Source organism: Pseudomonas sp. EA_105y_Pfl2_R69 (assembly GCF_963970915.1).
GTDB lineage: Bacteria > Pseudomonadota > Gammaproteobacteria > Pseudomonadales > Pseudomonadaceae > Aquipseudomonas.
Genome location: NZ_CAXAOO010000003.1, coordinates 1 through 111,000 on the forward strand (window position 1 = coordinate 1; position 111,000 = coordinate 111,000).

The 111,000-nt window shown below is 62.3% G+C and carries 113 protein-coding genes, 4 tRNA genes, 2 pseudogenes and 2 riboswitches; of the genes and pseudogenes, 86 read left to right on the top strand and 33 right to left on the bottom strand.

Annotated features, from left to right (window positions below):
- The first annotated feature begins 333 nt into the window (after positions 1-333).
- The 51 genes from birA (at position 334) to bfr (ending at position 39,256) form a co-directional block, all read left to right on the top strand.
- A complete protein-coding gene (gene birA / locus AACY13_RS09260; protein WP_339460982.1) occupies positions 334-1,299 on the top strand; it encodes a bifunctional biotin--[acetyl-CoA-carboxylase] ligase/biotin operon repressor BirA in 966 nt (321 codons plus the stop codon).
- Positions 1,289-2,035 carry a pantothenate kinase gene (locus AACY13_RS09265; protein WP_339460983.1) on the top strand — a complete coding sequence of 249 codons (747 nt, stop codon included), beginning with the start codon at positions 1,289-1,291 and terminating at the stop codon, positions 2,033-2,035. The genes birA and AACY13_RS09265 overlap by 11 nt, the downstream gene beginning before the upstream one ends.
- Positions 2,036-2,043: 8 nt before the next feature.
- Positions 2,044-2,715: an SPOR domain-containing protein gene (locus AACY13_RS09270; protein ID WP_339460984.1), complete on the top strand. Its 672-nt coding sequence runs from the start codon at positions 2,044-2,046 to the stop codon at positions 2,713-2,715.
- Between the two features lie 141 nt (positions 2,716-2,856).
- Positions 2,857-2,941: transfer RNA gene (locus AACY13_RS09275), tRNA-Tyr, on the top strand.
- Between the two features lie 24 nt (positions 2,942-2,965).
- Positions 2,966-3,039 (top strand) — tRNA-Gly (locus AACY13_RS09280).
- 26 nt (positions 3,040-3,065) lie between these two features.
- A tRNA-Thr gene (locus AACY13_RS09285) sits at positions 3,066-3,141 on the top strand.
- Positions 3,142-3,224: 83 nt separating this feature from the next.
- Positions 3,225-4,418, top strand: coding sequence for an elongation factor Tu (tuf, locus tag AACY13_RS09290; protein WP_339460985.1), 1,194 nt, complete (start codon positions 3,225-3,227; stop codon positions 4,416-4,418).
- A 53-nt stretch (positions 4,419-4,471) separates the two neighbouring features.
- Positions 4,472-4,547: transfer RNA gene (locus AACY13_RS09295), tRNA-Trp, on the top strand.
- Positions 4,548-4,592: 45 nt separating this feature from the next.
- On the top strand, positions 4,593-4,961 hold the full coding sequence (gene secE, locus AACY13_RS09300; protein WP_339460986.1) for a preprotein translocase subunit SecE: 369 nt from the start codon (positions 4,593-4,595) through the stop codon (positions 4,959-4,961).
- 9 nt (positions 4,962-4,970) lie between these two features.
- A complete protein-coding gene (gene nusG, locus AACY13_RS09305; RefSeq protein ID WP_305624691.1) occupies positions 4,971-5,504 on the top strand; it encodes a transcription termination/antitermination protein NusG in 534 nt (177 codons plus the stop codon).
- A gap of 116 nt (positions 5,505-5,620) precedes the next feature.
- Positions 5,621-6,052 carry a 50S ribosomal protein L11 gene (gene rplK / locus AACY13_RS09310; RefSeq protein ID WP_069522401.1) on the top strand — a complete coding sequence of 144 codons (432 nt, stop codon included), beginning with the start codon at positions 5,621-5,623 and terminating at the stop codon, positions 6,050-6,052.
- Positions 6,052-6,747 (top strand): 50S ribosomal protein L1, encoded by a 696-nt coding sequence (gene rplA / locus AACY13_RS09315; protein WP_339460987.1) that lies wholly within the window; start codon positions 6,052-6,054, stop codon positions 6,745-6,747. Before rplK ends, rplA begins: the two co-directional genes overlap by 1 nt.
- Positions 6,748-6,945: 198 nt before the next feature.
- A complete protein-coding gene (rplJ, locus tag AACY13_RS09320; RefSeq protein ID WP_339460988.1) occupies positions 6,946-7,446 on the top strand; it encodes a 50S ribosomal protein L10 in 501 nt (166 codons plus the stop codon).
- Positions 7,447-7,525: 79 nt separating this feature from the next.
- Positions 7,526-7,891 (top strand): 50S ribosomal protein L7/L12, encoded by a 366-nt coding sequence (gene rplL / locus AACY13_RS09325; RefSeq protein WP_325508441.1) that lies wholly within the window; start codon positions 7,526-7,528, stop codon positions 7,889-7,891.
- A gap of 219 nt (positions 7,892-8,110) precedes the next feature.
- Positions 8,111-12,184: a DNA-directed RNA polymerase subunit beta gene (rpoB, locus tag AACY13_RS09330; protein ID WP_339460989.1), complete on the top strand. Its 4,074-nt coding sequence runs from the start codon at positions 8,111-8,113 to the stop codon at positions 12,182-12,184.
- A 64-nt stretch (positions 12,185-12,248) separates the two neighbouring features.
- The gene (gene rpoC, locus AACY13_RS09335; RefSeq protein ID WP_339460991.1) at positions 12,249-16,448 is read left to right on the top strand and encodes a DNA-directed RNA polymerase subunit beta'; all 4,200 of its coding nucleotides are present in this window, start codon (positions 12,249-12,251) and stop codon (positions 16,446-16,448) included.
- Between the two features lie 160 nt (positions 16,449-16,608).
- Positions 16,609-16,980 (top strand): 30S ribosomal protein S12, encoded by a 372-nt coding sequence (gene rpsL / locus AACY13_RS09340; RefSeq protein ID WP_003463319.1) that lies wholly within the window; start codon positions 16,609-16,611, stop codon positions 16,978-16,980.
- Between the two features lie 133 nt (positions 16,981-17,113).
- On the top strand, positions 17,114-17,584 hold the full coding sequence (rpsG, locus tag AACY13_RS09345; RefSeq protein ID WP_010490886.1) for a 30S ribosomal protein S7: 471 nt from the start codon (positions 17,114-17,116) through the stop codon (positions 17,582-17,584).
- A 30-nt stretch (positions 17,585-17,614) separates the two neighbouring features.
- Positions 17,615-19,720 (top strand): elongation factor G, encoded by a 2,106-nt coding sequence (gene fusA / locus AACY13_RS09350; protein WP_339460993.1) that lies wholly within the window; start codon positions 17,615-17,617, stop codon positions 19,718-19,720.
- 30 nt (positions 19,721-19,750) lie between these two features.
- A complete protein-coding gene (gene tuf / locus AACY13_RS09355; RefSeq protein WP_160089368.1) occupies positions 19,751-20,944 on the top strand; it encodes an elongation factor Tu in 1,194 nt (397 codons plus the stop codon).
- A gap of 141 nt (positions 20,945-21,085) precedes the next feature.
- Positions 21,086-21,397, top strand: a complete 312-nt coding sequence (gene rpsJ, locus AACY13_RS09360; RefSeq protein WP_013789756.1) for a 30S ribosomal protein S10 — start codon at positions 21,086-21,088, stop codon at positions 21,395-21,397.
- Between the two features lie 84 nt (positions 21,398-21,481).
- Positions 21,482-22,117, top strand: a complete 636-nt coding sequence (gene rplC / locus AACY13_RS09365; RefSeq protein ID WP_090505796.1) for a 50S ribosomal protein L3 — start codon at positions 21,482-21,484, stop codon at positions 22,115-22,117.
- 12 nt (positions 22,118-22,129) lie between these two features.
- Positions 22,130-22,732 (top strand): 50S ribosomal protein L4, encoded by a 603-nt coding sequence (gene rplD / locus AACY13_RS09370; RefSeq protein WP_172149917.1) that lies wholly within the window; start codon positions 22,130-22,132, stop codon positions 22,730-22,732.
- The gene (gene rplW, locus AACY13_RS09375) at positions 22,729-23,028 is read left to right on the top strand and encodes a 50S ribosomal protein L23 (RefSeq protein WP_339461001.1); all 300 of its coding nucleotides are present in this window, start codon (positions 22,729-22,731) and stop codon (positions 23,026-23,028) included. Before rplD ends, rplW begins: the two co-directional genes overlap by 4 nt.
- 14 nt (positions 23,029-23,042) lie before the next feature.
- The gene (gene rplB, locus AACY13_RS09380) at positions 23,043-23,867 is read left to right on the top strand and encodes a 50S ribosomal protein L2 (protein WP_325508427.1); all 825 of its coding nucleotides are present in this window, start codon (positions 23,043-23,045) and stop codon (positions 23,865-23,867) included.
- A gap of 16 nt (positions 23,868-23,883) precedes the next feature.
- The gene (gene rpsS / locus AACY13_RS09385) at positions 23,884-24,159 is read left to right on the top strand and encodes a 30S ribosomal protein S19 (RefSeq protein WP_010486981.1); all 276 of its coding nucleotides are present in this window, start codon (positions 23,884-23,886) and stop codon (positions 24,157-24,159) included.
- 11 nt (positions 24,160-24,170) lie between these two features.
- Positions 24,171-24,503 carry a 50S ribosomal protein L22 gene (gene rplV / locus AACY13_RS09390; protein WP_003210077.1) on the top strand — a complete coding sequence of 111 codons (333 nt, stop codon included), beginning with the start codon at positions 24,171-24,173 and terminating at the stop codon, positions 24,501-24,503.
- Positions 24,504-24,516: 13 nt separating this feature from the next.
- Positions 24,517-25,203 carry a 30S ribosomal protein S3 gene (rpsC, locus tag AACY13_RS09395; RefSeq protein ID WP_305624932.1) on the top strand — a complete coding sequence of 229 codons (687 nt, stop codon included), beginning with the start codon at positions 24,517-24,519 and terminating at the stop codon, positions 25,201-25,203.
- A gap of 12 nt (positions 25,204-25,215) precedes the next feature.
- Positions 25,216-25,629 (top strand): 50S ribosomal protein L16, encoded by a 414-nt coding sequence (gene rplP / locus AACY13_RS09400; protein WP_042552939.1) that lies wholly within the window; start codon positions 25,216-25,218, stop codon positions 25,627-25,629.
- On the top strand, positions 25,629-25,820 hold the full coding sequence (gene rpmC, locus AACY13_RS09405; RefSeq protein ID WP_002555481.1) for a 50S ribosomal protein L29: 192 nt from the start codon (positions 25,629-25,631) through the stop codon (positions 25,818-25,820). The genes rplP and rpmC overlap by 1 nt, the downstream gene beginning before the upstream one ends.
- A gap of 2 nt (positions 25,821-25,822) precedes the next feature.
- Complete coding sequence (rpsQ, locus tag AACY13_RS09410; RefSeq protein ID WP_025167719.1) at positions 25,823-26,089, top strand: 30S ribosomal protein S17; 267 nt, start codon at positions 25,823-25,825, stop codon at positions 26,087-26,089.
- A 22-nt stretch (positions 26,090-26,111) separates the two neighbouring features.
- Positions 26,112-26,480 (top strand): 50S ribosomal protein L14, encoded by a 369-nt coding sequence (gene rplN / locus AACY13_RS09415; protein ID WP_003281831.1) that lies wholly within the window; start codon positions 26,112-26,114, stop codon positions 26,478-26,480.
- A gap of 11 nt (positions 26,481-26,491) precedes the next feature.
- A complete protein-coding gene (gene rplX, locus AACY13_RS09420) occupies positions 26,492-26,806 on the top strand; it encodes a 50S ribosomal protein L24 (RefSeq protein ID WP_008374158.1) in 315 nt (104 codons plus the stop codon).
- A 20-nt stretch (positions 26,807-26,826) separates the two neighbouring features.
- Positions 26,827-27,366, top strand: coding sequence for a 50S ribosomal protein L5 (gene rplE, locus AACY13_RS09425; protein WP_339461009.1), 540 nt, complete (start codon positions 26,827-26,829; stop codon positions 27,364-27,366).
- A 13-nt stretch (positions 27,367-27,379) separates the two neighbouring features.
- On the top strand, positions 27,380-27,685 hold the full coding sequence (gene rpsN / locus AACY13_RS09430; RefSeq protein WP_339461011.1) for a 30S ribosomal protein S14: 306 nt from the start codon (positions 27,380-27,382) through the stop codon (positions 27,683-27,685).
- A gap of 180 nt (positions 27,686-27,865) precedes the next feature.
- Positions 27,866-28,258, top strand: a complete 393-nt coding sequence (rpsH, locus tag AACY13_RS09435) for a 30S ribosomal protein S8 (RefSeq protein WP_069519903.1) — start codon at positions 27,866-27,868, stop codon at positions 28,256-28,258.
- A gap of 13 nt (positions 28,259-28,271) precedes the next feature.
- Positions 28,272-28,805 carry a 50S ribosomal protein L6 gene (gene rplF, locus AACY13_RS09440; protein WP_339461012.1) on the top strand — a complete coding sequence of 178 codons (534 nt, stop codon included), beginning with the start codon at positions 28,272-28,274 and terminating at the stop codon, positions 28,803-28,805.
- 10 nt (positions 28,806-28,815) lie between these two features.
- Positions 28,816-29,166, top strand: a complete 351-nt coding sequence (gene rplR / locus AACY13_RS09445; RefSeq protein WP_003293038.1) for a 50S ribosomal protein L18 — start codon at positions 28,816-28,818, stop codon at positions 29,164-29,166.
- 3 nt (positions 29,167-29,169) lie between these two features.
- Complete coding sequence (gene rpsE, locus AACY13_RS09450) at positions 29,170-29,670, top strand: 30S ribosomal protein S5 (RefSeq protein ID WP_305623294.1); 501 nt, start codon at positions 29,170-29,172, stop codon at positions 29,668-29,670.
- A gap of 2 nt (positions 29,671-29,672) precedes the next feature.
- Positions 29,673-29,852 (top strand): 50S ribosomal protein L30, encoded by a 180-nt coding sequence (rpmD, locus tag AACY13_RS09455; protein ID WP_079204534.1) that lies wholly within the window; start codon positions 29,673-29,675, stop codon positions 29,850-29,852.
- Between the two features lie 3 nt (positions 29,853-29,855).
- Positions 29,856-30,290: a 50S ribosomal protein L15 gene (gene rplO, locus AACY13_RS09460; RefSeq protein WP_090243121.1), complete on the top strand. Its 435-nt coding sequence runs from the start codon at positions 29,856-29,858 to the stop codon at positions 30,288-30,290.
- The gene (gene secY, locus AACY13_RS09465; protein WP_325508404.1) at positions 30,291-31,619 is read left to right on the top strand and encodes a preprotein translocase subunit SecY; all 1,329 of its coding nucleotides are present in this window, start codon (positions 30,291-30,293) and stop codon (positions 31,617-31,619) included.
- 26 nt (positions 31,620-31,645) lie between these two features.
- Positions 31,646-31,762, top strand: coding sequence for a 50S ribosomal protein L36 (rpmJ, locus tag AACY13_RS09470; RefSeq protein ID WP_002555468.1), 117 nt, complete (start codon positions 31,646-31,648; stop codon positions 31,760-31,762).
- A 131-nt stretch (positions 31,763-31,893) separates the two neighbouring features.
- Entirely contained in the window at positions 31,894-32,250 is a 357-nt protein-coding gene (rpsM, locus tag AACY13_RS09475) for a 30S ribosomal protein S13 (protein WP_325508401.1), read from the top strand.
- 30 nt (positions 32,251-32,280) lie between these two features.
- Entirely contained in the window at positions 32,281-32,670 is a 390-nt protein-coding gene (gene rpsK, locus AACY13_RS09480; protein ID WP_013789773.1) for a 30S ribosomal protein S11, read from the top strand.
- Between the two features lie 17 nt (positions 32,671-32,687).
- Positions 32,688-33,308 carry a 30S ribosomal protein S4 gene (rpsD, locus tag AACY13_RS09485; RefSeq protein WP_136665574.1) on the top strand — a complete coding sequence of 207 codons (621 nt, stop codon included), beginning with the start codon at positions 32,688-32,690 and terminating at the stop codon, positions 33,306-33,308.
- A 22-nt stretch (positions 33,309-33,330) separates the two neighbouring features.
- Entirely contained in the window at positions 33,331-34,332 is a 1,002-nt protein-coding gene (locus tag AACY13_RS09490) for a DNA-directed RNA polymerase subunit alpha (protein WP_269380818.1), read from the top strand.
- A 42-nt stretch (positions 34,333-34,374) separates the two neighbouring features.
- On the top strand, positions 34,375-34,761 hold the full coding sequence (rplQ, locus tag AACY13_RS09495; protein ID WP_069519894.1) for a 50S ribosomal protein L17: 387 nt from the start codon (positions 34,375-34,377) through the stop codon (positions 34,759-34,761).
- Positions 34,762-34,928: 167 nt separating this feature from the next.
- Positions 34,929-36,308 carry a Na+/H+ antiporter NhaC family protein gene (locus tag AACY13_RS09500; RefSeq protein WP_339461019.1) on the top strand — a complete coding sequence of 460 codons (1,380 nt, stop codon included), beginning with the start codon at positions 34,929-34,931 and terminating at the stop codon, positions 36,306-36,308.
- 178 nt (positions 36,309-36,486) lie between these two features.
- Positions 36,487-38,634 carry a catalase/peroxidase HPI gene (gene katG, locus AACY13_RS09505; protein WP_339461021.1) on the top strand — a complete coding sequence of 716 codons (2,148 nt, stop codon included), beginning with the start codon at positions 36,487-36,489 and terminating at the stop codon, positions 38,632-38,634.
- A 157-nt stretch (positions 38,635-38,791) separates the two neighbouring features.
- Positions 38,792-39,256, top strand: a complete 465-nt coding sequence (gene bfr / locus AACY13_RS09510; RefSeq protein ID WP_339461023.1) for a bacterioferritin — start codon at positions 38,792-38,794, stop codon at positions 39,254-39,256.
- Positions 39,257-39,312: 56 nt separating this feature from the next.
- Here the strand turns inward: bfr and AACY13_RS09515 are convergent, their stop codons facing one another.
- Together AACY13_RS09515 and uvrA are read right to left on the bottom strand one after the other, a co-directional pair.
- Entirely contained in the window at positions 39,313-40,581 is a 1,269-nt protein-coding gene (locus AACY13_RS09515; RefSeq protein ID WP_339461024.1) for a M14 family zinc carboxypeptidase, read from the bottom strand.
- Between the two features lie 149 nt (positions 40,582-40,730).
- Positions 40,731-43,571: an excinuclease ABC subunit UvrA gene (gene uvrA, locus AACY13_RS09520; protein WP_339461026.1), complete on the bottom strand. Its 2,841-nt coding sequence runs from the start codon at positions 43,569-43,571 to the stop codon at positions 40,731-40,733.
- Positions 43,572-43,705: 134 nt separating this feature from the next.
- Between uvrA and AACY13_RS09525 the strand changes: the two genes are divergently transcribed.
- From AACY13_RS09525 to AACY13_RS09540, 4 genes are read left to right on the top strand one after another with little or no spacing between them, the layout of a single operon-like run.
- Entirely contained in the window at positions 43,706-45,094 is a 1,389-nt protein-coding gene (locus tag AACY13_RS09525) for an MFS transporter (protein WP_339461028.1), read from the top strand.
- Positions 45,095-45,111: 17 nt separating this feature from the next.
- Positions 45,112-45,615, top strand: a complete 504-nt coding sequence (locus AACY13_RS09530; protein WP_339461030.1) for a single-stranded DNA-binding protein — start codon at positions 45,112-45,114, stop codon at positions 45,613-45,615.
- A 22-nt stretch (positions 45,616-45,637) separates the two neighbouring features.
- Positions 45,638-46,522 (top strand): sugar nucleotide-binding protein, encoded by an 885-nt coding sequence (locus AACY13_RS09535; protein WP_339461031.1) that lies wholly within the window; start codon positions 45,638-45,640, stop codon positions 46,520-46,522.
- Entirely contained in the window at positions 46,515-47,447 is a 933-nt protein-coding gene (locus tag AACY13_RS09540; protein ID WP_339461032.1) for an NAD-dependent epimerase/dehydratase family protein, read from the top strand. The genes AACY13_RS09535 and AACY13_RS09540 overlap by 8 nt, the downstream gene beginning before the upstream one ends.
- Positions 47,448-47,578: 131 nt before the next feature.
- On the opposite strand, the gene AACY13_RS09545 is transcribed toward AACY13_RS09540, so the two are convergent.
- Positions 47,579-48,265: an OmpW/AlkL family protein gene (locus AACY13_RS09545; RefSeq protein ID WP_339461033.1), complete on the bottom strand. Its 687-nt coding sequence runs from the start codon at positions 48,263-48,265 to the stop codon at positions 47,579-47,581.
- Between the two features lie 236 nt (positions 48,266-48,501).
- Here AACY13_RS09545 and AACY13_RS09550 point away from each other — a divergent pair, with 236 nt between their 5' ends.
- From AACY13_RS09550 to AACY13_RS09575, 6 genes are read left to right on the top strand one after another with little or no spacing between them, the layout of a single operon-like run.
- Positions 48,502-49,272, top strand: coding sequence for a DUF3450 domain-containing protein (locus tag AACY13_RS09550; RefSeq protein WP_339461034.1), 771 nt, complete (start codon positions 48,502-48,504; stop codon positions 49,270-49,272).
- Positions 49,269-50,615, top strand: a complete 1,347-nt coding sequence (locus AACY13_RS09555; protein ID WP_339461036.1) for a MotA/TolQ/ExbB proton channel family protein — start codon at positions 49,269-49,271, stop codon at positions 50,613-50,615. Before AACY13_RS09550 ends, AACY13_RS09555 begins: the two co-directional genes overlap by 4 nt.
- The gene (locus tag AACY13_RS09560) at positions 50,608-51,156 is read left to right on the top strand and encodes a MotA/TolQ/ExbB proton channel family protein (RefSeq protein WP_339461038.1); all 549 of its coding nucleotides are present in this window, start codon (positions 50,608-50,610) and stop codon (positions 51,154-51,156) included. The genes AACY13_RS09555 and AACY13_RS09560 overlap by 8 nt, the downstream gene beginning before the upstream one ends.
- An 11-nt stretch (positions 51,157-51,167) precedes the next feature.
- A complete protein-coding gene (locus AACY13_RS09565; RefSeq protein WP_160016213.1) occupies positions 51,168-51,578 on the top strand; it encodes an ExbD/TolR family protein in 411 nt (136 codons plus the stop codon).
- A complete protein-coding gene (locus AACY13_RS09570) occupies positions 51,578-52,276 on the top strand; it encodes an energy transducer TonB (RefSeq protein WP_339461039.1) in 699 nt (232 codons plus the stop codon). Before AACY13_RS09565 ends, AACY13_RS09570 begins: the two co-directional genes overlap by 1 nt.
- Before the next feature lies 1 nt (position 52,277).
- Positions 52,278-53,375 carry a tetratricopeptide repeat protein gene (locus AACY13_RS09575; RefSeq protein ID WP_339461041.1) on the top strand — a complete coding sequence of 366 codons (1,098 nt, stop codon included), beginning with the start codon at positions 52,278-52,280 and terminating at the stop codon, positions 53,373-53,375.
- A gap of 149 nt (positions 53,376-53,524) precedes the next feature.
- Here the strand turns inward: AACY13_RS09575 and AACY13_RS09580 are convergent, their stop codons facing one another.
- From AACY13_RS09580 to AACY13_RS09595, 4 genes are all read right to left on the bottom strand, one after another.
- Positions 53,525-54,046, bottom strand: a complete 522-nt coding sequence (locus AACY13_RS09580; protein ID WP_339461042.1) for a DUF3299 domain-containing protein — start codon at positions 54,044-54,046, stop codon at positions 53,525-53,527.
- Positions 54,047-54,054: 8 nt separating this feature from the next.
- Positions 54,055-55,320 carry an ABC transporter permease gene (locus AACY13_RS09585; RefSeq protein WP_339461044.1) on the bottom strand — a complete coding sequence of 422 codons (1,266 nt, stop codon included), beginning with the start codon at positions 55,318-55,320 and terminating at the stop codon, positions 54,055-54,057.
- A 2-nt stretch (positions 55,321-55,322) separates the two neighbouring features.
- Positions 55,323-56,033 (bottom strand): ABC transporter ATP-binding protein, encoded by a 711-nt coding sequence (locus AACY13_RS09590; protein WP_339461046.1) that lies wholly within the window; start codon positions 56,031-56,033, stop codon positions 55,323-55,325.
- A gap of 144 nt (positions 56,034-56,177) precedes the next feature.
- Positions 56,178-56,762 carry a DUF2796 domain-containing protein gene (locus AACY13_RS09595; protein ID WP_339461048.1) on the bottom strand — a complete coding sequence of 195 codons (585 nt, stop codon included), beginning with the start codon at positions 56,760-56,762 and terminating at the stop codon, positions 56,178-56,180.
- Positions 56,763-56,888: 126 nt separating this feature from the next.
- On the opposite strand from AACY13_RS09595, the gene AACY13_RS09600 reads away from it, so the two are divergent.
- Entirely contained in the window at positions 56,889-57,227 is a 339-nt protein-coding gene (locus tag AACY13_RS09600; RefSeq protein ID WP_339461049.1) for a hypothetical protein, read from the top strand.
- A gap of 119 nt (positions 57,228-57,346) precedes the next feature.
- Here the strand turns inward: AACY13_RS09600 and trxA are convergent, their stop codons facing one another.
- The 3 genes from trxA to AACY13_RS09615 all read right to left on the bottom strand — a co-directional run bounded on the left by trxA (position 57,347) and on the right by AACY13_RS09615 (position 59,419).
- On the bottom strand, positions 57,347-58,219 hold the full coding sequence (gene trxA / locus AACY13_RS09605) for a thioredoxin (protein ID WP_339461050.1): 873 nt from the start codon (positions 58,217-58,219) through the stop codon (positions 57,347-57,349).
- Between the two features lie 106 nt (positions 58,220-58,325).
- A complete protein-coding gene (locus AACY13_RS09610) occupies positions 58,326-58,982 on the bottom strand; it encodes a class I SAM-dependent methyltransferase (protein WP_339461051.1) in 657 nt (218 codons plus the stop codon).
- On the bottom strand, positions 58,979-59,419 hold the full coding sequence (locus tag AACY13_RS09615) for a hypothetical protein (RefSeq protein WP_339461792.1): 441 nt from the start codon (positions 59,417-59,419) through the stop codon (positions 58,979-58,981). The genes AACY13_RS09610 and AACY13_RS09615 overlap by 4 nt, the downstream gene beginning before the upstream one ends.
- A 179-nt stretch (positions 59,420-59,598) precedes the next feature.
- Here AACY13_RS09615 and nrdR point away from each other — a divergent pair, with 179 nt between their 5' ends.
- From nrdR to AACY13_RS09680, 13 genes are all read left to right on the top strand, one after another.
- On the top strand, positions 59,599-60,063 hold the full coding sequence (gene nrdR / locus AACY13_RS09620; RefSeq protein ID WP_339461053.1) for a transcriptional regulator NrdR: 465 nt from the start codon (positions 59,599-59,601) through the stop codon (positions 60,061-60,063).
- Complete coding sequence (gene ribD / locus AACY13_RS09625) at positions 60,063-61,175, top strand: bifunctional diaminohydroxyphosphoribosylaminopyrimidine deaminase/5-amino-6-(5-phosphoribosylamino)uracil reductase RibD (protein ID WP_339461055.1); 1,113 nt, start codon at positions 60,063-60,065, stop codon at positions 61,173-61,175. Before nrdR ends, ribD begins: the two co-directional genes overlap by 1 nt.
- Positions 61,176-61,316: 141 nt before the next feature.
- A riboswitch (FMN riboswitch) is annotated at positions 61,317-61,475 on the top strand.
- Positions 61,476-61,634: 159 nt separating this feature from the next.
- Positions 61,635-62,300 carry a riboflavin synthase gene (locus AACY13_RS09630; protein ID WP_339461056.1) on the top strand — a complete coding sequence of 222 codons (666 nt, stop codon included), beginning with the start codon at positions 61,635-61,637 and terminating at the stop codon, positions 62,298-62,300.
- A 12-nt stretch (positions 62,301-62,312) separates the two neighbouring features.
- A complete protein-coding gene (ribBA, locus tag AACY13_RS09635) occupies positions 62,313-63,407 on the top strand; it encodes a bifunctional 3,4-dihydroxy-2-butanone-4-phosphate synthase/GTP cyclohydrolase II (protein ID WP_339461057.1) in 1,095 nt (364 codons plus the stop codon).
- A gap of 185 nt (positions 63,408-63,592) precedes the next feature.
- On the top strand, positions 63,593-64,069 hold the full coding sequence (ribH, locus tag AACY13_RS09640) for a 6,7-dimethyl-8-ribityllumazine synthase (protein ID WP_090255729.1): 477 nt from the start codon (positions 63,593-63,595) through the stop codon (positions 64,067-64,069).
- Positions 64,066-64,557: a transcription antitermination factor NusB gene (gene nusB / locus AACY13_RS09645; RefSeq protein ID WP_339461059.1), complete on the top strand. Its 492-nt coding sequence runs from the start codon at positions 64,066-64,068 to the stop codon at positions 64,555-64,557. Before ribH ends, nusB begins: the two co-directional genes overlap by 4 nt.
- Before the next feature lie 141 nt (positions 64,558-64,698).
- Positions 64,699-65,664 carry a thiamine-phosphate kinase gene (thiL, locus tag AACY13_RS09650; protein WP_339461060.1) on the top strand — a complete coding sequence of 322 codons (966 nt, stop codon included), beginning with the start codon at positions 64,699-64,701 and terminating at the stop codon, positions 65,662-65,664.
- Positions 65,661-66,191: a phosphatidylglycerophosphatase A family protein gene (locus tag AACY13_RS09655; protein WP_339461061.1), complete on the top strand. Its 531-nt coding sequence runs from the start codon at positions 65,661-65,663 to the stop codon at positions 66,189-66,191. The genes thiL and AACY13_RS09655 overlap by 4 nt, the downstream gene beginning before the upstream one ends.
- A gap of 17 nt (positions 66,192-66,208) precedes the next feature.
- Entirely contained in the window at positions 66,209-66,937 is a 729-nt protein-coding gene (locus AACY13_RS09660) for a substrate-binding periplasmic protein (protein ID WP_339461063.1), read from the top strand.
- 17 nt (positions 66,938-66,954) lie between these two features.
- Entirely contained in the window at positions 66,955-67,602 is a 648-nt protein-coding gene (locus AACY13_RS09665; protein ID WP_339461065.1) for a retropepsin-like aspartic protease family protein, read from the top strand.
- 159 nt (positions 67,603-67,761) lie between these two features.
- A complete protein-coding gene (ribA, locus tag AACY13_RS09670; RefSeq protein ID WP_339461066.1) occupies positions 67,762-68,382 on the top strand; it encodes a GTP cyclohydrolase II in 621 nt (206 codons plus the stop codon).
- Positions 68,379-68,795: an MFS transporter gene (locus AACY13_RS09675; protein ID WP_339461068.1), complete on the top strand. Its 417-nt coding sequence runs from the start codon at positions 68,379-68,381 to the stop codon at positions 68,793-68,795. The genes ribA and AACY13_RS09675 overlap by 4 nt, the downstream gene beginning before the upstream one ends.
- A 142-nt stretch (positions 68,796-68,937) precedes the next feature.
- A complete protein-coding gene (locus AACY13_RS09680) occupies positions 68,938-69,735 on the top strand; it encodes a helical backbone metal receptor (RefSeq protein WP_339461069.1) in 798 nt (265 codons plus the stop codon).
- A gap of 65 nt (positions 69,736-69,800) precedes the next feature.
- On the opposite strand, the gene AACY13_RS09685 is transcribed toward AACY13_RS09680, so the two are convergent.
- The 7 genes from AACY13_RS09685 to AACY13_RS09715 form a co-directional block, all read right to left on the bottom strand.
- The gene (locus AACY13_RS09685; protein WP_339461071.1) at positions 69,801-71,693 is read right to left on the bottom strand and encodes a TonB-dependent receptor domain-containing protein; all 1,893 of its coding nucleotides are present in this window, start codon (positions 71,691-71,693) and stop codon (positions 69,801-69,803) included.
- A 102-nt stretch (positions 71,694-71,795) separates the two neighbouring features.
- Positions 71,796-72,010: riboswitch (cobalamin riboswitch) on the bottom strand.
- Between the two features lie 54 nt (positions 72,011-72,064).
- Complete coding sequence (gene dxs, locus AACY13_RS09690; protein WP_339461072.1) at positions 72,065-73,972, bottom strand: 1-deoxy-D-xylulose-5-phosphate synthase; 1,908 nt, start codon at positions 73,970-73,972, stop codon at positions 72,065-72,067.
- Positions 73,973-74,066: 94 nt separating this feature from the next.
- On the bottom strand, positions 74,067-77,354 hold the full coding sequence (locus tag AACY13_RS09695) for a carboxyl transferase domain-containing protein (RefSeq protein ID WP_339461074.1): 3,288 nt from the start codon (positions 77,352-77,354) through the stop codon (positions 74,067-74,069).
- A gap of 203 nt (positions 77,355-77,557) precedes the next feature.
- Positions 77,558-78,445, bottom strand: a complete 888-nt coding sequence (gene ispA, locus AACY13_RS09700) for a (2E,6E)-farnesyl diphosphate synthase (protein WP_339461075.1) — start codon at positions 78,443-78,445, stop codon at positions 77,558-77,560.
- Positions 78,442-78,687, bottom strand: coding sequence for an exodeoxyribonuclease VII small subunit (locus AACY13_RS09705; protein WP_339461077.1), 246 nt, complete (start codon positions 78,685-78,687; stop codon positions 78,442-78,444). Before AACY13_RS09705 ends, ispA begins: the two co-directional genes overlap by 4 nt.
- A gap of 157 nt (positions 78,688-78,844) precedes the next feature.
- Positions 78,845-79,300 carry a DUF2214 family protein gene (locus AACY13_RS09710; RefSeq protein WP_339461079.1) on the bottom strand — a complete coding sequence of 152 codons (456 nt, stop codon included), beginning with the start codon at positions 79,298-79,300 and terminating at the stop codon, positions 78,845-78,847.
- Positions 79,297-80,667 carry an MATE family efflux transporter gene (locus AACY13_RS09715; RefSeq protein ID WP_339461080.1) on the bottom strand — a complete coding sequence of 457 codons (1,371 nt, stop codon included), beginning with the start codon at positions 80,665-80,667 and terminating at the stop codon, positions 79,297-79,299. The genes AACY13_RS09710 and AACY13_RS09715 overlap by 4 nt, the downstream gene beginning before the upstream one ends.
- Positions 80,668-80,984: 317 nt before the next feature.
- Between AACY13_RS09715 and AACY13_RS09720 the strand changes: the two genes are divergently transcribed.
- Both AACY13_RS09720 and AACY13_RS09725 read left to right on the top strand, forming a co-directional pair.
- Positions 80,985-81,449, top strand: a complete 465-nt coding sequence (locus tag AACY13_RS09720) for an aminoacyl-tRNA deacylase (protein WP_339461082.1) — start codon at positions 80,985-80,987, stop codon at positions 81,447-81,449.
- A 133-nt stretch (positions 81,450-81,582) separates the two neighbouring features.
- Positions 81,583-86,499 carry an alpha-2-macroglobulin family protein gene (locus AACY13_RS09725; RefSeq protein WP_339461084.1) on the top strand — a complete coding sequence of 1,639 codons (4,917 nt, stop codon included), beginning with the start codon at positions 81,583-81,585 and terminating at the stop codon, positions 86,497-86,499.
- Between the two features lie 51 nt (positions 86,500-86,550).
- Here the strand turns inward: AACY13_RS09725 and AACY13_RS09730 are convergent, their stop codons facing one another.
- Positions 86,551-86,844: a hypothetical protein gene (locus AACY13_RS09730; protein ID WP_339461085.1), complete on the bottom strand. Its 294-nt coding sequence runs from the start codon at positions 86,842-86,844 to the stop codon at positions 86,551-86,553.
- A gap of 366 nt (positions 86,845-87,210) precedes the next feature.
- Entirely contained in the window at positions 87,211-87,882 is a 672-nt protein-coding gene (locus AACY13_RS09735; protein ID WP_339461087.1) for a hypothetical protein, read from the bottom strand.
- A 281-nt stretch (positions 87,883-88,163) separates the two neighbouring features.
- On the opposite strand from AACY13_RS09735, the gene pbpC reads away from it, so the two are divergent.
- From pbpC to AACY13_RS22680, 4 genes and pseudogenes are all read left to right on the top strand, one after another.
- Entirely contained in the window at positions 88,164-90,500 is a 2,337-nt protein-coding gene (gene pbpC / locus AACY13_RS09740; RefSeq protein WP_339461793.1) for a peptidoglycan glycosyltransferase PbpC, read from the top strand.
- A 413-nt stretch (positions 90,501-90,913) separates the two neighbouring features.
- Positions 90,914-91,663 (top strand): substrate-binding periplasmic protein, encoded by a 750-nt coding sequence (locus AACY13_RS09745; protein ID WP_339461088.1) that lies wholly within the window; start codon positions 90,914-90,916, stop codon positions 91,661-91,663.
- A gap of 206 nt (positions 91,664-91,869) precedes the next feature.
- Positions 91,870-92,886, top strand: a pseudogene (locus AACY13_RS22675) (HAMP domain-containing protein); the annotation flags it as partial.
- A 141-nt stretch (positions 92,887-93,027) separates the two neighbouring features.
- The gene (locus AACY13_RS22680) at positions 93,028-93,756 is read left to right on the top strand and encodes a methyl-accepting chemotaxis protein (RefSeq protein WP_445262570.1); all 729 of its coding nucleotides are present in this window, start codon (positions 93,028-93,030) and stop codon (positions 93,754-93,756) included.
- 243 nt (positions 93,757-93,999) lie between these two features.
- Here AACY13_RS22680 and AACY13_RS09755 read toward each other — a convergent pair whose 3' ends face one another.
- The 4 genes from AACY13_RS09755 to AACY13_RS09770 form a co-directional block, all read right to left on the bottom strand.
- On the bottom strand, positions 94,000-95,130 hold the full coding sequence (locus AACY13_RS09755) for a GGDEF domain-containing protein (RefSeq protein ID WP_339461091.1): 1,131 nt from the start codon (positions 95,128-95,130) through the stop codon (positions 94,000-94,002).
- A 65-nt stretch (positions 95,131-95,195) separates the two neighbouring features.
- Positions 95,196-96,317 carry a GGDEF domain-containing protein gene (locus AACY13_RS09760; RefSeq protein ID WP_339461093.1) on the bottom strand — a complete coding sequence of 374 codons (1,122 nt, stop codon included), beginning with the start codon at positions 96,315-96,317 and terminating at the stop codon, positions 95,196-95,198.
- Positions 96,318-96,454: 137 nt separating this feature from the next.
- Complete coding sequence (locus AACY13_RS09765; RefSeq protein WP_339461094.1) at positions 96,455-97,306, bottom strand: universal stress protein; 852 nt, start codon at positions 97,304-97,306, stop codon at positions 96,455-96,457.
- 16 nt (positions 97,307-97,322) lie between these two features.
- A complete protein-coding gene (locus tag AACY13_RS09770; protein WP_339461095.1) occupies positions 97,323-98,810 on the bottom strand; it encodes a SulP family inorganic anion transporter in 1,488 nt (495 codons plus the stop codon).
- A gap of 212 nt (positions 98,811-99,022) precedes the next feature.
- On the opposite strand from AACY13_RS09770, the pseudogene AACY13_RS22685 reads away from it, so the two are divergent.
- A pseudogene (locus AACY13_RS22685) lies at positions 99,023-99,241 on the top strand (SdiA-regulated domain-containing protein); the annotation flags it as partial.
- Positions 99,242-99,275: 34 nt separating this feature from the next.
- On the opposite strand, the gene AACY13_RS09780 reads toward AACY13_RS22685, so the two are convergent.
- Together AACY13_RS09780 and AACY13_RS09785 are read right to left on the bottom strand one after the other, a co-directional pair.
- Positions 99,276-99,725 carry a DMT family transporter gene (locus AACY13_RS09780; protein WP_339461096.1) on the bottom strand — a complete coding sequence of 150 codons (450 nt, stop codon included), beginning with the start codon at positions 99,723-99,725 and terminating at the stop codon, positions 99,276-99,278.
- Between the two features lie 156 nt (positions 99,726-99,881).
- Entirely contained in the window at positions 99,882-100,754 is an 873-nt protein-coding gene (locus AACY13_RS09785) for an MBL fold metallo-hydrolase (protein WP_339461097.1), read from the bottom strand.
- Between the two features lie 100 nt (positions 100,755-100,854).
- Between AACY13_RS09785 and AACY13_RS09790 the strand changes: the two genes are divergently transcribed.
- The gene (locus AACY13_RS09790) at positions 100,855-101,754 is read left to right on the top strand and encodes a LysR family transcriptional regulator (RefSeq protein ID WP_339461099.1); all 900 of its coding nucleotides are present in this window, start codon (positions 100,855-100,857) and stop codon (positions 101,752-101,754) included.
- A gap of 190 nt (positions 101,755-101,944) precedes the next feature.
- On the opposite strand, the gene AACY13_RS09795 is transcribed toward AACY13_RS09790, so the two are convergent.
- From AACY13_RS09795 to AACY13_RS09820, 6 genes are all read right to left on the bottom strand, one after another.
- Positions 101,945-102,433, bottom strand: a complete 489-nt coding sequence (locus tag AACY13_RS09795; RefSeq protein WP_339461101.1) for a GNAT family N-acetyltransferase — start codon at positions 102,431-102,433, stop codon at positions 101,945-101,947.
- A gap of 34 nt (positions 102,434-102,467) precedes the next feature.
- Positions 102,468-103,031, bottom strand: a complete 564-nt coding sequence (locus tag AACY13_RS09800) for a DUF4136 domain-containing protein (protein ID WP_339461103.1) — start codon at positions 103,029-103,031, stop codon at positions 102,468-102,470.
- Positions 103,032-103,057: 26 nt separating this feature from the next.
- A complete protein-coding gene (locus AACY13_RS09805; RefSeq protein ID WP_339461105.1) occupies positions 103,058-103,651 on the bottom strand; it encodes a DUF4136 domain-containing protein in 594 nt (197 codons plus the stop codon).
- Positions 103,652-103,705: 54 nt separating this feature from the next.
- Positions 103,706-104,455: a methyltransferase gene (locus AACY13_RS09810; protein ID WP_339461106.1), complete on the bottom strand. Its 750-nt coding sequence runs from the start codon at positions 104,453-104,455 to the stop codon at positions 103,706-103,708.
- A complete protein-coding gene (locus tag AACY13_RS09815) occupies positions 104,452-104,766 on the bottom strand; it encodes a nucleotide pyrophosphohydrolase (protein WP_339461108.1) in 315 nt (104 codons plus the stop codon). Before AACY13_RS09815 ends, AACY13_RS09810 begins: the two co-directional genes overlap by 4 nt.
- 92 nt (positions 104,767-104,858) lie before the next feature.
- Positions 104,859-105,713 carry a MaoC family dehydratase gene (locus AACY13_RS09820; RefSeq protein WP_339461110.1) on the bottom strand — a complete coding sequence of 285 codons (855 nt, stop codon included), beginning with the start codon at positions 105,711-105,713 and terminating at the stop codon, positions 104,859-104,861.
- Positions 105,714-105,883: 170 nt separating this feature from the next.
- Between AACY13_RS09820 and AACY13_RS09825 the strand changes: the two genes are divergently transcribed.
- Positions 105,884-106,888 carry an AraC family transcriptional regulator gene (locus AACY13_RS09825; RefSeq protein WP_339461111.1) on the top strand — a complete coding sequence of 335 codons (1,005 nt, stop codon included), beginning with the start codon at positions 105,884-105,886 and terminating at the stop codon, positions 106,886-106,888.
- A gap of 44 nt (positions 106,889-106,932) precedes the next feature.
- Here AACY13_RS09825 and AACY13_RS09830 read toward each other — a convergent pair whose 3' ends face one another.
- Both AACY13_RS09830 and AACY13_RS09835 read right to left on the bottom strand, forming a co-directional pair.
- Positions 106,933-107,703, bottom strand: a complete 771-nt coding sequence (locus AACY13_RS09830) for a sulfite exporter TauE/SafE family protein (protein WP_339461113.1) — start codon at positions 107,701-107,703, stop codon at positions 106,933-106,935.
- A 564-nt stretch (positions 107,704-108,267) separates the two neighbouring features.
- A complete protein-coding gene (locus AACY13_RS09835; RefSeq protein ID WP_339461115.1) occupies positions 108,268-109,071 on the bottom strand; it encodes a hypothetical protein in 804 nt (267 codons plus the stop codon).
- 165 nt (positions 109,072-109,236) lie between these two features.
- Between AACY13_RS09835 and AACY13_RS09840 the strand changes: the two genes are divergently transcribed.
- Together AACY13_RS09840 and AACY13_RS09845 are read left to right on the top strand one after the other, a co-directional pair.
- Positions 109,237-110,607 carry a winged helix-turn-helix domain-containing protein gene (locus tag AACY13_RS09840; RefSeq protein ID WP_339461116.1) on the top strand — a complete coding sequence of 457 codons (1,371 nt, stop codon included), beginning with the start codon at positions 109,237-109,239 and terminating at the stop codon, positions 110,605-110,607.
- A gap of 52 nt (positions 110,608-110,659) precedes the next feature.
- A complete protein-coding gene (locus tag AACY13_RS09845; RefSeq protein WP_339461117.1) occupies positions 110,660-110,890 on the top strand; it encodes a helix-turn-helix transcriptional regulator in 231 nt (76 codons plus the stop codon).
- The last annotated feature ends 110 nt before the right edge of the window (positions 110,891-111,000 follow it).

The following is a 111,000-nucleotide window of genomic DNA, read 5'->3' on the forward strand; positions in this document are numbered from 1 at the left end:
TCGCCGATGGTAGTGTGGGGTTTCCCCATGTGAGAGTAGGTCATCGTCAAGCACCTATACCAAAACCCCCGATCAGGAAACTGGTCGGGGGTTTTACTTTGGCCGCGAGAAAATAAAGCGCGCCGCACGCGGTTGCCTGTGTAATTCCGCGAGGACCAGCCGTCAGCAGTTAAGGGTGCTGTAACCGCAGAGAGCCACTCAGGCAGGTTGCGGTTTATGGGGTGCAGCCAGGTGCTGCTTGGTTCGGATTTCTCGCTCGGCGTCATATACCTTTGATAGGCAACTTATCGGCCCGCCGTTATCATGCGTGCCTGATCGCTTGGTGGGAATGGCATGCTTCCATTGTTAAAGCTTCTTCAAGATGGGCAGTTTCACTCCGGGGAGGCGCTGGGCGCGTCGCTGGGGATTAGCCGCTCGGCTGTATGGAAACAGTTGCAATCTCTCCAGGCCGAGCTCTCTCTGCCGATTCATACGGTGCGTGGTCGCGGCTATCGCCTGGAAAGCCCTTTGCAGTTATTGGATGGCACCTGGATCGAGGCTAACGCAGCGGGCTCTGCGTGGCCGGTTACGGTGCTGCCAAGTGTCGATTCGACCAATGCGGAGGCATTGCGGCGGATTGGGCAGGCGCAGTCTCTGCCATTTGTCGTGCTGGCGGAGCGCCAGACCAGTGGGCGTGGCCGGCGCGGCCGCAGTTGGGCCAGTCCGTTTGGCGAAAACCTGTATTACAGCTTGGTGCTCCGGGTTGAGGGTGGTATGCGTCAACTCGAGGGGCTGAGCCTGGCGGTGGGGTTGGCCTTGCTTCAGGTCATTCGCGAGGCGGGGGTTGTTGAAGCGGGGTTGAAGTGGCCGAATGATGTGCTGGTTGGCGATCGCAAGCTGGCGGGTGTTCTCCTGGAGTTGTCGGGTGACCCGGCCGATGTCTGCCATGTGGTTATCGGTATAGGCCTTAATGTAAACATGCTCTCAGCCGCTTTGGCTGCGATAGATCAGCCTTGGACCTCAATGCGCGCCGAGTTGGGGCGTGTGATTAATCGCAATGAGTTGGTGGTCGGGCTCAACCGTCACCTCTCCCGCTACCTGGATGTTCAGCTGCAGCATGGGTTTTCGGCGCTGCAGGGCGAGTGGCAGGACTGTCACCTCTGGCAGGGGCGCGCGGTTATGCTGACGGCCGGTGGTGAGCCTGTGACAGGGGTTGTGTTGGGTGTCGATCATTCTGGGGCGGTGCGCCTGCTTGTCGATGGGCGGGAGCGCAGCTTTAGCGGTGGGGAGCTCAGCATGAGGTTACGCGATGATTCTTGAGCTCGACTGCGGGAATACCCTGATTAAGTGGCGTCTGCTGAATCGTGATTATTCGCTTGCAGCGGCTGGCGGTGTAGTTGGTTCGGATGAGGAGCTGTTACAGGCTGTCCAGGGCATGTCCGTTACACTTCTTGTCTGTCGTCTGGTCAGTGTGCGCAGCGATGAGGAAACGGCGCGTTTGGTCCGCTCTTTGGAGCAGGCCTTTGCCATTCAATGCCATTGCGCGCGCCCGGCTTTAGAGTTGGCGGGGGTGCGCAACGGCTACGAGCAGTATGAGCGCCTTGGTCTGGACCGCTGGCTGGCGCTGGTGGCCGCTTATCGGTTGTCTCGGGCGGCTTGTCTGGTGCTGGATCTGGGGACCGCGGTTACTGCCGATTTTGTTGCCGCCGATGGGCAGCACCTGGGGGGCTTTATCTGCCCGGGTATGCCATTGATGCGTAGCCAGTTGCGCACTCACACGCGCAGGACGCGCTATGCCGATACCGAGGCTACGCAAGCGCTCGGGAGTCGGCTGCCAGGCCGCTCAACTGCGGAGGCGGTCGAGCGCGGCTGCTCCCTGATGCTTCAGGGGTTTGTGCACGGTCAGTTGTCTCTGGCGGCCGAGTTGCTGGGGGAATCCTTTGAGGTCTTCCTCACCGGGGGGGATGCATCCCAGGTGACGGCTATGCTTCCGCGCGCAAGGGTGGTGCCGGATCTGGTGTTTGTAGGTTTGGCGATTGCCTGTCCATTACGTTGAGGTCATGCATGCGCTGGATGTTTTTGTGGTTGGTGGTGTTGAATCTTTTCTATTACGTCTGGCATCAGCAGCAGGCCCCATTGCGGGTCACTGAAATTGCACCTCTGCAGCTGGCTTCGCAGGCCAAGAGCGATATACGCCTATTGAGCGAGTCGACGGCCCCATCGCGACGGCAGGGCGTGTCCGAGGAGCCTATTGAGGCTGTCTGTCTGTTTCTCGGCAGTTTTGAGCAGGTTGATGATGCGGCGGCAGTCGAGCAGCGCCTGCTGAGTCTGGATATTCGCTCGCGGGTGCAGTCGATGGATGCCGCGGCGGGTGTCGATTACTGGGTGTATCTGCCGCCGCTGGCCTCGCGCCAGGCTTCGTTGCGCCAGTTGCGGGAGTTGCAGGCGCGCAAGATCGATAGCTACATCATTACCCAGGGCGACTTATCCAATGGTATTTCGCTCGGAATTTTTCCGCGCAGCGATTCGGCGGAGAGTGTGATGCAGCGGTTGCGTGATGCCGGATATGAGCCCTTGCTGAGGGAATTGACCCGTGCCCACCGCAGTTTCTGGGTGCGCATAGCCCCGGAAAGCCGCCGTCTGGCCGATGATTCGCTACTGGAGCGTTTGGCTTTTGACTTCAAAGGCTTACAGCATCAATTAATGCCGTGCGAGGGGATTGCAAGCCCTCGCTAGATTGCATAGAATGGCGCCCGCTTCGCAGGGTGGCGCTAACAAGTGATCTGCGAAGTTGCTGTCAATGTAGCTAACCTCAGGTTTTTTAATGAGAAATTGCTTGACAGTAGGTCGGCATCGAATGAGAATGCCGCCCCGTTTGGAGGGATTCCCGAGTGGCCAAAGGGATCAGACTGTAAATCTGACGTCATCGACTTCGAAGGTTCGAATCCTTCTCCCTCCACCAGATTTAGCGAGAGCTGCAGGCTCCGCGGGTATAGTTCAGTGGTAGAACCTCAGCCTTCCAAGCTGATGATGCGGGTTCGATTCCCGCTACCCGCTCCAGCATTGTTGTTTTTGCGATGTGTTTGGCTCATGTAGCTCAGTTGGTAGAGCACACCCTTGGTAAGGGTGAGGTCAGCGGTTCGAGTCCGCTCATGAGCTCCATCTAATAAAGGCAGATATGCAAGTATCTGCCTTTGTTTTATGGCGGTGATGCTGAGTCAATTCTTCTCTGGGAGGCAGTCAAAATGGCTAAAGAAAAGTTTGAGCGTAACAAGCCGCACGTCAACGTTGGCACTATCGGTCACGTTGACCACGGTAAAACCACTCTGACCGCTGCTCTGACCCGTGTCTGCTCCGAAGTATTCGGTTCGGCCAAGGTTGACTTCGACAAGATCGACAGCGCCCCAGAAGAAAAAGCTCGTGGTATCACCATCAACACCGCTCACGTTGAATACGATTCGTCCGTGCGTCACTACGCGCACGTTGACTGCCCAGGTCACGCTGACTACGTAAAAAACATGATCACCGGTGCTGCGCAGATGGATGGCGCTATCCTGGTTTGCTCGGCCGCTGATGGTCCGATGCCGCAAACCCGTGAGCACATCCTGCTGTCCCGTCAGGTAGGTGTTCCGTACATCGTGGTCTTCCTGAACAAGGCTGACATGGTTGACGACGCCGAGCTGCTGGAGTTGGTGGAAATGGAAGTGCGTGACCTGCTCAGTACCTACGATTTCCCGGGCGACGACACGCCGATCATCATCGGTTCCGCTCTGATGGCGCTGAACGGTCAAGACGACAACGAGATGGGCACCACTGCCGTCAAGAAGTTGGTTGAGACTCTGGACAGCTACATCCCTGAGCCGGTTCGTGCCATCGACAAACCGTTCCTGATGCCGATCGAAGACGTATTCTCGATCTCCGGTCGTGGCACTGTGGTAACTGGCCGTATCGAGCGCGGTATCGTCAAGATCCAGGAAGAAATCGAGATCGTTGGTCTGCGTGATACCACCAAGACCACCTGTACCGGTGTCGAGATGTTCCGCAAGCTGCTCGACGAAGGTCGTGCTGGCGAGAACTGCGGCGTTCTGCTGCGCGGCACCAAGCGTGACGACGTAGAGCGTGGCCAGGTTCTGGTCAAGCCGGGTTCGGTCAAGCCGCACACCAAGTTCACTGCAGAAGTGTACGTGCTGGGCAAGGAGGAAGGTGGTCGTCATACGCCGTTCTTCAAAGGCTACCGTCCTCAGTTCTACTTCCGCACTACCGACGTAACCGGTAACTGCGAACTGCCTGAAGGCGTTGAGATGGTAATGCCGGGTGATAACGTGCAAATGACCGTTACCCTGATCAAGACCATTGCAATGGAAGAAGGTCTGCGTTTCGCCATTCGTGAAGGCGGTCGTACCGTCGGTGCGGGTGTCGTAGCCAAGATCATCGAGTAATCGATTGATCTGTCCCCGTCAGGCCGGCATAATGGTCGGCCTGATTTTGTTTTAGGTCAGTAGCTCAATTGGCAGAGCGACGGTCTCCAAAACCGTAGGTTGGGGGTTCGATTCCCTCCTGACCTGCCATTTTCTCTTATGAATCTGGCGCGTCTTTTAACAGGATTCTCGTAAATGAATGCTAAGGCTGAAGCCAAAGAATCACGCTTTGATCTGATCAAGTGGCTGGCTGTTGCTGCGCTTGTGGTCGTGGGTGTGGTTGGTAATCAGTACTTCTCTGCCGAGCCTATCCTGTATCGCGTACTGGTCCTGCTGGTCATTGCGGCTGTTGCAGGATTTATTGCGTTGCAAACGGCAAAAGGCCAGGCCTTTTCCGTTCTGGCAAAAGAAGCGCGTGTTGAGATTCGTAAGGTCGTTTGGCCGACCCGTCAAGAAACCACGCAGACCACGCTGATTGTCGTGGCTGTTGTTTTGGTGATGGCGTTGCTGTTGTGGGGGCTTGATTCCCTGCTGGGTTGGCTGATTTCGTTGATTGTCGGTTAAAGGTGTCCCGTGGCTAAGCGTTGGTACGTTGTGCATGCTTACTCGGGTTACGAGAAGCATGTTATGCGCTCGTTGATCGAGCGTGTGAAGCTCGCTGGAATGGAAGATGGCTTTGGCGAAATTCTCGTGCCTACTGAAGAAGTGGTCGAGATGCGAAATGGTCAGAAGCGCAAGAGCGAGCGCAAGTTCTTCCCGGGCTATGTCCTGGTGCAGATGGAGATGAACGAGGCGACTTGGCACTTGATCAAGGATACGCCGCGGGTCATGGGCTTTATCGGCGGTACCGCTGATAAGCCGGCACCGATCACTGAAAAAGAAGCCGATGCGATTCTGCGTCGTGTGGCTGACAGTGGCGACAAGCCGAAGCCCAAGACCTTGTTCGAGCCAGGTGAAATGGTGCGCGTGACCGACGGTCCGTTCGCCGATTTCAGCGGTGTGGTTGAAGAAGTGAATTACGAAAAAAGCCGCATCCAGGTGGCGGTGACCATTTTTGGTCGTTCGACACCGGTCGAGCTGGAGTTCAGTCAAGTCGAAAAGGCATAACTGACATACGCATCCCTTACCCCGCAGCCATAGGCTGCGGGGTTTTGTCGTCACTGGGATAAACAGGTAATAACCGGGGAGCCGTAAGGCGCTAGAACCCGTAATTGGAGTAGCTAATGGCTAAGAAAATCACGGCTTATATCAAGCTGCAAGTAAAGGCTGCACAGGCCAACCCAAGCCCGCCCGTTGGCCCGGCTCTGGGTCAGCACGGTGTGAATATCATGGAATTCTGCAAGGCGTTCAACGCCCGTACCCAGGGCATGGAACCTGGTCTGCCGACTCCAGTGATCATCACTGTATACAGCGACCGCAGCTTCACCTTTGAAACCAAAAGCACCCCGGCTTCGGTTCTGCTGAAGAAGGCTGCAGGCCTGACCAGCGGTTCGGCTCGTCCGAACACCGTCAAGGTCGGCACTGTAACTCGTGCTCAGCTGGAAGAGATCGCCAAGACCAAACAGGCTGATCTGACTGCCGCCGATATGGACGCCGCCGTGCGTACTATCGCTGGCTCCGCTCGCAGCATGGGCCTGAACGTGGAGGGTGTGTAATGGCTAAGTTGACTAAGCGTCAAAAGGCAATCGCTGAGAAAGTTGAAGCTGGCAAGGCTTACAACTTCGTTGAAGCGGCCGCGCTGCTGGCTGAGCTGTCGGCAGTTAAGTTCTCTGAGTCCGTCGATATCTCGGTAAACCTGGGCGTCGATCCGCGTAAATCTGACCAGGTTGTTCGCGGTGCTACCGTGCTGCCAAATGGTTCGGGCAAAAGCGTTCGCGTTGCCGTGTTCACCCAGGGGCCGGCTGCTGAGGCCGCTCTGGCTGCCGGCGCTGACCGCGTAGGTATGGACGATCTGGCTGCCGAAATGAAAGGCGGCGACCTGAACTATGACGTCGTTATTGCTTCCCCGGATGCAATGCGCGTTGTTGGTCAGCTCGGTCAAGTGCTCGGCCCGCGCGGTCTGATGCCTAACCCGAAAGTCGGTACTGTTACCCCTGACGTGGCTACCGCTGTGAAGAATGCCAAGGCTGGTCAAGTACGTTTCCGTACTGACAAAAACGGCATCATTCACGGTTCCGTCGGCAAGGTTGGTTTTGACGCCGAGAAGTTGAAGCAGAACGTTGAAGCGCTGATTTCCGACCTCAAGCGTCTGAAGCCATCGACTTCCAAAGGCATCTACGTCAAGCGCGTAACCCTGAGCACCACCATGGGTCCAGGCCTGATCATCGATCAGGGCTCGCTCGACGCGTAACACAGAAGTGGCGCAAGCAATTGCGCCACTTCGAAACTTTGGGGTCCCTGCCTGGCGGGGGCTATCCAAGACCGTAGGTGGCGTAAGCCTTAAATCAACCGCCTACGCAGATGGTGCTCCCGGTTCCTTACCGAATCAGACACCAAAACGACATCCGGCTTCGGCTAGATGAAACGGTAACAAGCAGGAGTTAAACCCGTGGCAATTAAACTCGAAGACAAGAAGGCCATCGTCGCTGAAGTCAACGAGGCTGCCAAAGGCGCTCTTTCCGCTGTTGTGGCTGATGCCCGCGGTGTGACTGTAGGCGCTATGACCGGACTCCGTAAAGAGGCCCGCGAAGCTGGCGTATACGTACGTGTTGTACGTAATACCCTGCTCAAGCGCGCTGTTGAAGGCACCGATTACGCTGTCCTCAACGACGTGTTCAAAGGCCCGACCCTGATTGCATTCTCCAAGGAACATCCGGGCGCTGCTGCTCGTATTTTCAAAGAGTTCGCCAAGGGTCAGGACAAGTTCGAGATCAAGGCAGCTGCGTTCGAGGGCAAGTACCTCGCAGCAAACGAGATCGACGTGTTGGCTTCGCTGCCAACTCGCGACGAAGCCATTGCGAAACTGATGAGCGTGATCCAAGGCGCTACCAGCAAGCTGGCTCGTACTCTGGCGGCCATTCGCGACCAGAAAGAAGCTACCGCTGCCTAAGGCATCGCAAACTCTTTCAAAATCATATGTTTAATTTGATGGCTGCGTAGGCTGTCACCCCAATACAGGATTTAAAGTCATGTCTCTGACTAACGAACAAATCATCGAAGCAATCGGCCAGAAAACCGTTCTGGAAGTTGTTGAACTGATCAAAGCAATGGAAGAAACCTTCGGCGTTACCGCTGCTGTTGCCTCTGCTGGCCCAGCTGCTGCTGCTGCCGTTGTTGAAGAGCAAACCGAATTCAACGTGATGCTGCTTGAAGCCGGCGAGAAGAAAGTAAACGTGATCAAGGCAGTTCGTGAACTGACCGGTCTGGGCCTGAAAGAAGCCAAGGCTGTAGTTGACGGCGCTCCTGCCATGGTTCTGGAAGCTGTTGCCAAAGACGCAGCTGACAAAGCCAAGGCTGCCTTGGAAGAAGCTGGCGCCAAAGTCGAGCTCAAGTAAGCGACGACCTTGCGTCTACAGCCCAAGCGTTAAGCGAAAGGCTGATGGCTGGTGGCTTTTGCCACCGGCCTTTTTCCGTTCTAGGTCGGCTAATCGTTGGCTGGCCTAGGGCGTGAAATACCCGTCCGAAGTGACGGTGCAAACCTAGGGTTTGCAAGAGTTTCTGGCAACTCCCGTCGGAGGGGCCAAATAGGCAGGTGACCAAGCTGGGGAACGCTGATGGCTTACTCATATACTGAGAAAAAACGTATCCGCAAGGACTTTAGCAAGTTGCCGGATGTCATGGATGTGCCGTATCTCCTGGCCATCCAGCTGGATTCGTATCGCGAATTCCTGCAGGCAGGGGCGACCAAGGACCAGTTCCGCGACATTGGCCTGCATGCGGCCTTCAAGTCTGTTTTCCCGATTATCAGCTATTCCGGCAATGCTGCTCTGGAGTATGTCGGTTATCGCCTGGGCGAGCCGGCTTTCGATGTCAAAGAATGCGTACTGCGCGGCGTGACCTTCGCCGTGCCGTTGCGGGTAAAAGTCCGCCTGATCATTTTCGACAAGGAATCGTCGAACAAAGCGATCAAGGACATCAAAGAGCAAGAAGTGTACATGGGCGAAATTCCGCTCATGACCGAGAACGGTACCTTCGTTATCAACGGTACCGAGCGCGTTATCGTGTCCCAGTTGCACCGCTCTCCGGGCGTGTTCTTCGACCACGACCGCGGCAAGACCCACAGTTCCGGTAAGCTGCTGTACTCCGCCCGCATCATTCCGTACCGCGGTTCCTGGTTGGACTTCGAGTTCGACCCCAAGGATGCCGTGTTCGTACGTATCGACCGCCGCCGCAAACTGCCGGCCTCGGTTCTGTTGCGCGCGCTGGGTTACAGCACTGAGGAAGTGTTGGATGCCTTCTATGCCACCAACGTATTCCATGTGAAGGGCGAGTCCCTCAACCTGGAACTGGTGCCGCAGCGCCTGCGTGGTGAAATTGCCGTCCTCGACATCCTGGACGACAAGGGCAAGGTCATCGTTGAGCAAGGCCGCCGGATTACTGCGCGCCATATCAACCAGCTGGACAAGGCTGGCATCAAAGAGCTGGAAGTACCGATCGACTACCTGATCGGTCGCACCTCGGCCAAGGCCATCGTGCACCCGGCGACCGGCGAAATCATCGCCGAGTGCAACACCGAGCTGAACGTCGAGATCCTGGCCAAGGTGGTCAAGGCTCAGGTCGTGCGCATCGAGACCCTGTACACCAACGACATCGATTGCGGTCCGTTCATCTCCGACACCCTGAAGATCGACAGCACCACCAATCAGTTGGAAGCGCTGGTCGAGATCTATCGCATGATGCGTCCTGGCGAGCCGCCAACCAAGGATGCTGCCGAGACTCTGTTTAACAACCTGTTCTTCAGCGCCGAGCGTTACGACCTGTCGGCCGTGGGCCGGATGAAGTTCAACCGTCGTATCGGTCGCACCGAGATCGAAGGTTCCGGCGTGCTGAGCCGCGAAGATATCGTCGAGGTTCTCAAGACCCTGGTCGATATCCGTAACGGTAAAGGCATCGTCGACGACATCGACCACCTGGGTAACCGTCGTGTTCGTTGCGTCGGCGAAATGGCCGAGAACCAGTTCCGCGTTGGCCTGGTGCGCGTAGAGCGTGCGGTCAAGGAACGTCTGTCGATGGCCGAAAGCGAAGGCCTGATGCCGCAGGATCTGATCAACGCCAAGCCGGTTGCGGCGGCGGTGAAGGAGTTCTTCGGTTCCAGCCAGCTCTCGCAGTTTATGGACCAGAACAACCCGCTCTCCGAGATCACCCACAAGCGCCGTGTTTCGGCTCTTGGCCCGGGCGGTCTGACCCGTGAGCGTGCCGGCTTCGAAGTCCGTGACGTACATCCGACCCACTACGGCCGTGTGTGCCCGATCGAGACCCCTGAAGGTCCGAACATCGGTCTGATCAACTCCCTGGCGGCCTATGCCCGCACCAACCAGTACGGCTTCCTCGAGAGCCCGTATCGTGTGGTGAAAGACACCCTGGTCACCGACGAAATCGTCTTCCTGTCCGCCATCGAAGAGGCCGATCACGTGATCGCCCAGGCTTCGGCGACCATGAACGACAAAGGTCAGCTGGTTGATGAGTTGGTGGCCGTGCGTCACCTCAACGAATTCACCGTTAAGGCACCTGAAGACGTCACCCTGATGGACGTATCGCCCAAGCAGGTGGTTTCGGTTGCCGCTTCGCTGATCCCGTTCCTCGAGCACGACGACGCCAACCGTGCGTTGATGGGTTCGAACATGCAGCGTCAGGCTGTACCGACTCTGCGTGCCGACAAGCCGCTGGTAGGTACCGGCATGGAGCGCAACGTGGCGCGCGACTCCGGCGTTTGCGTCGTGGCGCGCCGTGGTGGTGTGATCGACTCGGTCGATGCCAGCCGTGTTGTGGTTCGCGTCAATGACGACGAAGTTGAAACCGGTGAAGCCGGTGTCGACATCTACAACCTGACCAAATACACCCGCTCCAACCAGAACACCTGCATCAACCAGCGTCCGCTGGTGCGCAAAGGTGATCAGGTCGAGCGCAGTGACATCCTGGCCGATGGCCCGTCCACCGACATGGGTGAACTGGCGCTGGGTCAGAACATGCGCGTCGCGTTCATGCCGTGGAACGGTTACAACTTCGAAGACTCCATCTGCCTCTCCGAGCGCGTGGTGCAAGAAGATCGTTTCACCACCATCCACATTCAGGAACTGACCTGTGTGGCGCGTGACACCAAGCTCGGCTCGGAAGAAATTACTTCCGACATCCCGAACGTCGGTGAGTCTGCGCTGAACAAGCTGGACGAAGCAGGCATCGTCTATGTCGGTGCCGAAGTCGGCCCGGGCGACATCCTGGTCGGCAAGGTCACGCCAAAAGGCGAAACCCAGCTGACCCCGGAAGAGAAGCTGCTGCGTGCGATCTTCGGTGAGAAGGCGTCCGACGTTAAGGACACCTCCCTGCGCGTGCCGACTGGTACCAAGGGTACCGTTATCGACGTGCAGGTCTTCACCCGCGACGGCGTTGAGCGCGATGCCCGTGCCCTGTCGATCGAGAAGAGCCAGCTCGACGAGATCCGCAAGGATCTCAACGAAGAGTTCCGCATCGTCGAAGGCGCGACCTTCGAGCGTCTGCGTTCCGCCCTGGTTGGCAAGAAAGCCGAAGGCGGCGCTGGCCTGAAGAAGGGCGCAGAAGTCACCGACGAGTTCCTCGACGGCCTCGAGCGCGGCCAGTGGTTCAAGCTGCGCATGGCTGACGATGCACTGAACGAGCAGTTGGAAAAGGCCCAGGCCTACATCTCCGACCGCCGTCAGCTGCTCGACGACAAGTTCGAAGACAAGAAGCGCAAACTGCAGCAGGGCGATGACCTGGCACCGGGCGTGCTGAAGATCGTCAAGGTCTACCTGGCTATCCGTCGCCGCATCCAGCCGGGCGACAAGATGGCCGGTCGTCACGGTAACAAGGGTGTGGTCTCGGTGATCATGCCGGTCGAAGACATGCCGCACGACGTCAACGGTACGCCGGTCGACATCGTCCTCAACCCGCTGGGCGTACCGTCGCGTATGAACGTCGGGCAGATCCTCGAAACCCACCTGGGCCTCGCGGCAAAAGGTCTGGGCGAGAAGATCAACCGCATGCTCGAAGAGCAGCGCAAGGTCGCCGAGCTGCGTAAGTTCATGCAGCAGATCTACAACGAGATCGGCGGTCGTCAGGAAAGCCTGGATGAGCTGAGTGATCAGGAAATCCTCAACCTGGCGCACAACCTCAAAGGTGGTGTGCCGATGGCCACCCCGGTGTTCGACGGTGCCAAGGAAAGCGAAATCAAGGCCATGCTGAAACTGGCGGACCTGCCAGAAAGCGGCCAGATGCGCCTGATCGACGGCCGTACTGGTAACCAGTTCGAGCGTCCGACCACCGTTGGCTACATGTACATGCTGAAACTGAACCACCTGGTGGACGACAAGATGCACGCGCGTTCCACGGGTTCCTACAGCCTGGTTACTCAGCAGCCGCTGGGTGGTAAGGCGCAGTTCGGTGGTCAGCGCTTCGGTGAGATGGAGGTCTGGGCACTGGAAGCCTACGGCGCCGCCTACACCCTGCAGGAAATGCTGACCGTGAAGTCGGACGACGTGAACGGCCGTACCAAGATGTACAAAAACATCGTGGACGGTGATCACCGTATGGAGCCGGGCATGCCCGAGTCCTTCAACGTACTGATCAAAGAGATCCGTTCGCTGGGTATCGACATCGATCTGGAAACCGAATAACACGTGACGCGAATCGAGAGCGGGGCTGCACAGCCCGCTCTCTGCTCCGCCAGGAGGAAAGGCCTTGAAAGACCTACTGAATTTGCTGAAAAACCAGGGTCAAGTCGAAGAGTTCGATGCCATTCGCATCGGTCTTGCTTCGCCTGAGATGATCCGTTCGTGGTCGTTCGGTGAAGTTAAAAAACCGGAAACCATCAACTACCGTACGTTCAAGCCTGAGCGTGACGGCCTGTTCTGCGCCAAGATCTTTGGCCCGGTCAAGGATTACGAGTGCCTGTGCGGTAAGTACAAGCGCTTGAAGCATCGCGGCGTGATCTGCGAGAAGTGCGGCGTTGAAGTTGCACTGGCCAAGGTTCGTCGTGAGCGCATGGCGCACATCGAACTGGCGTCGCCGGTTGCCCACATCTGGTTCTTGAAATCACTGCCAAGCCGTATCGGTTTGCTGATGGACATGACCCTGCGTGATATCGAGCGCGTTCTCTACTTCGAGAGCTACGTGGTTATCGATCCAGGCATGACCACCCTTGAAAAAGGCCAGCTGCTCAACGACGAGCAGTACTTCGAAGCCCTCGAAGAGTTCGGTGATGACTTCGACGCCCGCATGGGTGCCGAGGCCGTTCGCGAGCTGCTGCACGCGATCGACCTGGAACACGAGATTGGCCGTCTGCGCGAAGAGATTCCGCAAACCAACTCGGAAACCAAGATCAAGAAGCTGTCCAAGCGTCTGAAGCTTATGGAGGCCTTCCTCGGCTCGGGCAACCTGCCTGAGTGGATGGTGTTGACCGTTCTGCCGGTTCTGCCGCCAGATCTGCGTCCGCTGGTTCCGCTCGACGGTGGCCGCTTCGCGACCTCGGATCTCAACGATCTGTATCGTCGCGTGATCAACCGTAACAACCGTCTCAAGCGCCTGCTCGATCTGTCCGCGCCGGACATCATCGTGCGCAACGAAAAGCGCATGCTGCAGGAAGCGGTCGACGCCCTGCTCGACAACGGCCGTCGTGGTCGCGCCATCACTGGTTCGAACAAGCGTCCGCTGAAATCCTTGGCCGACATGATCAAGGGTAAGCAAGGTCGCTTCCGTCAGAACCTGCTCGGTAAGCGCGTGGACTACTCCGGTCGTTCGGTAATTACCGTGGGCCCGACTCTGCGTCTGCACCAGTGCGGTCTGCCGAAGAAGATGGCCCTCGAGCTGTTCAAGCCGTTCATTTTCGGCAAGCTGGAAATGCGTGGTCTCGCGACCACCATTAAAGCTGCGAAGAAGATGGTCGAGCGCGAGCTGCCAGAGGTGTGGGACGTTCTCGCCGAAGTGATTCGCGAACACCCAGTGTTGCTCAACCGTGCACCGACCCTGCACCGTCTGGGCATCCAGGCGTTCGAGCCGGTTCTGATCGAAGGTAAAGCCATCCAGCTGCACCCGCTGGTCTGCGCCGCGTACAACGCCGACTTCGACGGCGACCAGATGGCCGTGCACGTACCGCTGACGCTGGAAGCCCAGCTCGAAGCCCGTGCGCTGATGATGTCGACCAACAACATCCTCTCGCCTGCCAACGGTGAGCCGATCATCGTGCCGTCGCAGGACGTGGTACTGGGTCTGTACTACATGACCCGCGAAGCGATCAACGCCAAGGGCGAAGGCCGCGTATTCGCCGACCTGCAGGAAGTCGACCGGGTATTCCGTGGCGGCGAAGCGTCGCTGCACGCCAAGGTCAAGGTGCGCATTAACGAGGTCATTCGTGATCGCGACGGCACCATCACCAAGAACACCCGCATCGTCGACACCACTGTCGGCCGTGCGCTGCTGTTCCAGATCGTGCCGGATGGCCTGTCCTACGACGTGGTCAACCAGTCGATGAAGAAGAAGGCGATCTCCAAGCTGATCAACCAGTGCTACCGCACCGTTGGCTTGAAGGACACCGTGATCTTCGCCGACCAGCTGATGTACACCGGTTTCGCCTATTCGACCATCTCCGGTGTGTCGATCGGTGTGAACGACTTCGTTATCCCGGATGAGAAGGCGCGGATCATCGACGCCGCCACCGAGGAAGTTAAAGAGATCGAATCGCAGTACGCCTCCGGCCTGGTAACCCAGGGCGAGAAGTACAACAAGGTGATCGACCTCTGGTCCAAGGCCAACGACGAAGTGTCCAAGGCGATGATGGCCAACCTGTCGAAGGAAGCAGTCGTCGATCGCGATGGCAAGACCGTCGAGCAGGAGTCCTTCAACTCCATGTACATGATGGCCGACTCCGGTGCGCGGGGTTCTGCTGCGCAGATCCGTCAGCTCGCCGGTATGCGTGGTCTGATGGCCAAGCCGGACGGCTCGATCATCGAAACGCCGATCACCGCGAACTTCCGCGAAGGTCTGTCGGTTCTGCAGTACTTCATCTCCACGCACGGTGCTCGTAAGGGGCTGGCGGATACCGCGTTGAAGACCGCCAACTCCGGTTACCTGACCCGTCGTCTGGTGGACGTTGCGCAAGACTTGGTTGTTACCGCGATCGATTGCGGCACCGAGCATGGCCTGCTGATGACACCGCACATTGAAGGCGGTGACGTGGTCGAGCCGCTGGGTGAGCGCGTACTGGGTCGAGTCATCGCCCGTGACGTGTTCAAGCCGGGTACTGACGAAGTCATCGTGCCGGCTGGCACCCTGGTTGACGAGCAGTGGGTCGAGTTCATCGAGCTGAACAGCATCGACGAAGTGATCGTGCGTTCGCCGATCAGCTGTGAAACCCGCTACGGCATCTGCGCCAAGTGCTACGGTCGCGACCTGGCTCGTGGTCACCAGATCAACATCGGTGAAGCAGTCGGCGTTATCGCGGCTCAGTCGATCGGTGAGCCGGGTACCCAGCTCACCATGCGTACGTTCCACATCGGTGGTGCGGCCAGCCGGACCTCGGCTGCCGACAGCGTCCAGGTGAAGAACGGCGGTGCGATTCGTCTGCACAACCTCAAGCACGTCGAGCGTCTAGACGGCAACCTGGTAGCGGTTTCCCGCTCCGGCGAGCTGGCGATTGCCGACGAGTTCGGTCGTGAGCGCGAGCGCTACAAGCTGCCGTACGGTGCTGTGATTTCGGTCAAGGAAGGCGACAAGGTCGACGCTGGCGCTATCGTCGCCAAGTGGGACCCGCACACCCACCCGATCGTTACCGAAATGAAAGGTACCGTGACCTACGTGGGCATGGAAGAAGGCATCACCATCAAGCGTCAGACCGACGAATTGACCGGTCTGACCAACATCGAAGTCCTCGATCCGAAGGATCGTCCGGCTGCCGGCAAGGACATCCGTCCTGCGGTGAAGATGGTTGGCGAAGATGGCAAGGATCTGCTGCTGCCGGGTACCGACGTACCGGCTCAGTACTTCCTGCCGGCTAACGCCCTGGTGGGTGTGGCCAACGGTGCTCAGGTGGGCGTGGGTGATGTTATCGCTCGTATCCCGCAAGAGACTTCCAAGACCCGTGACATCACCGGTGGTCTGCCGCGCGTTGCTGACCTGTTCGAAGCCCGTCGCCCGAAAGAAGCGTCGATCCTCGCAGAAATCAGCGGCACCATCTCGTTCGGCAAGGAAACCAAAGGCAAGCGCCGCTTGGTGATCACGCCGACCGATGGCAGCGATCCGTACGAAGAGCTGATTCCGAAGTGGCGTCACCTGAACGTGTTCGAAGGTGAACAGGTCAACAAGGGTGAAGTTATCTCCGACGGTCCGAGCGACCCGCACGATATCCTGCGTCTGCTGGGTGTCAGCGCGCTGGCCAAGTACATCGTCAACGAGATCCAGGACGTGTACCGTCTGCAGGGCGTGAAGATCAACGACAAGCACATCGAAACCATCCTGCGCCAGATGCTGCGCAAGGTTGAAGTGGCTGAGTCGGGCGATTCCACCTTCATCAAGGGCGACCAGATGGAGTTGACCGCGGTACTGGGTGAGAACGAGCGTCTGGCGGCAGACGACAAGTTCGTTGCCAAGTACACCCGCGTATTGCTGGGTATCACCAAGGCGTCGTTGTCCACCGAGTCGTTTATCTCGGCGGCCTCCTTCCAGGAAACCACTCGCGTTCTTACCGAGGCGGCGGTTACTGGCAAGCGCGACTACCTGCGTGGCTTGAAAGAAAACGTGGTCGTGGGTCGTCTGATCCCGGCCGGTACCGGTCTGGCTTATCACAGCGAGCGCAAGCGCAAGCGTGAAGCGGCTCAGCCGGTACGTGTCAGCGCCAGTGAAGTGGAAGCTGCACTGACCGAAGCGCTGAACTCCAGCAGCAATTGAGTGTGGAGCCCCGGTCGAGCAATCGGCCGGGGCTTTGCCTTGACGGGGAGCCTGGGTCTCTTTAGACTCATGCACCCCTAAATTTGGCAGGGCATGCGCTCTGCCATTTTGCTTTCCTTAGTAGGGTAATAGCGTCGAAAGACAACAGTGGAGCTTATAGATGGCAACTATCAACCAGCTGGTACGTCAGCCGCGCAAGCGTATCGTCGAGAAATCCGACGTGCCTGCGCTGCAGAACTGCCCGCAGCGTCGTGGTGTGTGCACTCGCGTGTATACCACTACGCCGAAAAAACCTAACTCGGCACTGCGTAAAGTATGCCGTGTGCGTCTGACCAACGGTTTCGAGGTTTCCTCGTACATCGGCGGTGAAGGCCACAACCTGCAAGAGCACAGCGTCGTACTGATTCGCGGCGGCCGTGTAAAAGACTTGCCAGGTGTGCGTTACCACACCGTGCGCGGCTCGCTGGATACCTCCGGCGTTAAAGACCGTAAGCAGGGTCGTTCGAAGTACGGTACCAAGCGTCCTAAGTAATAGACGTCTGAAGTGCCAGGTGCTTGCACCGAATTGCAGTTTTTAATTTATCTGAGTCGATAAGAGTAAGGTCGGGCATCCATCTCATGATGCAGTCCCGGGCTAACCTGAAGACCGTTTGAGGGCTTATCAAATGCCAAGACGTCGTGTAGCAGCCAAGCGCGAAGTGCTTGACGATCCAAAATACGGAAGCCAAATCCTGGCCAAGTTCATGAACCACGTAATGGAAAGCGGCAAGAAAGCCGTTGCCGAGCGTATCGTTTATGGTGCCCTGGACAAGGTTAAAGAGCGCAAGAACAGCGATCCCCTGGAAATCTTCGAGAAAGCTCTCGACGCCATCGCTCCGCTGGTCGAAGTGAAGTCGCGCCGTGTAGGCGGTGCTACTTACCAGGTTCCGGTCGAAGTTCGCCCGTCCCGTCGTAACGCTCTTGCCATGCGCTGGCTGGTAGATTTCGCCCGTAAGCGTGGCGAGAAGTCCATGGCTCTGCGCTTGGCTGGTGAGCTGCTGGATGCCGCTGAAGGCAAAGGTGCTGCAGTTAAGAAGCGTGAAGACGTGCACCGTATGGCCGAGGCCAACAAGGCTTTCTCGCACTACCGCTTCTAATCATCGCGCTTCTAAATTTGCGAGGGCTTTATGGCTCGTACTACACCGATTAACCGTTACCGTAACATCGGTATCGTAGCTCACGTGGATGCGGGTAAGACCACAACCACCGAGCGTGTGCTTTTCTACACCGGGAAAAGCCACAAAATGGGCGAGGTGCATGACGGCGCCGCGACCACCGACTGGATGGTGCAGGAGCAGGAGCGTGGTATTACCATTACTTCTGCTGCCATTACCGCCTTCTGGAAGGGTTCCGAGAAGCAGTACAAAGACGAGCACCGCTTCAACGTCATCGATACCCCCGGCCACGTTGACTTCACCATTGAAGTTGAGCGTTCGCTGCGTGTGCTCGACGGCGCGGTCGTTGTGTTCTGTGGCACTTCGGGCGTTGAGCCGCAGTCGGAAACCGTATGGCGTCAGGCCAACAAGTACGGCGTTCCGCGTCTGGTTTACGTCAACAAGATGGACCGTGCCGGTGCAGACTTCCTGCGTGTAGTTGCCCAGATCAAGCAGCGCCTGGGTCACACTCCGGTGCCGATCCAGTTGGCTATCGGTGCTGAAGATAACTTCCAGGGCCAGATCGATCTGCTCGCCATGGAAGCTGTGTACTGGAATGATGCTGATAAAGGTATGGTTCCTGTTCGTAAGCCGATCCCTGCTGAGTTGCAGGAAATGGCTGACGAGTGGCGCAACAATATGGTTGAGGCTGCGGCCGAAGCCAGCGAAGAGCTGATGAACAAATACCTCGAGGGTGAAGAACTCACCAACGTGGAAATCAAGGCTGCTCTGCGTCAGCGTACTATTGCTGGTGAGATCGTCTTGGCTGTTTGCGGTTCTTCGTTCAAGAACAAGGGCGTTCCCCTGGTTCTCGATGCTGTGATCGACTACCTGCCTGCTCCTGTGGATATTCCAGCCATCAAGGGTACCGACCCGGATGACGAGACTATCGAGCTGGAGCGTCATGCAGACGACGGCGAGCCGTTCTCGGCTCTGGCGTTCAAGATCGCTACCGACCCATTCGTGGGTACCCTGACCTTCGTCCGCGTTTACTCGGGCGTGTTGAACTCCGGTGACGGCGTGATCAACTCGGTTAAGGGCAAGAAAGAGCGCGTGGGTCGTATGGTGCAGATGCACGCAAACGCCCGCGAAGAGATCAAGGAAGTACGCGCTGGTGACATCGCGGCCCTGATCGGCATGAAGGATGTCACCACCGGTGAGACCCTGTGCAACGCTGACAAGCCAATCATCCTGGTTCGTATGGACTTCCCGGAGCCGGTTATTTCGGTTGCCGTAGAGCCCAAGACCAAGGACGACCAGGAAAAAATGGGTATCGCACTGGGCAAGCTTGCTCAGGAAGACCCGTCTTTCCGCGTCAAGACCGATGAAGAGACTGGCCAGACCATCATCTCCGGCATGGGCGAGTTGCACCTGGACATCCTGGTCGACCGCATGCGCCGTGAGTTCAACGTCGAAGCCAACATTGGTAAGCCTCAGGTTTCCTATCGTGAGCGCATCACGAAGAACTGTGAAATCGAAGGCAAGTTTGTTCGTCAGTCCGGCGGTCGTGGCCAGTTCGGTCATTGCTGGATCCGTTTTGCGCCTGCTGACGAAGGTCAGGAAGGTCTGCAATTCGTCAACGAGGTTGTGGGTGGTGTGGTTCCTAAGGAATACATCCCGGCTATCCAGAAGGGTATCGAAGAGCAGATGAAGAACGGCGTTGTTGCCGGCTATCCGCTGATCGGCCTGAAGGCTACCGTGTTCGATGGTTCCTACCACGACGTCGACTCCAACGAGATGGCGTTCAAGGTGGCTGCTTCCATGGCGACCAAGCAACTGGCCCAGAAGGGCGGTGGTGAGTTGCTCGAGCCGATCATGGCGGTAGAGGTTGTTACCCCTGAAGACTATATGGGTGACGTGATGGGCGACCTTAACCGCCGTCGCGGCATGATCTTGGGTATGGAAGACACGATCTCCGGTAAAGTAATTCGCGCCGAAGTTCCGCTGGGTGAGATGTTCGGTTATGCGACCGATGTCCGTTCCATGTCTCAGGGTCGCGCAAGCTACTCTATGGAATTCAAAAAATACAATACAGCTCCGTCGCACATCGTCGAATCTGTAACCAAAAAACAAGGCTGATTCAGCCCTTTAGGCAAGGAGTTAATTGTCGTGGCTAAAGAAAAATTTGAACGTAACAAACCGCACGTCAACGTTGGCACTATCGGTCACGTTGACCACGGTAAAACCACTCTGACCGCTGCTCTGACCCGCGTCTGCTCCGAAGTATTCGGTTCGGCCAAGGTTGACTTCGACAAGATCGACAGCGCCCCAGAAGAAAAAGCTCGTGGTATCACCATCAACACCGCTCACGTTGAATACGATTCGTCCGTGCGTCACTACGCACACGTTGACTGCCCAGGTCACGCTGACTACGTAAAAAACATGATCACCGGTGCTGCGCAGATGGATGGCGCTATCCTGGTTTGCTCGGCCGCTGATGGTCCGATGCCGCAAACTCGTGAGCACATCCTGCTGTCCCGCCAGGTAGGCGTTCCGTACATCGTTGTCTTCCTGAACAAGGCTGACATGGTTGACGACGCTGAGCTGCTGGAGCTGGTTGAGATGGAAGTGCGCGACCTGCTCAGCACTTACGATTTCCCAGGTGACGACACTCCGATCATCATCGGTTCCGCTCTGATGGCTCTGAATGGTCAAGACGACAACGAGATGGGCACCACTGCCGTCAAGAAGTTGGTTGAGACTCTGGACAGCTACATCCCTGAGCCGGTTCGTGCGATCGACAAGCCGTTCCTGATGCCGATCGAAGACGTATTCTCGATCTCTGGTCGTGGCACCGTGGTAACTGGCCGTATCGAGCGCGGTATCGTCAAGATCCAGGAAGAAATCGAGATCGTTGGTCTGCGTGATACCACCAAGACCACCTGTACCGGTGTTGAGATGTTCCGCAAGCTGCTCGACGAAGGTCGTGCTGGCGAGAACTGCGGCGTTCTGCTGCGCGGCACCAAGCGTGACGACGTAGAGCGTGGCCAGGTTCTGGTCAAGCCGGGTTCGGTCAAGCCGCACACTACCTTCACTGCAGAAGTGTACGTGCTGAGCAAAGAAGAAGGCGGTCGCCACACTCCGTTCTTCAAAGGCTACCGCCCTCAGTTCTACTTCCGTACTACCGACGTAACCGGTAACTGCGAACTGCCGGAAGGCGTTGAGATGGTAATGCCAGGTGACAACATCCAGATGACTGTCACTCTGATCAAAACCATCGCAATGGAAGAAGGTCTGCGTTTCGCCATTCGTGAAGGCGGTCGTACCGTCGGCGCTGGCGTCGTAGCCAAAATCATCGCGTAAGTGATGATTTAAGAAGAAGCCTCCGCTTGCGGGGGCTTTTTTATTGGGTTGACACCTGCTAGGGGCGTCTATAGAATCACGCCTCCTTTTAACGGGCGTACTGCGTCCGTTGGGAATAGCAGCTTGGAATCTGAGGTCAAAATGCAAAACCAACAAATCCGTATTCGGTTGAAGGCTTTTGACCATCGCCTGATCGATCAATCAACCCAGGAAATCGTGGAAACCGCGAAACGTACTGGTGCTCAGGTGCGTGGTCCGATTCCTCTGCCTACCCGCAAAGAGCGGTTCACTGTACTGACTTCCCCGCACGTCAACAAAGACGCGCGTGATCAGTACGAGATCCGTACTCATAAGCGTGTTCTGGACATCGTCCAGCCAACGGATAAAACCGTTGATGCGCTGATGAAGCTCGATCTTGCGGCTGGCGTGGAAGTGCAGATCAGCCTCGGCTAAGACCGCCTTAGGTCTTAGTCGTGTAACGCTCTGAAATGGGCGGCCATAGCGGGTGAAAGCCCCGTACACTCATGAGGTTACAACATGACTATTGGTGTAGTCGGTCGTAAGTGCGGTATGACCCGCATTTTCACCGAAGAAGGTGTCTCCATTCCGGTCACGGTCATTGAGATCGAGCCGAATCGCGTCACCCAGTTCAAAACTGAAGAGTCCGATGGCTATCGCGCAGTGCAGGTCACTGTCGGTGAGCGTCGTGCTTCCCGTGTCAGCAAGGCTCAGGCCGGTCACTTCGCTAAGGCGAATGTCGCGGCAGGTCGTACCGTCATGGAATTTCGTCTTGAAGAAGGCGAGTACCAGGCTGGCGATCTGATCAACGCTGAAATTTTCCAAGCTGGTCAACTGGTGGATGTCACCGGTCAGTCCAAGGGTAAAGGCTTTGCCGGTACCATCAAGCGTTGGAACTTCCGCGGCCAAGACAACACTCACGGTAACTCCGTGTCCCACCGTGTTCCGGGTTCCATTGGCCAGTGCCAGACTCCGGGTCGCGTCTTCAAGGGCAAGAAAATGTCCGGTCACATGGGTGCTGAGCGCGTGACTGTGCAGTCCCTGGAAGTAGTGCGCGTCGATGCTGAACGCAACCTGCTGTTGGTCAAGGGTGCCGTTCCTGGCGCTACTGGCGGCAACCTGGTTGTTCGTCCGGCAGCCAAGGCTCGCGGTTAAGGGGAAGCTGACATGCAATTAAATGTAAATGGCGCTCAAGCGATCGAAGTGTCCGAAGCGACCTTCGGTGGCGATTACAACGAGACCCTGGTTCACCAAGCAGTTGTGGCCTACATGGCCGGCGGCCGTCAGGGCAGCAAGCAGCAGAAGACTCGTTCCGACGTATCCGGTGGCGGTAAGCGCCCTTGGCGTCAGAAGGGTACTGGCCGTGCTCGTGCCGGTACCACTCGTGGTCCGATCTGGCGTGGCGGTGGTGTGACTTTCGCGGCTCGTCCGCAGAATCACGACCAGAAGCTGAACAAGAAGATGTATCGCGCTGCATTGCGTTCGATTCTTGCCGAGCTGGTACGTACTGATCGTCTGGTCGTGGTTGAAGATTTCAGCGTGGAAGCGCCGAAGACCAAAGACCTGCTGAACAAGCTGAATGGCATGGGCCTGACCGATGTACTGATCGTGTCCGATGCTATCGATGAAAATCTGTACCTGGCTGCTCGCAACCTGCCGCATGTCGATGTTCGTGACGTGCAGGGTTCCGATCCGGTCAGTCTGATCGCGTACGAAAAGGTGCTGGTCACCGTTTCTGCCGTGAAGAAATTCGAGGAGCTGCTGGGATGAACCAGGAACGCGTATTTAAAGTGCTGCTTGGCCCGCACGTCTCCGAGAAGGCTACGGTTCTGGCTGACAAGAAAGGTCAGTTCGTTTTCAAGGTTGCAATCGATGCAACCAAGCTGGAAATCAAGAAGGCCGTCGAAAGCCTGTTCAACGTGAATGTTGCAGCTGTTAATACCGTGAATGTTCTCGGTAAGAGCAAGCGCACCGCTCGCGGTCTGGGCAAGCGTAACGACTGGAAGAAGGCGATCATCTCCCTTCAGCCGGGTCAAGATCTCGATTTCGCCAGCAGTGCTGAGTAAGGAAGGGGTGCATCATGGCAATCGTTAAATGCAAACCGACTTCCGCTGGCCGCCGTTTTGTGGTCAAGGTGGTCAACAAGGAGCTGCACAAAGGCGCTCCTTACGCTCCGCTGCTCGAGAAGAAGTCGAAGACAGGCGGTCGTAACAACAATGGTCGGATCACTACCCGTCATATCGGTGGTGGCCACAAGCAGCATTACCGTCTGGTCGACTTCCGTCGCAACGACAAAGATGGCATTCCAGCCACTGTCGAGCGTATCGAATACGATCCGAACCGTACCGCACACATCGCTCTGCTGATGTATGCAGACGGCGAGCGTCGCTACATCATCGCCCCTAAGGGCGTGAGTGCTGGCGATCAGCTGGTAGCTGGCATCATGGCTCCGATCAAGCCGGGCAACAGTCTGCAACTGCGCAACATCCCAGTTGGTAGCACTGTTCACGGTATCGAACTGAAGCCGGGCAAAGGTGCTCAGATCGCTCGTTCCGCTGGTGCTTCGGCTCAGCTGATTGCGCGTGAAGGCGTCTACGTGACCCTGCGTCTGCGTTCCGGTGAAATGCGTAAAGTACTGGCCGAATGCCGTGCGACCCTGGGCGAAGTCTCGAACTCCGAGCACAGCCTGCGTTCGCTGGGTAAAGCTGGTGCCAAGCGCTGGCGTGGCGTTCGCCCAACCGTTCGTGGTGTTGCCATGAACCCGGTTGACCACCCACACGGTGGTGGTGAAGGTCGTACCTCTGGTGGTCGTCATCCGGTGTCTCCATGGGGCTTCCCGACTAAGGGCGCGAAGACTCGTGGTAACAAGCGCACCGATAACATGATCGTCCGTCGTCGCAAGTAAATAGAGGGATACGACAGTGCCACGTTCTCTGAAAAAAGGTCCTTTTATCGATCTTCACCTACTGAAGAAGATCGAAGTGGCGGTGGAAAAGAACGATCGCAAGCCGGTGAAAACCTGGTCGCGCCGTTCGATGATCCTGCCACAAATGGTCGGTCTGACCATCGCTGTACACAACGGTCGTCAACATGTCCCAGTTCTGGTGAACGAAGACATGGTCGGCCACAAACTGGGCGAATTTGCCGGCACTCGTACCTATCGTGGGCACGTGGCTGACAAGAAAGCCAAGCGTTAAGGGGTAGGGAAATGGAAGTAGCCGCTAAGTTGTCGGGCGCTCGAATCTCCGCCCAGAAAGCCCGCTTGGTCGCCGACCAGATCCGCGGGAAGAAGGTGGGCGAAGCGCTCAACCTGCTGGCTTTCAGCAGTAAGAAAGCCGCCGAGATCATCAAGAAAGTGCTGGAGTCGGCTGTAGCCAACGCCGAGCACAACGAAGGCGCAGATGTTGATGACCTCAAGGTCAGCACCGTTTTCGTCAACGAAGGGCGTTCGCTGAAGCGCATCATGCCGCGTGCCAAAGGCCGCGCTGATCGCATCGTCAAGCGGTCTTGCCATATCACTGTCAAGGTTGCGGACAAGTAACGGAGTCGATCAGATGGGTCAGAAAGTACATCCCATTGGCATTCGCCTGGGAATCGTCAAGGAGCACACCTCCGTCTGGTACGCCAGCGGTCGGACTTATGCGGACTATTTGTTCGCTGATCTGAAGGTGCGCGAGTATCTCCAAGACAAATTAAAAAGCGCGTCCGTAAGCCGGATCGACATTGCTCGCCCGGCTCAAACCGCACGCATCACCATCCACACTGCTCGTCCCGGTATCGTTATCGGTAAGAAAGGTGAAGATGTTGAGAAGCTGCGTCAGGACCTGACCAAGCAAATGGGTGTGCCTGTGCACATCAATATCGAAGAGATCCGCAAGCCGGAACTCGACGGTATGCTGGTTGCGCAGAGCGTAGCTCAGCAGCTGGAGCGTCGCGTGATGTTCCGTCGCGCCATGAAGCGCGCTGTACAGAACGCCATGCGTATTGGTGCCAAGGGCATCAAAATCCAAGTGAGCGGTCGTCTCGGCGGTGCTGAAATTGCCCGTACCGAATGGTATCGCGAAGGTCGTGTGCCGTTGCACACCCTGCGTGCCGATATCGACTATGCCACGTACGAAGCGCACACCACTTATGGTGTGATCGGTGTCAAGGTTTGGATCTTCAAAGGCGAAGTAATTGGTGGTCGCCACGAAGAGCTGAAACCGCAAGCACCCGCGCCTCGTAAAAAAGCTGCTAAGTAAGGGGTACGCCAAATGTTGCAACCAAAGCGTACGAAGTTCCGTAAGCAGATGACCGGCCACAACCGTGGCCTGGCTCAGCGCGGTAGCAAAGTCAGCTTCGGCGAGTTCGCCCTGAAGTCTGTTGCCCGCGGTCGTCTCACCGCCCGTCAGATCGAGTCCGCTCGTCGTGCTCTGACTCGTCACGTTAAGCGTGGCGGGAAAATCTGGATTCGCGTTTTCCCGGACAAGCCGGTTACCAAGAAGCCTCTCGAAGTGCGGATGGGTAAAGGGAAGGGTAGCGTTGAGTATTGGGTAGCCCAGATCCAGCCAGGCAAGGTCCTGTACGAGATCGAAGGCGTTTCCGAAGAGTTGGCGCGTGAGGCTTTCGCCCTGGCGGCTGCAAAGCTGCCACTCGCCACCACTTTTGTTAAGCGGACGGTGATGTGATGAAAGCGAATGAACTTCGTGAAAAATCAGCACAGCAGCTGAACGAGCAACTGCTCGGCCTGCTGCGCGACCAGTTCAATCTGCGTATGCAGAAAGCAACTGGCCAGTTGGGGCAGTCTCACCTGCTCTCGCAAGTTAAGCGCGACATCGCTCGTGTGAAAACTGTGCTCAACCAGCAGGCAGGTAAGTGATCATGGCTGAAGCCGAAAAAACAGTCCGTACGCTGACCGGCCGTGTCGTCAGCGACAAGATGGACAAGACCATCACCGTATTGATCGAGCGTCGCGTTAAGCACCCGATCTACGGCAAATATGTCAAGCGTTCGACCAAGCTGCACGCGCACGACGAAAGCAATCAGTGCCACATCGGTGACAAGGTTTCCATCCGTGAAACCCGTCCCGTTGCCAAGACCAAGTCCTGGGCACTGGTTGAAGTTCTCGAACGCGCAGTGGAAGTCTAAGGACTAGGGGTCGGAGAAATATATGATTCAGACTCAATCCATGCTCGACGTCGCTGACAACAGCGGTGCTCGTCGCGTTATGTGCATCAAGGTGCTGGGTGGTTCGCATCGCCGCTACGCTGGCATCGGCGACATCATCAAAGTCACCGTCAAGGAAGCAATTCCGCGCGGTAAAGTGAAGAAAGGCCAAGTGATGACTGCTGTCGTAGTCCGCACTCGTCACGGCGTTCGTCGCCCTGATGGCTCGATCATTCGCTTTGACGGCAACGCTGCTGTTCTGTTGAACAACAAGCAAGAGCCGATCGGCACCCGTATTTTTGGGCCAGTGACTCGTGAGCTTCGTACTGAGAAGTTCATGAAGATCGTCTCGCTCGCCCCTGAAGTGCTGTAAGGAGATCCGACATGCAAAAGATTCGTCGTGACGACGAGATCATCGTGATCGCCGGCAAAGACAAAGGTAAGCGTGGCAAGGTGCTCAAGGTTCTCGCTGACGACCGTCTGGTCGTTGGTGGGATCAACCTGGTGAAGCGCCATACCAAGCCGAACCCGATGTCGGGCGTTCAGGGCGGTATCGTCGAGAAAGAAGCGCCATTGCACGCTTCTAACGTGGCCATCTTCAATGGCGAAACCAACAAGGCTGATCGCGTTGGTTTCAAAGTAGAAGAAGGTAAGAAAATTCGTGTCTTCAAGTCGACCCAAAAAGCGGTTGATGCTTGAACACTGCTAGGTAGAAGACCATGGCACGACTAAAAGAGATTTACCGGAAAGAAATCGCGCCGAAGCTTAAGGAAGAACTTAAGCTCGCGAACGTGATGGAAGTTCCGCGCATCACCAAGATCACCCTGAACATGGGCCTGGGCGAAGCAATCGGTGACAAGAAAATCATCGAGCACGCTGTTGCCGACCTGGAAAAGATCACCGGTCAGAAAGTCGTTGTGACTCATGCCCGTAAGTCGATTGCAGGCTTCAAGGTTCGTGAAGGTTGGCCGATTGGCGTCAAGGTAACCCTGCGCCGCGAGCGTATGTACGAGTTCCTCGATCGTCTGCTGTCCATCTCCCTGCCTCGGGTTCGCGACTTCCGCGGCCTGAATGCCAAGTCCTTCGATGGTCGTGGCAACTACAGCATGGGCGTGAAAGAGCAGATCATCTTCCCGGAAATCGACTACGACAAAATCGATGCCCTGCGTGGTCTGGACATTACCCTGACCACCACTGCCCGTTCGGATGATGAAGGTCGCGCCTTGCTGCGTGCTTTCAAATTCCCGTTCCGCAACTGACTGGAGTTGGATCATGGCCAAAATGAGCATGAAAAACCGCGAGCTGAAGCGTCAGCAGACGGTAGCCAAGTACGCTAAGAAGCGTGCCGAGCTGAAAGCTACCATCGCCGATCTGAACGCCAGTCCGGAAGCGCGCTGGGAAGCTCAGATCGCACTGCAGAAGCAGCCGCGTGACGCCAGCGCCTCGCGCCTGCGTAACCGCTGCCGGATTACCGGTCGTCCGCACGGCGTTTATCGCAAGTTCGGTCTGTCGCGTATCAAGCTGCGTGAAGCTGCAATGCGTGGTGATGTACCAGGTCTGGTGAAAGCCAGCTGGTAAAAACGAAGCCGGCCTAGTGCCGGCTTTGTCTTATCTGTGAGTCAGGCCCCTTTGGGGCTTGATTCATTTTTGATCAGTCTCTAGAATGCTCGGCTCGCCTGAGCCTGGGTTCAATTTTCCAGAATTCTCAGCGACTGTAGCCGCAAGGCTAATTCTTTTTGTATCAGGAGCGTCTAGCCCATGAGTATGCAGGACCCGTTAGCGGACATGCTAACTCGTATCCGTAATGCCCAGATGGCTGAAAAGTCCGTCGTAAGCATGCCGTCTTCCACGTTGAAGGTGGCTGTAGCCAAAGTTTTGAAAGACGAAGGTTATATTGCGGGTTATCAGATCAGCGGTGAAGTTAAGCCGCAGCTGTCCATCGAGCTGAAATACTTCGAAGGCCGTCCAGTCATCGAAGAAGTGAAGCGCGTAAGCCGTCCAGGCCTTCGCCAATACAAATCCGTTGATGATCTGCCGAAAGTTCGTGGCGGTCTCGGGGTTTCCATCGTCTCCACCAACAAGGGTGTGATGACGGACCGCGCTGCGCGCGCTGCCGGTGTCGGCGGCGAAGTGCTTTGCACAGTGTTCTAAGGGGGGAATAAGCATGTCTCGCGTTGCTAAGAACCCCGTTACGCTGCCCGCTGGTGTTGAGGTCAAGCTCACTGGTCAGCAGCTGTCGGTAAAGGGTGCCAAGGGCACTCTCGAACTGAATGTTCACTCGTCCGTTGAAGTCCTGCAGGAAGCTGGTGAGCTGCGTTTCGCTGCTCGCAATGGCGATCAGCAGACTCGCGCCATGGCCGGCACTACTCGTGCACTGGTCAACAACATGGTAATCGGCGTTAGCACTGGCTTCGAGCGCAAGCTGCAGCTGGTCGGCGTAGGTTACAAGGCGCAAGCCAAAGGTCAGGTGCTGAACCTCGCTCTCGGCTTCTCCCATCCGATCGACTATGAGTTGCCGGACGGTGTGGTTGCTGAAACCCCGAACCAGACCGAGATCCTGATCAAGGGTGTCGACAAGCAACTGGTTGGTCAGGTCGCTGCGGAGATTCGTGACTTCCGTCGTCCTGAACCTTATAAGGGCAAAGGTGTTCGTTACGCAGACGAAGTCGTCCGCCGTAAAGAAGCCAAGAAGAAGTAGGGCATAGCAAATGACCGACAAAAAAGTTACTCGACTGCGTCGCGCTCGCAAGGCACGCCTGAAAATGCACGAGCTCGAAGCCGTGCGTCTCTGCGTGTATCGCTCTTCGCAGCACATCTATGCCCAGGTCATTTCGGCCGACGGCAGCAAGGTTCTGGCCAGCGCCTCGACCTTGGACAAAGCACTGCGTGACGGCGCCACTGGCAACGTCGACGCGGCCAAGAAAGTTGGCGAGCTGGTTGCCGAGCGTGCGAAAGCCGCTGGTGTGACTCAGGTTGCATTCGACCGTTCTGGCTTCAAGTACCACGGCCGCGTCAAGGCGCTGGCTGATGCTGCTCGTGAAGGCGGGCTGGAGTTCTAAGTTATGGCAAATAACGACCAAAAGCGCGACGAAGGCTATATCGAGAAGCTGGTACAGGTTAACCGCGTTGCCAAGACCGTTAAGGGTGGCCGTATCTTCACTTTCACCGCGTTGACCGTGGTAGGTGATGGTAAGGGTCGCGTCGGTTTCGGCCGTGGCAAGTCCCGTGAAGTGCCGGCCGCTATCCAGAAGGCTATGGAAGCTGCTCGTCGCAACATGATCCAGGTGGACCTGAACGGCACCACTCTGCAGTACGCGATGAAGTCTGCCCATGGTGCCTCCAAGGTGTACATGCAGCCGGCTTCCGAAGGTACCGGTATCATCGCTGGCGGTGCCATGCGTGCGGTCCTGGAAGTGGCGGGCGTGCAGAACGTTCTGGCCAAGTGCTACGGCTCGACCAATCCGGTGAACGTGGTACACGCCACCTTCAAGGGTTTGAAAGCTATGCAGTCGCCAGGTTCTGTTGCGGCCAAGCGTGGCAAGAGCGTCGAGGAGATTCTCTAATCATGGCTAATACCGTAAAAGTCACGCTGATCAAGAGCATGACCGGCCGTATCCCCAACCATAAACTCTGCGTTAAGGGTCTGGGGCTGCGTCGCATCGGTCACACCGTAGAAGTCCTGGATACTCCCGAGAATCGCGGGATGATCAACAAGGCTTACTACATGCTGCGAGTCGAGGGTTAATTCATGTACCTGAACGATCTGAGTCCTGCGCCGGGTTCCCGTCGCGAGAAGCACCGTCCGGGCCGTGGTATCGGTAGCGGTTTGGGTAAGACTGGTGGCCGCGGCCACAAAGGTCAGACCTCCCGCTCCGGTGGCACCATTGCTCCGGGTTTCGAAGGCGGCCAGCAGCCTCTGCACCGTCGTCTTCCCAAGTTCGGCTTCGTTTCCTTGAAAGCTATGGACCGCGCGCAAGTGCGTACCTCCGAGCTGAACAAGATCGAAGGCGGCATTGTTACTCTGCAGTCGCTGAAGGATGCCAACCTGATCAACCAAAACGTACAGCGTGTGAAAGTCATGCTGTCCGGTGAAGTTACTCAGGCAGTCACCCTTAAAGGTATCGCCGTCACCAAAGGTGCGCGCGCGGCTATCGAAGCAGCTGGCGGTAAGTTCGAGGAATAAATGGCTAAGCAAGGTGCTCTCTCAGCGCTCAGCAATGGCGGGTTATCCGAGCTCTGGGCTCGTCTGCGCTTTCTGTTCATGGCGATTATCGTCTATCGGATAGGCGCACACATCCCGGTGCCAGGTATCAACCCGGACCGGTTGGCGGACCTGTTTCGACAGAATGAGGGGACCATTCTTAGCTTGTTCAACATGTTTTCCGGCGGCGCGCTGGAGCGCATGAGCATCTTTGCATTGGGGATCATGCCGTACATTTCGGCGTCGATCATCATGCAGCTCATGACCGCTGTCAGCCCGCAGCTGGAGCAGTTGAAGAAGGAAGGTGAGGCTGGTCGTCGCAAGATCAGCCAATACACCCGCTACGGCACCCTCGTCCTGGCATTTGTCCAAGCCATCGGCATGTCCGTTGGTCTGGCCAGTCAGGGCGTCGCGTTTTCGGCTGATTTCGGCTTCCACTTCGTAGCAGTCACCACCTTCGTGGCGGGTGCGATGTTTATGATGTGGCTGGGCGAGCAAATCACCGAGCGTGGTGTCGGCAACGGTATTTCGATGCTGATCTTTGCAGGCATCGTGGCCGGTCTGCCGTCGGCGATCGGGCAGTCTTTCGAGTCTGCTCGGCAGGGCGATATCAATATCTTCGCCTTGATCGCCATCGGTTTGTTGGCAGTAGCGATCATCGGTTTCGTGGTGTTCATTGAGCGTGGTCAGCGCCGCATTGCGGTGCACTATGCCAAGCGTCAGCAGGGCCGCAAGGTGTTTGCTGCGCAGACCAGTCACTTGCCGCTGAAGGTGAACATGGCAGGGGTTATCCCGGCTATTTTCGCCAGTAGCCTTCTGTTGTTCCCGGCCTCGCTGGGTGCCTGGTTTGGTCAGTCCGAAGGTCTGGGCTGGCTGCAGGATATTTCGCAGGCTATCGCTCCAGGTCAGCCGTTGAACATCTTGCTGTTTAGTGCGGGGATCATTTTCTTCTGCTTCTTCTACACAGCCCTGATGTTCAACCCGAAAGACGTAGCGGAAAACCTGAAGAAGTCCGGTGCCTTTATTCCGGGTATCCGTCCGGGTGAGCAATCGGCGCGCTATATCGATGGCGTGTTGACCCGCTTGACCATGTTCGGTGCTCTGTACATGACGGCCGTGTGCCTGTTGCCCCAGTTCCTGGTGGTGGCTGCCAACGTACCGTTCTATCTTGGCGGGACCTCGTTGCTGATCGTGGTAGTGGTTGTGATGGACTTTATGTCGCAAGTACAATCGCACCTCGTTTCGCACCAGTACGAATCCCTGATGAAGAAAGCCAACCTGAAGGGCTACGGCAGCGGCATGCTGCGCTGAAGTCCATAAGGTTCGAGGAGTTGGTGATGAAAGTTCGTGCATCGGTGAAAAAGCTGTGCCGCAACTGCAAGATTATCCGTCGCGAAGGTGTTGTTCGCGTGATCTGCAGCGCGGAGCCACGTCACAAGCAGCGCCAAGGCTGAGTGTGAGTGAAGTGATAAGCCCGGCAGCTAGTGCGCTGCCGGGTTGATTATTTGTTTCTACAGCGTTAATATCTCGCGCCCTATTTCTTGGCTTCCGGGGCGTAGGTAGCTGTCAATTGGAGTTCCACTGAATGGCCCGTATTGCAGGCGTTAACATTCCGGATAACAAGCACACTGTTATCTCGCTGACCTACATCTTTGGTGTCGGTCGCACTACTGCACAGAAAGTCTGTGCTGCTGCCGGCGTGAATCCGGCTGCAAAGATCAAAGATCTCTCTGACGAGCAGATCGAGCAGCTGCGTGGCGAAGTAGCCAAGGTGAATACCGAAGGCGACCTGCGTCGTGAAGTGAACATGAAAATCAAGCGCTTGATGGACCTGGGTTGCTACCGCGGCCTGCGTCATCGTCGTGGTCTGCCGGTTCGCGGTCAGCGTACCAAGACCAACGCGCGTACCCGTAAGGGCCCGCGTAAGCCGATCCGCAAGTAATCGCATTCGCGCATCGACAGGAATCTAGTCATGGCAAAACCTGCTGCTCGTACTCGTAAGAAAGTCAAAAAGACGGTGGTTGATGGCATCGCCCACATCCACGCTTCTTTCAACAACACAATCGTGACCATTACTGACCGTCAGGGCAACGCCCTGTCCTGGGCTACCTCCGGTGGTTCGGGCTTCCGCGGCTCGCGTAAAAGCACCCCGTTCGCTGCCCAGGTGGCTGCAGAACGTGCTGGTCAAGCTGCGCTGGAATACGGCCTGAAGAACCTCGACGTCAACGTCAAGGGTCCCGGTCCGGGTCGTGAGTCCGCTGTCCGTGCTTTGAACGGTTGCGGCTATAAGATCGCCAGCATCACCGATGTGACGCCCATCCCGCATAACGGGTGCCGTCCTTCGAAGAAGCGTCGCGTGTAATCAGGAGACAGTGAGAAATGGCTCGTTACATTGGTCCCAAATGCAAACTGTCTCGTCGTGAAGGCACAGATCTTTTCCTGAAAAGCGGTGTACGCGCTCTGGAATCGAAGTGCAACATCGAAGCAGCCCCAGGTATTCACGGTCAGCGCCGTGGTCGTCAGTCCGACTACGGCACCCAGCTGCGTGAGAAACAAAAAGTTCGTCGTATCTACGGTGTGCTTGAGCGTCAATTCAGCGGTTATTACAAAGCAGCGGCCGGCAAGAAAGGCGCTACTGGTGAGAACCTGCTGCAACTGCTCGAATGCCGTCTGGATAACGTGGTTTATCGCATGGGCTTCGGCTCAACTCGCGCTGAATCCCGTCAGCTGGTATCGCACAAGTCGATCAGCGTAAACGGCAACACTGTAAACGTTCCGTCTTACCAGGTTAAAGCTGGCGACGTCGTTGCAATTCGCGAGAAGGCGAAGAATCAGCTGCGCATTGTTCAAGCTCTCGAGCTGTGTGCCCAGCGTGGCCGCGTTGAATGGGTAGAAGTAGACACTGAGAAGAAGTCTGGCGTGTTCAAAAGCGTCCCGGCTCGCAGTGATCTCTCCGCTGACATCAACGAAAGCCTGATTGTCGAGCTCTACTCCAAGTAAGGGCTAGAAAATAGGTGCATCCATGCAGATTTCGGTAAATGAGTTCCTGACCCCCCGTCACATTGATGTGCAGGTGGTCAGTTCTACCCGCGCCAAGATCACCCTCGAGCCGCTCGAGCGTGGTTTCGGCCATACCCTGGGCAACGCGCTGCGCCGCATTCTGTTGTCCTCCATGCCTGGCTGTGCAGTAGTCGAGGCCGAGATTGATGGCGTACTCCATGAGTACAGTGCCATCGAAGGTGTTCAGGAAGACGTCATTGAAATCCTGCTCAACCTGAAAGGTCTGGCTGTCAAGCTGCATGGTCGTGACGAAGTGACGCTGACTCTGGCGAAGAAGGGCTCGGGTGTAGTAACCGCTGCCGATATTCAGCTGGATCACGATGTCGAAATCGTCAATGGCGACCACGTAATCGCCAACCTGGCTTCCACTGGCGCGCTGAACATGAAGCTCACCGTAGCTCGTGGTCGCGGCTATGAGCCGGCTGACGCTCGTCAGAGCGATGAAGATGAAAGCCGCAGCATTGGTCGCTTGCAGCTGGATGCTTCGTTCAGCCCGGTACGCCGTGTGTCGTACGTGGTGGAAAACGCTCGTGTTGAGCAGCGTACCAACCTGGACAAGCTGGTTATTGACCTGGAAACCAACGGTACTCTGGATCCGGAAGAGGCTATCCGTCGTGCCGCAACCATTCTGCAACAGCAGTTGGCTGCGTTCGTCGACCTCAAAGGTGACAGTGAGCCTGTGGTAATCGAGCAGGAAGACGAGATTGATCCGATCCTGTTGCGTCCGGTTGATGACCTGGAACTGACCGTTCGTTCGGCCAACTGCCTCAAGGCAGAGAACATTTACTACATCGGCGATCTGATTCAGCGCACCGAAGTAGAACTGTTGAAAACGCCGAACCTGGGCAAGAAATCCCTGACTGAAATCAAGGATGTTCTGGCTTCTCGCGGTCTGTCCCTCGGTATGCGCCTCGACAACTGGCCGCCGGCAAGTCTGAAGAAAGACGATAAGGCGACTGCCTGATCGTCATCATCACCGAACGTCAGTTTGGTAAGGAATTGAACCATGCGTCATCGTAAAAGTGGCCGTCACCTCAGCCGCACCAGCGCACACCGTAAGGCCATGTTCCAGAACATGGCGGTATCGCTGTTCGAGCATGAGCTGATCAAAACTACTCTGCCGAAAGCCAAAGAGCTGCGTCGCGTTGCTGAGCCGCTGATTACTCTGGCTAAAGAAGACAGCGTTGCCAATCGTCGTCTGGCCTTCGATCGTACTCGCTCGAAAGCCATCGTCGGTAAGCTGTTCAACGATCTGGGCAAGCGCTACGCCACCCGTCAGGGCGGTTACCTGCGCATCCTCAAGTGCGGCTTCCGCACTGGCGACAATGCTCCGATGGCTTATGTTGAGCTGGTTGACCGTCCGGTCGCTGGTGCAGCTGTAGACGCTGAGTAAGTAGTAGGTTGTAGAAAAAACCGGGCCTTGGCCCGGTTTTTTTGTTTTTACAGTGAATAATATTCCGCACGTCGTGTTTGATATTGTGTGCATTGGCTGGCTCGGGTAAGGTTCGTGGGTCTTCCGTTCCCGCCGTATTGCGGCCCCTATAAGAACAATTGCACATCATGTCCGAACCTACTGCGCTGAGTCTGATTCCCCCTGCTGTCGTATTGATCCTGGCGGTCATGTTGCGGCGGCCCATCCTGGCCCTGGTCCTGGGTGCCATCTCCGGCTTGTTGCTGCTGTCACCGAGCGAGGCGTTGAACAACTTCTCCGCAATTTCCCTCAAGGTGATGCAGGACGAAACCATCGGCTGGTTGATCCTGGTCTGCGGCAGCTTCGGCGCGCTGATCGCCTTGCTCGTGCGTACCGGTGGTGCCTTGGCTTTCGGTCGTGCCGCGTTGACGCTGGCCAAGGGGCGGCGTTCCTCGCTGCTGATGACCTTTGCCCTCGGCGTGGTGATCTTCGTCGACGACTACCTCAATGCCCTGACCGTGGGCGAAACCATGAAGCGGGTCACCGACCGCTTCAGGATCTCCCGCGAGATGCTGGCCTATGTGGTGGACTCCACCGCGGCACCTATCTGCGTGCTGGTCCCCTTGTCGACCTGGGCGGTGTTCTTCGGCGGGCTGCTGGAGAACAACGATATCGCCGCCACTGGCGAGGGTATCAGTGTGTATATCCAGGCCATTCCCTACATGCTCTATGCCTGGTTTGCGGTGATTCTGGTGCTGCTGGTCGCCGCTGGCGTGGTGCCGGCGATTGGCCCCATGCGTAAAGCCGAGATGGCCGCGCGTCACGGTTCGGCCGGTGCCATGCATGTGGGGGAGCTGAGCCCCGAGCACAACTACTCGATGAAGTCGCTGGAAGAGGAGTTCGACGGGGCGGACAAGGAGGGCGGCAAGCTTTACAACTTCCTGGTACCGCTGCTGATGCTGATCGGCTTTACCATCTACTTCGATATCGATGTGTGGATGGGCATGCTGGCCACCCTGGCCATCACCGTGCCCTTCTACCTGCTGCAGCGCTTGATGCCCTTGTCGGAAATGCTCGATCAGATGGTCGATGGTTTCAAGACCATGCTGCCGGCCATCGGTATCGTGATTGCCGCCTTTATCTTCAAGGATGTGTGCGATCAGTTGATGCTGCCGCAATACGTGGTGGAGTCGCTCAAGCCCTATATGAGCCCGCAGATGCTACCCGCCATGGTATTCCTGTCCATGGCCGTGCTGGCCTTCGCCACGGGTTCATCCTGGGGCATCTTCGCCGTGACCATCCCCATCGTCATGCCTCTGGCCTATGCGCTGCAGGCGGATATCCCGCTGACCATCGGCGCACTGCTGTCGGCTTCGGCTTTCGGTAGCCAGGCCTGTTTCTATAGCGACTCGACCGTGCTGGCTGCCCAGGGTTCGGGTTGTAACCTGATCAGTCATGCTATCACCCAGCTGCCCTATACCCTGATCGCGGCAGGCCTGGCCTTTGTCGGTTTCATCCTGATCGCCTGAGTCAGTCGTGGATAAAGAAACGGGCCTGTTGGCCCGTTTTTTTATGCGAATAACGAAAGATAAAAACTATTGAGTTGTTACGCTTCATAAATTGGTTCCCCTGGCAAAGCGGGTCTAGTCTTGTTCCATTGTTGGCTGCAGACGATGGGCCGACCCGATGAGGAGAGAGGAGAGAACCATGTCGAACCCAGGTAAATGCCCGTTCAATCATGTCGCCGGCGGCGGTACGACCAACAGGGATTGGTGGCCGAACCAGTTGCGTGTGGATCTGCTGAATCAGCACTCGGAAAAGTCCAACCCGTTGGGTGATTTCAACTACGCCGAAGAATTCAAGAAACTCGACTACCAGGCACTCAAGGCGGATCTGGTCAAGCTGATGACCGATAGCCAGGACTGGTGGCCGGCCGACTTCGGTCATTACGGTCCGCAGATGATCCGTATGGCCTGGCACGCCGCCGGCACCTACCGCACCACCGATGGGCGCGGCGGCGGCGGTCGCGGCCAGCAGCGTTTCGCCCCGCTGAACTCCTGGCCGGACAACGTCAACATCGATAAATCACGCCGCCTGCTCTGGCCGATCAAGCAGAAGTACGGGCAGAAGATTTCCTGGGCCGACCTGTTGATCCTCGCCGGCAACGTGGCGCTCGAATCCATGGGCTTCCGCACCTTCGGCTTTGCTGGCGGTCGTGAAGACGTGTGGGAACCGGACCTGGATGTGAATTGGGGGGCGGAGATCGCCTGGCTGGGCGTGGACCCGGAACGCGTCACCGGCGATCGCGAGCTGACCGCGCCCTTCGGTGCCACCCATATGGGCCTGATTTATGTGAACCCGGAGGGGCCGAACGCCAGTGGTGACTACCTCGAGGCGGCCAAGGACATCCGCACCACCTTCAGTCGCATGGCCATGGACGACGAGGAAACCGTTGCCCTGATCGCCGGTGGTCATACCTTCGGCAAGGCTCACGGTGCCGCGCCGGAGTCGCACAAGGGGCCGGAGCCAGAAGCGGCACCGATCGAGGCCCAGGGCCTGGGCTGGGTCAGTAACTTCGGCAGCGGTCACGGTAAGGACAGCATCTCCAGTGGCATCGAAGTCACCTGGAGTAAGACCCCTACGCAGTGGAGCAACAACTTCTTCGAGAACCTGTTCAATTTCGAATGGGAGCTGACCCAGTCGCCTGCCGGTGCCAAGCAGTGGGTGGCCAAGGATGCGCCGGAGATCATTCCGGACGCGCATATCCCGGGCAAGTTTCACAAGCCGACCATGCTCACCACCGACCTGACCCTGCGTTTCGACCCGGAGTTCGGCAAGATATCCAAGCGCTTTCTGGACGATCCGCAGGCCTTCGCCGATGCCTTCGCCCGCGCCTGGTTCAAGCTGATCCATCGCGACATGGGGCCGAAGGCCCGCTACCTCGGTCCGGAAGTGCCGAAGGAGGACCTGATCTGGCAGGATCCGCTGCCAGCGGCCACGCATAACCCCAGCGCGGCCGATATTGCCGACCTCAAGGCCAGGATCGCGGCCTGTGGCTTGTCGGTGGGCGATCTGGTCTCGGTGGCCTGGGCTTCGGCTTCGACCTTCCGTGGTGGCGACAAGCGCGGTGGTGCCAACGGTGCGCGCCTGGCCCTGGCCCCGCAGAAGGACTGGGCGGTCAACCAGCGGGCGATCAAGGCGCTAGGCAAGCTGGTGGAGATTCAACAGGCGTCGGCCAAGGCCTCCTTGGCCGACGTAATAGTGCTGGCGGGTAACGTCGGCGTGGAACAGGCCGCCAAGGCCGCCGGAGTCAGTGTGGATGTGCCGTTCGCGCCCGGCCGGGTCGATGCCCGCCAGGATCAGACCGATGTCGAGGCCTTCGATCTGCTCGAGCCCGTCGCCGACGGCTTCCGCAACTACTGCAAGGGCAAGCTCGGCGTGCCGACCGAGACCCTGCTGGTCGACAAGGCCCAGTTGCTGACGCTGAGTGCGCCGGAACTGACCGCGCTGGTCGGTGGCCTGCGCGTACTGGGGGCCAACCATGACGGCAGCCTGCATGGCGTGTTCACCGGCAAGGTCGGGGTGTTGAGCAACGACTTCTTCGTCAACCTGCTGGACATGGGCACCGAGTGGAAGGCAGTGGGTGGCGACGGGGAGTTGTTCGAGGGCAAGGATCATAAGAGCGGCCAGGTGAAGTTCACCGGTACCCGCAGCGACCTGGTCTTCGGTTCCAACTCGGTGCTGCGTGCCTACGCCGAGGTCTACGCCAGCGCCGACGGCAAGGAGAAGCTGATCAAGGACTTCGTTGCCGCCTGGACCAAGGTGATGAACCTGGACCGCTTCGACCTCGCTTGAGCCGCGGCCGGTGGCGCGCCCTGTACGCGCCACCGGGGGCTTCCACCCCCTCGTGCAGTGCCTCCCTTTGTGGAGGCGCTGTGCTTTTCCCTTGACCCGAAGGGGCGGGATGCGCAGCATGCGCGGCATTCCAGCGGATAGTGCAAGGACTCCAGGCATGCAGGGCCATATCGAAGTTATCGATTATTTGAAAATGCTGCTCAAGGGCGAGCTGGCGGCGCGCGATCAGTACTTTATCCACTCGCGTCTGTACGAGGACATGGGCTTCGCCAAGCTCCATGAGCGGATCAACCACGAAATGGAGGAGGAGACCCAGCACGCCGACGCCATCCTCAAGCGCATCCTGTTTCTCGAAGGCCTGCCGGATATGGTTCCGGACAGCTTCAGCTTCGGCCAGACGGTGCCGGAGATGCTCAAGCTCGATCTGGCCCTGGAATACCAGGTGCGCGCGGCCTTGAGCAAGGGTATCGAGCTGTGTGAGCAGCACCAGGACTACCAGACCCGCGATATCCTCCTGGTGCAGCTCAAGGACACCGAGGAGGATCATGCCTACTGGCTGGAAATCCAGCTGGGGCTGATCGACAGGCTGGGCCTGGAGAACTACCTGCAGAGCCAGATGTAGGCGTATCGCTTGCAGCCAAAAGCCCCGAAATGATCGGGGCTTTTTTAATGGTGCCGCTATTCGTCGTGCGGGTTGGCCAGGGGCTCGTCGACTTCCTGGCCGGGGCGCAGCAGGTGATCCGCCTCGGCCGGATCCTGGGTCAGCAGGCTGCCGTCGGCGCTGGCCAGCAGCAGGGCTTCGAGCATTTCCCTGACGTTGTTGCGCAACATGCCGATGGACTTCTGGCCGCGGCTGTTGAGCCCGGTTATTTCCATCAGGATGCTGCCACCCAGTGGGCCCTCGGCCCCCTTGGCCAGGCTCTCGCTGGCCAGCAGCGCATAGGCGTTGCGGGCAATGCCGGGTTCGCCGCCGCCACGGCGAATGCTGCCGTCCGGGCGCTGGTAGAAGTAGTTGCTGACTTCCATATGGCCGATTTGCATGGAACGCTTTTTCATCACCAGGGCCATCTGCTTCGACAGGTCGACCGCCTCCTGAGCAACCTCGGCGTGGGTCGGCCAGGCGATGGAGGCGGTTATCTGGCGTCCGGGACGATTGGCCTCGGGGTCGGCGTCGTCGAGTACCACGGCCGGGTTCTGGTTGTGTACATCGACCATCCACATGGGTTGATAGCGGTCATAGGCGCTGCGTACCGCCAGGGCTTCCGGCACCGGGTTGCGGCCTGGATTGAAATGCGCCTGCTCGGCCAGCCCCGGATTGCACAGCACCTGGGTGCTCTGGCTCCAGTCCGGCCAGTGGTAGCGGTTGATGTCGTAGCTCCATTGGCGCGGCCCCTCTTCGGGGCTATAGGCGGTGACATTGGCACCCAGGCCCTGGTCGAGCTTGCTCGGGTCCAGGCTGCCGTCGGCGCGTAGGCAGCTGGCGCTGGTTTGCGGCGCGCTGAAATCGATATTGCCGCGGGTGGCCAGTGCGGTGCCGTCTGGATTGACCCGGGGAATAAACAGCACTTGCAGGTTGGCCAGCACCTGCTCGGCGAACGAGCCGCCGGCCGCCAGCTGGCGGATCAGGTCGAGGGCCGCTTCGGTGCCGTGGGGCTCATTGCCGTGCTGCTGGGTGATGATCATCACCGCGGGGTTATCCGGCTTACCCAGGCGCGCCAGCCAGATCGGCTGGCCTTCGCCGCTGGTGCCGGTCTGTTCGAGGCTGAGCACGCCGCCGGAGCGGCGCGCCACGCCGGCGAGTTGCTCATACAGCTGAGCATTGCTCATAAAGCCTTCGAGCGAGACCTGCTGTTGTTCGTTGAGCCAGGGGCCATTGGGTTGGGCGGCAGCGGCAAGCGCTGGGGTAAGACCTGCTCCGAGCAGGAGGGTGGCAAACGTCAGGCGCATCGGGAACTCTCCTTGTAGAAGACGGGATGTCCCGCCAGCACTGCCCGGGGGACTCCAGTTTGACCTGGCCCGGGCGCAGAGGTTGCGTTCGCCGAGAGGCTGCCGAGGTTTTATCGCGGCGGCGACAAAATCTCGGTAAGCCATCGGCTTTAGCTGGCGATGCGGTCGCGTTCCAGCAGTGGCTTGAGGAAGTAGCCGGTATGCGACTGCGGCATCTCGGCGACTTCTTCCGGGGTGCCGACGGCGATGATCTGGCCGCCTTTGGAACCGCCTTCCGGGCCGAGATCCACCAGCCAGTCGGCGGTCTTGATCACGTCCAGGTTGTGCTCGATCACCACCACGGTGTTGCCGTGGTCGCGCAGGCGATGGAGCACATCGAGCAGCTGCTGGATATCGGCGAAGTGCAGGCCGGTGGTCGGCTCGTCGAGGATATACAGGGTCTTGCCGGTGTCGCGCTTGCTCAGCTCGCGGGACAGCTTGACCCGCTGCGCCTCGCCGCCGGACAGGGTGGTCGCGCTCTGGCCCAGCTTGATATAGGACAGGCCGACATCCATCAGGGTCTGCAGCTTGCGCGCCAGGGCCGGCACGGCATCGAAGAACAGCCGCGCTTCCTCGATGGTCATGTCGAGCACTTCGGTGATGCTCTTGCCTTTGTACTTAACTTCCAGGGTTTCGCGGTTGTAGCGCTTGCTCTTGCACACGTCGCAGGGCACGTAGATGTCCGGCAGGAAGTGCATCTCCACCTTGATCAGGCCATCGCCCTGGCAGGCCTCGCAACGCCCGCCCTTGACATTGAAGCTGAAGCGTCCCGGCCCATAACCGCGCGAACGCGACTCGGGCACGCCGGCGAACAGTTCGCGGATCGGGGTGAACAGGCCGGTGTAGGTCGCCGGATTGGAGCGCGGTGTGCGGCCGATCGGGCTCTGGTCGATATCCACCACCTTGTCCAGGTGCTGCAGGCCGTCGATGCTGTCGTGGGCGGAGGCTTCCAGGGTGGTCGCGCCGTTCAGTGCCGTGGCGCTCAACGGGAACAGGGTGTTGTTGATCAGGGTCGACTTGCCCGAACCGGACACCCCGGTGACGCAGGTGAGCAGGCCGATCGGGATTTCCAGGTCGACGTTACGCAGGTTGTTGCCGCGCGCGCCCTTGATCTTCAGCGAGAGCTTCTTGTCCCGTGGCGTGCGCTTGGCCGGTACGGCGATCTTCACCCGCCCGGACAGGTACTTGCCGGTCAGCGAATCCGGATGGGCCATGACTTCGGCGGCCGTGCCCTGGGCGACGATCTGGCCGCCATGTACGCCGGCACCTGGGCCAATATCGACCACGTAGTCGGCCATGCGGATGGCGTCTTCGTCGTGCTCGACCACGATCACCGTGTTGCCGATATCGCGCAGGTGGCGCAGGGTGCCGAGCAGGCGTTCGTTGTCGCGCTGATGCAGGCCGATGCTCGGCTCGTCGAGGATATACATCACCCCGACCAGGCCGGCACCGATCTGGCTGGCCAGGCGAATACGCTGCGCCTCGCCGCCGGACAAGGTGTCGGCGCTGCGGTCGAGGGTCAGGTAATCCAGGCCGACGTTGACCAGAAACTGCAGGCGCTCGCGGATTTCCTTGAGGATCTTCTCGGCGATTTCGCCGCGCCGGCCAGGCAAGGCAAGGCTGCCGAAATACTCGGTGGCATCGCCAATCGGCATGCCGCTGACCGCCGGCAGGGTCTTCTCGCCGACCCAGACGTGCCGCGCTTCACGGCGCAGGCGGGTGCCGCGGCAATCCTGGCAGGCCTGGGTGCTGAGGAACTTGGCCAGTTCCTCGCGCACGCTGGTGGATTCGGTTTCGCGGTAGCGCCGCTCCAGGTTCGGCACGATGCCTTCGAAGGGGTGGGAGCGCTTGACGATGTCGCCCCGGTCATTCAGGTACTTGAAGTCGACGTTCTGCGCGGCGCTGCCGAACAGGATGCACTTCTGGTGTTCGGCGCTGAGCTCGTCGAAGGGTACTTCCAGGCTGAAACCGTAATGCGCGGCGAGGGAGCCGAGCATCTGGAAGTAATAGACGTTGCGCCGGTCCCAGCCGCGGATCGCGCCCTCGGCCAGGGTCAGCTCGCCGTTGACCAGGCGCTTGGTGTCGAAGAACTGCTTCACGCCCAGGCCGTCGCAGGTCGGACAGGCACCGGCCGGGTTGTTGAAGGAGAACAGCTTGGGCTCCAGCTCGCTGATCGAGTGGCCGCACACCGGACAGGCGAAACGCGCGGAGAAGATGATCTCTTCACCTTCCTCCCCCTCCATCGGCGCGATCAGGGCCAGGCCGTCGGCCAGCTTGAGCGCGGTCTCGAACGACTCGGCCAGGCGCTGCTGCAGGTCGCCGCGGGCCTTGAAGCGGTCGACCACGGCGTCGATGCTGTGCTTCTTCTGTTTATCCAGCTTGGGCAGTTCATCCAGTTCGTAAATCTTGCCGTTGACCCGCACGCGGACGAAGCCCTGGGCGCGCAGTTCGTCGAACACCGCCAGGTGCTCGCCCTTGCGTTCGCGGATCACCGGGGCCAGCAGCATCAGCTTGCTGCCTTCCGGCAGGGCCAGGACCTGATCGACCATCTGACTGACGGTCTGCGCCTCCAGCGGCAGGTCGTGATCCGGGCAGCGCGGAATACCGGCGCGGGCGTAGAGCAGGCGCAGGTAGTCGTAGATCTCGGTGATGGTGCCGACGGTGGAGCGCGGGTTGTGCGAGGTGGATTTCTGCTCGATGGAGATCGCCGGCGACAGGCCTTCGATGGTGTCGACATCGGGCTTTTCCATCATCGACAGGAACTGTCGGGCGTAGGCCGACAGCGACTCGACGTAGCGGCGCTGGCCCTCGGCGTAGAGGGTATCGAAGGCCAGTGAGGATTTGCCGGAGCCGGACAGGCCGGTGATCACGATCAGCTTGTCGCGCGGCAGGGTCAGGTCGATGTTTTTCAGGTTGTGGGTGCGCGCACCCCGGATCAGAATCTTGTCCACAAACAACGGCCTCGCATGGCGGGCGGAAAACCACCGAGTATAGGGCCTAGGGAGCAAGCGCGGCAAAGCGTCACTGCTGTGCCGTAACCATCGGGGCTGCTAGAATCGCCGCCTATTTCGACAGGGCCTTTCCCATGCATGATCCGCACAGCGAGCGCATGAGCGGCAGTGAAACCCGCGCGGCCAGCGGCCTGGCGCTGGTGTTCGCGTTCCGCATGCTCGGCATGTTTATGGTGCTGCCGGTGCTGGCCACCTACGGCATGGAGCTGCGCGGCAGTACGCCGGCATTGATTGGCCTGGCCATCGGGGCCTACGGCCTGACCCAGGCGTTCCTGCAGATTCCCTTCGGCATGCTCAGTGATCGCATTGGCCGGCGTCCGGTGATCTATGTCGGCCTGCTGATCTTTGCCGCCGGCAGCCTGCTGGCGGCTAATGCCGACTCCATCTGGGGGGTGATCGCCGGGCGCATTCTGCAGGGTGCCGGGGCGATTTCCGCCGCGGTGATGGCGCTGCTCTCCGATCTGACCCGCGAGCAGCACCGCACCAAGGCCATGGCCATGGTCGGCATGAGCATCGGCCTGTCGTTTGCCGTGGCCATGGTGGTCGGCCCGTTGCTGACCCGCGCCTTCGGCCTGTCCGGGCTGTTTCTCGCCACCGCGGCCATGGCCCTGCTGGGCATCGTCGTGGTCGCCGGCTGGGTGCCGGGGTCGGCCGGACCGTTGCAGCATCGCGAATCCGGTGTGGCCCGCCAGGCGCTGTTGCCGACCCTCAGGCATGGCGACCTGTTGCGCCTGGACTTCGGCATCCTGGCCCTGCATGCGATTCTGATGGCCAGCTTTATTGCCCTGCCCCTGGCGCTGGTGGAGCAGGGCGGGCTGGCCAAGGAGGAACACTGGTGGGTCTACCTGACCGCGCTGCTGGTGGGCTTTTTCGCCATGGTGCCGTTCATTATTTATGGCGAGAAGAAACGGCGGATGAAAGCCGTGCTGCTCGGTGCGGTCGGCGTGCTGCTGGCCTGTGAGCTGTTTTTCGCCCTGTTCGGCAGCAGCCTGCGTGCCCTGGTGCTGGGCATGGTGGTGTTCTTTACCGCCTTCAATCTGCTGGAAGCCTCGCTGCCGTCGCTGATCAGCAAGGTGGCACCGGCCGGCGGCAAAGGCACGGCGATGGGGGTGTATTCCACCAGTCAGTTTCTCGGGGCCGCCGTGGGCGGTATTCTCGGTGGCTGGCTGTATCAGCAGTACAGCCTGTCGGGCGTGTTCCTTGGCTGCGCCGCCATGGCTCTTCTCTGGCTGGTCTTTGCTGTTACTATGCGCGAACCGCCTTATGTCACCAGCCTGCGCCTGCCGCTTTCAGTTGCGGCCTTGCAAGACGCGGGGCTGGCCGAGCGTTTACAGGCAGTGCCCGGAGTGGCGGATGCCGTGGTGGTGCGTGACGAAGCCGCCATCTATATCAAAGTGGATACCCAACAATTGGATCGCATGTCCCTTGAGCGCCTGATCGAATCGGCGCCGGTGACCTGCTGATAGCTTAGGAGAACGTTATGGCCCGTGGGGTTAACAAAGTCATTCTGGTCGGTACCTGCGGACAGGATCCGGAAACCCGCTACCTGCCGAGCGGCAACGCGGTCACCAACCTGAGCCTGGCCACCAGCGAACAGTGGACCGACAAGCAGACCGGGCAGAAGGTCGAGAAAACCGAGTGGCACCGCGTCTCGCTGTTCGGCAAGGTGGCCGAGATCGCCGGCGAATACCTGCGCAAGGGTTCGCAGGTGTACATCGAGGGCAAGCTGCAAACCCGCGAGTGGGAAAAAGACGGCGTCAAGCGCTACACCACCGAGATCATCGTCGATATGCAGGGCACCATGCAGCTGCTCGGCGGCCGTCCGGACAACGCCGGTGGCGACTCTGCGCCGCGTCAGCAGCGCCCAGCGCCACAACGCGAACCGCAGCGCGCGCCACAGCAGTCGGCACCGCGCCCGGCTCCGCAACAGGCGGCCCAGCCTGCCGCGGATTTCGACAGTTTCGACGACGATATCCCGTTCTGATCTCCTGAGTTAGCGCTTTATCATGCGTATGCGGGTGATGCTGCTGGGGGGCGGTAATGCCCTGGGGCAGGCCCTGATCCGTCTCGGTGCCGAGGAAGACATCGGTTTTCTCGCGCCGCGTCCGCCGGAGTCCGGCTGGGATCCGGCCAGTCTGACCCAGTTGCTCGATGACACTCGCCCCGATGCCCTGATCAACCTTGCCTACTACTTCGACTGGTTCCAGGCCGAAGCGGTCAGCGAGGCGCATTTCGCTGCCCAGAAGCGTTCCGTCGAGCGCCTGGCCGAGCTCTGCCAGCACCACCAGATTCGCTTGTTGCAGCCGTCCAGCTACCGGGTGTTCGACGGCTCGCGGGCCACGGCCTACAGCGAGAAAGAAGAGCCGGCACCCCTGGGTGTCCGCGGGCAGGCGCTGTGGCGGCTCGAGCAGTGTGTGCGGGCCGCCTGTCCGCGTCATGTGCTGCTGCGTTTCGGCTGGTTGCTGGACGACAGCGCCAATGGTTTGCTGGCGCGCTTTCTCCAGCGGGCCGAGCGTGAGGTGACCTTGCAACTGGCCGACGACCGACGTGGCAACCCGACGCCGGTCGACGATGCCGCGCGGGTGATCCTCGCCGTGCTCAAGCAGCTCGACTGCCAGAGCCCGTTGTGGGGCACCTATCACTACGGCGGCCATGAGGCGACCACGTCGCTGGCCCTGGGCCAGGCGGTACTGAGCGAGGCGCGCAACTTCCGCAGCAACCTGGTCGAGGAGATCACCGCTCAGGCCCACGCGGCCCGTCAGGACGCCGCCGAGGAGCCGCAGCACGCGGTGCTCGCCTGCAAGAAAATTCTGCATACCTTCGGCATCAAACCGCGCGCCTGGCGCGCCGGCTTGCCGGGCCTACTGGATCGCTACTACCGTCATGTCTGATTCCCCCATTCTGGTCACCGGCGGTGCCGGCTTTATCGGCTCGCACCTGGTCGATGCGCTGCTGGCGCAGGGTTACAGCGTGCGGGTGCTGGACAACCTGTCGATGGGCAAGCTGGCCAACCTGCCGCTGGATAATCCCCGGTTGCAGTTTATTCAGGGGGATGTGGCCGATGCGGCCGTGGTGGCGCAGGCGGTTGCCGGTTGTGCGGCCGTGGCCCACCTGGCGGCGGTGGCGTCGGTGCAGGCCTCGGTGGATGATCCTGTGGCCACCCATCAGAGCAATTTCGTCGGCACCCTGAATGTCTGCGAGGCCATGCGTCTGCATGGCGTCAAGCGCGTGCTGTTTGCCTCAAGCGCGGCGGTGTACGGCAATAATGGCGAAGGTCGGGCGATTGGCGAAGATACGCCCAAGGCACCACTGACGCCCTACGCCGCGGACAAGCTGGCCAGTGAGCACTACCTGGACTTCTATCGTCGTCAGCACGGCCTTACGCCTGCGATTTTCCGCTTCTTCAATATCTTCGGCCCGCGTCAGGACCCTTCCTCGCCCTATTCCGGGGTGATCAGTATCTTCACTCGGCGGGTGCAGCAGGGCCTGCCGATCACGGTATTTGGCGATGGCGAGCAGACCCGTGATTTCTTCTATATCGAAGATCTGCTGGCGTTGCTGATCCAGGCCCTGACCGCGCCGCAGGTGGTGGACGGGGCGGTGAACGTTGGCTGGAATCAGGCGGTCAGCCTGAATCAGTTGCTGGCGCAAATCGGTGAGCTGTGCGGCGGTTTGCCGGCGGTTAATTACCAGGCTCCGCGTGCCGGCGATATTCGCCATTCGCGGGCCGATAGCCAGCGGTTGCAGGCGCATTACCAGCTGCCCGAGGCAACGCCGATGCGCGAGGGCTTGCGCCGTCTGCTGGCGCAGCCTTGACGCGCAGATAAACGAAAAACCGGCCATCGAGGCCGGTTTTTTTATGGGCTGCCATCCCTGGCGGCCACCCTTCGGGCCGTCGCTGTACGACGCGACAGGCTGCTCCAGGCAATTTTTTATGGCGGCAAGGCTTAGAACTTGTAGCCCAGGCCGACCATGTACACCATCGGGTCGACGTCCACATCGACCTTGACCTTGGCCCCGCCGAACGAGGTGGTGCCGGTGGTGTCGATGTCGATATAGCGCACCTGGGCGTTGAGCATGATGTTGTCGGTCAGCATGTAGTCCATGCCCACCTGCGCCGAGAGGCCCCAGGAGTCTTTCATGTCCAGGCCGCTGAAGCCTTTGTCTTCGGCTGCGCTGCTCAGCTCGGTGTCGAAGAACCAGGTGTAGTTGATGCCGGCACCGACGTAGGGCTGGAAGGCCGAGGCCGCGTCGAGCGGGTAGTAGAGGACGCTCAGGGTCGGTGGCAGGTGCTTGAGTTCGCCCAGGTTGCCGTTGAGGCCGGCAAAGGGGCCCGGCATGCCTTTTACGCCGACGTTATGGCTGAATGGGGTGGCCGCCAGCAGCTCGATGCCGATGTTGCTGGTCAGCATATAGGCGAAGTTCAGGCCCAGCTGGGTGTCGCTGTCCAGGGTCGCCTTGGTGCCCGCCACATCGCTGTTCAGTGCGCCAACCCAGATGTCGCTGCTGCTTTCGTGCGGGTCGACGGTGATCGCGCCGGCGCGCACGATAATGTCGCCCGCCTGGTAGGCGTGAGCCATGGGGGCGGCGATGGACAGGGCCAGCAAAGAGGCGGTAAGCAGAGATTTACGCATGGTGTGCTCCCAGAAAGCATCGGTTCGTATTGGCTGAGTGCGATCTTAGGCCTGCGGAAAAATCATCTTTTGATCCAGCTCAATAGATTAGCCTGCTATCTAAATCTTTAGCGCTTCGCTGTCGTCAGGGGCTTCTGGGGGAGGGGAACTGCATTTCTCTTCTGGCCGACGGTTGCCGAGGCGGTTAATGCAGTTGATAATGCTTCTCTTTAAAACGCCCTCTCAAGGAATCTCTAATGCCCCTCGTGTCGACGCGCTTGCTGGCGGTTGCCCTGGTTCTGGCCAGTGCGCCGCTTGCGGCGACATCCCTGGACGCGGCGCTGGACGAAAGCCAGCGCCTGGCCGCCGAAGCCAAGGCCTCCCAGGCGCGCATCGAGCAACTCGATGACGCCAGCCGGGAAATGCTTGCCGAGTACCGCAACGCCTTGCAGCAGGCCGAAGCTTTGCAAGGTTATAACGCCCAGTTGCGCGAGCTGGTCGCCGCTCAGCGCAAGGAGCTGAGCGGCTATCAGGCGCAGCTCGATGGCATCGAGCGCACCCAGGAGGCGGTAACCCCGCAGATGCGCCGCATGGTCGAGGTGCTGGGCGAATTTATCGCCGCCGATCTGCCCTTCCTGCCCGACGAGCGCAGCGACCGCCTGGCCCAGCTGCAGGAGTTGCTGCCGCGGGCCGATGTCAGCCTGGCGGAGAAATACCGGCGCATCCTCGAGGCCTATCAGGTGGAAAGCGACTACGGCCGCACCCTGGAAGCCTGGCGTGGCGAGCTGCCAAGTGAAGGCACTGCGCGCAGCGTCGAGTTCCTCCGTCTGGGCCGCGTAATGCTGTATTTCCAGACCCTCGATGGCCATGAAAGCGGCTGGTGGAACCCGCAAACCCGCAGTTGGCAAGTCCTCGACGGCAGCGCCCGGCGGCCGTTGCGTCAGGCCATTGCAATTGCCCGCCAGGAGCAGGCCCCGGCCTTGCTTGACCTGCCCGTGAAGACCCTGGCGCTGGAGGCCAAGCCATGAATCGTCGTGTTCTCGCTTTTACCCTGGCCCTGCTGCCCGCCCTGGCTGGTGCTGCCGAACCGCTGAGCCCGGATCAACTGCTGCAGCGTATTCGCAGCGAGCGCGCGGCTGAAGTCAGCGCCATGCAAAGCCGCGAGCAGGCCTTTATTGCCGAGCGCGGCGAGCGGGCCCAGCTGCTGGCCAGCGCGCGCAGTGCCCTGGCCACGCAAAAGGCCGAGGCCGACCAGCTGAAAGCCGAGTTCGATCGCCAGGAAAACCTGTTGGCCGAACAGGAAAAACTGCTGACCCAGCGCGTCGGCCACCTCGGCGAACTGTTCGGCGTGGTGCGCCAGAGCGCTGGCGATGTCGCCGGCCAGTGGCAGGACAGCCTGCTCAATGCCCAGTACCCCGAGCGCCTGGCGCAGCTCAAGGCACTGGCCGAAAGCCGCACGTTGCCGTCGGCCGCCGACCTCGATGGCTACTGGATGCTGTTGCTTGAAGACCTGACCGCCAGCGGCCGGGTCGAGCAGCTGCAATTGCCGGTAGTGGCCGCCGACGGCACGCGTAAGCCGCAGGATGTGCTGCGGGTCGGCACGTTCTCCGCCTATGGCGCGGATGCCTTTCTGCGCTACGACGCCGATGCCGGCGAGCTGCTGGAACCGTCGCGCCAGCCTTCCGGGTTGGGCCGGGTCGCGGACTATCTGGATAGCAGTGCGGCGGTCGCCAGCCTGCCGGTTGACCCGAGCCGTGGCACCTGGCTGGCGCAGTTGCAGCGTCAGCCAAAACTGTGGGATCGCGTGCAGCAGGGCGGCCTGGTCGGCGGGGTGATTCTGGCCCTCGGCGCATTCGGTCTGCTCCTGGCGATCTGGCGCATGGTCTACCTGACCCGCGTGGGCCGCGGTGTGGATACCCAGATGCATGACCTGAGTGCGCCGCGCAGCGACAACCCGCTGGGGCGGATCATCGGCGTGCTGGGGCCGAAGCCACAGCTGGCGGATCTGGAAACCCTGGAGCTGAAACTCGACGAGGCGATCCTGCAGGAAACCCCGCCGCTGGAAAAAGGCCAGGGCCTGCTCAAGCTGCTCTGCGCCGTGGCACCGCTGCTCGGTCTGCTGGGCACCGTGACCGGCATGATCGTCACCTTCCAGGCCATCACCCAGGGCGGTGGCGGCGATTCGCGGCTGATGGCCGACGGCATCTCCCAGGCGCTGGTGACCACCGTGCTGGGCCTGGTGGTGGCGATTCCGCTGCTGTTCCTGCACACCCTGCTGGCCAGCCGCAGCAAGAGCCTGATCCAGCTGCTCGAGCAGCAAAGTGCCGGGCTGGTTGCCCTGCACCTGTCGGGGGCACCGCGCCGTGACTGATTGGCTGGCGCTGTGGTTGCGCCTGGTCGACAGCAGCCATGCCCTGCTCGATTTCATGAGCGCCGGTGGCGTGGTGATGTGGGCGCTGGCCGGCCTCTGCGTGGTGTTCTGGACCCTGGTATTCGAGCGCTTCTGGTATATGCGCCGGGTTTTCCCGGAGTGGGTCCGCGAACGCCGTCAGGCCTGGCAGCAGGTGCTGAGCGACGACAGCGGCAACTGGCAGCGCGCGGTGCGCAGCGCCTGGCTGGCCCAGGCGCAGCAGCACCTGCTTGGGCCGCTGCGCCTGAGCAAGACCCTGGTGGCGATGTACCCGCTGCTGGGCCTGCTCGGCACGGTCAGCGGCATGGTCGCGGTGTTCGACGTGCTGGCCATCAACGGCACCGGTAACCCGCGCGGCATGGCGGCCGGGGTCTGGCAGGCGACTCTGCCGACCATGGCCGGCATGGTGTTGGCGATTAGTGGATTGTTCAGCCTGGCGCGCCTCGAACGCGATGCCCGCCGGGCCCTAGAGCGGCTGGCCGACCAGCTGCGTCACGACTGAGACTGCAAAACATGAGAATGCGCCGTCACCACCAGCAAGACGAAGACACCGGCATCGACCTCACGCCTATGCTCGACGTGGTCTTTATCATGCTGATCTTCTTTATCGTCACCAGCTCCTTTATCAAGGAAGCCGGCGTCGAAGTGCAGCGGCCCCAGGCGGAAACCGCCAGCCCGCAGGACAAAGGCAATATCCTCATCGCCATCACCGCCGATGGGCAGGTGTGGATGGACAAGAAAGTCGTCGATGTGCGCAGCGTGCGCGCCCACGTCGAGCGTATGCGCGTCGACCAGCCGGACGGCGCGGTGGTGGTGCAGGCCGATCAGGATGCACGCACCGGTCTGGTGGTGCAGGTGATGGATCAGGCGCGCCTGGCGGGCGTGCAGGATGTCGCCCTGGCCGCTACGGCGGGAGCGCTTTGATGCGTTTGCCACTGTCCTTTGTCGCGGCCTGTGTGATGGCGCTGGCGCTGTTCGCCCTGATGCTCTACATGGTCGCGCCGCCCAGTAGCACGCCGAGCGATGAGCCGCTGACGGTGGCCAATTTCGTCCGCCTGGACGGCAATTCCAGCGATACCGCGACGCGCACCCGTCAGCAGGCTCCGCAGCCGCCGCAAGCACAAACGCCGCAGCCACCGACGCCACCGACGCCGATGGCGGCCACCCCGAGCGCCAACCTGCCGGCCCTGGATTTGCCGGTGCCGAGCCTGAGCAGCGGGATCGCCGTCAACAGCGCGCCGACCCCGAGCCTGACGGGGCTGGCGGCGGGTGCCTCGGCCCCCAGCGTGGCGACGCCCGGCGCTCCCGCCCCCAGCGATGCCGGTGGTCAGCCGGGCGGCCCGGAAAGTGAAGTGATGCCGCTCAACGATGTCAGCCCGGATTACCCGCGTTATGCCTTGCAGCGCGGCATCGAAGGCCACGTGAAACTGGCGTTCACCATCAACCGTGCGGGGGCGGTGGAAAACCTGCGGGTTATCGAAGCCAGTCCGCAGAACGTGTTCGAACGCGAAGCCCGCCGCGCCGCCGTGCGCTGGCGTTTTGCCCCACGCACCGAGGGCGGCCTGGCGGTGGCCCGCGAAGCGGTGAAAACCCTGTACTTCCGCCTGGAAGGAGGTCGCTGATATGTATCGTCTAGTGTTGCTGATCGCGCTGTGTGGCGCAGGTGCCGCGCAGGCGGCTGGGCAAAGTGTCGATCCGGGCGTGTTTCGCGCGCTGGATACGGCGCAGGCCGCGCAGAAGAAGGGTGACTACGCGGCCGCGCGCCGTGCCATGGCGGGCGTCTCGGGCAAGTCTGGGAGCCTGGAAGAAGCCTTGCTGTGGCGCAGCGAGGGCTATCTGGCCTGGGCCGAAGGCCGCAACGGCAAGGCCATCGAGCTGCTGGACAAGGTGCTCAAGAGCGGCAAGCTGGATGCCGAGCTGCAGGCCGCCGAGACGTTGAATCTGGCCCGTCTGAACCTGGTAGAGCGCCGTTACGCCCAGGTGGTGACCCTGCTCGCGCCGGGGCAGGCCAATGCCGACGAGGAGGTGCTGCAAATGCTGGTGCAGGCCTATCAGGGCCTCGGCCAGCCCGCCAAGGCGCTGCCCCTGGCCGAGCGCTATGTGCAGGCCAATCCGCAGGCCGCCGATAGCTGGCTGCAGTTTCTCGTCGCGGTAAACGCCGACCTGAAAAAATACGCCGCCGCCGAGCGCTGGCAGCGGCGACTGCTGGCGCGTCAGCCGAATAACGCCCAGGGCTGGCGTCAGCTGGCGGCCTTGCAGCAGCTGAGCGGCAGTTATGACAAGTCGCTGGCGACCCTGCGTACGGCGTACCAGAAGGGCCTGCGCTTCAATGAAGGCGAACTGGATAACCTGGTGCTGCTGGCCGGGGCCGCCGACCAACCCTGGCAGGGGGCCAAGCTGCTCGCTGGCATGCTCGATCAGGGCCTGCTGCCGCGCACCAGTGCCCGCGAGGAGCGCTTGGGGCTGCTCTGGTGGCAGGCCCGCGAACGCAGCAAGGCGGCGCTGATCTTCCGCGAGCTGGCGCAGCGTTCGGGCAGCGCCAAACACTGGCTGAACCTGGCCCAGCTGGAACTGGAGCAGGCGCGCTGGCAGGCTGGGCTCGACGCCCTGGCCAAGGCCGAGCGTGCCGGTGCCGAACGCAGCAAGGTGCGCGCCTGGCGTAACTGGGCGGAAAGCGAGTTGAGTTATCGGCGGGAAAAACACCTGGCCAGCGCGGGCTGAAGCCTGTCGCGATTAACCGTAGGGTGCGCCGTGCGCACCGAATGCAGGCCTGGGAGCCTGTCGGACGTAACGCTGCTCTACTGCGGAAAAGCCGGACAGGCTCCTAGGTGAGAACTGGTGCGCATGGCGCACCCTACGGATGGAAGCATTCAGCTATCCGGCAGCTCGTAGGCGTAAATCTTCTCGGCTTCCATCTGGTAGCCGGCTTCGGCCAGCTCGCTGCTGGTCTGTTCGACCTTGAGTGGGCCCTCGATCCAGAACGGCTGGTACAGCTCATCGAGCAACACGCCCAGCTCGCTGGTGACATGGACGATCTGATTCGACGGCGGTGGCGGCACGTGGATGCACGCGCCGAAGTAGGGCACCAGGAGAAACTCGGTCACCCGGCCTTCATCGGTGACATCCAGCGGCACGATATAGCCCGGCAGTTTTATCGACTGACCATTCAGCTCTTCCACCACCGGTGCGGCGGGCGATTGCTGCATGGCCGCCGCACCGGATTCGGCAAGGGCGTCGGCCAGCTGCGAGAGGTCGTGGATCGGTGCCGGCTCAACGGCTTGTGGTGGCGCATCGGCCGGGACCATTTCCGCCCAGGTCAGCTCGCGCACCTCGGCAGCCGCCAGAGGCAGGGCCAGGGTGAGCAGCAGGGTGGCGAGCAGGGAGCGGTGCATGGAAAACCTCATAAACGGATCGATAAACCATCGGCCAGGGATTGGCGATACGCGCGCCAGGCCGGAACACAGCCCATCAGCAGGGCGGCGCTCAGGATAGCGCCGAGCAGCGTCCACTCATAGCGGGTCGGCAGGTTCAGGGGCAGGTACAGGCCGTAATTCGCCTGCACATAGCCCTGGGCCGCGGCGATACCCAGGTACAGCAACAGCAAACCGAGCAGCACACCCGCCAGGGCCAGGGCAAAGGCCTCGACGATCAACAGGCTGGCGATATGCCAGGGCCGCGCGCCGACCGAGCGCAGAATCGCCATTTCCCGGCGGCGCTCGTTAAGGCTGGTGAGAATCGCCGTGAGCATGCCGATCAGCCCGGTCAGCACGACAAACAGCGACACCACGAACAGCGCTTTCTCGGCGGTGCCCATCAGGCTCCACAACTCCTGCAGGGCCACGCCGGGCAGGATCGCCAGCAGCGGCTCGCCACGAAATTCGTTGATCTCCCGTTGCAGGCTGAAGGTGGCGATCTTGCTGTTCAGGCCTAACAGAAACGCGGTGATCTGCTTGGGTTGCAGGTCCATGGCCCGCGCCTGTTCGGCACTGATCTTGCTCGCGCCGCGTGCAGGCATGCCGTTCTGCCAGTCGACGTGCAGGGCTTCCATGCCGGCCAGGGAGATATGCAGGGTACGGTCCACTGGCGTGCCGGTGCGTTTGAGGATGCCGACCACCTTGAACGGCTTGTCGTCATGCTTGACCAGGCTGATGGTGGCCACGCCATGGGCCAGCACCAGTTCCTGACCCAGTTGGTAGTTGAGGGCCTGGGCCACTTCCGCGCCGAGCACCACCTCGAACGGGTCATCGGCAAAGGCGCGGCCGCCGTTCAGCTGCAACGGCTGGCTGCGGGCGTAACGGTAGTGTTCGAAGTACGCCGGGCTGGTGCCCATCACCCGGTAGCCGCGGTGCGAATCACCGAGGGAAATCGGGATGGCCCACTTGACCTGACGGTGCTGGGCAAACTGCTCGAAGCTGTCCCAGCGGATATTGTTGGTGGCATTGCCGATGCGGAATACCGAATAGAGCAGCAGGTTCACGCTGCCCGAGCGCGCGCCGACAATCAGGTCGGTGGCGCTGATGGTGTTGGCAAAGCTGGCGCGGGCCTCGGTGCGCACCCGCTCGACCGCGAGCAACAAACACACAGAGAGCGCGATGGCGAACACCGTCAGCCAGGCGGTAAAGCGGCGGTTGCCCAGGCTGGCCAGGGCGAGGCGCAGTAGATACATCGTTAAATCTCCGCCAAACGGGTGGCTTTGTTCAGCTCGGCCAGCGACAGACTGCGGTCGAATAAGCGCGCCAGGCTCTGGTCGTGGCTGACAAATAGCAGGCTGGAACCGGCTTCGCGGCATTCGGCGAACAGCAGTTCGAGAAAGGCTTCGCGGGCGTCGGCATCCAGGGCCGAGGTGGGTTCGTCGGCGATCACCAGCTCCGGCTGGCCGATCAGTGCGCGAGCGGCGGCCACACGTTGCTGCTGGCCGATCGACAGGTCACCGGCGCGGCGCTCGAGCAGGCTGGTTTCATCCAGGCCCAGGTGGGCGAGCAGGGCTGCAGCGGCGTTATCCACGCTGCCGTGGCGTTGCACCGCGCGATTGGCGCGCAGTTTGGAGAAGTGACAGGGCAGTTCGACGTTCTCGCGTACCGAGAGGAACGGCAGCAGGTTGAACTGCTGGAAGATATAGCCGGTGTGATCGACGCGGAAGCGGTCGCGGGCGCTGGCCGACAGCTGGCTCAGGTCTTGATCGAGCAGCTGGATGCTGCCGCGGTTGGGCTTCTGCACGCCGCCGAGCAGGCCCAGCAGGGTGGTCTTGCCGCTGCCACTGGGGCCTTTGAGAAACAGGCTTTCGCCGCGTTGCAGGGTGAACGCTTCGATGTCCAGCAGCTCGGGCTGGCCGGGCCAGGCAAAGCCGAGGTTGGACAGTTGGATCAGGGCTGAACTCATGGAACACTCGATTAGGGGCACGCTACCTGTTCTTGGTGGCTGCTCTTGTGCTTGTTGTAGGAGCCAGCTTGCTGGCGATCAGCGAAGCAAAAGCATCGTCGGACTGCCGAACCACAGCAAGCTGGCTCCTACAGTGCTGCGACGTCAGAAACTCAGGGTCGGCTGTGCGGGCGTCAGCTCCAGGCCCTGCTGGCCATTCGGGCCGATCAGTTGTACCTGAATTTTCTCGGTGGCGGGGAAGCGCTTGAACAGTTCGCCCAGGTTCAATTGCTGCAGCTCACCGGGCTGTTTGCAGTCGAGTTGATAGTGCGCATGGATATCGCTGTGCTCGCTGTCCTTGTCGTGGGCATGGTGCTCCTCCTCGTGTTCATGCTCGTCCTCCTCAAACAGCGGGCTTTCCAGCTCAGTCTCGGCCACTGCGCAGTCGCCCGCACCTAGGCCGAACAGCGCCTGCGGGTCTTGTAGCTGCTTGCGAGCGGCGGCGACCCTGGCTTTATCGGCTTCGCTCTTGGCGGCATGCTCGAACCCCACCAGGTTTATCGCCGGGCTTTCCAGCTCCAGTTCCAGCGCCTGGCCCTCGAGTACCACGTTGAGCCGCGCCGCACCGTGCTCATGGGCATCCAGGCTGCCGTGCTCGGCGTGATCGTGATCGTGGTCGTGATCGTGTTCGGCCGCCGTGGCGGCAAGGGGCAGCAGGGCGAAAGGCAGGGCAAGTAGCAGGCAGCGCATGGTGGACTCCGGACAGAAACAATCAAGCGTTACGTTATAACAATTTTCTGGTGTCCATGGCCAGCCTTGCTTGGCGGCCCGCTGCTGGCGTGGGAGCATGGCGGCTGATCAGTTGAGGGCAGAGTGATGGTGCGAATTCGTGGACAGATCGGGGCCTGGCCGGTGGACCTGACGGTCGAGCTGGATGCACAGGATTGGGCGCAGCTGGCCCAGCACATCCCCCTCGAGACGGTGTCTGCGCCGGCAGCAGTTGCCGCATCAGGGGCCGACGATGCCTTGTGGCAGACCACCCTGGAATTGCTGCGCCAGGCCGGGCAGATCGAAGGGCCGCAACTGCTTGGGCAATTGTCAGGGCTGGCGGGCGGAGATGCCGCTGGCAAGCGCCTGCTGGTGCGTCTGCGCCATTGCGCCCAGGTGCGGATGGAGACCGGGGTGGATGCGCCGATCTACCACTGGGTTGGTTGACAAGTGCTGACGCAGCACAAGGGCAAGTTATCGATCACCTGACTAAAGCCCCGCCCACAGGATTAGCTGTATTCGTGGGAGGGGCTGGGCGGCACTCCGCTTTAGCCGCGAGGGCCTGTCTAGTAAATCGCCTGGTACAGCTTGCGCCGGTAGGCGGTGACCAGCGGGTGCTCGTTGCCCAGCAGGTCGAAGACTTGCAGCAGGGTCTTGTGCGGCAGGCCGTCGGCGTAGCTGCGGTTGCGGATAAACAGCTTGAGCAGGGCATCCAGCGCCGGCTCGTAGTGCTGGCGCGCCAGTTGCTGGATGGCCAGCTGGTAGCTCGCTTCATCGTCTTCGGCGTTCTGCGCCAGGCGGGTTTTCAGGCTGGCGACATCGGGCAGGTCGGCGGCTTGGCGCAGAAAGGTCAGCTGCGCCCGGGCACCGGCCAGGGCCTGTTTGTGTTCGTCGCCTTTTACCGCGCCCAGGGCCACCTCGGCTTCACCCAGCTCGCCACGCTCGGCCAGGCAGCGGGCGTAGAGAATCAGCGCCGCGGCATGCTCGTTGTTTTCCGTCAGCAGCACCTTGAGCACGGCTTCGGCGTCGGCAAAGCGGCCTTCGCCGAACAGGGCCTGGGCCGCCTCCATCGGGTCGGCGGCGGCCGGTGCCGGTTCGGCGACGTGGGGCCCCAGCATTTCGCGGATCGCCGCTTCGGTCTGCGCGCCGGCAAAGCCGTCGACCGGCTGGCCATCCTTGAACAGCACCACGGTGGGCAGGCTGCGGATGCCGAAGCGGGCGACGATGTCCTGTTCGATATCGCAGTTGACCTTGGCCAGCAGCAGTTCGCCTCGGTAACCCTCGGTGATCTGCGCCAGCAGCGGCATCAGCGCCTTGCACGGCGCGCACCATTCGGCCCAGAAGTCCACCAGCACCGGTTTCTGGAACGAGTTCTCGATCACCAGCTGTTCGAAACTGGCGCTGCCTGCGATATCAAAAATATAGGGGGAGTCGCTCATGGGATGGACTTTCGGTAAGAGGAAAGTCCATAGCTTCAAGCTTCAGGCCATAAGCTTCAAGAAAAAAGCGTGATGGCCAGGCGTTCGCGGCAGGCTCGCTTGCAGCTCAGGCCCGCTCGGCGTGGTACAGGCTGACATGGCGAAACTCCGCCGGTTCGGCCAGATCCGGCCAGGTGCAGGCCTCCAATCGCGCGAGTTGGCGATAGAGCGGGTGCTGGAAGTCGCGCACCCGCGAATCGGCCACCAGGGCCTCACGGCCGCGGCTGAGAAACTGGTCGAGCAGCGGCAGGTTGGCGCGGTCGTAGAGCACGTCGGCGACGATGATCAGGTCGAAGCGGTCGGCCTCGGCGAAGAAGTCCGCGGAGTAGCTCAGTTCGACGTCGTTCAGCGCGGCATTGGCCCGGCAGGCCAGCAGAGCCAGTGGGTCGAGGTCGCAGGCCACCACTTCCAGCGCCCCGGCCCTGGCGGCGGCAATCGCCGCCACGCCCGAGCCTGCGCCGAAATCCAGCACCCGCTTGCCGCGGACCCACTCGGGGTGTTCGGCCAGCCAGCGCGCCAGCACCAGGCCGCTGGCCCAGCAGAAACACCAGTAGGGCGGTTCTTCGAGGATGCGCCGGGTTTCCTCGGGGCTGAAGGCGCGGTCCATATTGTCCGCATCGATCAGCCATAGGCGCAGTTCGGTGCCGGGCAGGGTCGCGGCCGTCAGCCGGGCGTCGCCCAGCAACTCGCCGAGGGCGGTTTGCAGGGTGGCTGGTGCCGTCATGGCGCGGGCACCAGATGCAGTGGCCCCAGGGCTTGCGTCTCGGCGCGGCTGATCGGTTGCGGTGGCAGGCGCAGGATCAGGCGGCCGGACTGGTGGGCGCGGCCATGCAGCTCGACCCGTGGGTGCTTGGCGAAGGCTTGCGGATTGAACGGCAAGCGAAAGAGCAGCGCGCCGCCCGTACCGCGCAGCTGGATATTGCCGAGCAGAATCTGGGGGTGGCCGCGCGGGTTGATCGCCAGCAGGGCCAGTTCGACATCGGCATCATTAGGCACATTCAGCAGGCTGCCGCTTAGCTCGCGCTGATAGGCCGGCAAGGGTGCCGGCTGCGGCTGCTGCGGTGCGCTGATGGCGGCCTGGGCGAGTGGGGCCGGGGCATCGCTGCTGCAGGCACCCAGCAAACCGAGCAGGCTGACGGCGAGTGCCGCACGCAGCGGCATTGGGCTTTTCATCGGTCGCATCGACTCCGCGGGTTTGCTGGGCCGCCTGTATAGCGCAAAGGCCTCGGCTTGTCTTGCCCGGGGGATGCGCTAACATGGCGGCTTGCGGTTCAGGGGCTGCTGACGTTTCGTCGCGGCCCGCTGCGAAACCTCAATAGGCCCAAGGTTAGCTTTAATCTATGCATTGTCCCTTTTGCGCTGCCAACGACACCAAAGTCATCGATTCGCGCCTGGTTGCCGAGGGCGAGCAGGTGCGCCGTCGGCGCGAATGCCTGGCCTGTGGCGAACGCTTCACCACCTTCGAAACCGCCGAACTGGTGATGCCGCGGCTGATCAAGCAGGACGGCAGCCGTCAGCCGTTCGATGAAGACAAGCTGCGCGCCGGCATGCAGCGCGCCCTGGAAAAGCGTCCGGTGAGCATCGAGCGCCTGGAGGCGGCCATTGCCCATATCAAACATAAGCTGCGCGCCACCGGCGAGCGCGAGATCAAGTCGCTGGTACTCGGTGAGCTGGTGATGGGCGAACTGCAGAAGCTCGACGAAGTGGCCTACATCCGTTTCGCCTCGGTGTACAAGCGCTTTCAGGACCTCAACGAGTTCCGCGAGGAAATCGACCGCCTGTCCCGCGAACCCGTCCAGGGCTGATGATGAGCAGCGACCAGGCCTTGATGGCCCGTGCCCTGGAGCTGGCCCGTAAAGGCCTGTATTCCACCCACCCCAATCCCCGCGTCGGCTGCGTCATCGTCCGCGATGGTTGCATCGTCGGCGAAGGCTGGCATGTTCGCGCCGGCGAGCCCCATGCCGAGGTGCATGCCCTGCGCCAGGCCGGCGACCAGGCCCGCGGTGCCACCGCCTACGTCACCCTGGAACCCTGCAGCCACCATGGCCGTACCCCGCCCTGCGCCGATGCGCTGATTGCGGCCGGGGTGGCGCGGGTGGTGGTGGCCATGCAGGACCCCAATCCGCAGGTCGGCGGCAACGGCCTGCTGCGTCTGATGCAGGCCGGGATCGCGGTGCAGGGCGGGGTGCTGGAGGCCGAGGCACGGGCGCTCAATGTCGGCTTTATCAAGCGCATGGAGCAGGGCCTGCCGTTTGTCCGGGTCAAGCTGGCCATGAGCCTGGATGGGCGTACCGCCATGGCCAGCGGCGAAAGCCAGTGGATCACCGGGCCGGCGGCGCGGGCCGCGGTGCAGCGCCTGCGCGCCCGTTCCAGCGTGGTGCTGACCGGGGCCGATACCGTGCTGGCCGACGCCGCGCGCCTGACCGTGCGCCCCGACGAACTGGGCCTGGATGCCGAGCAGAGCGCCCTGGCCGCCAGCCGTGCGCCCTGGCGGATGCTGGTCGACGGACGCCTGCGGGTACCCCTCGATGCCGCTTTTTTCCAGGCAGGTGCGGCCATGGTGGCGACCTGCGCGGCCGCCGAGGCCCGGGATCGCTACCTGAGCCAGGGTCACGAACTATTGGCCTTGCCCAGCAGCAGTGGGCAGGTTGACCTGCAGCGCTTGCTTGTCGAACTGGCCCTGCGCGGTGCCAATGAAGTGCTGGTGGAGGCCGGACCGCGCCTGGCCGGTGCCTTTGCTCGCCTGGGGCTGGTCGATGAGTACCAGCTCTTCGTGGCACCCAAGCTGCTGGGCTCCAGTGCGCGGCCGTTGCTGGAGCTGCCGCTGGCGCGCATGGCCGATGCGCCGGCGTTGAAGATCGTCGAGATGCGTGCGGTCGGTGACGATTGGCGGATCATCGCGGTGCCGGCCTGCTAGGGCTGCCGCGCCGATCTTCTTGCGCGACACCGGCATTGGCGGATGCGACGGATCGGCCAGGTGCCAGCACGACTTGTCGCGCGGCGATGCAGGCGCGCGGCAATTATGGTAAAACGCGTCTCGGCCACGAAAAAGTGGCCGTAACGTTCTCAGGGCGGGGTGTGATTCCCCACCGGCGGTAATGGCCCAGTGCCTAGCCCGCGAGCGCTTGCCAGGTGGGTGTAAATCCGTGGGCAAGGTCAGCAGACCCGGTGTGATCCCGGGGCCGACGGTTAAAGTCCGGATAAAGAGAGAGCGGGATTCCCTTCCAGGGTGCGGTCCGTCCGTGCCTGTGAAATCCCTATCGATCCGAAACGCCCTGTTTGTACCCAAACAGGAGTGCGTAGTGATGTCTTATGCTTTTCTTTCCGTTAGCGGGCACCCTTGTCCGGGCGGCAAGTCGCGATTAGGGGAGGCCTGATGTTTACCGGAATTATCGAAGCCATTGGCAGTATCCGCGCGTTGACCCCCAAGGGCGGCGATGTGCGGGTCTATGTCAGCACCGGCAAACTCGACCTGGGCGACGTCAAGCTGGGTGACAGCATTGCGGTCAACGGCGTGTGCCTGACCGCGGTGGAGCTGCCCGGCGACGGCTTCTGGGCCGATGTCAGCCGCGAAACCCTGGCGCGCACCGCCTTTATCGACCTCAAACCCGGCAGCCCGGTCAACCTGGAAAAGGCCCTGACGCCCACCAGTCGCCTCGGCGGCCACCTGGTCAGCGGTCATATCGACGGAGTCGGCGAGATCGTCGCCCGCGCCGATAACGCCCGGGCCGTGCAATTCACCATTCGTGCGCCGCGCGAGCTGGCCAAATATATCGCCCACAAGGGCTCGATCACCGTCGATGGCACCAGCCTGACCGTCAACGCGGTCAACGGTGCCGAGTTCGAGCTGACCATCGTGCCGCACACCCTGGCCGAGACCATCATGGTCGACTACCGGCCGGGGCGGCAGGTCAACCTCGAGGTGGATCTGCTGGCGCGTTATCTGGAGCGTCTGCTGCTCGGCGACAAAGCCGCCGAGCCGAGCAAGGCCGCCGGCATGACGGAAAGCTTTCTGGCCGAACACGGCTACCTGAAGAATTAAGGAATCGCCAGCATGGCTCTTAACAGCATCGAAGAACTGATCGAAGACATCCGCGCCGGCAAGATGGTCATCCTCATGGATGACGAGGACCGCGAGAACGAAGGCGACCTGATTATCGCCTCCGAGTGCGTCAAGGCCGAGCACATCAACTTTATGGCGCGCTTCGCCCGCGGCCTGATCTGCATGCCGATGACCCGCGAGCGCTGCGAAACGCTCAGGCTGCCGCTGATGGCACCGCGCAACGGTTCCGGCTTCGGCACCAAATTCACCGTCTCCATCGAGGCCGCCGAGGGCGTCACCACTGGGATTTCCGCCGCTGACCGGGCGCGCACCGTGCAGGCCGCCGCCGCCAGGAACGCGGTAGCCGACGATATCGTCAGCCCCGGTCATATCTTCCCGCTGATGGCCCAGCCCGGCGGCGTGCTGGCCCGTGCCGGCCACACCGAAGCGGCCTGCGACCTGGCGCGCATGGGCGGTTTCGAGCCGAGTGGGGTGATCTGCGAAATCATGAACGACGACGGCACCATGGCCCGTCGCCCCGAGCTGGAAGAGTTCGCGGCGCTGCACGACATCAAGATCGGCACCATCGCCGACCTGATCCACTACCGGCTGATTCACGAGCGCACCGTCGAACGCGTCAGCGAACAGCTCCTCGACAGCGAACTGGGCCAGTTCAACCTGGTCACCTACCGCGATTCGGTGGAAAACGATGTGCACATGGCTCTGACCCTGGGCACCATCTGCGCCGAGGAGGCGACCCTGGTGCGGGTGCATAACATGGACCCGCTGCGCGACCTGTTCATGGTCAACCAGCCGGGGCGCTGGAGCCTGCGGGCGGCCATGGCCCAGGTGGCCAAGGATGGCAGCGGCGTGGTGCTGCTGCTGGGCAACCCGCTGACCGGCCCGGACCTGCTGGCGCATCTGGAGCGCCAACTGGGCGGCGAGACCAAGGTCGCCAACCCGACTACCTACAGCACCGTCGGCGCCGGTTCGCAGATCCTCCGCGACCTCGGCGTGCGCAAGATGCGCCTGATGAGTTCGCCGATGAAGTTCAATGCGATATCCGGTTTCGACCTGGAAGTTGTAGAATACCTGCCCGCTGAATAACCACCGCCGCGCTACTGCGCTTGGACACACTGCGTTGCAAACAGGCTCGGCTTGCTCATTTACACTCGTAAACTCCGCAGCCCCGCCTGTTTCCGCCTTGCCTGTCCTGCGCTCGCTACGCGCTGTTCCGTTGGGCTATAACTTTTTTGCCCCCTGGCTCTTTAACGCTATATGAGAATTGTTTTATGACCCTGAAGACCATCGAAGGTACTTTTATCGCCCCCAAGGGCCGCTTTGCCCTGGTCGTCGGCCGCTTTAACAGCTTCGTCGTCGAAAGCCTGGTAAGCGGTGCCGTTGACGCCCTGGTTCGTCACGGTGTGAGCGAGAGCGACATCACCCTGATCCGCGCGCCGGGAGCCTTCGAAATCCCGCTGGTGGCGCAGAAAGTCGCCCAGCGTGGCGATTTCGACGCCATCATCGCCCTCGGCGCGGTGATCCGTGGCGGTACCCCGCACTTCGAATATGTGGCGGGCGAATGCACCAAGGGCCTGGCCCAGGTGTCCATGGAGTTCGGCGTACCGGTGGCCTTCGGCGTGCTGACCGTCGACTCCATCGAACAGGCCATCGAACGTTCCGGCACCAAGGCCGGCAACAAGGGCGCGGAAGCTGCACTGTCCGCCCTGGAAATGGTCAGCCTGCTGGCGCAGTTGGAGGCCAAGTGAGCCAGAACGACGGCAACGGGCAGCAGCCACAAGCACCGAAGAAAGGGCCCAGTGGCAAAACCCTGGCGCGGCGTCAGGCGCGCTCCCTGGCCATGCAGGCGCTGTACTCCTGGCATATGGCCGGTCAGCAGCTGAACGAGATCGAGGCGCAGTTTCGCGTCGATAACGACTTCAGCACGGTCGACGGGGCCTACTTCCACGAGATTCTGCACGGCGTGCCGCGGCAGAAAAGCGAGATCGACGGGGCCTTCGAACCCCTGCTCGATCGTCCGATCGCCGAGATCGATCCGGTCGAGTTGTCGATCCTGCGTCTGTCGACCTACGAGCTGAAGAACCGCATCGATATTCCTTATCGCGTGGTGATCAACGAAGGCATCGAGTTGGCCAAGGTGTTCGGTGCCACCGACGGGCACAAGTTCGTCAACGGCGTGCTGGACAAGCTGGCACCGCGTCTGCGGGCTGACGAAGTTCGCGCCAACAAGCGTTGAGGTCTTTGGGGATGCTTGGCTTACGATCTTGCGAGCCTGCTTTGACTCGCTTCGCTCGCCCTTCGGGCCAGCCTTCGGCTGTTACTCCCGTTGGTCGTTGCAACGCAGCAGGGCCGATGCGCAGCAGATCGTTGCTATCTCATGGGTGAGTTCGAGCTGATCCGTCACTACTTCGCCGCCGCGTCCTGTGCGCGGGCCGGTGAAGGCGTGGCCCTGGGCATTGGCGACGACTGCGCGCTACTGGCGTTGCCGGCTGGCGAGCAGCTGGCGATCTCCACCGACAGCCTGGTCGTCGGCGTGCATTTTCCCGAGTCTCCGGATCCTTTCCTGTTGGCCCAGCGTGCCCTGGCCGTGTCGGTCAGCGACCTGGCGGCCATGGGCGCGACGCCCATCGGCTTTACCCTGGCCCTGACCCTGCCCAGTGCCGAGCCGGACTGGCTGGCGGCCTTCGCCCGTGGCCTCGACTGGATGGCGCAGCAATGCGCCATCCGCCTGATCGGTGGCGACACCACCCGTGGCCCGCTGAGCCTGACCCTGACGGTGTTCGGCCGTGTGCCCGCGGGCCAGGCGTTGACCCGTGCCGGCGCGCAGGTCGGCGATCTGCTCTGTGTCGGTGGCGAGCTGGGTGATGGCGCGGGAGCCTTGCCCCTGGTGCTGGGCCAGCGTCAGGCCGAGCCGGCCGTCGCCGAGGCCTTGCTGGCGCGTTACTGGTCGCCGCTGCCGCAGCTCGATCTGGGCCTGGCGCTGCGCGGCAAAGCCACGGCGGCGCTGGATATTTCCGATGGCCTGCTGGCCGATTGCGGGCATCTCGCGGCCGCCTCGGGCGTGGCGCTGCTGATCGAGCAGGAGCGGCTGCCGCTGTCGACGGTCTTGCAGGCCTGGCTGGGCCTCGACGCTGCCCGTCAGGCTGCCCTGAGCGGCGGCGATGACTATCGGCTGGCCTTTACCCTGCCGCCTCAACATCTCGCGCAGCTGCAGGCCGCAGGCTGGCCGCTGCGGGTGATCGGGCGTGTCGAGGCGGGGCAGGGTGTGCACCTGCTGGATGCCGACGGCACGCCTATCCAGTCGCCCCAGAGCGGCTACCAACATTTTGGAACCTCCTCGTGACCGATCATCCCAAGCAAGTGCCTGCCGAGTTCGTTCCGCCTTCGGTCTGGCGCAATCCCTGGCATTTCCTGGCCTTCGGCTTCGGTTCCGGCACCCTGCCCAAGGCCCCGGGAACCTGGGGCTCGCTGGTGGCGCTGCCGTTTATCCCGCTCTGGCAGATGCTGCCGGACTGGGGGTATTGGCTGATGCTGGGCGTGACCATGCTGTTCGGCGTCTGGCTGTGCGGCAAGGTGGCCGACGACCTGCGCGTGCATGACCACGAAGGCATCGTCTGGGACGAAATGGTCGGCATGTGGATTACCCTCTGGCTGGTGCCCGACGGTTGGGGATGGTTGCTGCTAGGCTTTTTATTGTTTCGCCTGTTCGACATCCTCAAGCCCTGGCCGATTCGCTGGATCGACCGGCACGTGCATGGCGGTGTCGGCATCATGCTGGATGACGTGCTGGCCGGCGTGTTCGCCTGGCTTGCCCTGCAGCTGTGTGTCTGGGGCTGGGCCAATGGCGTGGCGGCGGCATTGCCGGGCTGATCATTGAGAGGTGGCGCATGGGCCGCAGGTGTTGGATCTTGCTCGTCGCTCTACTGGCTTGTTGCACCGTGCAGGCCAATGCCCCGCTGCCGGAACAGGTACGTATTGCCAGCGAAGTCTGGGAAGGGCATACCCATGCCGATGGCTCGGGTCTGGCTTGGGACATCATGCGTCTGGTCTTCGAACCGGCCGGTGTGACGCTGCAGATCCAGAGCGTGCCCTACACCCGCTCCATCGGCCTGGTGCAGCGCGGCGAGGCGGATGCCTGGCTTGGCTCTTACCTCAACGAAGTCGACGACGGGGTGTTCTACCCGCGTCTGCCCTACGACGCCGATCAGATTGTCGCTCTCGGTCTGACGGACCGGCCGCTGCCCAGCCTGGCCACCCTCGGCGAGTTCCGTCTGGTGTGGATTCGCGGTTATGAGTACGAGCGCTATCTGCCAAACTTGCGCCAGTACCACGAAGTGCTGCGTCGTAGCGGTATTCTGGGCATGCTCGACCTCGGTCATGCCGATTTCTATATCGATGCGCTGACCGAGGTCGAGGATGTGCTGGCCACGACCGGGGCTCCCGAACGTTACCGCTCGACCGAACTGACCGCGCTGCCGATCTATCTGGGCTTTGCCGATAACCCGCGGGGCCGGGCGCTGGCCGAACTCTACGACAGGCGCATGGCGCTGTTGCAGGCGGAGGACCGTTTGCGTGAGGTCTTCGCCCGCTGGCAGCAGCCCTATCCCTTCGATTAATCGTCATGAGAAGCCGTATGCAGGGTATCAAGTTGTTTAGTTTGGGCTGGCTGCTGCTGGCCGCCAGTTGCGTCTGGGCCGCCCCCCAGGTGCGGGTGGTGGGGCTTTTCCCGGGCGCGGCGGTGTTGAATGTCGACGGCCAGCGCAAGCTGGTCAAGGTTGGCCAGACCGGTCCCGGTGGGGTGCAGGTGGTCAGTGCCGACAGCCGTGGCGCGGTGTTGCGCGTCGAGGGTGTGGAGCGCAGCTATGGGCTGAGTCGCGAATACAGCGAAGGCTTTGCCGCGCCGGTGAAGAAGCAGCTCAGCATCGCCAAGGGCATCGGCGGGCATTACTGGGTTGCCGGCTCGGTGAATGGCCAGTCCGTGCAGTTCCTGGTCGATACCGGGGCGACTTCGATCGCCCTGAATGATGGCCATGCCCGTCGCCTGGGTATCGATTACCGGGTCAGCGGCAGGCCGCTGCAGGTCAGTACGGCCAGTGGTACGGTGCGCGGCTGGCAGGTCAGCCTGGACCGGGTCAAGGTCGGCGAACTGGAGGTGCTGGGCGTCGACGCCGTGGTGCTGGAGGGTGGTTCGCCCACCGAAGCCCTGCTCGGCATGAGCTTTCTCGGCCGGATTGGCTGGCGCGTCGAGCAGGACATGCTGGTGCTGGAATCGAAGTACTGAGGGCCGCCGCGTGCTGCAAGCGTCCGGGACACGGCTCGAGCCCCGGCCATGCGCAGGTTCGATCCTTATCATCGGTAATTCAGACTGACCCGCTGGCGGGGCCTGCTGTTACAATGCCCGCCTGAATTTATCGTTCATTTCTCTTCTTAGGAGCATCCGGTGCCCGTCGTGTTCGTCGCCGCCTCCCAGCTGCCTACGCCCTTTGGCGTGTTTACCATGCATGGCTTTCTCGAAACGGCCTCCGGTAAGGAACACGTCGCCCTGACCTATGGCGATGTGGCCGATGGCGAGCCGGTATTGGGGCGCCTGCATTCCGAGTGCCTGACCGGCGACGCGCTGTTCAGCCTGCGCTGTGATTGCGGCTTTCAGCTCGAAGCGGCGTTGCGCGCGATTGCCAGCGAAGGCCGCGGCGTATTGCTCTACCTGCGTCAGGAAGGCCGAGGCATCGGCCTGCTCAACAAGATCCGCGCCTACGAGCTGCAGGACGGCGGTGCCGATACCGTGGAGGCCAACGAGCGCCTGGGCTTCGGGGCCGACCAGCGCGACTACGCGATCTGCCTGCCGATGCTCGAGCACCTGCGGATCAAAGCGCTCAAGCTGATGACCAACAACCCGCGCAAGGTCAAGGCGCTGGGCGATATGGGCATCAATGTGGCGACCCGGGTGCCGTTGCAGATCGACCACAATCCGCACAACAAGAAGTACCTCGCGACCAAGGCCGGCAAGCTCGGGCATATGCTCGGCAGCCTGCACCAGGGCGAGGTCGAGGAGAGCCTGTGACCCGCAGCGAAGTGCGCCGCCGTCTGGCGCTGGCCTGGTGGCGGCAGCTGGCGCTGACCCTGGCACCGCTGTTCGTGCTCAACCTGCTGTTCGGCGCGGGCCAGCAAACCGGCGTGCTGACCATGCCGCTGTTTATCGCCGGGGTCGCCTCGATGTTTGTCAGCCTGCCGCTGTTCAGCGCCTACAAGCGCGCCCTGGTGGCCACTGAAAAAGCCCTCGACACCCCCGCCGAGCACGATGCCTGGCTTGAGCTGGCGCGCGTGCGGCGTACCGCCTTCCTCGGTGCCGGCCTGCCGGCCTGGATCGCCGCGTTTGCGGTGTTCGCCGGGCTGGAGGCGATTCCCCTGATCCTCCTGGTGCTGTCCAGCGTGGTGCTGCTGTATCTCTACCGCATACCTCGCCAACTCGGCTAACAGGTCGCTGCAGAACTACCTGCGTAGCCGATGCTGCGTTGAAACCGGTCTCGAAATGCTCATTTACAACAGTAAACTCCGCGTTCTCTACCGCTTTCGCCTTGCCTCGGCTGCCTCGGAAACGTTCTTAAGCGGCCTGCTAATGCGCGCCACCACTCTGTGCCTGATGCTGTTGCTGGCGTGCCCGGCCGCGGCGGTCGAACGGGTGGTCAGCCTGGCACCGTCCCTGACCGAAATCATGCTGGAATTGGAGGCGGGCGACTTGCTGGTCGGCCTGCTCGACGGCGGCGAGCGCCCGGCGGCGGTGGCGCAGCTGCCTTCGGTGGGCCGCTATGGCCAGCTTGAGCTGGAAAGCCTGCTCCAGCTGCAGCCCGATCTGGTACTGCTCTGGCCGGATAGCATCGGCAGCGCCCAGCGCCAGCAATTGCAGCGCCTGGGCATTGCCCTGTTGATCGCCGAACCGCGCAAACTGGCCGACCTGGCGGAGAACTTCGTCGAGATCGGCGCGCGCGTCGGCCGTGCCGAGCAGGGCCGGCGGCTGCAGCAACAGTTCAATACGGGGCTGGCCGCCTTGCGCCAGCGCTATCGGCGCGAGCAGCCGCTGGCGCTGTTCTACCAGATCTGGGATGTCCCGCTGTATACCATCGGCGGCCAGCAGATCATCAGCGACGCCCTGGGTGTCTGCGGGGCGGAGAATATCTTTGCCGAGCTTACCTTGCCTGCGCCGCAGGTCAGCGTGGAGGCGGTGCTTGAGCGCAATCCCGAGGTGATCCTGGCCGGTGTGCAGGGGCAGCTGGAGGCCTGGCGCAGCTGGCCGGGCGTCGCCGCGGTTGAGCGCGAACAGCTGTGGCTGGTGCCGGATGCCGGCCTGGAACGGCCGAGCTTTCAGATGCTGGGGGCGCTCGAGCGTCTGTGTGAGGTATTGAGCAAGGCGCACTGAGAAAAAGCCCCGCGTTACGGCGGGGCTTTTCTTGGGTTCAGTCTATTGAGCGCCTAGCTGACGGTTCAAAGCTGAGGCGTCCAGGTCACGGCAAACAGCGCGGTGCGGCCTTCGGTGTTGTAGCCGAAGCGTCCGTTGGCTGTGCTGTAGGTCGCCTCGGCATAGTCCTTGTCGAAGAGATTGTTCAGTTTCAGGTCGAAGGCCACTTCCTCGCTGGCTTGCCATTTGCCGCGCAGGTTGAGCAGGCCGTAACCACCCAACTCACGTGTGTTGTCGGCATCGTCATAGCGACCACTGACTGCGCGCCAGCTGGTACCCACGGCAAACTCACCGAACTGGCGATCCAGGTCCAGGCTCAGCGTGCGTTTGGCGCGGCGGGCGAGGGTGTGGCCCGTGTCGCGATCCCGCGGGTCGATCAGGGCGAGTGCCAGGTTGCCCTGCCAGCCGAACAGCTCTTGCTTGAGCGCGGCCTCGAAGCCATTTATGCGAGCGGTCTGGACGTTCTGCGGGATAAAGTTCTGGTCGAGAACAATCGCGTCCTGCAGATCGATGCGGTACAGCGATAGCTCCAGTGCGCCGGTTTCGCTGTAGCGGCTGCGCCATTGGGCTTCGTAGCTTTTGGACGTTTCCGGCTCGAGGTCCGGATTGGCGCTAGGGAAGCAAAAGCCGCTGAAACAGAAGTCCGGGTAGTACAGGTCGTTGAAGGTCGGTGCGCGGAAGCCTTCGCTGTAGGACAGGATCAGGTCATTGGCAGTGTTGAACGGTACCGTCAGCGCGGCGTTCCAGCTGTTCTCACTGCCGAACTGTTGGTTCTTGTCATGGCGCAGGCCCAGTTCGGTTGAGAAATGCTCGGCGCTGTAGCGGTGCTGAATAAATGCCGCCTGATTCCAGCGCGAGTCCTCAGTAAAGTTCTCGCTACCCGTCACTCGATCTTCATACCAATCGGCACCCAGCAGCAGCTGATGGCGCTCATTGAGGGTCAGGGTATTCACCCAGTTGACCGAGTCACGGTAGGTGTTGAAGCTGTAGAACGCGTCGGCGCTGGCGTGTGGCTGATCGTTGCCGGTATCACGCTTGTCTTCGCTGTGACCGATTTCCAGGCGACTGTTCCAGGCTTCGCCGAGGTTGGCGTCGATATAGCTGGACAGGCTGCTGAGCTGGAAGTCGGTGGTGGGCAGCGAGGTACTGAAGATGTCCTCGAACTCGGACTGGCCGCGCTGGTCGAGGGCGCTGAAGCCTATCTTCAGGTCGTCATTGAATTGGTGCGATACGTTCAGGCTCAGCGATTTATTGCGGTAGGCATCGTCATCGCCATTGGCACCGAAATTGTCGCGTGTGGCATCGATGCCCTGGGTTTCATCGAGTGCTGCACCCAGGTTGAAGCGGGTTTGCCCGTCGCCGCCGGACAGGCCAAGGCTACGCTCGAAGGTCTGGTTGCTGCCGACGCCAAGGCGAACGTAGGGCTTGAGTCCGTCGCCGCTGCCTTGACGGGTGAAAATCTGCACAACCCCGCCGATGGCATCCGAGCCATAGAGCGCCGAGCGTGCGCCACGCACCACTTCTACCCGCTCGATCTGCTCCGGGCTGAGAAATTCCAGGCTGCTGGTGCCGCTGGAGGCGGCGGAAATACGCTGGCCGTCTACCAGTACCAGGGTTTGTGCGGTCGAGGTGCCGCGCATAAACAGGCCGGTCTGGCTACCCGCGCCGCCGGTACGGCTGACGCTGACGCCTGGGACGCGCTCGAGTAGCTCCGCCACGCTGCGCACTTGCAGGCGCTCGATGTCCTTGCGGGTAAACAGCGTGGTTGCAGCCGTCGCCTGCCGGACCGATTCGGCTTGCCGCCCGGAGGTTACGATCAAGGGTTGCAACTCGAGTGAGTCGGCGTGGCTGCTGGCCTGATCGGCATGGGCCGCCAGCGGCAGCAGCGCCACAGCCAGGGCAAGACGGGACAATTTCATTGAAGAATCCTCAAAAGACAGAAAAACTTTCGAGGAGGGCAGGGACAAGCACCGGGCAGGGAGGCGTTAGCCAGCGCTTGACGGTGATGCCCTCCGCAACACCAGTCACTTCACGCCGAGGCAGGTCTCCGGGCTGCCGACTGCCTTTCTCACCTTCCCAGGCGAACCCAGTGGTCTTTGAGAAAGGCTGCGCTTGCGCGCTGTCGGTTACCGTTGCGGGGGCAGCGCAGGCCTTGCGGCTGTCGAGTCGACAGCGGCGCACCTGCTTCCCTTTTCACGCTGCTGGTTTGGCAGCGACCTCGGACAGATAAAACGTCGCGCACCTTAAGCCGGTGCGGAGGGTAAAGCAATGCGCTCTGACGGCTGGCTTGCTACTGATTGTCGCCTATCAGGTCGGCCAGGCGTTGGCGCACTGCCGCGTCGATGCCGGTAGCGTCCAGGCCGCACTCGGCGAGCATCTGGCTCGGCTTGGCGTGCTCGACGTAATAGTCCGGCAGGCCCAGCTGCAGCAGCGGCTTGAGGATATTCTCGCGGGCGAGGAACTCGCCGACCGCACTACCGGCACCGCCCATGATGCTGTTCTCTTCGATCGTGACCAGCAATTCGTGGTTGGCGGCCAGCTGGCGTACCAGGGGCTCGTCCAGGGGTTTGACAAAGCGCATATCCACGACCGTCGCATCCAGACTGTCACCGACCTTAAGCGCCTCACTCAGCTGTACGCCGAACACCAGCAGAGCCACTTGGCGGCCCTGACGGCGGACGATGCCCTTGCCGATTTCCAGTGGCTGCAGGCCCGGTTCGATAGTCGCGTTAGGGCCGCTGCCGCGCGGGTAGCGCACCGCCGCCGGGCCGTCGAACAGGTGGCCGGTGCTGAGCATGCGGCGCAGTTCGTTTTCATCGCTCGGGGTCATCACCAGCATGCCGGGGATGCAGCGCAGGTAGGACAGGTCGAAGCTACCGGCGTGGGTCGGGCCGTCTTCGCCGACCAGGCCGGCACGGTCGATGGCGAACAGCACATCAAGGTGCTGCACGGCCACGTCGTGAATCAGCTGGTCATAGGCGCGCTGCAGAAAGGTCGAATAGATCGCCACCACCGGTTTGGCACCGTCGCAGGCCATGCCGGCGGCGAGGGTCACGGCGTGCTGCTCGGCGATGGCGACGTCGAGATAGCGCTCGGGATAGCGCTCGCTAAAGGCCACCAGGTCCGAGCCTTCCTTCATCGCTGGGGTAATGCCGACCAGGCGCGGGTCCTGCGCGGCCATATCGCATAGCCACTGGCCGAATACGCTGGAGTATTTCGGCCCAGAGGCTTGTTTGGGTTGCGCTGCTGGCGCGTTGATCGCCTCCAGCTTGGTGATCGCGTGATAGCCAATCGGGTCGATCTCGGCCGGGGCGAAGCCCTTGCCCTTCTTGGTCACCACATGGAGGAATTGCGGGCCCTCCAGGTCACGCATATTGCGCAGGGTGGCGAGCAGGGTCGGCAGGTCGTGGCCGTCGATCGGGCCGATATAGTTCCAGCCCAGTTCCTCGAACAGGGTGCCGGGCACCAGCATGCCCTTGGCGTGTTCCTCGGTCTTGCGCGCAATCTCCCAGGCACCTGGCAGGCGCGAGAGGATTTTCTTGCTGCCCTCGCGCATGCTGGCGTAGGTGCGGCTGGAGAGGATCTTGGCCAGGTAGTTGGACAGGCCGCCAACGTTCTTCGAGATCGACATGTCGTTGTCGTTGAGGATCACCAGCATATTGGCGTTGACGTCGCTGGCGTGATTCAGGGCCTCGAAGGCCATGCCGGCGGTCAAGGCACCATCGCCGATCACGGCTACCGCCTTGCGCTTGCTGTTCTGCAGCTTGGCGGCGATGGCCATGCCTAACGCTGCGCTGATGCTGGTGCTGGAGTGGCCGACGCCAAAGGTGTCGTACGCGCTTTCCGAGCGGCGCGGGAAGGCGGCGATGCCGTCCTTCTGCCGCAGGCTGCCCATCTGTTCGCGGCGGCCGGTGAGAATCTTGTGCGGATAGGCCTGATGGCCGACATCCCAGACCAGACGGTCATCCGGGGTGTCGAAGACGTAATGCAGGGCCACGGTCAGCTCGATCACGCCGAGGCCCGCGCCGAAATGCCCGCCGGTCTGCCCAACCGTATACAGCAGGTACTGGCGCAACTCGTCGGCCAAGGTTTCCAGCTCGGCTTCGCCCAGGCGGCGTAGCTCGTCCGGCGTGTTGGCACGGTCTAGAAGGGGCGTCAGCGGGCGCTCACGGGGAATCTCGTGGAAGGTCGTCGGCATCAGGCAGATCGTTATAGGTATAAAAGATGCGGCAGTTTACCCGAAGCGCCAGAAACTGCCCAAACATGGTTCGGTCCGGCCGGCATCCTGCGGATTACCAGGTGTCAATTGAGCGCTTTTTGCCTTCACGCGCTGCCGGCCTGGGTGTGGCGTTGAGGCCACGGAGCAGCCAGGCGCGGGTTTCCACTGGGTCGATCACCGCATCGATCTCGAGAAAGCTGGCCATATTGATGCCCTTGCCGTTCTGGTAGGCCTTGGCCACCAGCTTGTCGAACAGCTGCTGGCGCGCGGCGGGTTCTTCGATGGCCGCCAGCTCCTTGGCAAAGCCCAGGCGCACCGCACCTTCCAGACCCATGGCACCAAACTCGGCGCTGGGCCAGGCGATGGTAAACAGCGGCGAGTGGAAGCTACCAGCGGCCATGGCCTGGGCACCGAGGCCGTAGCCCTTGCGCAGCACCACGGTAAAGAACGGCACGCTCAGGCTGGCGGCCGCGACGAACATGCGCGAGACATGGCGCACCGTGGCCTGTTTTTCCGCCTCCGGGCCGACCATAAAGCCGGGGGTGTCGCACAGCGACAGCAGCGGGATATCGAAGGCGTCGCACAGCTGCATAAAACGTGCGGCCTTGTCGCCGGCCAGCGCGTCGATGGCCCCGCCCAGGTGCGCGGGGTTATTGGCCAGCAGGCCGAACGGCTGGCCCTCGATGCGGATAAAGGCGGTGATCAGCCCCGGCGCGAACTGGCGGCGCAGTTCCAGCACCGAGTCGCGGTCGGCCAGGGTGTCGATCACCTGGCGGATGTCATACACCCGCATGCGGTTCTCCGGAATCAAGTGGCGCAGCTCGCGTTGGTCGGCGCAGTCCCAGTCGTTGAGTGCGCCCTGAAAGTAGCTCAGGTACTGCTTGGCCACTCGCACCGCCTCGGCCTCGTCGGCCACTTGCACATCGATCACCCCATTCGGCCCCTGCACGCTGACCGGACCGACCTGCTCCGGTTTGAAGCTGCCCAGGCCGCCGCCTTCGATCATCGCCGGGCCGGCCATACCGATAGTCGCGTTGTCGGTGGCGATAATTACATCGCAGCAGCCGAGCAGGGCGGCGTTACCGGCAAAGCAGCGCCCGGAGACTATGCCGACGGTCGGAACCAGTCCGGACAACCGCGCCATGCCGACAAAGGTATGGCAGTCCAGCCCGGCCACGCCGACGAAATCGCTATCGCCGGGGCGGCCGCCACCGCCTTCGGCGAATAGCACCAGGGGCAAGCGCCACTGGGCGGCGAGGCCGAGCATGCGGTCGGTCTTCTTGTGGTTGATCATCCCCTGGGTGCCGGCGAACACCGTGTAGTCGTAGGCGATGGCCAGGCAGCGCGCCGCCTGGCTGCCGAACACCTCGGCGTTGACTGTGCCGGTACCGGCCACCAGGCCGTCGGCCGGACTCTGTTCGATCAGCTCCTCCAGCGAGCGCCGACGCCGTTGCGCAGCAACCGCCAGTGCGCCGTACTCGCTGAAGCTGCCGTCATCCAGCAAGTCCGCCAGGTTCTCGCGCACCGTGCGCTGGCCGGTCTTGCGCCGTTTGGCCACGGCCTGAGGGCGGCGTTCGTCACGGGTGATGGTGTGGCGTTCGAGCACTTCGGCCAGGTCCGCGCGGATATGATCGAGGTCCAGGCTGTGTTCGCTCTGGCTGGCGACGGCGTCGACTTCGGCAGGCTCGATAAACAGCAGTGGCTGGCCTTCATTGAGCGCGCTGCCGACCTGCACGGCCAGTTGGCGAACGATGCCGCTGTGGCTGGCGGTGACTACAAACTCCATCTTCATCGCCTCCAGCACGGCGATGCTCTGGCCGACGGCAACCGCATCGCCTTCGGCCACTTCCAGGCTGACCACCACGCCGGTGCTGTGGGTCAGCAGCGGCAGGCAGCCTGGCGGTGCGTCCGCTACCGGCTCGGCGGTCTGGCTGACGGTCTGCGCAGCGGCAAAGAAGTGATGCGGATGGGCCTGAGTTTGCGCTGCCAGCAGCTCGCCTCGCTGGCTTTCGACAAAGCGGGTGGTCAGCTGGTAGCTCGCCACCTGGGGCAGGCGCAGCAGGTTCTGCAGCAGGTGCAGATTGCTCGCCACGCCTTCCAGGCGGAACTCGCACAGCCCGCGGTAGGCGCGGCGTAGGGCGCTGGGGTAGTCCGGCGCATGGGCGATCAGTTTGGCCAGCAGCGAGTCGTAGCTGGGGCTGACCGGGTAGCCGGCGTAGCCGTAGCCATCCACCCGCAGCCCTGGGCCGCTGGGCGGCTGGTAGGCGCTCAGGGTGCCGGCGGCCGGGCGGGTGCTGCCGTCGCTGCTCATGCTTTCCAGATTGATGCGCAGTTGCACGGCGCAGCCATTGAGCGGCGGCGCTTGTGTCAGGCCGAGTTGCTCCAGCGACTGGCCGGCGGCCAGTTTTAGCTGGGTGTGCAGCAGGTCGACGCCGGTGACCTGCTCGGTGACGGTGTGCTCGACCTGGATGCGCGGGTTGGCTTCCATAAAGTAGAAGCGCTCGGGCTGCTCGGCATCCAGCAGAAACTCGAAGGTGCCCAGGCCCTGGTACTGCACCGCGCCGGCCAGCTTGAGCGCGGCGGCGATCATGCGTTCGCGGGTGGCGGGCGGCAGGTCCGGGCTGGGGGCGATTTCCACCAGCTTCTGCTGGCGGCGCTGCAGGCTGCAGTCGCGTTCCCATAGATGGCTGACCGCACCGCTGGCGTCGCCCAGTACCTGAATCTCGATATGCCGAGCGCTGCGCACCAGCTGTTCGATATACAGCGCTCCGTTGCCAAAGGCGGCGAGGGCTTCCGACTGGCAGCGGGCAAAGGCTTCATCCAGTTCGGCCGCGGCAAAGACCGGGCGCATGCCACGGCCACCGCCACCGGCCAGGGCCTTGAGCATTACCGCGCCATGCACGGCGAGAAAGCCATGGGCCTCATCCAGGCTGATCGGCCGATTAATGCCCGCCACCAACGGCACGTTGCAGCGCTCGGCCAGCTCTCGCGCTGCGGCCTTGTCGCCAAACAGCTGCAGCACCTCGACGCTGGGGCCGACAAAGCACAGGCCGGCGGCCTGGCAGCGTCGCGCAAACTCGGCGTTTTCCGCGAGAAAGCCATAGCCCGGATGCACGGCGTCGCAGCCCTCGGCCTTGGCAATCTCGATCAGCTGATCCATATCCAGATAAGCCGCCACACCACGGCCATTCAGCGCTACGGCGCTATCGGCCTGGCGCAGGTGCAGGGAAGCGGCGTCGTCCTCGGCGTAGATGGCCACCGAGCGGATGCCCAGTTCACTGGCGGCGCGGGCGATACGGATGGCGATTTCGCCACGGTTGGCGATCAGCAGGGCGGCGAAGGGCGCAGTCGTAGCGGGCATGGTGGCTCCAGATTGTTATTCTGCAGCCATCTTAGGCGCTCGGCGGGCGAGGTAAACCAAGCCTCAGCGGGTAAGGGTTGGGCTATTGATATGGGTGATAAGGGGCGGAGTGATCGCGGGCGTGGACTAGGCGTCCCCGCCGCTCCTACAGGGGCGTGAATGGTTGTAGGAGCGGGCTTGCCCGCGATGGACATTTCGCTGGCTTAGCTGCGCCGTTCGACGATATAGCAGGCCAGTTCGCGCAGCGGCTCGGCGGCCGAGTCGAAGGGGCGCAGGGCATGCAGGGCCTGATCGCGCAGTTCCAGGGCATAGGCCTTGGCGGCGTCGAGGCCGAGCAGGGCCGGGTAGGTGGGTTTGTCGTGGGCCTGGTCCTTGCCCTGGGTCTTGCCCAGGGTGGCGGTGTCGCTTTCCACGTCGAGGATATCGTCCTGCACCTGGAAGGCCAGGCCGATGGCGCGGGCGTAGTTGTGCAGGGCTTTGAGGGCGTGCTCGTCGGCGCGTTCGCTGGCCAATGCGCCGAGCTGCACGCTGGCTTCGATCAATGCGCCGGTCTTGTGCCGGTGCATGATTTCCAGGGCGCTCTGGTCGAGCTGGCGGCCCACCGAGCCGAGGTCGATGGCCTGGCCGCCGACCATCCCGGCCGGACCGGCGGCGCGGGCCAGGGTGCTGACCATGCTCAGGCGCAGCTGGGTGTTCTGCGGGTTGCGCCGGGCGTCGGCCAGTACCTCGAAGGCCAGGGTCTGCAGGCCGTCGCCGGCGAGTATGGCGCAGGCCTCGTCGAAGGCCTTGTGGGTGGTCGGCTGGCCGCGGCGCAGGTCGTCGTCGTCCATCGCCGGCAGGTCGTCGTGGACCAGAGAATAGGCGTGGATCAGCTCCACCGCGCAGGCCGCGCCATCGGCCCGCTCGGGATCACCGCCGAGGGCTTCGCAGGCGGCGTACACCAAAAGCGGGCGGACCCGCTTGCCACCGTTGAACAGGCTGTAGCGCATGGCCTGGTAGAGCCTCGCCAGCTGTGGCTGCTCCTGGCCGAACAGGCTGTCCAGGGCGGCGTCGACACGGCTCTGGCAGTGCGCCTGGTAGGCCGCGATCATGCCTGTCGATCCGCGTCGAAGGGGGCTTCCTCCAGCGCGCCGTCGCGCTCCATCAGAATCTGCACTTTCTGTTCGGCCTGGGCCAGGGCGGCCTGGCAGTCGCGGGTCAGGCGTACGCCCTGCTCGAAGGCGGTCAGCGAGTCTTCCAGCGACAGCTCGCCGTTTTCCAGACGCTCGACCAGGTTCTGCAGATCGGTCAGGGATTGCTCGAAGTCGAGCGCGGCTTTTTTACGGGCGGCCATGGCGAATATCTCGGGGCAGATCGGGGAAGTGGAACCGGCGCGACACTAGCAGAGCAGGCGCGTACGGGCAAATCAGCGGGGCTTGTGGTGGGCTGCATTCCCCCTGAAAAGCTCGCCGCTAAAGCGCCTCCCACGGGGTTGGAGGTCTGCTTGGCTGTCAGCCGATCAGGCCATGGCCGCGCGCCATCAGCACCGCTAACAGTGGGATGGCCAGCAACAGCAACAGTTCCACTCGGATCGCCATGATCACCCAGCGTGCCTGGCGCGCACTGACCTGGGGGACCTGGCCGGCCTTGAGGGCATTGCGCCAGTTGATAAAGACAAAGGTCGGCCCTGCCGAAATCAGCCCGACCAAAATAAACAGGCCGACCTTGGCGTGGAACAGGCTGTTGCCCAGGTAGTAGTCCAGGCCCTTGCCGTACCAGATCACCCTAGCCAGACCGCTGAACAGCACCAGCCCGGCGAAGACGCCGTAGGCCAGGTCGGTGACGATCAGGCTGCGCGCGCGCTGCAGGTCCAGCGGCAGCTTGAACTGCACGTGCTCGATCGCGAGCAGGGCGAACAGGACGAAGATCGACAGGTAATGGATATAGGCGATAAGGGCGCTGGTCATACTGTTTCCTTGGCTGCGGCGGAGCTGGGGGTGGCGAACCATTGGTCGAGCCGGGTCAGCCGGTAAGCATAGCCACCCAGGCACAGGCTGCGCAGCCCCATAAAGGCGAGAAACGCCAGCCACAGGCCGTGATTGCCCAGCGGTTGCAGGGCCCAAGCCAGCGGCAGGGCGAGCAGCAGCGCGAGCAGCATGGCATCGCGCATTTCGCGGGCGCGGGTGGCCCCGATAAACAGGCCGTCGAGCAGGTAGCTGCTGACCGCGATCAGCGGCAGCAGGGCCAGGTACGGCAGGTAGTCGATGGCCTGGTCGCGGACCACGGCGATATTGGTCTGCAGGCCGATAAACCAATGGCCGCCGAACAGGAAGAACAGGGCAAAGCCCAGGCTGGCCAGCAGCGACCAACCGCCGGCGACGATCAGGCTGCGGCGCAGGGCGTTGCGGTCGCGCGCGCCCAGGGCATGCCCGCACAGGGCCTCCACCGCGTGGGCCAGGCCATCCAGGGCGTGGGCGGTGAGCAGCAGGCCGTTGAGCAGCAGGGCGTTGGCCGCCACCGTGGCATCGCCCAGGCGCGCGCCCTGCACGGTGATCAGAAAGAACACCGCCTGCAGCGCCAGGGTGCGGATAAAGATGTCGCGGTTGACCGCCAGCAGCGGTCGCCAGTTCAGCCAGCGCCGCAGTGCCGCCCAGTCGAGCCGCCCGGCATAGCCGTGCAGGGCGCGCCGCGCCAGATACAGGCCGAGCAATGCAGCGCTCCATTCGGCAATCACCGAGGCCCAGGCCGCGCCCGCCACGCCCCAGTGCAGGCCGAGGACGAACAGCAGGTCGAGGGCGACGTTGAGCAGGTTGGTGGTCAACAGAATCGCCAGCGGCCCGCGGGCGTTCTGGGTGCCGAGCAACCAGCCGATCAGGGCATAGGTCGCCAGGGCCGCCGGCAGGCCGAACAGGCGGATATGCAGGTAGTCGCGGGCCAGGGCATCGAGGTTGGCGGAGGGTTGCATCAGGCCGAGGGCGGCGTTGCTCAAGGGCAGCGCCAGGCCGATCAGCAGCAGCGCCAGCCCGCCGCCGAGCAACAGACCCTGCAGCAGCACCTGGCGCAGCGCGCTGCCGTCGCCACGTCCGGCGGCCTGGGCGCTGAATCCGGTGGTGCCCATGCGCAGAAAACCCACCGCCCAGGTCAGCAGGGTATAGAGGCTGCCGCCCACGGCCACGGCGGCCAGTTGGTGGGCATGGGGCAGGTGGCCGACCACGGCGCTGTCGACCAGGGCCACCAGCGGCACCGACAGGTTGCTCAGGATCATCGGCGCGGCCAGGGCCCAGACCTTGCGCTGGGTCGGCTGGTGCTGCCAGGCGTCGAGCAGTGCGGACATGAGGGCTCCGGAAAAAGGCCGATTATAGGCGCAGCCCGGTTGATAGCAGCCCGTTGAAAAATGTAGGCGAGGCAGCCAAGACAAGGCAAAAATGGCCGAGAAAGCGCAGTTTACTGTTGTAAATGAGCATTTTGAGGCCATTTTTAACGCAGTATTGGCAACGCAGGTAGTTTTTCAGCGGGCTGATAGTGCGTTTTCGCCTATGCAGGCCTGGTTATAGCAGCAAGGGTTGCAGAGGCCGGGCACTGCTCGGGGCTGGGCTGGCTAAACTGAACTCATCGGCAATGACTGCGCGCTGCGCGGTCGAGGAGGTAGTTATGCATATGGCACAAACCCTTGAGCGCAACCTGCAGCGTGCCAACTGCCAGTACGAGCTGCTCGAGCATGACATGACGGCGACCAGCCTGGAGTCCGCCCGCAAGGCGGGCATCCCGGCCGCGCGCATGGCCAAGTCGGTGATTCTCGACGATCGCCGCGGGCATTATCTGATGGCCGTGCTGCCGGCCAATCGCCAGCTGGACCTGAGCAAGGTCCGCAAGGGCCCGCAGCGCTGGCAGCTGAGCGGCGAGCAGACGCTGGCCAAGCTGTTCAAGGATTGTCAGCGCGGTGCGGTGCCGGCCCTGGGCGAACTCTATGGCCTGGACATGCTGATCGACCCCATGCTGGTCGGCCAGCAGGACATCTACCTGGAGGCCGGCGACCATGAAAGCCTGGTGCATATGCCGGTCGACGAGTTCTTCAGGCTGGTGCCCAACGCCGAGATCCGCGAACTCTGCGCCTGAGGTCTGATCGCAATGCTGCACCGGGCGGCGGCCAGTTGTGCGCCGCTCGCGACTTTACCGGCGGACCGCTCGTCGGCCGCCGGGGCCTCGACTATAGTGTGTGGCTGCACCCACCACCCTGTTGGAGCCCGCAATGCCGAAGAAAGGACTGCTTCTGGCACTTGCCCTGAGCCTGCTCAGCGCCTGTGATTCTTCCACCCCCGAGCCTGCCGAAGTCAGCGTCAGCGCTCCCGCCGCCACTGGCGCGGCTGCGCCGCCACTGGACAAGGCGGCCCTGGCCGAGCGCTACGCCGGCCGCGAGCTGACGGTGGTGGATGTTTCCGAAATACAGCTGGAGGGTGCCAGCACGCTGTCGGTCAGCTTCTCGGTGCCGCTGGACCCCGAGCAGAAGCTCGCCTCGCGCCTGCACCTGGTCGACAGCAAGAGCGGCAAGGTCGACGGGGCCTGGGAGCTTGCCGACAACCTGATGGAAGTGCGCCTGCGCCACCTGGAGCCGCAGCGCAAGCTGGTGCTGACCGTGGATGCCGGGCTGCAGGCCCTGACCGGCGCGACCCTGGCCGGCGAACACGTCAGCCGTCTGCAGACCCGCGACCTGCAGGCCAGCGTCGGCTTCGCCAGCCGCGGCTCGCTGTTGCCCACGCGCCTGGCCGAGGGCCTGCCGGTGATCGCGCTGAACGTCGACAAGGTCAATGTCGAGTTCTTCCGGATCAAGGCCGAAGCCCTGCCGAAGTTTCTCGCCCAGTGGGGGCGCAGCAGCAACCTGGATACCTGGGAGGCGCGTTCGCTGCTGCCCATGGCCGATCTGGTGTACGGCGGCCGTTTCGACCTCAATCCCGCGCGCAATACCCGCGAAACCCTGCTGCTGCCGATTGCCGGCCTGGAGCCGTTCAAGCAGCCCGGGGTGTACCTGGCGGTGATGCGCGAGGCCGGCAGCTACAGCTATTCGCAGCCTGCGACGCTGTTTAGCCTGAGCGATATCGGCCTGTCCGCCCACCGCTACCGCAACCGTCTGGATGTGTTTACCCAGGCCCTGGCCGGTGGCGAGGCGATGGCCGGCGTGACCCTGGAATTGCTCGATGGCAAGGGCCAGCTGCTGGCCGAGGGCAAGACCGACAAGGCCGGGCACGCCGAATTGCCGCTGGCCGCCAAGGCCGAGGTGCTGTTGGCCCATCTCGGCGAGCAGACCAGCCTGTTGCGCCTGAACGGCCCCGCCCTGGATCTGGCCGAGTTCGATATCGCCGGGCCTCAGGCCCATCCGCTGCAGTTCTTCGTGTTCGGCCCGCGCGACCTCTACCGTCCGGGGGAAAGCGTGCCGCTCAACGGCCTGCTGCGCGATGCCGATGGCCGCGCGGTCAACGCCCAGCCGGTGAATGTCGAGGTGCGCCGGCCGGATGAGCAGGTCAGCCGCAAGTTCGTCTGGCAGGCCGATGCCAGCGGGCTCTATCAGTACCAGCTGCAGCTGGCCGAGGAAGCGCCGACCGGGCGCTGGCAGCTGCTGTTCGACCTCGGCGACGGCAAGCCGCAGCTCTACGAGTTTTCCGTGGAGGACTTTCTTCCCGAGCGCCTATCCCTGGAACTCAAGGGCAGTGAAACACCCTATGAGCCGGCGCAGGCCGCCGACTTCGGGGTCAGTGGGCGTTACCTGTACGGTGCGCCGGCCGCGGGCAATCGCCTCAGCGGCCAGCTCTATGTGCGGCCGCTGCGTGAGGCAGTGGAGAGCCTGCCGGGCTATCAGTTCGGCTCGGTCACCGAGACGGAGCTGAGCCAGGATATCGAGCTGGAAGACACCAGTCTGGACGAGCAGGGCCAGGCCCAGCTGAGTATCGACAGCCGCTGGGACAGTGCCAAATCGCCGCTGCGCCTGATCCTCCAGGCCAGCCTGCAGGAGTCCGGCGGCCGGGCGATTACCCGGCGCATCATCCAGCCGGTATGGCCAGCCGAGCGCCTGCCGGGTGTGCGCGGCCTGTTCGACGGCGAGCAGGTGGACGCCGACAGCCTGGCCGAGTTCGAAGTGCTGGTGGCCGATGCCGCCGGCAACAAGCTGGCCGCCGAACAGTTGACCGTGCGCCTGGTGCGCGAGCGCCGTGATTACTTCTGGAACTTCTCCGAGAGCGATGGCTGGAGCCATAACTACAACGAGAAATTCCTCACCCTGGGCGAGGAAAGCCTCAAGGTAGACGCCGGTGGCACGGCCAAGATCAGCTTCCCTGTGGAGTGGGGGCCGTACCGCGTCGAGGTCATCGATGCGCAGACCGGCCTGCTCAGCAGCCTGCGTTTCTGGGCCGGCTACCGCTGGCAGGACAACGCCGATGGCGGCGCGGTGCGCCCCGATCAGGTCAAACTGGCGCTGGATAAACCGGCCTATGTCGATGGCGACAGCGCCCGGGTCACGGTCACCCCGCCTGCCGCGGGCAAGGGCTACCTGATGGTGGAGTCCAGCGAAGGGCCGCTGTGGTGGCAGGAAGTCGAGGTGCCGGCCGAGGGCAAGAGCTTCGACATCCCTATTGCCAAGGACTGGGCACGCCATGACCTGTACCTCAGCGCCCTGGTGATCCGTCCCGGCGAGCGCAAGAGCAATGCTACGCCCAAGCGCGCGGTGGGCCTGCTGCATCTGCCGCTGGAGCGCGCGCCGCGCAAACTGGCATTGACCCTGACCGCTGCGGAAAAGATGCGCCCCAATCAGCCGCTCAGCGTCAAGGTGCAGGCGCGCAACGCCGATGGCAGCATCCCGAAACAGGCCCAGGTGCTGGTGGCCGCAGTGGATGTCGGCATCCTCAATATCACCGGCTACGCCACGCCCGATCCCTTCGCCAACTTCTTCGGCCGCAAGGCCTATGGCGCGGACCAGCTGGATATCTACGGCCAGCTGATCGAAGCCGGGCAAGGCCGGGTGGCCAAACTGGCCTTCGGCGGTGACGCGGCGCTGGCCGGTGGCGGCAAGCGCCCGGACACCAGCGTGCTGATCGTCGCCCTGCAAAGCCAGCCGCTGGTGCTGAACGAGCAGGGCGAGGGCGAAGTCAGCCTGGCTATCCCCGACTTCAACGGCGAACTGCGGCTGATGGCGCAAGCCTGGACCGACGAGCATTACGGCATGGGTGAGGGCAAGACGGTGGTCGCCGCGCCGCTGATCGCCGAGCTCTCCGCCCCGCGCTTTCTCGCCGGTGGCGATGAAACCACCCTGGCCCTGGACCTGAGCAACCTGTCCGGGCGCGAGCAGCAGCTGGATGTGCAGTTCAGCGCCGAAGGCCAGCTGCGTCTGGCTCCGGGAGGCGCTGCCAGCGTTGTGCCGATCACCCTGGCCGATGGTCAGCGCAGCATTCTGCGTATCCCGGTGAGCGCGCTGGGTGGTTACGGCCAAGGGCGTATCAAGGTCAGCATCAATGGCCTGACCCTGCCCGGCGAAGACCTGCCGCCGTTCAGTCGTGAGTGGACCCTGGGCATTCGCCCGGCCTACCCGGCGCAGTTGCAGCACTTTCGCGCGGTCCTTAAAGACCAACCCTGGAGCCTGCCGGCCAATGCCCTGAGCGCCTTCGAGGCGGCGGGCCTGGAGGCGCGACTGGCGATTTCCAGCCGGCCGCCGCTCAATCTTGGCGAGCATATCCGCGCGCTCAAGGCCTATCCCTATGGCTGCCTGGAGCAGACCACCAGCGGCCTGTATCCGTCGCTCTATGCCGATGCCGCCACCCTGAAGCGCCTGGGCGTGGCAGCCGAGCCGGATGAGCAGCGCAAGCGTTCCATCGAGCTGGGCATCGAGCGTCTGCTGAGCATGCAGCGCTACAACGGCGGCTTCGGCCTGTGGGGCGCGGACAGCGATGAGGAGTACTGGCTGACCGCCTACGTCAGCGACTTCCTTCTGCGTGCCCGCGAACAGGGTTTCGGTGTGCCGGAAGAGGCGCTGAAAAAGGCCAGCGAGCGCCTGCTGCGCTACCTGCAGGAGCGTCAGCTGATCGAGGTCAACTACAGCGAAAACATCAACCACAGCCGTTTTGCCGTGCAGGCCTATGCCGGCTACGTGCTGGCGCGCAGCCAACAGGCACCGCTGGGGGCCTTGCGCAGCCTGTACGAGCGCAGCAGCGATTCGCTGTCCGGCCTGCCGCTGGTGCACCTGGCCGTGGCGCTGGAGAAAATGGGCGACCAGCCGCGTGCCGATGAGCTGTTGGCAGCGGGGCTGGCGCGTAACCGTAAGAGCAGAAGCTGGCTGGCCGACTACGGCAGCCCGCTGCGCGACCAGGCGCTGATTCTGGCACTGCTGGAAGAACACGACCTGGCCGGCAGCCGCCGCGAGGAACGGCTGTTCAACCTGGCCGATGAGGTGGCCGGGCAACAGTGGCTGTCGACCCAGGAGCGCAACTCGCTGTACCTGGCCGGGCGTAACCTGCTGAGCAAGCCGGAGCCGAGCTGGAGCGCGGCGCTGCAAAGCGGCAGCCTGGCCTTTGCATTGAGCAACGCCCAGCCGGGCCTCAAACTCGATGGCAGTGATCTGGCTGCGCCGCTGACCATCCGCAATTCGGTAAGCAAGCCGGGCGATACGCCGCTCTACCAGCAGCTGACCCTGTCCGGTTATCCGAGCCAGGCCCCGGCTGCCGGTGGTGAGAATCTCAGCATCTACCGCGAATACTTAGGCATGGATGGCCGGGCGCTGGATCTGAACAACCTGCAGAGTGGCGAGCTGGTGCTGGTGCACCTGGCCGTAGCGGCTGACCAGCGGGTGCCGGATGCCCTGGTGGTCGACCTGCTGCCGGCGGGCCTGGAGCTGGAAAACCAGAACCTGGCGCAAAGCTCGGCCAGCCTGGACGACGCCAGCAGCGCGGTAAAGGAATGGCACAAGGCAATGCAGAATGCCGCGATCAAGCACCAGGAATTCCGTGGCGATCGCTATGTCGCGGCCCTGGATGTCAACGGCTACGGCACCACCCACCTGCTGTACCTGGCCCGCGCCGTCACCCCCGGCAGCTACCGCGTGCCGCCACCGCAGGTGGAGTCGATGTACCGGCCCAGCTGGCAGGCCCTGGGCGAGACGCCGGGGCGTTTGATCGTTAAAGAGCGCTAGAACGCACAAGGCCCGCCAATATGGCGGGCCTTGTTGTTTAGCTAGTGTGCCTTAACCGATCAGCCCGCTTAGCAACCACAACCCCAGCACCAGCCAGATCACCCCGGCAATGATCGAGCGGCGGATAAAGGCGCGTACGGCGAGGTATAGCAGCCAGAGGCCGGCGACCAGAACCACGATGCTGAGCAATGACGGCGTCACTCCCAGGGCTTTGGACATGCCGGTGATAAAACTGCTGATCGCTCCGCTGAATATGCCGAAAAAGCCGCTCAGGCCCTCGACGATAAAACGGATTATCGAGCCAACGGCCTCGCCAAGGGATTCAAAAAAGCCTTCTATGCGCATCTAGCTGTTCCTGTCAGCCGTCTACCATTTTGGTGCGGCGGGTTAATGTCCCGAACTGTCGCGCGCTTATCGCCGGGGAAGGAGGCGGCTAGTGTGCCATTTCTTTGAGGTATCCGCAGGTGCATTGGCAGCCATCGGGCGGCGGCCAGAACAGGGGCTCAACGGTCGGTGCCGAGCCTGGTGATCTATGGCCTGAAGGGCTGGCGGCCCAGTTCGGGGGGGGTGGAACGTCCTGATGGCGCGGTCATGCAGGAGGGCGGAGGTGCATGCGCCGGGTCGGTGTGGGGGACATAGTTCGATTCAGAGCGGTCTTGTCTGAAAGTGATCCTGCCGTCCAGGTACGAGCCTGGACGGCAGGCGAGGGCATCAGCAGCCGTAGCCGGCGTAGTAGAGGTCCACATCCTGCTTGATGGCGTCTTCATCGTAGGGGCCGCCTTTGGGCCCATAACCTAAGTAGGGGTCGTCGGACCATTTTGCGTGCTTCTCGGCGACCTTGGAGATGATGCAACCGCGCTTTTTGCCTGACGCGGATTTGTAGAGAGGCATGCTGTTGATATAGGCATTGGCGACCGCCGGTGGTGCGGGGAATTCCACGGCCAACATGAAGAACTCGATATTCTCCTCGCTGTCAGTGGCTTCCCCTGCGCCGTGCTTGGTCGAGAGCAGCAAGGTGTAGCTTCCGGGGGCGCTGACGCTCCAGTCGAAGGCATAGGTAGCGGTACAGAACGGCAGCGCCAGGTCGGCGGGGAGGGTCGGATCGGCGTTCTCGTGGATCAGATTGGGGGCCGCATCGTCGGCGTGCTGCGCGGTGACCTTGAGCCCGGAGATGGCATCGAGTTGGCAATTGTCATCATTGGTCGGGTGTATGTGCGAGAGCTGAAGGGTGACCTGTACAACGGCCGGAAACCCCGGGACATACTGTGCCCCCGAAGGGCTGACGATTTCCACGGTCGGGGCGTGGGCCCAAGCATGGGGCAGACCGAGAGCGGTGGTTATGGCGGCGCTGAGCAAGGCACGGTGCAAGATCGAAGTGGACATGTCGAGTAGCTCCTGCGAAACAAGCTTGGGGGAGCACGAGTCCTAGTGCGGTTTAGCGAGGAAGGCGTCCGGCCTTTGCTGATATCATTTTGATATTGGTTTAGACCTGGCTCGGGGCCTTGTAAAGCTGCTTCAGGGCTGAAACATGTAAATATGACGCTGAGCCGATAAGTGGTTGTTTTGTGGTGGTTTATTGGCGGCGACTGTCTGGCGAGGTGTTGGCTTTCATGCGGAAAACCTGGAAAGGATGGCTGGGTGAGCCTTTGCGTACGGGCGCAGTGATGGGCGGCAGGCACTCGCGGTCGAGGGCGTGGCGTGGCGGGTGGTTAGTGCTGTTGCCAGTGCTGCTGTGGAGCGCCGACCGTCTGTTCCCCTTGCCCCTGCCCGAGGACGATCTGGCCCGGGTGGTGCTGGCCGAGGACGGTACGCCCTTGTGGCGCTTTGCCGACCATGACGGCGTATGGCGCTACCCGGTCAGTCCGGCCGAGGTGTCGCCTTATTACCTGGAGGCGCTGCTGACCTACGAGGACCGCTGGTTCTATCGCCATCCCGGGGTCAACCCGCTGGCCCTGGGTCGTGCGGCCTGGCAGAACCTGCGCAGCGGCCGGGTGCTGTCCGGCGGTAGCACCCTGTCGATGCAGGTGGCGCGGCTGCTCGATCCCCATGCGCGCAGCTACGCCGGCAAGCTCAAGCAGCTATGGCGCACCGCGCAGCTGGAGTGGCATCTGTCCAAGGATGAAATCCTCACCCTGTACCTCAACCGCGCGCCTTTCGGCGGCACCCTGCAGGGCGTGGCGGCGGCCAGCTGGGCCTATCTGGGCAAGTCGCCGCGCCAGCTGACCCGCGCCGAAGCGGCCTTGCTCGTGGTGCTGCCGCAAGCCCCCAGCCGCTTGCGTCCAGACCGTCACCCGGAGCGTGCCCAGGCGGCGCGGGATAAGGTGCTCAAGCGGTTGTCCGGTTTCGAAGTGTGGCCGCAAGGGGCGATCAAGGATGCGCTGGAGGAGCCGGTGCTCCTCGCGCCGCGTCAGGAACCCCGGTTGGCCCCCTTGCTGGCGCGCCGATTGAATACGGCCGGTAGCCCGCCGTTGATCCGCACCACCCTGGACGCCGCCCTGCAGCGCCGCCTGGAAGACCTGCTGCTGGGCTGGCGGGCGCGTTTGCCGGAGCGCACCTCGGCGGCGATTCTGGTGGTCGAGCAGCCGAGCATGGCGGTGCGCGCCTACCTGGGCTCGGTGGATCTCGGCGATGCCAGGCGTTTCGGCCATGTCGACATGATCAACGCGGTGCGCTCGCCGGGTTCGACCCTCAAACCCTTTCTCTACGGCATGGCCCTGGACGAAGGGCTGATCCATTCCGAATCGCTGCTGCAGGATGTGCCGCGGCGGTACGGCGATTACCGGCCAGGCAACTTCGCCGCCGGTTTCAGTGGCGCGGTGTCCGCCAGCGAGGCCCTGGCCAGCTCGCTCAACCTGCCCGCCGTGCAGCTGCTGGAAGCCTACGGGCCGAAACGCTTTGCCGGCGAGCTGCGCAGCGCCGGCGTGCCGCTATTGTTGCCGCCGCTGGCCGAGCCCAATCTGGCGCTGATTCTCGGCGGTGCCGGCAGCCGTCTGGAGGAGCTGGTCAGCGGTTACAGCGCCTTCGCCCGGGGTGGCAAGGCGGCGCGTCTGCGCTTTCAGCCACAGGACGAACTGCTGGAGCGCCGCTTGTTGTCGCCGGGCGCGGCCTGGATCGTGCGGCGCATCCTCAGCGGCCAGGCGCGCCCGGACCGGGACCCGCGGGCACAGCTGGTGCAGCGCCCGAGCCTCGCCTGGAAGACCGGCACCAGTTACGGCTTCCGCGATGCCTGGGCGATAGGCGTGGCCCCGCGTCATGTGATCGGCGTGTGGATCGGCCGCCCGGATGGCACCCCGGTGCCCGGCCAGTTCGGCCTGGCCTCGGCCGCGCCCCTGCTGCTGCAGGTACACGACCTGTTGGTCAACCGCGACAGCCAGCGTGGCATCGCCCCGGCGCAGGAGGCGCAGCCCGCCACGGTGGGGGTGGCGGCCATCTGCTGGCCGCTGGGCCAGGCCCTGCCGCGCAGCGACCCCAACTGCCGGCGTCAGCGCTTCGCCTGGACCCTGGCCGGCACGGTGCCGCCGACCCTGCAGGCACAGGATCAGCCCCTGGGTCTGGGTTTGCAGGAGCAGCTCTGGCTCAACCCGCAGGGCTTGCGCGTCGATGCCGCCTGCCCCGGGGCCACACGCCACGGCCTGGCCCTATGGCCCGCGCCGCTGGAGCCCTGGCTGCCCCGTCGCGAGCGACGCAGTGCGCGGCTGCCGGCCGTCGACCCGGCCTGCCCGCCGCAGAGTGCGCCGGCGGTTGCACCGCTTTCCATAGTCGGGGTGCGCGAAGGCGATCGTCTGCGCCGTCCGGCCGGCACCGCCGAGCCCCTGCGTTTGCGCCTCACGGCCCTGGGCGGCAGTGGCCGGCACTGGTGGTTTGTCGATGGTCGGCCGGTGGCCCAGAGCCTGGCCGGTGCTGCCATCAACCAGCGCTTCAGCCGCCCCGGCGATTATCAACTGAGCGTGCTGGATGAAAGCGGACAGACCGCGCGGCTGCTGTTTCGCCTGCTGGATTGAGCGCGCGCCGCGGCCCTGGGCAATGCCGTCCGGGCGGGCTGGCCTGTTCGACTACACTGAGGCCAATCGAATGGCTATGCCCCAATTACATATGCAGGCAGCTTTCGTCGGGTGGGTTAGCCGCATGTGGGGATTGCCAAGCATCACATCACCTGTCGCGCGGCGTAACCCTCCATCGGCGCAACGCTTTCATTGGCTGGTGGGTTACGCGCCGCGCCACTTTCGCGGTGGATTTTCGGGCCGTGTTGGCGTCGCTAACCCACCCTACGAATCAGGCTCCTAGGCATCATCTTGCGGTCCACAGGTCGCTATCTGTCTTGTGCAGCCTCTGCGGCACTGTTGTTGGCGGCTGGACTGCTCAGGCGCGGGTGTAGCGCGTAGCGGGGCCGACATATAACGGCGGAGTGGTCATTATGGTTTGCTGGGCCTTGCGCCTGTTGTGCCTCTGGTTGCTGGGCTGCCCCCTGGCGATGGCGGCCGAGTTGCGGCTGTACACCGAGGAAAATCCACCGCTCAACTTCAGCCGCGACGGCCAGGCCGATGGTCTGGCCAGTGCGGTGGTGCGCGAGCTGCTGCGGCGTACCGGCGACAGCGCGAGCATTCGCGTGGTGCCCTGGGCGCGGGGTTACAAGCTGGTCCAGGGCGAGGCCAATGTCGGCCTGTTCGTCGCCGTCCGCACCCCCGAGCGCGAGCCGTTGTTTCACTGGGTCGGGCCGCTGATCTCGACCACCAGCAGCTTCTATGTCCGCCGTGGCAGCGGCCTGCGCATCGCCAGCCTGGCGGATGCCAAACGGGCTGCCGGCATCGCCGTGCCGCGGGACTGGTATTCGCACCAGTTTCTGCAGAAGGAGGGCTTTACCAACCTGGTGCTGCAGCCCAAGCCCCACGAGGTGTTGCGCATGACCCTGCATGGCCGGGTGCCTGTGATGGTCTATGAAGACCAGCTGCTGCCGAGTCTGGTGGCCGAGTTGGGGGCGTCTATGGACGACCTTCAGCGCCTCTACAGCTTTATGCAGAGCAGCAGCTATATCGTCTTCTCCAAGGCCACCGATGTGCAGCTGGCGCAGCGCTGGCAGCAGGCCCTGGAGCAGATGGTCGACGACGGCAGCCTGGCCCGCATCCAGCAGCAGTGGCTGCCGCAACCGGTTGCCGCGTCGCCATAGGGCCTGGTTCGTTGCGCTGTTGGACCAGCGGATTCTCCGGCAGTGGCTAAGGCTTCGCGCGCCGCGGCCGATAGGTTGCTTGCGGGGCCGTGGCTTGTGTTTTGTATACAGTTATGTGTCCAATGCGTGACGTTTCCAATAACAACTAGGGGTAACCCACCATGCAGTTCTGGCGGCGCAGTATCCAGTGGCAACTGATTCTCAGCATGGGCGCGGCCCTGCTGGCCAGCATTCTGATCGTGGTGGGCGTGTACTCGGCGGTGGTCAATCGTCTGACCGAGCGCTACCTGGTCGAGGAAGCGCTTCCGGCTCGGGTCCTGGCGATCCGCAACGATCTGGAGCGGGTGCTGAGCGGTCCCATTACCGCCAATGCCGGCATCGCCGAGAACAGCCTGGTGCAGGACTGGCTGGCTGCGGGTGAAGATCCCGAGCAGCGCGCTGCCATGGCCCGCTACCTGGAAGGGGTGCGCGCGCAACAAAACGCCATGACCACCTCGATTGCCGTGCTGGCCAGCGGCAACTACACCACCGGCGAGGGGCTGGCGCGGGTCATCAGTCGCGATCAGCCGGAGAACCAGTGGTTCTACAACCTGGTCGATAGCAGCCGCGACCGCGTGCTGGAAATCGATATCGACAAGGGCACCCGCCTGCCCACTCTGTTTATCAACCAGCGGATCAAGCGTGACGGCCAGACCCTCGGCGTTTCCGGCCTGGGTTTCAGCCTCAAGGCGATGTCGCAGATGATCAGCGACTTCCGCTTTGGCGAGCGCGGCCAGGTGTTTCTGATCGATGCCGGCGGTGAGATCAAGGTTCACCCCCGGGCGGAACTGAGCGGCAGCGGGCGCTTGGCTGAGCTGTTCGGCAGCGCTGCGGCCCAGGCGTTGCTGGGCGGTGACGGCAAGGCCGTGCGTTTCGAGCGCGACGGCGAAACCTATCTGGCGGTGGCGCAGAAGCTGAGCAGCCTGGACTGGCTGCTGGTCAGCGAGGTGCCGGAAGCCGAGATCTATGCCGAGGCGCGCCAGGCCCTGTTGATGACCAGTGCCATCGGCCTGGGCGTGGCGCTGTTGTTCCTCGGCCTGGTGGTGTTGCTGGCGCGCGGCCTGGTGCGGCCGATTCGTCAGGTCACCGGTGCCCTGGTGGAAATCGGCGGCGGCGGCGGCGACCTGACCCGCCGTCTGGACGAGTCGCGGGCCGATGAGCTGGGCGACCTGGCCCGTGGCTTCAATGCCTTTATCGGTGGTCAGCGCACGCTGATCGCCGCCGTGCTGACCACCAGCGAACGTCTGCGCAGCGCCGTGGCCCAGGTTAGCCAGGTGGTGGAAAACACCGCCGGGCGTTCGGGGCAGCAGCAGGAAATGACCGATATGGTCGCCACCGCCGTGCATGAGATGGGCCTGACCGTGCAGGAAATCGCGCGCAACGCCAGCAACGCCGCCCAGGCTTCGCACAGTGCCCGCAACGAGGCGCAGCAGGCCCGCGAAGTGGTCGGGCAATCGATTGGCCATATCGAGAACATGTCGGCGGAAATTGGCGACGCCGCCACGGCGGTCGGCCAGCTGGCCACCCAGGTGGCCTCCATCGACCAGGTGCTGGCGGTGATCCGCGGGGTGTCCGAACAGACCAATCTGCTCGCGCTGAATGCGGCGATCGAGGCCGCCCGTGCAGGCGAGCAGGGCCGCGGCTTTGCCGTGGTGGCGGACGAGGTGCGCACCCTGGCCCAGCGTACCCAGGCTTCCACCGATGAGATCCAGCAGATGATCGCCCGCCTGAAGCAGGGCGCAGAGACCGCCGTCAGCTCCATGCACGCCGGTCAGGCGGCCACCGGCACCGGGGTCGAGGCCAGCCAGCGCACCGGGCAGTCGCTCAGCGCCATCACCGAACAGGTGGAACGCATCAGCGACATGAACACCCAGGTGGCGGCCGCCACCGAAGAGCAGTCGTCGGTGACCGAGGAAATCAACCGTAACGTGCAGGGCATCGCCGACCTGGCTCACGCCAATGCCGACGAGGTGCGCAGCTGTCGCGAGGATTGCCAGACCCTGCGTGGCCTGGCCGATGACCTGGCCACGCAGATGGGCAGTTTCCGCCTGTAAGTCTGGCTATAGCCGAACTGGCTGATGTCGCTCTATTGAGTTTTTGGATAAGCCCGTCCGACGTACTGCTTAGCTTTTGTAGGAGCGGGCTTGCCCGCGAATCGGGGGCAATGCCAAAGCATCGCGGCCAATAACTAGGCGTCCCCACCGCTCCTACAGGTTTTGTAGGGCCCGTGAGGACGGCAGGCAAGGCTGAGTTGGGACCTGCAGTTTTTACCCGGTGGCACGGGCGTGTGGCCGGTCTCAGGCCAGCTCCAGGCGGTTGCGCCCTGCGGCCTTGGCCCGATAGAGGGCGTTGTCGACCCGGGTATAGAAGGCTTCGGCGGAGTCGTCGCAGAGCGGCTGGAAGGTGCCAACGCCGAGGCTGCAGGTCAGTGGCGGGTGCTCCCCCTGGCTCTGCGTCTGGACCTGCAGGGGCTGCTCGGTCAGCTCGGCGCGAAAGCGCTCGGCCAGGGCCATGGCTTGCTCCAGGCTGGTGTCGGGCATCAGCACGGCAAATTCCTCGCCGCCCAGGCGCAGGAGGATATCGCTGTCGCGGCGGAACACCTGGCGCATGCGCTCGGCGAAGGCCTGCAGGTAGAGGTCGCCGGCGCGATGGCCGAACTGGTCGTTGATCATCTTGAAGAAATCGATATCCAGCAGCACCAGCGCCAGCGCGCTGTTCTGCCGGCGTGCACTGGCCAGCCAGTTGGGCAGCAGGGCGTTGAACTGATAACGGTTGTTCAGGCCGGTGAGGGCGTCGGTACGGCTGAGGCGATCCAGTTGCTCGCCCTGGTGCAGCAGGCGCAACTCGCGCTCGAGGCCGATACGGTACTCGCGGTTCCAGCGATACAGCAGCAGGCCCAGGTAGCCCAGGTAGAGCACCAGGGCCACCGACTCGCCGATATCGCCGATACCCAGATGGATCTTGATCGCGGTGCTGGGCAGGTAGGTCAGCAGGATGGCCAGGGCGCAGCGCGCCATGCGCATCGGGTAGGTAAACGCCAGGGCGGTGCCGAACACCACCACGCAGAGCATGGTCACCAGGTGCGAGGCGATGATCCCGGGGTGCAGCTGGATGCCTGCCAGCATCAGGCCCCAGGTCAGCGACTGCAGCAGCAGCAGGGTCCAGCGGCGGTCCAGCCAGCGTTGCAGTTGCGCCGGCGACAGGTGTTCGGCAGGGCGCTGGCGGCTGCGCAGGATAAAGAACCCCAGTAACAGCAGGCCGCCGCCGCTCCAGAGCCAGAGATTCTGCTCGGGATCGTGGCTGGTCAGCCAGAGCATGGCCCAGGCGAGCAGGTAGTAATAACCGCCGAACCTGGAACGGATATGGGTATCGCTCGCCTCTCGCCACAGTCTCAGGCGGGGGCCGGTTGCCGCGGACATCGACTTCATCGGCAGCTACTCGCACGGTCACCCTGTGAGTCTAGTCGGGTGATGGCTATTTGCCTTGCGCGGTTTCAGGCCAGTTGCAGGCGGTTGCGGCCCATGCCCTTGGCCAGGTAGAGGGCGTCGTCGACGCGCTTGAAGAAGGCGGCGGCGTCGTGGTCGCGTTGCCGGTCAAAGCAGCCGACGCCCAGGCTGGCGGTCAGCGGCAGGCTGTTGGCGTCGATGTCGAAACCCTGGTGAGCCAGGGCCTGGCGGAAGCTTTCGGCGAGCTGACAGGCCTGCTCCAGGGGGGTATTGGGCATCAGTACACCAAACTCTTCGCCACCCAGGCGCAGCAGGGCATCGCTGTCGCGGCGGAACACCTGGCGCATGCGTTCGGCAAAGGCGCTGAGGCAGGCATCGCCGCAGGCGTGGCCATGGCGGTCGTTGACCTGTTTGAAGAAGTCGATATCCAGCAGCACCAGCGACAGTGGGTCGTGCTGTCGCTGGGCGTTGGCGACCATCACCGGAAACAGGCTGTTGAACTGATGGCGGTTGCCCAGCTGGGTCAGGCTGTCGGTGCGGCTGAGCACCTCCAGCGATTCCTGTTGCTCCAGCAGCTTGAGTTCCAGGGCCAGGGTGGCGTGGTACTCGCGGTGGCTGCGGTTGAGGGCCAGGAGCAGGTAGCTGAAGTAGGCCGCGAGGGTGATCAGGGTGGCCGAATGCTCGCCCCAGGCCAGGGCCATGATCAACAGCCCCGGCAGGTAGAGCAGCAGCAGGGCCAGGGTGGCGCGGCCTCTGCGCATCGCAAAGTTGAAGCTCATGGCCGTGCTGAAGGCGACGGTGCTGAGGGTGGCGATGGTGGCGGCGCTGCTCAGCAGGGGCTGGCTCAGCACCAGGGCGTAGATCAGGCCCCAGTTCAGGGCGGTGAGCAGAATCAGCCCCCACTGGCGGTTGAGCCAGTGCTGCATGGCCTCCGGACTCTGTTCGCCGGGCAGGTGGTGGAGCAGGCGCAGCAGCAGTAGAAGGGCGAACAGGGCGGCAATGGCCAGGCCCAGGCTGAGCTGGGTCATGGGGCTGGTGCTGAACAGCCAGGTCAGGAGCCAGGCCAGCAGGTAATAGACACCGCCCAGGGTCGAGCGGCTGCGGGTGTCCATGGCTTCGCGCCAGATGGCAAAGGCCTGGGGCTGGCGAGGTGCGGCGGAGTCAGTCATGGCCTGTGATCACAGATAGGCTGTAGCCTGAGCATAACTGCTACGGCATGAAACGCACTGTCAAATTGCCAGTGCGGACCGACGGCATAGGCACCTGCATGTGAGGGCGTGCTGCCACGCCTCAGGTCAGCGTTCGCTCAGCGCAGGATCAGCAGGGGGCTGGTGCTGGTACGCAGCAGGTGGCTGGTGGTGCTGCCCACCAGGAACTGGCGGATCCGCGAATGGCCGTAGGCCCCCATCACCAGCAGGTCGATACCCTGTTCGAGCTGGTAGGCGTGCAGGGTCGGTTCGACCTCGCCGGCGCGGATCGCCAGGTGCACCTGATGGCCGCCCTTGACCAGGCGCTGTTCCGCCTCCTTGAGCTGCTCCCAGGCCGGGCCGGTGTCCGCGCCGACCATCAGCACGTGGATCGGCAGGCCCCTGAACAGCGGGCTGGCGGCGAGCATGTCGATGCCCTTGTGGCAGGTCGGGCTGCCATCGAAGGCCAGCATCAGGCTCCGCGGGGCCTGGAACTGGCCCGGGGTGACCAGGATCGGCCGGTGCAGGGTGCGGATCACGCTCTCCAGATGGCTGCCCACCAGCTGGCTGAGGTTGTCGCTGGTTTCGCCCTGGCGTCCGATCACCAGCAGACGAATGTCCTGCTCCAGCTCGCCGAGGCAGGTCACCAGATCGCCGTGGCGCTGGCGCAGCTGCGGGTTGTGTACGCCATCGCGCTGGGCGCGCTGCTTGGCCGCCTCCAGCGCCAGGCGGCCCTGCTCGAGGGCCAGCTTGCTGCGCTGCTGGTCGAGGTCGGCCAGTTCCTGGAGCAGCTGCTCGCGGCTGCCCAGGGTGATATTGCCGGACAGGTTGCTCAGCGGCGGGTACTGCTTGTGATCCAGTACGTGCAGCAGGGTCAGCGGCGCGTCGAGGCGCAGGCTGGCCCAGGCGGCGTAATCGCTCACCGCCGGGGAGGACAGGGAACCATCGATGCAAGCCATTACCTGGGTCATGCTGTTCTCCTTTTTATTAGTGGCCCGACAGCAGGTCGCTGGCGTTGTCCTTGTCGTGCACGCCAAAGCGGTCGACGATGGTGGCGCTGGCTTCGTTCAGGCCAAGCACTTCGACTTCGGTGCCTTCGCGGCGCAGCTTGATCACCACCTTGTCCAGGGCCGCCACCGCGGTGATATCCCAGAAGTGCGCACGGGACAGGTCGATCACCACCTTAGCAACGGCCTCCTTGAAATCAAAGGCGGCGACGAACTTGTCGGCGGAGCTGAAGAACACCTGGCCGACCACCTTGTAGCTGCGCTGGCGGCCATCGGCGTCGGTTTCCGAGTTGATATAGAGGAAGTGGCCGATCTTGTTGGCGAAGAACAGCGCCGCCAGCAGCACGCCGACGAACACGCCGTAGGCCAGGTTGTGGGTGTAGACGGTCACCGCCACGGTGGCGAGCATGACGATATTGGTGGAGAGCGGGAAGGTCTTCAGGTTGCGGATCGAGTCCCAGCTGAAGGTGCCGATCGACACCATGATCATCACCGCCACCAGGGCGGCCATGGGGATCTGGCTGACCCATTCCGAGAGGAACACCACCATCAGCAGCAGTACCACGCCGGCCACCAGGCACGACAGACGGCCACGGCCGCCGGATTTCACGTTGATCACCGACTGACCGATCATCGCGCAGCCGGCCATGCCGCCGAGCAGGCCGGAGGCGATATTGGCCACGCCCTGGCCCTTGCACTCGCGGTTCTTGTCGCTGCTGGTGTCGGTCAGGTCATCGATGATGGTGGCGGTCATCATCGACTCCAGCAGGCCGACCACGGCCAGGGCGGCGGCGTAGGGGAAGATGATCGCCAGGGTTTCGAAATTCAGCGGTACATCCGGCCAGAGGAAGATCGGCAGGGTGTCCGGCAGCTCGCCCATATCGCCGACGGTGCGGATATCCAGGCCGAAATACATGGCCACGGCGGTCATCGAGAGGATGCACACCAGGGGCGAGGGGATCAGCTGGCCGAGCTTCGGCACATAGGGGAACAGGTAGATGATGCCCAGGCCCGCGGCGCACATGGCGTAGACCTGCCAGGTGACGTTGGTCAGCTCCGGCAGCTGGGCCATGAAGATCAGAATCGCCAGGGCGTTGACGAAGCCGGTGACCACCGAGCGCGAGACGAAGCGCATCAGGCTGCCCAGTTTCAGGTAGCCCGCGCCGATCTGCAGCAGCCCGGTCAGTAGCGTCGCCGCCAGCAGGTATTGCAGGCCGTGCTCTTTCACCAGGGTCACCATGACCAGGGCCATGGCCCCGGTGGCGGCGCTGATCATGCCTGGTCGGCCGCCGACGAAGGCGATCACCACGGCGATGCAGAAGCTGGCATAGAGGCCGACCTTGGGGTCGACCCCGGCGATGATGGAGAAGGCGATGGCTTCCGGGATCAGCGCCAGCGCCACCACCAGACCGGCGAGCACATCGCCACGGATGTTGAAGAACCAGGTGTTTTTCAGGCTTTGCAGCATGGGGTATTCCAACGGCTGGGATCCGCTGATGCACGCAAGGGCAGGGCGGAAGGGCTAATAAAAACTGGGTGGAATGAATGCGGCGCAGCCCACGAGGCCAGCGCGCATGGGCATAGCAACGGCAATGGTCGAGCCGTCCGGGCTATGCGCAAAGGGCTAAGGCGGCGTGGGCAGCCAGCGGGATGGGTGGGCCAGTGTCATTGCGACCTGTCTCTATCCATTCGGGCGAAAAGGGCGGCCACCTTAACATAAGGCCCCCGTCGCCGCACCCCGCGGGCTGTCTGGCCCTGCTCAGCGATGAGTCTAAGGTGCTGATCGAACTGGATGCCGAGGATGGCAAACTGATCAGCTTTCGTTCGCTGCTTAGCGGCTTCGCCGGCCTGCGCGACAGCGAGCCCAAGCTGTTCTACTGCATCGAGCACGACCCTTAGCTCGATTAAGCCTTAGGGCAATCCGATGGTTCGTTTAGCCGCGGCGGATCAGCCAGATCCCCGCGACGATCAGCAGCAGGCCACCCAGCTTGCCGGGGCTGATCGGGGCCTCGCGAAAGCCGGCCCAGCCGAAGTGGTCCAATGCCAGGGCCATGCTCAGCTGCCCGGCGATCACCAGGGCCATAAACAGCAGCGCGCCGACCTTGGGGCCGGCGAAGGCGGCGGTGGCGATAAACATCACCCCCAGCAGGCCGCCGCTCCAGTGCCACCAGGTCAGCCCCTTGAGCGCGCCGAGGCCGGGCACTTCGCGTTGCGCCAGCGCCAGGACGAGCAGGGCCAGGGTGCCGACGGCAAAGGAGATCAGCGCGGCCGACAGCACGCTGGAGACCTGCTTGGCCAGCTGGCCGTTGATCCCCGCCTGCAGCGGCAGGCAGGCGCCGGCGACAAAGGGCAGGGCGAGTAACCACCAGATCGGGGCGGGCATAAGGCGTCTCCAGGGCATGGGTGCCCGATTATGTCGCAAATCCTGTCCGCTCGATCAGCCTCGGTCAGGCCAGATTAGCGCTTGGCGCATGCAGAAAAGCCTGGGTTCGCCCCAGGCTTTTCTGCGGGTGATGCGCTGCTAATCAGCGGCTGCGGCTCAGGGCCATTGCATTTCCCCTTTGAGTACCTTGGCGCTGAGCTCCAGGCTGCTGGCGTCGAGCAGATTCGGGTACTTGGCTTTCATTGCTGCAATCAGCGCCTGGCTGTCCTTGGCTTTGGGCAGTGCGGCTTCGAGGTCGTTGAGGTAGCTGCGGGTAAAGCGCAGGTCATCCAGGTTCAGCTTGGGCTGGCCGATAAAGTGTCCCGGTACCAGGGTTTTCGGCTGCAGCGCCTGCAGCTCGTCGAGGGATTTGAGCCAGTCCTGACGGGCCTCTGGGGTTTGTGCATCGGCAATCCAGGGGTGGATATTGGCGTAGGTCAGCACGCCGCCGACCACCGCCTGGATGCTCGGGATCCACAGGCTGCGGTGCTTGGGGTCATGGCCGATGAGTTCGATACGCTGGCCTTCCAGGGTCAGCTGGTCGCCTTGCAGGGCTTCGGGCACCAGGGTGCGGGCCGGCGCGCTGTCCTTGAGAATCGGCCCCCAGTAGGCCAGCTTGGGCTCGCGGCTCTTCTCGATATAGGCGATGGTCTGCGGCGTGGCCAGGACCTTGGCTTCAGGGAAGGCGCGGGTCAGGGTGTCCAGGCCGAAGTAGAAGTCCGGGTCGCCATGACTGATAAAGATGGTGGTCAGGTGCTTGCCGCTGGCCTGAATGCGCTCGACCAGTTCCTGCGCTTCGCGGGTGGAGAACTGCGCGTCGACCAGAATGGCATCGCGCTCGCCGCTGATCAGGGTCGAGGTCACCGGGAACACTGCCTTGTCGCCCGGGTTATAGACGTCCAGCGTCAGGGGTTGGGCGAGAACGGCGCTGGCGCTGGCAAGCAGGCCGAGACCGGCTAGCAGGGCGTGGATAAGGCGTGGGGTGGGCATGGCAACCTCCGATTGAGTGGATGGAGGCGATCTTAGTTGCTTTAAATCGCGCAAAAAGCCCGCTAATCTGCACATATTTGTTGCGTTAAATAGGCTAATAATGGATCGGCTGACGGCAACCCGGGTATTTGTCGAGGTGGTGGAACGCGGTAGCCAGACCGCGGCCGCCGAGGCCCTGGAGATGTCGCGGGCCATGGTCTCGCGCTATCTGGCCGAGCTGGAGGGCTGGGTCGGCGCACGCCTGCTGCACCGCACCACGCGCAAGCTGAGCCTGACCGGGGCCGGCGAGCAATTGCTCGGCCAGTGCCGCGAGATGCTGGCCGTGGCCGAGGCCATGCAGGGCGTCAGCCAGGGCCGCAATGATGCACCGCGCGGCAACCTGCGCATCGCCTGTAGTCAGTCGTTCGCCCAGGCCTGGCTGGTGCACGCCTTGAACGATTTCACCGATCTGCATCCCCAGGTCAGCGTCGATCTGCTGGTGGGCAGTCAGGCGGTCAATCTGGTGGAGGCGCGTATCGACCTGGCCCTGCGCATCACCAACCAGCTCGATCCCAACCTGATCGCCCGGCAACTGGCGGTGTGCCGTTCGCTGGTGTGCGCCAGCCCGGCTTATCTGGCCAAGCACGGTACGCCATTGCGGCCCGAGGACCTGGCGCAGCACAACTGCCTGAGCTATGCCTATTTCGGTCGCAGCATCTGGGAATTTACCCGCGCCGGCGAACCCCATGCCGTGGCGGTCAGCGGCAACCTCAGCGCCAACGAGTCGATGGTGCTGCTGGAGGCGGCCCTGGCCGGTGGCGGGATCAGCCTGCAGCCGCGCTATTCGGTCAGCGCGCATCTGCGCTCCGGGGCGCTGGTGCAGCTGTTGCCTGATTATGAACCGCAGCAACTGGGCATCCACGCCCTCTACGGCACACGCCGGCAGATGCCGCCGGCATTGCGCGCCTTGCTGGATTTCCTCCTGGAGCGCCTGGTCGATCGGCCGGACTGGGATCACTAGAGCCGTGCTTCACCCGGTTTGAAACACCCAGGTCGGTGGGTTCGGTGGCGACCGCAAGTGTGACGGAGTCTGATCTTGTAGGGTGCGCTATGCGCACCGGGGCCGGCTGCAGATTATTGGTGCGCACGGCGCACCCTACGGCTTATTGCCTCTCAATTCGTATTGGGCATATAGCCTTGCCAATGCCCGGCTAGAGTGCCTTGTCGAACTGGATCAGGGCCACACGCTGGTGCTGGCGGTCGCGGCGTTCGACTATGCCGCTGGGGCTGTAACCGAGTCTCGGGTAGAGCAGCAGGCCGGCGCTATTGGCGTTGAAACAGGACACCTGCATGCGCTTGGCGTGGTAGTGCTCGCGGGCCAGTTGTTCCATCGTCTTCACCAGGTAATGGGCCACACCCTGGGCACGGGCCCAGGGCGCGACCATCAGGTTGCCCAGGGCGCAGTAGTCGCCGTATTGCCACTGGTAGAAATTGGCGAAACCGGCGACCCGGCCATTGAGCAGCGCCACGGTGCTGTCGCGGCGTTCGGCCATGGTCGCCGCCAGCTGGCCGACACTCAGTGGCCAGTCGGCTTTGGGGTAGCAGAAGAACAGTTCCTCGGGGTTCTGCGCGAAGGTGACGATCTCGCTCAGGTCATGGGCCGTGGCGGCGCGATGGTCAAACGGCGGGCTGGGCGTCATGGCGGTCATCCTTGAGGGGGCAGGGGCTGGCTGGTCAGTGCGGAGGATACTGGCTAAGCACCTTGGCGACTGTGGCGCGGATCGCCGTTTCGCGTTCCGCCGGGCTCGGCTGGCGGTTGCGCAGCACCTGTTCGGCACTGCCGCGCCAGACCAGCTTGCCGTCCTTGCCGTCGAACAGGTCGATCTGCAGGGTACCGACCTGATAGTCCAGGGTGCGTGTTTCCACATGGCTGGGGCCGCCCCAGAAGCCGCCGCGCCAGGGGTCGCCCCAGCTGCCGCCGAAGTGGGTGCTGACCTGCTGCTGGCGGTTATCGACGATCAGCCACACCTGTACCTTGAGGTCGCCGCTGCTGCCACTGGCGGCGGGGCGCAGGCCGCGTTGGTCGAGCTGTTCGCTGACCGCGGCGCGAATCCGCTGGCCGGTGAGGTCGCTGCTGATCCGTGGATCGTCAGGCTTGTACTGCACGGCCGGTTCCTGCCAGTTCCAGCTGCGGTAGGCGGCGAAATCCCGCTGGGGGTCGAAGTCGCGCTCCAGTTGCGCGGTCTGACAGGCGCTCAGCAGCAGCGCCAGGGGCAATAGCAGTAGCGATAAGCGCATGGGCGTTCTCCTGAAAAGGCTGACAGTCAGTGCGGCGGGTAACTGGCCAGGGCCTGTTGCAGCGCGTTGCGCAACGCCGCCGCCCGTTCGCCCTGGTTGCCGCCGGCGAGGGTTTCGGCACTGGTGCTCCAGACCGGCTGGCCGTCGAGGCCATCGAACAGATTGATACGTACCACTATGACCTCTTCACGGTAACTGCGCACCCGCGGCGCGCTGCCCCACATGTCGTAGCGGTCGCCGTAGTAACCGTGGCCGTAGTGGCCGCCATAGGGTTCGCTGACTTGACGGATACGCTGCTGCAGATACAGCTCGGCGCTGACCTGCAGGTCGGCCTCGATGCCGGCCCGCTGTGGGCGCAGGCCGCGCTGGTCGAGGGCATTGCTCAGGGCTTGCTGCACCTGCTCGGAGCTGGCCCAGGCGCTGCCCGCGGGTAACTGTCGCCAGCTCCAGGTGCGGTAGCGGCCATAGTCGCGGGGCGCGGCCGGGTAGGCGCTGGGGTCCAGCTGCCCAGGCACATGCGCCGGGGCCGGCGGCAGCGGCGCGCTGTCGGCGACATAGGGGTTCTGACTCTGACAGGCCGCCAGGGTGGCCAGTAGCAGTAGAGTCCCGAGCTGTCTCATGTGCTGCTCCTGCTGCTCGAATAGGGGCTTGGCAGGTAGTTTTTCAACGGCCTGTCAGCGTGGCCGGCAGATCCAGTGCAGATAGCGGCCCAGCCCGGCAAAACTGGGGTGGCGACGGTAGGCCAGCTCCATTTCCAGCAGGTCGATCAGCTCGGCCTTGGCCTGGAAGGGCTGCGGCATATAGTCGTGGAACACCCGCACGCCACTCTGGCTTTCGACCTGCCAATTAGGCTCGAGTTGCGCCGCCAGTTCGCGTGGATCGAGGGGCATCTGCGGGGTCAGGCTCTGCTTCTCGCCGGCGAACTCGGCCTTGCGCAGCTTGCGGAAGTGGCCCTTGAGCAGGTTGCGGTAGATCAGCGCGTCCTTGTTGTAGAAGGCCAGCGACAGCCAGCCGCCGGGCGCGCAGAGCTGGTGCAGCACCGGCAGGATGCTATGGGGCTGGGCCAGCCATTCCAGCACGGCATGGCAGATCACCAGGTCATAGGGGCGCTCAAGCTGACCGAGCAGGTCCTGCCAGGGGGCCTGGATAAAGGTCGCGCGCTGGCCTGCGGCGGCAAAGCGTTCGCGGGCCCCGATCAGCATGGGTTCGGCCGGTTCCGCCAGGGTTACCTCATGGCCACGCTGGGCCAGCCACAGCGACATATGGCCGAGGCCTGCGCCGATATCCAGCACCCGCAGCGGCTTGTCGGGCAGGGCTTCGGCCAGGTCGGCCTGGAGCACCGCGAGGCGGATCGCGCCCTTGGCCCCGCCATAGATCTTCTCGGCGAAGCGGGTGGCCAGCTCGTCGAAGTGTCGATCGGTCATTGCGCGTCCCCGAGAAAACGTCTTTCGTTGTCGGCCAGCTTGGCGCGCACCACCTGCTGCATATCCAGGCCCAGCTCGCCGCACAGCAGCACCAGATAGAGGACGATATCGCCGATTTCCTCGCCGGCATGGACCAGTTGCTCGGCGCTCAGTTGGCGTGACTGCGCCTCGCTCAGCCATTGGAAGATTTCCACCAGCTCGGCCATTTCCACGCTGGCGGCCATGGCCAGGTTCTTCGGGCTGTGGAATTGCCGCCAGTCGTTGCGATCACGAATGGCATGCATGCGGGCGGTCAGTTCGGCGAGGTTCATCGGGCGCTCCTGCAAAGAGGAGCATAGCTTCGGGGGTTCACCTGCGCTGTGCAAGCGGCGGCCGGCAGTTACCGGCAGCCGCGCGGGGTATTTCAGTCAAGCGGCTGCCAGCTGCCCTGCATATGCGGCAGGTCGTCCGCGCCGAGCAGGCTGAACTGGCCGCTGCTGGCCGGTTCGCTGGCCAGCAGGCGCACGGCGGCGGGCAGCAGCACAGGTTTCTGGAAGCGCACCTCGACCTGATAGCCGGCACTGGGCAGGCGCTCGCCGAGTTCGGCTATTGCCCGCGCCTTGTTCCACAGGCCGTGGGCAATGGCGCGGGGGAAGCCGAACAGCTTGGCGCTGACCGCCGACAGATGAATCGGGTTGTAGTCGCCGGCGATGCGCGCATAGCGCCGGCCGATATTCGCCGGGGCCTGCCAGTGGACGAGGGTGGTTTGCGGCAGTTCGGCGGCGGCTTCGCGTTCAGGCACCGCGCCGTCCAGGCGCAGGGCGCGGCAAAGGATGCGGCTGTCGCCCTCCCAGAGCAGGCCGAGCTGGTCGTGCAACTGGGTGATCAGGCTGAAGGTCACGCCCTTGTCGTGGGGCTGCAGGTTCTGCACCTGCACGCTGACCGTGAAGGGGCCCAGGCCGCCGAGGGAACGTAGCACCCGAATGCGGTTTTCCAGGTGCACCAGGCCGAGCAGCGGAAAGGGGAAGCGTTTATCGGTAAGCAGCTGCATCTGCAGGGCAAAGGCGAGGATATGCGGGTAGGTCGCGGGTAGCAGGCCGTCGTCGCGAAAGCCGCAGATCTGCCGGTAGCGCGCCAGGTGCGCCGGGTCGACGTTGACCTGGCAGCGCAGGCCGACAGTCGGCAGGTTGCGCCCGCTGACGCCACGGCGCAGGGCGGCGCGGGCAAACAGACCAGGCAGGGCGGATGGGGCGGGTAGATCGAGCCAGTCGATGGCCATGGCAAACTCCTCTGGGCGGGTGGCTGCAGCTTAGTCGGACGGCAGCAGAGTGCATTGGCCGCGTCGTCCCGATGGCTGGCAGGCCAGTCAATCGTCATCGCGCCTTGAGCCAGACGGCTAAAGCCGCCTAAGATGGCCGCGCCTCGCGGATAACAAGAACTCCTATAAAAATGCGTGACCTGACTGACGACGTGGCGCTGATGCGCCCGGTGCTCGATGCCTTGCGTGCCAGCGGAACCGATCCTGATCGGGTGCTGGCGCGCGTCGGCCTGCCGCCTGGCGGTTTACCCGCCGGGCGCTTTCCCCATTCGGCCCAGGCGCTGTTCTGGAAGGCCGCCATCGACGAATGCGGCGAAGAGCATGTGGGGCTGTATCTGGCCCAGCATCTGCCGGCCTTCCATGGCCTGCTGCTGGAATACCTGTTTCTCTCCAGCGAGACCTTCGGTGAAGGCCTGCGGCATGCCTTGCGCTATGTACGCCTGCTCTCCGACACCCTCGATGCCCGCCTGGAAGTGCAGGGCGAGCGCGCGGTACTGGTGCTCGGCCTGGTGCCGGGGACGCCGCGGCATTTCCCGGAAATGCTCGCCGGTGCGGTGATCCGCCTGTTCGCGGCCCTGACCGAAGGCGACTTCAGTCCCTACGAAGTGCAGTTTATCCATGCCGAGGGTGCCCCCGCCGAGCGTTACCAGCAGGTCTATGGCTGCCCGGGGCGGTTCGGTTGTGAGCGCTATGCCCTGGTGTTCAACGCCGCGGTGCTGGACAAGACCTCGCGCCACGCTGCCCCCGAACTGCTGCGCATGCACGAGTCCCTGGCGCGCCGGCAACTGGCCGAGGTCGAACGGCTGGATCTGGTGCGCAAGGTGCGCGAGCTGATCGGCGAACTGCTGGTCGACAGCGGTGCCACCCTGGAACAGGTCGCGGCCCGCCTGAATATGCCGGCGCGGCGGCTGCGCGAGCGCCTGGCCATGGCCGGGGTGCGCTTCAACGACCTGATCACCGATTACCGCTGCCGCCTGGCCAAGGACCTGCTGCTCAATACCGACGAGCGCATCGAGGTCATAGTCGAACGCACCGGCTTCTCCGAGCCGAGCACCTTCTACCGTGCCTTCAAACGCTGGGTCGGCGAGACCCCGGTGGAGTTCCGCAAGCGCGGCAAGGGCGGCCAGGCCGAGTAGGGTGCGCGGTGCGCACCGACCCCCATGCAGTAAGTGCGCACCGACTACCGGGCGAAATAGGTGACCCAGAAGTAATAGACGGTCATGCCGCTGCCCACGCCGATCACCAGCACGCGCAGCAGCTTGGCCGGCAGGCGCTGGCCCAGCGCGCCACCGGCATAGCCGCCCAGCGTCGCCCCCACCAGCAGGACTGCCAGCTCGTACCAGCTGACCCGCCCGGCGATGATAAAGGTGAGGCTGGCGACGCTGTAGATCACCGCCGAAATCAGGTTTTTCAGGGCGTTGGCCCGCGCCAGCGGATGGCCTTCGATGGAAAACGCCGCCAGTTGCAGAATGCCCATGCCCGCGCCGAAGTAGCCGCCATAGATCGACACGCCGATATGCGCACCCAGCGACAGCGGGCCGTGGGGCGGTTGTGCGGCCTCGGCGCGGCGGGCCGCCAGCCAGCGACTGAGCCAGGGGCTGGCGGCAAACAGCGCGGTGGCCGCCAGCAGCAGCCAGGGAATCAACTTGGCAAACACCGCATCGCCGCCGACCAGCAGCAACAGCCCACCCAGCAGGCCACCGGCCAGTCCGGCCGCCAACAAGGGCAGCAGATAACGCCCCAATGGCCGCAGCGAGGCCCGCGCGGCCCAGGCCCCGGCCAGGCTGGCCGGCCACAGCGCCACGGCATTGGTGGCGTTGGCCGTCACCGGCGGCAGACCGGCGGCGAGCAGGGCCGGGAAGGAGAAAAACGTGCCGCCGCCGGCCAGGGCATTCATGCCGCCGGCGGCGAAACCGGCAAGTACCAGCAGCAGAATCTCGGACACAGGCATGGCAACGGCTCGGGCAAAAGGTCAGCAGCTTAACCAGCGCGCGCGGTGGGGCCAAGTCGACCAAGGTCGTTGGCGTATAGACGGGTCAAATTGCGGGCATAAATACTGTCTGCAGCAATTTTTAAGGTCGCGTAGCGACGACCTGAAGAATGACTGCGGTGGGGGCAGGCATAAAAAACTGTCCGGAACAGTTTTTAAGGTCGCGTAGCGACGGCCCGAAGGGTGGCTGCCAGGATTGCAGGCATAAAAAAGCCGGCTTGTGGCCGGCTCTTTTGCTTGATAACTAATTGAATTTAAACAATTAAATATAATGTATTTTGTTTTACCCGCACTCTTACCCACACTCAGCATTAGGTATGGGATGTTATTGAGTGAATGCTGCTCTTTTCGCTTGCTGCTATGCATCTGTTGAGCAGCCTGTGTAATGTCCAGGTCGTGCATCCAGCTAGGTCACATAGGCTGGAACCAGTCCCAAAGCCGAGCACTATGTCGGTAGCGTCAGCATAAACCTTTCTTATCTTCTGGCTCGTTCGAGACTCTAGTGCGGGTGCTCGCTTCTCTGGGTTACCAGAGATCTTCGTCGTAGGTAGTTGGCGGGACTGTTTTCGTCATTACGAACGCTTTCTTCTTTCTTGGTCCGGAGTGCGGTTGGTGCGGTCCTGGCGTGTGTATTTGTGTGTCATCGGTTTGTTCATGGGGGTAAGAGGCAAGTACATCATCCAGCATTGCCGGTTCATGGTTGTCTGCTGCAGGCGTTTGTTTCGGTGAGGCGACGACATTGGAGGCGGTGCCAGTTGTTTCTTGGGGGGCTGAGGTGGCTTCAAGTTCAATTTGAGCATTCTCATCCAGAGAGGCGGGGCCTTGGGCGGTTTCGGTGTTGCCTACTGATGGTTGTCGACCCCCTGCAAATGTATTGCTAGCGGTTTTTTCAGGCTTGGCTTGAGGCGTTTTTTGTTTTTTGGCTTTGGAAATATGTGCTTTGTGAGCTTTTGAAATCAGTGTTTCCAGTAGCTCTGTTGCGCTAGTTCCTTGCGCCATGGCTATTTCTTGAAGATTGGATTTGGTGGTCGTGCTGAAGGTGAAGGCACACACCTGGTGGCCGCTATCTTTTTTCTTCTTTCTGTTTCTCTCCTGTCGCCAGGCATCTTTCATGTCGCGAAATAGCTCACGCGCGATGGGATCTCGTTCGATCTTCACGCCAGCATTTAGCATTTCTAGGTGGGATGGTTGCTCGCCCGGCTGGATTTTATCCTTGTATAAGAACTCATCTCCGAAGCCTTTCCCCTCCAGGTAGTCCCTGGCCCACTGGCGCTGCTCTGTATTTTCGGGCTCTAGCCACTCTAGGCCAGGCACTCTTTTACGTCCCATTTCATCGGCCCTGTGCGATGCGTTCCTGGGAGGAGTGTAGCTATTTTTATAAGCGTTATGTATAGCGGTACTTATTGCATTTTTCATTTCGCTATTAGATAGCGTTATTGATCACTCTAATATAGTAAATAGGGTATATTTTAGTGGGTTACTAGTGAGTTCCGCATGCTTATTACTATTCTCTTGCTGGATTCTTTGGCGCTTAATTCAAAGGCGAGATTTGTTCTGGCAGCGTTTTACCTGCGCTACAAATTCGCGGATACAGGCCCAATCACTGTGGATGAGCTTGCCTCCGGTCTAAGCGTGCCAGCGGGAGAGTGTGCCGATGCACTTGAAGTGCTCTTGAAGGAATCGGTGCTTACCGCGTCAGTAGATCCGGCTCGGAAGGCCGGTCGGCCGAAAAGAGCCTTCCGCATTCGTGATGAGTTGGTTTGCCGGCTCAAACTCGCGCGCTCCATATCTAAGTCGACTTCAGGTGTGCTTCACCAAAAGGTCATAGAACATCTAATCAGTGGGCCGCACATTCACGCTGTCGGTCCAGACGTAGTGGTTTGTAGAGCGCCAGTTAAGGCCGTGAAAGGGGCGAAGACGACTATTGCATTATTGAAGCAAGCACCACTTATCAGCCGATCCAACCGTTTGCTTCTGGCCATGCTATTTGGCCATTCAGATGACTTTGGCGTTGTCAGTTCTCTGAGCAATGCAGATATATGCAGGCTCACTGGGCTCGACTCCACAAGCATTAAGCAGCGAATCAGAAAGCTTCTTGAGTTGGGGTTTATTCGACGGCATGTGCCGGGTGTCGCTAGCCCCATTTTTGCGAAGAAACTCAAAAGCAGTTACGTGCTGAACCTGAACCATCGGCAAATTGCACCTGATGGAGACAGGATTGGTTTCGCTGTGCATGAGAGCTTGGACGAGTTGGCTGGCGATTGGCGTTATCTGGGCGGGGTCTGGTTTGATCTTGCACGGTGGCGTAGCCCCTCCGCTAGCAGCAGGCCTACATCTTCTGAGCTTGCAACGCCGATCTCGGTTCTGCGCCTTTTCAGAAGTGCTCCCAAGCATGTTTTTGAACGACTCGAGTTTTTTCTGAGTGGCTGCGTGACAGACCTGCTTACGCGGCACTGGGAGAAGGTTGGCGTGGCCAATTTAGATTCTGCCCTTGGTGTTCGCGACCTCATCAGTGCGTTTTTCCGCAAGCCTATTAAGGATGTGGCTGGCGGCAGCCTGCTCGATGAACAGGAAATCATCGATTTCTTTTGGTTAATGACAGTCCGGCAGGCCGAGGAGTGCAAGGCGCGACTTTCACAGTTTGAGGGGCTATCACTTTCAGGTATGAGCCTAAGGCTTATGCCTAGCGATCTGAAGCAAGGATATGCGTGTTTAGGCGTATTGATTGAAGGCGGCGGTTGGCAGGTGAAGCAGAATGGTGAGATGGCTCAGACGAAGAGCCTCCCAAGGGAGGCCGCGTGTCCTGTGGCCTTGAGGCAAAAGGCTGGGTTACTGACTACGCCGCGTCGTGGGCGTTCTAGCTAGTTTTTTCATACCTCATTTGCAAATCCTCTGAACAACTACGAGGAGCCTGTTCATGAGGATTATTCGCTTAAACGAAGTCAGCGACTCGACCGGCCTAGCCAGATCGACCATTTACAAATACATCGGGGAAGGCACCTTCCCAAAGTCGGTTTCACTGGGCGACCGTTGTGTCGGTTGGGTCGAAAGCGAGGTGCAAGAATGGATCCTGGCTCGGATTGAGGCGCGCGACCTGGCAGAGGAAACTGCTGTGCGCTCCGCTAGCCACCTAAGTATGGCCAGCTAGAACTATCCACCTGCGCTATGACTGGCTTCGGCTGGTCATGGCGTTTATGCCGGCTGTGTGCCAGGCATTCTCAGGTAACTCCCCCAGGAGGCGTTTGCGAATTCCCTCGA

Bases quoted from the DNA above. Each gene is read 5' to 3' on its own strand.
- birA (WP_339460982.1), top strand. From the start codon at position 334: ATGCTTCCATTGTTAAAGCTTCTTCAAGATGGGCAGTTTCACTCCGGG.
- AACY13_RS09265 (WP_339460983.1), top strand. From the start codon at position 1,289: ATGATTCTTGAGCTCGACTGCGGGAATACCCTGATTAAGTGGCGTCTG.
- AACY13_RS09270 (WP_339460984.1), top strand. From the start codon at position 2,044: ATGCGCTGGATGTTTTTGTGGTTGGTGGTGTTGAATCTTTTCTATTAC.
- tuf (WP_339460985.1), top strand. From the start codon at position 3,225: ATGGCTAAAGAAAAGTTTGAGCGTAACAAGCCGCACGTCAACGTTGGC.
- secE (WP_339460986.1), top strand. From the start codon at position 4,593: ATGAATGCTAAGGCTGAAGCCAAAGAATCACGCTTTGATCTGATCAAG.
- rplK (WP_069522401.1), top strand. From the start codon at position 5,621: ATGGCTAAGAAAATCACGGCTTATATCAAGCTGCAAGTAAAGGCTGCA.
- rplA (WP_339460987.1), top strand. From the start codon at position 6,052: ATGGCTAAGTTGACTAAGCGTCAAAAGGCAATCGCTGAGAAAGTTGAA.
- rplL (WP_325508441.1), top strand. From the start codon at position 7,526: ATGTCTCTGACTAACGAACAAATCATCGAAGCAATCGGCCAGAAAACC.
- rpoB (WP_339460989.1), top strand. From the start codon at position 8,111: ATGGCTTACTCATATACTGAGAAAAAACGTATCCGCAAGGACTTTAGC.
- rpsL (WP_003463319.1), top strand. From the start codon at position 16,609: ATGGCAACTATCAACCAGCTGGTACGTCAGCCGCGCAAGCGTATCGTC.
- rpsG (WP_010490886.1), top strand. From the start codon at position 17,114: ATGCCAAGACGTCGTGTAGCAGCCAAGCGCGAAGTGCTTGACGATCCA.
- fusA (WP_339460993.1), top strand. From the start codon at position 17,615: ATGGCTCGTACTACACCGATTAACCGTTACCGTAACATCGGTATCGTA.
- rpsJ (WP_013789756.1), top strand. From the start codon at position 21,086: ATGCAAAACCAACAAATCCGTATTCGGTTGAAGGCTTTTGACCATCGC.
- rplC (WP_090505796.1), top strand. From the start codon at position 21,482: ATGACTATTGGTGTAGTCGGTCGTAAGTGCGGTATGACCCGCATTTTC.
- rplD (WP_172149917.1), top strand. From the start codon at position 22,130: ATGCAATTAAATGTAAATGGCGCTCAAGCGATCGAAGTGTCCGAAGCG.
- rplW (WP_339461001.1), top strand. From the start codon at position 22,729: ATGAACCAGGAACGCGTATTTAAAGTGCTGCTTGGCCCGCACGTCTCC.
- rplB (WP_325508427.1), top strand. From the start codon at position 23,043: ATGGCAATCGTTAAATGCAAACCGACTTCCGCTGGCCGCCGTTTTGTG.
- rplV (WP_003210077.1), top strand. From the start codon at position 24,171: ATGGAAGTAGCCGCTAAGTTGTCGGGCGCTCGAATCTCCGCCCAGAAA.
- rpsC (WP_305624932.1), top strand. From the start codon at position 24,517: ATGGGTCAGAAAGTACATCCCATTGGCATTCGCCTGGGAATCGTCAAG.
- rplP (WP_042552939.1), top strand. From the start codon at position 25,216: ATGTTGCAACCAAAGCGTACGAAGTTCCGTAAGCAGATGACCGGCCAC.
- rpmC (WP_002555481.1), top strand. From the start codon at position 25,629: ATGAAAGCGAATGAACTTCGTGAAAAATCAGCACAGCAGCTGAACGAG.
- rpsQ (WP_025167719.1), top strand. From the start codon at position 25,823: ATGGCTGAAGCCGAAAAAACAGTCCGTACGCTGACCGGCCGTGTCGTC.
- rplN (WP_003281831.1), top strand. From the start codon at position 26,112: ATGATTCAGACTCAATCCATGCTCGACGTCGCTGACAACAGCGGTGCT.
- rplX (WP_008374158.1), top strand. From the start codon at position 26,492: ATGCAAAAGATTCGTCGTGACGACGAGATCATCGTGATCGCCGGCAAA.
- rplE (WP_339461009.1), top strand. From the start codon at position 26,827: ATGGCACGACTAAAAGAGATTTACCGGAAAGAAATCGCGCCGAAGCTT.
- rpsN (WP_339461011.1), top strand. From the start codon at position 27,380: ATGGCCAAAATGAGCATGAAAAACCGCGAGCTGAAGCGTCAGCAGACG.
- rpsH (WP_069519903.1), top strand. From the start codon at position 27,866: ATGAGTATGCAGGACCCGTTAGCGGACATGCTAACTCGTATCCGTAAT.
- rplF (WP_339461012.1), top strand. From the start codon at position 28,272: ATGTCTCGCGTTGCTAAGAACCCCGTTACGCTGCCCGCTGGTGTTGAG.
- rplR (WP_003293038.1), top strand. From the start codon at position 28,816: ATGACCGACAAAAAAGTTACTCGACTGCGTCGCGCTCGCAAGGCACGC.
- rpsE (WP_305623294.1), top strand. From the start codon at position 29,170: ATGGCAAATAACGACCAAAAGCGCGACGAAGGCTATATCGAGAAGCTG.
- rpmD (WP_079204534.1), top strand. From the start codon at position 29,673: ATGGCTAATACCGTAAAAGTCACGCTGATCAAGAGCATGACCGGCCGT.
- rplO (WP_090243121.1), top strand. From the start codon at position 29,856: ATGTACCTGAACGATCTGAGTCCTGCGCCGGGTTCCCGTCGCGAGAAG.
- secY (WP_325508404.1), top strand. From the start codon at position 30,291: ATGGCTAAGCAAGGTGCTCTCTCAGCGCTCAGCAATGGCGGGTTATCC.
- rpmJ (WP_002555468.1), top strand. From the start codon at position 31,646: ATGAAAGTTCGTGCATCGGTGAAAAAGCTGTGCCGCAACTGCAAGATT.
- rpsM (WP_325508401.1), top strand. From the start codon at position 31,894: ATGGCCCGTATTGCAGGCGTTAACATTCCGGATAACAAGCACACTGTT.
- rpsK (WP_013789773.1), top strand. From the start codon at position 32,281: ATGGCAAAACCTGCTGCTCGTACTCGTAAGAAAGTCAAAAAGACGGTG.
- rpsD (WP_136665574.1), top strand. From the start codon at position 32,688: ATGGCTCGTTACATTGGTCCCAAATGCAAACTGTCTCGTCGTGAAGGC.
- AACY13_RS09490 (WP_269380818.1), top strand. From the start codon at position 33,331: ATGCAGATTTCGGTAAATGAGTTCCTGACCCCCCGTCACATTGATGTG.
- rplQ (WP_069519894.1), top strand. From the start codon at position 34,375: ATGCGTCATCGTAAAAGTGGCCGTCACCTCAGCCGCACCAGCGCACAC.
- AACY13_RS09500 (WP_339461019.1), top strand. From the start codon at position 34,929: ATGTCCGAACCTACTGCGCTGAGTCTGATTCCCCCTGCTGTCGTATTG.
- katG (WP_339461021.1), top strand. From the start codon at position 36,487: ATGTCGAACCCAGGTAAATGCCCGTTCAATCATGTCGCCGGCGGCGGT.
- bfr (WP_339461023.1), top strand. From the start codon at position 38,792: ATGCAGGGCCATATCGAAGTTATCGATTATTTGAAAATGCTGCTCAAG.
- AACY13_RS09515 (WP_339461024.1), bottom strand. From the start codon at position 40,581: ATGCGCCTGACGTTTGCCACCCTCCTGCTCGGAGCAGGTCTTACCCCA.
- AACY13_RS09525 (WP_339461028.1), top strand. From the start codon at position 43,706: ATGCATGATCCGCACAGCGAGCGCATGAGCGGCAGTGAAACCCGCGCG.
- AACY13_RS09530 (WP_339461030.1), top strand. From the start codon at position 45,112: ATGGCCCGTGGGGTTAACAAAGTCATTCTGGTCGGTACCTGCGGACAG.
- AACY13_RS09535 (WP_339461031.1), top strand. From the start codon at position 45,638: ATGCGTATGCGGGTGATGCTGCTGGGGGGCGGTAATGCCCTGGGGCAG.
- AACY13_RS09540 (WP_339461032.1), top strand. From the start codon at position 46,515: ATGTCTGATTCCCCCATTCTGGTCACCGGCGGTGCCGGCTTTATCGGC.
- AACY13_RS09545 (WP_339461033.1), bottom strand. From the start codon at position 48,265: ATGCGTAAATCTCTGCTTACCGCCTCTTTGCTGGCCCTGTCCATCGCC.
- AACY13_RS09550 (WP_339461034.1), top strand. From the start codon at position 48,502: ATGCCCCTCGTGTCGACGCGCTTGCTGGCGGTTGCCCTGGTTCTGGCC.
- AACY13_RS09555 (WP_339461036.1), top strand. From the start codon at position 49,269: ATGAATCGTCGTGTTCTCGCTTTTACCCTGGCCCTGCTGCCCGCCCTG.
- AACY13_RS09565 (WP_160016213.1), top strand. From the start codon at position 51,168: ATGAGAATGCGCCGTCACCACCAGCAAGACGAAGACACCGGCATCGAC.
- AACY13_RS09570 (WP_339461039.1), top strand. From the start codon at position 51,578: ATGCGTTTGCCACTGTCCTTTGTCGCGGCCTGTGTGATGGCGCTGGCG.
- AACY13_RS09575 (WP_339461041.1), top strand. From the start codon at position 52,278: ATGTATCGTCTAGTGTTGCTGATCGCGCTGTGTGGCGCAGGTGCCGCG.
- AACY13_RS09580 (WP_339461042.1), bottom strand. From the start codon at position 54,046: ATGCACCGCTCCCTGCTCGCCACCCTGCTGCTCACCCTGGCCCTGCCT.
- AACY13_RS09585 (WP_339461044.1), bottom strand. From the start codon at position 55,320: ATGTATCTACTGCGCCTCGCCCTGGCCAGCCTGGGCAACCGCCGCTTT.
- AACY13_RS09590 (WP_339461046.1), bottom strand. From the start codon at position 56,033: ATGAGTTCAGCCCTGATCCAACTGTCCAACCTCGGCTTTGCCTGGCCC.
- AACY13_RS09595 (WP_339461048.1), bottom strand. From the start codon at position 56,762: ATGCGCTGCCTGCTACTTGCCCTGCCTTTCGCCCTGCTGCCCCTTGCC.
- AACY13_RS09600 (WP_339461049.1), top strand. From the start codon at position 56,889: ATGGTGCGAATTCGTGGACAGATCGGGGCCTGGCCGGTGGACCTGACG.
- trxA (WP_339461050.1), bottom strand. From the start codon at position 58,219: ATGAGCGACTCCCCCTATATTTTTGATATCGCAGGCAGCGCCAGTTTC.
- AACY13_RS09610 (WP_339461051.1), bottom strand. From the start codon at position 58,982: ATGACGGCACCAGCCACCCTGCAAACCGCCCTCGGCGAGTTGCTGGGC.
- AACY13_RS09615 (WP_339461792.1), bottom strand. From the start codon at position 59,419: ATGCCGCTGCGTGCGGCACTCGCCGTCAGCCTGCTCGGTTTGCTGGGT.
- nrdR (WP_339461053.1), top strand. From the start codon at position 59,599: ATGCATTGTCCCTTTTGCGCTGCCAACGACACCAAAGTCATCGATTCG.
- ribD (WP_339461055.1), top strand. From the start codon at position 60,063: ATGATGAGCAGCGACCAGGCCTTGATGGCCCGTGCCCTGGAGCTGGCC.
- AACY13_RS09630 (WP_339461056.1), top strand. From the start codon at position 61,635: ATGTTTACCGGAATTATCGAAGCCATTGGCAGTATCCGCGCGTTGACC.
- ribBA (WP_339461057.1), top strand. From the start codon at position 62,313: ATGGCTCTTAACAGCATCGAAGAACTGATCGAAGACATCCGCGCCGGC.
- ribH (WP_090255729.1), top strand. From the start codon at position 63,593: ATGACCCTGAAGACCATCGAAGGTACTTTTATCGCCCCCAAGGGCCGC.
- thiL (WP_339461060.1), top strand. From the start codon at position 64,699: ATGGGTGAGTTCGAGCTGATCCGTCACTACTTCGCCGCCGCGTCCTGT.
- AACY13_RS09660 (WP_339461063.1), top strand. From the start codon at position 66,209: ATGGGCCGCAGGTGTTGGATCTTGCTCGTCGCTCTACTGGCTTGTTGC.
- AACY13_RS09665 (WP_339461065.1), top strand. From the start codon at position 66,955: ATGCAGGGTATCAAGTTGTTTAGTTTGGGCTGGCTGCTGCTGGCCGCC.
- AACY13_RS09680 (WP_339461069.1), top strand. From the start codon at position 68,938: ATGCGCGCCACCACTCTGTGCCTGATGCTGTTGCTGGCGTGCCCGGCC.
- AACY13_RS09685 (WP_339461071.1), bottom strand. From the start codon at position 71,693: ATGAAATTGTCCCGTCTTGCCCTGGCTGTGGCGCTGCTGCCGCTGGCG.
- dxs (WP_339461072.1), bottom strand. From the start codon at position 73,972: ATGCCGACGACCTTCCACGAGATTCCCCGTGAGCGCCCGCTGACGCCC.
- AACY13_RS09695 (WP_339461074.1), bottom strand. From the start codon at position 77,354: ATGCCCGCTACGACTGCGCCCTTCGCCGCCCTGCTGATCGCCAACCGT.
- ispA (WP_339461075.1), bottom strand. From the start codon at position 78,445: ATGATCGCGGCCTACCAGGCGCACTGCCAGAGCCGTGTCGACGCCGCC.
- AACY13_RS09705 (WP_339461077.1), bottom strand. From the start codon at position 78,687: ATGGCCGCCCGTAAAAAAGCCGCGCTCGACTTCGAGCAATCCCTGACC.
- AACY13_RS09710 (WP_339461079.1), bottom strand. From the start codon at position 79,300: ATGACCAGCGCCCTTATCGCCTATATCCATTACCTGTCGATCTTCGTC.
- AACY13_RS09715 (WP_339461080.1), bottom strand. From the start codon at position 80,667: ATGTCCGCACTGCTCGACGCCTGGCAGCACCAGCCGACCCAGCGCAAG.
- AACY13_RS09720 (WP_339461082.1), top strand. From the start codon at position 80,985: ATGCATATGGCACAAACCCTTGAGCGCAACCTGCAGCGTGCCAACTGC.
- AACY13_RS09725 (WP_339461084.1), top strand. From the start codon at position 81,583: ATGCCGAAGAAAGGACTGCTTCTGGCACTTGCCCTGAGCCTGCTCAGC.
- AACY13_RS09730 (WP_339461085.1), bottom strand. From the start codon at position 86,844: ATGCGCATAGAAGGCTTTTTTGAATCCCTTGGCGAGGCCGTTGGCTCG.
- AACY13_RS09735 (WP_339461087.1), bottom strand. From the start codon at position 87,882: ATGTCCACTTCGATCTTGCACCGTGCCTTGCTCAGCGCCGCCATAACC.
- pbpC (WP_339461793.1), top strand. From the start codon at position 88,164: ATGGGCGGCAGGCACTCGCGGTCGAGGGCGTGGCGTGGCGGGTGGTTA.
- AACY13_RS09745 (WP_339461088.1), top strand. From the start codon at position 90,914: ATGGTTTGCTGGGCCTTGCGCCTGTTGTGCCTCTGGTTGCTGGGCTGC.
- AACY13_RS22680 (WP_445262570.1), top strand. From the start codon at position 93,028: ATGGTCGCCACCGCCGTGCATGAGATGGGCCTGACCGTGCAGGAAATC.
- AACY13_RS09755 (WP_339461091.1), bottom strand. From the start codon at position 95,130: ATGAAGTCGATGTCCGCGGCAACCGGCCCCCGCCTGAGACTGTGGCGA.
- AACY13_RS09760 (WP_339461093.1), bottom strand. From the start codon at position 96,317: ATGACTGACTCCGCCGCACCTCGCCAGCCCCAGGCCTTTGCCATCTGG.
- AACY13_RS09765 (WP_339461094.1), bottom strand. From the start codon at position 97,306: ATGACCCAGGTAATGGCTTGCATCGATGGTTCCCTGTCCTCCCCGGCG.
- AACY13_RS09770 (WP_339461095.1), bottom strand. From the start codon at position 98,810: ATGCTGCAAAGCCTGAAAAACACCTGGTTCTTCAACATCCGTGGCGAT.
- AACY13_RS09780 (WP_339461096.1), bottom strand. From the start codon at position 99,725: ATGCCCGCCCCGATCTGGTGGTTACTCGCCCTGCCCTTTGTCGCCGGC.
- AACY13_RS09785 (WP_339461097.1), bottom strand. From the start codon at position 100,754: ATGCCCACCCCACGCCTTATCCACGCCCTGCTAGCCGGTCTCGGCCTG.
- AACY13_RS09790 (WP_339461099.1), top strand. From the start codon at position 100,855: ATGGATCGGCTGACGGCAACCCGGGTATTTGTCGAGGTGGTGGAACGC.
- AACY13_RS09795 (WP_339461101.1), bottom strand. From the start codon at position 102,433: ATGACGCCCAGCCCGCCGTTTGACCATCGCGCCGCCACGGCCCATGAC.
- AACY13_RS09800 (WP_339461103.1), bottom strand. From the start codon at position 103,031: ATGCGCTTATCGCTACTGCTATTGCCCCTGGCGCTGCTGCTGAGCGCC.
- AACY13_RS09805 (WP_339461105.1), bottom strand. From the start codon at position 103,651: ATGAGACAGCTCGGGACTCTACTGCTACTGGCCACCCTGGCGGCCTGT.
- AACY13_RS09810 (WP_339461106.1), bottom strand. From the start codon at position 104,455: ATGACCGATCGACACTTCGACGAGCTGGCCACCCGCTTCGCCGAGAAG.
- AACY13_RS09815 (WP_339461108.1), bottom strand. From the start codon at position 104,766: ATGAACCTCGCCGAACTGACCGCCCGCATGCATGCCATTCGTGATCGC.
- AACY13_RS09820 (WP_339461110.1), bottom strand. From the start codon at position 105,713: ATGGCCATCGACTGGCTCGATCTACCCGCCCCATCCGCCCTGCCTGGT.
- AACY13_RS09825 (WP_339461111.1), top strand. From the start codon at position 105,884: ATGCGTGACCTGACTGACGACGTGGCGCTGATGCGCCCGGTGCTCGAT.
- AACY13_RS09830 (WP_339461113.1), bottom strand. From the start codon at position 107,703: ATGCCTGTGTCCGAGATTCTGCTGCTGGTACTTGCCGGTTTCGCCGCC.
- AACY13_RS09835 (WP_339461115.1), bottom strand. From the start codon at position 109,071: ATGGGACGTAAAAGAGTGCCTGGCCTAGAGTGGCTAGAGCCCGAAAAT.
- AACY13_RS09840 (WP_339461116.1), top strand. From the start codon at position 109,237: ATGCTTATTACTATTCTCTTGCTGGATTCTTTGGCGCTTAATTCAAAG.
- AACY13_RS09845 (WP_339461117.1), top strand. From the start codon at position 110,660: ATGAGGATTATTCGCTTAAACGAAGTCAGCGACTCGACCGGCCTAGCC.